Here is a 115,343-nt window from a genome sequence, read left to right as displayed (position 1 = left end):
AAGACGCACAGAAACTCGCTCGCCGTTTCATCGAGCTGCCCCAGGACAAGCGCAGTCTCTTCCTGGCTGCCATGGATCGGGAGGGGGTCGACTTTTCGCTGCTGCCCATCGCCGCCTGCGAGGGTGTCGCCGAGCGGGACGGCCTGTCCTACGCCCAGCAGCGCATGTGGTTTCTCTGGCAGCTCGATCCCCGCAGCGCGGCCTACAACCTGCCGATGGCGGTGCGCTTGCAGGGGCCGCTGGACCTGGCGGCGCTGGAGCAGGCCTTCAGTGCCCTGATCGCCCGGCACGAATGCCTGCGCACCACCTTCGGCCAGGACGGTGAGCGGGCGTTCCAGCGGGTCGCCCCGGCGAGGGCGGCGACGGTACGGGTTGACGATCTGCAGCAACTGGACGAGGCGCAGCGTCGTGTCCGTGCCCGGCAGATCATGGCCGACGAGGCCGGACAGGCGTTCGACCTGCAGCAGGGACCCCTGCTGAGCATCCGCCTGCTGCGCCTGGCCGAACAGGAACAGGTGTTGTTGCTGACGCTGCACCACATCATCGCCGACGGCTGGTCGATGAACATCCTGATCGAGGAATTCAGCCGTTGCTACGACGCCTGCGTGGCCGGCTCCACGGCCGAGCTGCCGTCCCTGGCCGTGCACTACCGTGACTACGCACTGTGGCAGCGCAGCTGGCTCGAAGCCGGCGAGCAGGCGCGGCAACTGGCCTACTGGCGCGAGCACCTGGGGGAAGAGCATCCGGTGCTCGAACTGCCCACCGACCGGCCGCATCCGGCCCAGGCCAGCCATCGTGGTGCGCGCCTGGAAGTGCGGGTCGACAGCGACCTGCGCCAGCAGCTCAAGGCCCTGGCCCAGCGTCAGGGTGTGTCGCTGTTCGTGGTGCTGCTGGCCTCGTTCAAGAGCCTGCTGCATCGCTACAGCGGCCAGAGCGATATCCGCGTCGGTGGCCTGATCGCCAACCGGACCCGCAGCGAGACCGAGGGCCTGATCGGCTTTTTCGTCAACACCCAGGTGTTGCGCAGTGAAGTCCGTGGCCAGACCCCGTTCGTCGAGTTGCTGCACAGTCTGCGCCAGGCCGCCGCGGGCGCGCAGGCGCATCAGGAACTGCCGTTCGATGCGTTGATCGAGGCCCTGCAGCCGGCCCGTAGCCAGAGCCATAACCCGCTGTTCCAGGTGATGTTCAACCATCAGCCTCTGGTTACCGACGTACAGGGCCGGCAATTGGCGAGCGGGCTGCGGGTTGCCCTTCTGGACGAGGAACAGGGCGTCGGGCAGGGCCGCCAGCATGCGGCCGCCAGCGACCTGATGCTGGAAACCCGCGAGGAGGGCGAGCAACTGTTTGCCGCGTTCACCTATGCCACCGATATTTTCGACGGCGCGACCATCGAACGCCTGGCCGGCCACTGGCGCAACCTGCTGGTCGCCGTGTGCCGCGATCCGCAGCAGCCGATCGGCCAGTTGCCGATGCTGGCGGCAGAGGAAGTCGCCGACCTGCTGGGCCGTGGTGACGAGAGGGAGGTACCCGCGGACAGCCCGTTGTCGATGGTGCAGTTGTTCGAGGCCCAGGCCCGCCGTACTCCCGACGCTACCGCGCTGATCCTGGCCGACGCTGCCCAGGCGCCGAGCCTGAGCTATGCCGAACTGAATCGCCGGGCCAACCGCCTGGCACACCTGCTGCGTGGTCACGGTGTCGGCCCGGAAGTGCTGGTGGGGCTGGCGATCGGCCGCACACTGGACCTGGCCGTGGCCATTCTGGCGGTACTCAAGGCGGGCGGTGCCTATGTACCGCTGGACCCGCAGATGCCGCCGGCGCGTCTGGCCCATGTGCTGCAGGACAGTGGCCTGAAACTGCTGTTGACCCACAGCCAGTGGCTGGATGGGCTGCCACCGCTGGGCGATGTCGAGGCCCTGTGCCAGGACCGGATCAATGATGGCGGTTATGCCCAGGCCGATCTGGAACTGGCGCCGGCCCCGCAGTCGCTGGCCTATGTCATCTACACCTCGGGTTCCACCGGACGGCCCAAGGGCGTCGGTATCAGCCACCAGGCACTGGCGGAATTCGTCGCCCGGGCTACGGAGTACAGTGAGTTGCTGGCGAGCGACCGGGTTCTACAGTTCGCCACCAGCAGTTTCGACGGTTTTGTCGAGCAGTTCTTCCCGCCGCTGAGCCTGGGCGCCTGCGTGGTGCTGCGTGATGAACGGTTGTGGGACAGCGCCACGCTACACGAGGCGATCCTGCGCCATGGCATCACCCTGGCCGACCTGCCGGCCGCCTACTGGCACCTGCTGGTGCAGGACTGGGCGACCCGCCCACCCGCCGGTTATGGCGCCCTGCGCCAGATCCACATCGGCGGCGAGGCCATGGCCGTCGACGGCCTGCGTCTGTGGCCGCAGGCCGGGTTGGGCGGCGTGCGCCTGGTCAATACCTATGGCCCGACCGAGGCGACCGTGGTCTCCAGCACCTATGACTGCACCGGGCTGTCGGCTGAAGCGGTGTCCTGGCGCGGCGTGCCCATCGGTTTCGGCCTGGCCCGGCGGCGCCTGCTGGTGCTCGATGGCGACCTCGAACTGCTGCCCCGGGGTGCTGTCGGCGAGTTGTACATCGGCGGGCCGGGGTTGGCTCGCGGCTACCAGGGCCAGCCGGCCCTCAGTGCCGAGCGTTTCATCGCCGATCCCTTCACCCCGGGTGAACGGCTTTACCGCACCGGTGACCGCGCGCGCCTGCGCGAGGATGGCGCGGTGGAATACATCGGGCGGGTCGACCATCAGGTCAAGGTCCGCGGTTTTCGTATCGAGCTGGGTGAAGTCGAGTCGCGCCTGCTGCAATGTCCCGGCGTGCGGGAAGCCGCGGTACTGGCCCTGCCTTTGGCCGGAGGCACGCAACTGGTCGGCTACCTGGTGCCCGACCAGGCCCTGGAACCGGCGCAGCAGAGCCTCTGGCGGCTTGAGGTCAAGGCCTCCCTGCAGGGCCGCCTGCCGGACTACATGATCCCCTCGCACCTGCTGGTGTTGCCGCGGATGCCGCTGACCCCCAGCGGCAAGCTGGACCGCAAGGCCCTGCCGGTGCCCGATCCGAGCCAGTTGCAGGCCAGCTACCGCGAGCCGCAGACCGAGACCGAACGTTGCCTGGCGACTATCTGGGAAGAGGTGCTGCAGGTACCCCGGGTCGGGCTCGACGACCACTTCTTCGAGTTGGGTGGCCATTCATTGCTCGCGGCCCAGGTGATCGCCCGGGTCAAGACCCGTCTGGAGGTCAGCCTGCCGCTGCGCAGCCTGTTCGAGAAACCCCTGCTGAGCGAACTGGCCGCCGAGTTGGCGACGCTGGCGCAGGGCGCTGCAGATAACGACTGGGCCGACATGGAACAGTTCATGAGTTCGTTGGAGGAGTTTGGAGCATGAGTGGCAACCCTGCGGTACGTATCGCCAAACGATTCATCGGCCTGCCCCTGGCGCAGCGTCGGCAGTTCCTGGCGAAGCTGAGCGAGGAGGGCAAGGATTTCAGCCTGTTGCCGATGCCGGTCAGCCGCCATGAGGTGGCGCGGATCCCCTTGTCCTATGCCCAGCAGCGCCTGCTGTTCCTCTGGCAGCTCGACCCCGGCAGCGCCGCCTACAACATGGCCGCCGGTCTGCGCCTGCAGGGTCGGCTTGACGAATCGGCCCTGCAGCGCGCCTTCGAGCATATCGCCTTGCGTCATGAAGTCCTGCGCACGGTGTTCCAGGTCGACGGCGAGCAACCCTGCCAGGTGATCCTCGGCCACCTGGGCGTGCCGCTGAGCAGGCTGGACCTGTCGGGTTGCGCCAGCGAGACACGTGAGGCCGAGCTGGCCGAGCGGGTGAGGGCGATCACCGCGCGACCCTTCGACCTGCTCAACGGACCATTGCTGCGGGCCAGCCTGATCCGGCTGGCCGCGGACGAGTGGGTGCTGGTGGTGAGCATGCACCACATCGTTTCCGATGGCTGGTCGATGGACGTGATGGTCAGGGAGTTCGTCCAGGCCTACCAGGCGTTCAGCCAGGGACGCGAGCCGGGCCTGGCGCCCCTGCCGTTGCAGTACGCCGACTATGCGATCTGGCAGCGCAGCTGGCTGGAGGCCGGCGAGGGTGAGCGGCAGTTGGACTACTGGCGTCGGCAACTGGGCGACGAGCAGCCGCTGCTGGACGTTGCCGCCGATTTCCCACGGCCGCCGGCGCAGAGTTTCGAGGGCCGGACCCTGAAGTTCGACTTCGGCGTCGAGCGCTCGCGGCAACTCAATGCCTTCGCCCGCGGCCAGGGCATCAGCCTGTTCATGCTGGTCCTGGGCGGTTATTCGCTGTTTCTTTCGCGCCAGTCCGGCCTGCGCGACATCCGTGTCGGCGTGCCGAACGCGAACCGCGGCCGCCCGGAAGTCGAAGGCCTGATCGGCTTTTTCGTCAACACCCAGGTGCTGCGTTGCGAGGTCGACGAGCGCCAGAGTTTCCTTGAACTGCTGGGCCACCTGCGCGAAAGCAGTTTCGGTGCCCAGGCGCACCAGGAGTTGCCGTTCGAGCAACTGGTGGATGCCCTGGCACCTGAGCGCAACCTGGATCACAACCCGCTGTTCCAGGCCAAGTTCAACCAGAACGTCGGCATGCAGAAGCAGCGCTCGATGCAGTTGCCGGGTCTGAGCGTGGCGGAATACCCACTGCACAAGGACGGTACGCACTTCGACCTGGCCCTGGATATCACCGATGACGGTACGCTGATCCATGGCGAGCTGACCTATGCCAGCGACCTCTACCGGCACGCGACGGTCGAGGGTTTCGTACCGGCGCTGCTGGCGCTGTTCGATGCCTTGCTGCAGGCGCCGCAGGCACCGCTGTTCAGCCTGAATCAGCCGGTTCCATCACTGCCGGCCGCCAGCCCGGAGCCCGCGCCGCTGGTGCTGCGGCACTGGGACGCCCAGGTTCGTCGCCAGCCCGAGGCGCTGGCGGCCCGTTGCCTGGAGCAGACCTTGAGTTTCGCCGAACTGGACCAGGCCGCCAACCGCCTGGCCCACCACCTGCGTGCGCGGGGTGTGGGCATTGGCGAGCCGGTCGCGGTGCTGATGGAGCGTTCGCTGGACTGGCTGACCAGCCTGCTGGCCATTCTCAAGACCGGTGCGGTGTACATGCCGCTCGACACCAAGGCCCCGGATACACGTCTGCGGCAGATGCTCGAACGGGCCGGGACACGTCTGCTGTTGTGCGCCGCAGGCGATGCACGGCTCGCCGGCCTGGTACCGTCCGGATGCGGCGCGCAGGCCTTCACCCCGGCGGACTGGGACGAACAGCCAGCCGCTGCGCCATCGCTGGAGTTGTCGGCGCAGTCCGCGGCCTACGTGATCCACACCTCCGGCTCCACCGGCCAGCCCAAGGGGGTGCTGGTCAGCCATGGCGCATTGGCCAGTTACGTCCAGGGCCTGACGCAACGCCTGGACCTGGCGCCAGGCGCCAGCATGGCACTGGTCTCGACCATCGCCGCCGACCTGGGGCACACCATGCTGTTCGGCGCCCTGTGCGGCGGTCGTACCCTGCATGTGCTGCCCGAGGCCCTGGGCTTTGACCCGGACGGCTTTGCCCAATACATGAGCGAACATCGGGTCGGCATCCTGAAAATCGTTCCCGGGCATCTGTCGGCCCTGCTGCAGGGCGGTCGGCCGGCGGACGTCCTGCCCGAACATGCGCTGATCGTCGGTGGTGAGGCCTGCGCGCCGGCACTGGTGCGCCAGGTGCGCGAACTGAAGCCGGCCTGCCGCTTCATCAACCACTACGGGCCCAGTGAAACCACCGTGGGCGTGCTGACTCACGAAGTGCTCACCGACGCGTCGCTGGAGCGTGGCATCGCCCTCGGCCAGCCGCTGCCCGCTGCCCGGACCCTGGTACTGGACGACGTGCTCAACATCGCCGCTGCGCAGGTACCGGGCGAGCTGTACATCGGTGGCGCCAGCGTTGCCCTGGGGTATCTCGGGCAGCCGGGGCTGACCGCCGAACGCTTCCTGCCGGATCCTTTTGGCGAGCCGGGCAGCCGGGCCTACCGCAGCGGTGACCGGGTGCGCTGCAACCGCCAGGGCCTGCTGGAGTTCATGGGGCGCAACGACGACCAGGTGAAGATCCGGGGTTACCGTGTCGAGCCCGGGGAAATCGCCCGGTTGCTGCAGGGCTTCGACGCCATCGCCCAGGCGGCGGTGCTGGCGCTGCCGATGGAAGACGACGCCGCGCGCCTGCAACTGGTGGCCTACTGCGTGCCGGCGGCCGGCGTGGTGTTACAGGTCGAAGACCTGCGCCAGCGTCTGCAGGCGTGCCTCAGCGACTACATGGTGCCGGCGCAGATCCTGCTGCTGGAACAGCTGCCGTTGACCGCCAACGGCAAGCTGGACAAGCGGGCGCTGCCCAAGCCGGGTCCGGTCAAGCAGCAATACGCTGCTCCGGAGGGGGAGATCGAGGAGAAACTGGCCGCGGTCTGGGCCGATGTGCTCAAGCTCGAACGCGTCGGTCGCCACGACAACTTCTTCGAGCTGGGCGGCGACTCGATCCTCAGTCTGCAGATCATCGCTCGGGCCAAGCGCCAGGGGCTCAAGCTCAGTCCCAAGCAATTATTCGAGAAGCAGACCATCGCGCAACTGGCAGCGGTGGCCAAATTGATCGAGAAGAAGACGGTTGCCGAGGCACCGCGGCGGATCAGTGGCGAACAACCGTTGCTGCCGATCCAGGCGCGCTTCTTCGATATGGACATTGCCCAGCGCCAGCACTGGAACCAGTCGGTGATGCTCAAGCCGTTGCTGGCACTGGAGGCCACCCACCTGGAGGCGGCGCTGGCCAGTCTGCTGGAGCATCACGATGCCTTGCGCCTGAGCTTCGTCGAGCAGGCTGGACAATGGCAGGCGCGTTATCGCTCCACCGGCGCCAGTGTCCTGTGGTCGCGGGAGCTGGAGGATGTCGCCGGGCTCGGCGCCTTGGCCGATGAAGCCCAGCGCAGTCTCGACCTCGAAGACGGCCCGCTGTTGCGTGCACTGCTGGTGCACCTGCCCGAGGGGGAGCAACGCCTGCTGCTGGTGATCCATCACTTGGTGGTCGACGGCGTGTCCTGGCGGATACTGCTCGAGGATCTGCAGAGTGCCTACGCCGCCATCGCTACCGGTCGCGCCGTGCAACTGCCGGCCAAGAGCACTGCGTTCCAGCTCTGGGGCGAGCGCCTGCAGGCCCATGCGCGTAGCGAGGCGCTGGCGGCCGAGGCTGATTACTGGCTGGACAACCTGGACGGTGCCGCTGCGCAACTGCCCAACGACCATCTGGAGAACCCGCTCCCCGGCATCGGCCACGCCACCTCGCGGCTGAACAAGGCACTGACCCGGCAACTGCTCAGCGTTGCCCCGGCGGCCTACCGCACCCAGATCAACGACCTGCTGCTGGCCGCCCTGGCCCGGGTGCTTTGTGACTGGAGCCGGCAGCCGTCGGTGCTGATCCAGCTGGAAGGCCACGGTCGCGAGGACCTGTTCGACGACCTCGACCTGAGTCGTACGGTCGGCTGGTTCAGCAGTCTGTTTCCGGTCCGCCTGACTCCGCAGGCCGATCCGGGCGGTTCTATCCGTGCGATCAAGGAGCAACTGCGAGCGGTGCCGAACAAGGGCATTGGCCATGGCCTGCTGCGCTACCTGGCGGACACGGATTTCGCCCGCCAACTGCAGGCCCTGCCCGAAGCCCGGGTGACCTTCAACTACCTCGGCCAGTTCGACGGCAGCTTCGACCAGGCCGAAGGGGCGCTGTTCGTGCCCAGCGGCGAAAGCAGCGGCGCCAACCAGGCCGAGGAACGGCCGGCCAATTGGCTGAGCCTCAACGGCCAGGTGTTCGATGGCGAGCTGGAACTGGACTGGGGGTTCAGTCGTGCGCTGTACCAGCCGTCGACCATCGAGGCCCTGGCCCGGGCCTATGAGCAGGAACTGGCGCGCCTGGTCGAGCATTGCAGCCAGGGCGGCCAATTGGGCGTGACGCCGTCCGACTTCCCGCTGGTGAAGCTGACTTCGGCGCAACTGCAGCGCCTGCCGGTGGCCATGGCGGATATCGAGGACATCTACCCGCTGTCGCCGATGCAGCAGGGCATCCTGTTCCATGCGCTCGACGAACCGGACGGCGCGGCCTACACCAACCAGTTGCGGGCCGATGTGCGGGGACTGGATGTCGAGTCGTTCCGCGCTGCCTGGCAGCAGGGCCTGGACAGCCATGAGGTATTGCGCTCGGTGTTCGTCTGGCCGCAGGAGTTGGCCGCCCCGTTGCAGATCGTGCGACGCCAGGTCGAAATGCCGCTGGTGGTGCATGACTGGCGCGAGCGCGGTGATCTGCCGACGGCCCTCGATCAACTGGCGCAAGATGACCTGGCGACCGGTTTTGAACTGGGGCATGCCCCTCTGTTGCGCGTGACCCTGGTGCGCACCAGTACCAGTGATTATCACCTGATCTACACCAGCCACCACATCCTGATGGACGGTTGGAGTACGTCGCAATTGTTCGGCGAGGTGCTTCAGCGTTATGCGGGAGCCACCATTAGCCGGGGTGCCGGCCGTTACCGTGACTACATCGAATGGCTCGGCCAGCGTGATGCCCGTGTCAGCCAGGCATTCTGGGCATCGGCGCTGGCCGACCTGCAGGAGCCGACCCGACTGGCCAATGCCGTCGTTAGCCGACAGGCGCTGGCTGTCGGGCATGGCGAGCATGAGCATGGTTTTGGCGCAGCTCTTACCGCCGACCTGAATCGCTTCGCCCGCGAGCACAAGGTCACCCTCAACACCCTGGTACAGGCCGCCTGGCTGGTGCTGCTGCAGCGTTACACCGGCCAGGACTGCGTGGCCTTCGGGGCCACCGTGGCGGGGCGGCCAACCGATCTGGCCGGGGTGGAGCAGCAGATCGGCCTGTTCATCAACACCCTGCCGGTGGCGGCCTCGCCCTCGGCGCAGATTCCGGTGGTGGCCTGGCTGCAACAGGTACAGGACCTCAACCTGGCGTTGCGTGAGCACGAGCATACGCCGCTGTACGATATCCAGCGCTGGGCCGGGCTCGGTGCGGGCGGGCTGTTCGACAGTCTGCTGGTGTTCGAGAACTACCCGATGGCCGAGGCGCTCGGCCAGGCTTCGGGTACGGGTCTTGCATTCTCGGCCATCAGCCGTCAGGAACAGACCAACTACCCACTGACGCTGGTGGCCGTGACCGGCACCGAGCTGAACCTGGAACTGAGCTATGATCGGGCCTGCTTCGACGCACCGACCGTGGCGCGCCTGGGGCGTGAGCTCGAGCACCTGCTGCGGGCCTTCATGGCCGCGCCGCAGCAGGCACTGGGCAACCTGGAACTGTTGGCCGGCGAGCCACGCCAGGCGGCGCTGGACTGGGGCAAGGGTACCGTCACCGCGGTGGATTCGCGCGACGTGGTCACCCGGATCGATGCCCAGGTACTGGCCCAGCCGCAGGCGCCGGCGATCCTGTTCGCCGGGCGCGAACTGGACTACGCCAGCCTGGATCGCAGTGCCAATCGCCTGGCCCACAAGCTGCGCGAACTCGGCGTAGGGCCGGAAGTGCGGGTCGGTGTCTGCCTGAGCCGCACCCCACGGATGATCGTCAGCCTGCTGGCGATCCTCAAGGCCGGCGGCGCCTATGTGCCACTGGACCCCGAGTATCCGCAGGAGCGTCTGCTGCACATGCTGGAGGACAGCCACGCGACGGTGCTCTTGAGCGAGCCGCGCCTGCTGCAATACCTGCCCCGGAATCTGTCGTCGCAGGTGCTGCTGGTGGAGGAGGGCGAGGACTGGCTGCAGGCCTATCCAGCCCAGGCTCCCGCCGTTTCGCTCCAGCCGCAGAACCTGGCCTATGTCATCTACACCTCCGGCTCCACCGGCAAGCCCAAGGGCGTGGCGATCAGTCACGGCAACCTGGCGGCGCTGATCCAGTGGTCCGTTGGGGTTTATGGCATCGAACAGTTGCGTGGGGTGCTGGCCTCGACGTCGATCTGCTTCGACCTGTCGGTGTGGGAGATCTTCGTCACCCTCGCCGCGGGCGGCTACCTGGTGCTGGCGGACAACGCCCTGGCCCTGGCCGACCTGCCGCAGCGCGAGCGGGTCAGGCTGATCAACACCGTGCCGTCGGCGATCGCTGCGCTGCAGCGTGCCGGGCAGATCCCGGCGTCGGTGCGCACCATCAACCTGGCCGGCGAGCCCCTGAAACAGACGCTGGTGGACAGCCTGTATGCCAGCACGGCGGTCAGCCAGGTCTACGACCTGTACGGGCCCTCGGAAGACACCACCTACTCGACCTTCACCCTGCGCAGCGCCCGGGGCTCGGCGAACATCGGCCGGCCGCTGGACAACACTGACGCCTACCTGCTCGACAGCCAGTTGCTGCCGGTGCCGGCAGGGGTGGCGGGGGAGTTGTACCTGGCCGGTGCCGGGGTGACCCGTGGCTACCTGATGCGGCCGGGGCTGACCGCCGAACGTTATGTGCCGAACCCGTTCGGCGCCGCTGGCGACCGTCTGTACCGCACCGGCGACCTGGTGCGCCAGGGCGAGCGGGAGCAGATCGAATACATCGGGCGGGCCGACCACCAGGTGAAGATCCGTGGCTTCCGTATCGAGCTGAGCGAAGTCGAGGCACGCCTGCTGCAACAGCCGGCAGTGCGCGAGGCGGTGGTCCTGGCCCAGGACGGTGCGGCGGGCAAGCACCTGCACGGCTACGTCGTGGCGACGCAGGCCGGTGATGATGCGCGAGCCTTTGTCGACGGCCTGCGCAATACGTTGGCCGGGCAATTGCCGGCGCACATGGTGCCGAGCCACCTGCACCTGATCGACGCCTTGCCGCTGACCCCCAACGGCAAACTCGATCGCCAGGCGCTGATCGCCCTGGGCGGCAACCCGTTGCAGACGCACTACCAGGCGCCGCAGACGGAACTGCAGCGCGAGGTCGCCAAGCTCTGGCAGGAGGTGCTGGAGGTCGAGCGGGTGGGCCTGGGCGACAACTTCTTCCAATTGGGTGGCCATTCGTTGCTGGCGACCCTGGTGGTGACGCGGATTGCCGAGCGCCTGGGTGACAAGGTCGCGCTCAAGGAGTTGTTCGCGGCGCAGACGCTACTTGCCTTCTGCGAACGCATCGAGGCCCTGCGCGGTGGTTTGTCGCCTGCTCAGGATGAATTGGCTAAATCGCTGGAGGCCCTCAAACGTCTATCCCTCGATGATCTGGAAAAACTGGTTTCCTGACCGGTTTCTTGACTGATTTTTGTAAGAGGGAACAACGCGTGCAGGAGTTAATCGAGTCGGTAGGGCAACTTTCGGCGATGCAGCGAAAGGGGTTGGCCGCTCTGCTCAGGCAGAAGGGCATCAACCTGTTCGAGATCGCGCCGGTGTTCAAGCGCGCGGCCGATGAGCCGCTGCGCCTGTCCTACGCTCAGCAGCGCCAGTGGTTCCTCTGGCAATGGGCGCCGCACAGCGCGGCGTACAACATTGCCATGGCCCTGCGCCTGCAGGGTCGGCTCGATGTGACGGCGCTGCAGGGCAGCCTGCAGGCCCTGGTGGCGCGTCACGAGCCCCTGCGCACGGTATTCACCGAGACCGACGGGCAGCCGCTGCAGGTGGTGCTGCCGGCCGGCACCTTCGAGTTGCCGGTCGAGCGCCTGGCGGCCGGCGCGGGCGACGCGCAGGTCCAGGCGTTCGTGCTCGAGCACGGCCAGGCCCCCTTCGACCTGCGCAATGGCCCGCTGATGCGGGCCGCGTTGTTGCGGGTGGCGGACGACGAGCACGTGCTGGTGCTGACGTTGCACCACATCGTCGCCGATGGCTGGTCGCTGCAGGTGATGATCGAAGAGCTGGTGCAGTGCTATCAGAGCCTCAGCCAGGGGTTGACCCTGGAGCTGCCGGCCCTGCCGATCCAGTATGCCGACTATGCGTTGTGGCAACGCCACTGGATGGAGGCGGGGGAGCAGGAGCGTCAACTGGCCTACTGGCAGCAGCAACTCGGCGGCGAACAGCCGGTGCTGGAGTTGCCGACCGATCATCCGCGTCCCGTGTCCCGCAGTTTTGCCGGGGCGAGCTGCAACCTGACCCTGGAACCGGCCCTCGGCGATGGGCTCAAGGCCCTGGCCCGACGCGAGAGCGTCAGCCTGTTCAGCGTGCTGCTCGCCTCGTTCCAGGCCCTGTTGCATCGTTACACCGGCCAGGCCGATATCCGGGTTGGCGTGCCGGTGGCCAATCGCGAGCGGCCGGAGATCGAGCGCCTGATCGGCTTCTTCGTCAACACCCAGGTGCTCAGGGCCGAGGTCGATGGGCAACAGACCTTCGAGCAGCTGCTGCGCCAGGTCTGGCAGACCGTGCAGCAGGCCCAGGCCCACCAGGACCTGCCCTTCGAACAACTGGTCGAGGCCCTGGAGCCGGGCCGCAACCTGAGCCACAGTCCACTGTTCCAGGTGATGTTCAATCACCAGGCGCAGAGTCGGCTCAAGTCCGGCACCGATCTGGACGGCCTGCGGATCGAGCCGCTGCAATGGCAGAGCCAGACCGCCCAGTTCGACCTGGTGCTCGACACCAGCGAGCAGGCCCATGGCATCGAGGCCGTGTTCAAGTACGCCATCGACCTGTTCGAGCCGGCGACCGTCGAGGCCTTGCTACAGCACTGGGCGAGCCTGCTGCGGGCGATCGTCAGCGATCCGCGCCAGCGCATCGCCGAATTGCCGTTGCTCGATGCGGCGCAACAGCAGCAGGTGCTGGCGCGCTGGAATCCGGCCCCGCAGGTGCATCCGGTCGGGCGCTGCCTGCATCAGTTGATCGAGGACCAGGCCGAGCGGCGTCCCGATGCGGTCGCCGTGGTCTGTGCCGGCGAGCGGCTGACCTATGCCGAACTCAATGCCCGGGCCAACCGCTGGGCCCATCGGCTGATCGCCCGTGGCGTGGGCGCCGACGTGCGGGTAGGCGTCGCGGCCGAGCGTTCGCTGGAAATGATCGTGGCCCTGCTCGCGGTGCTCAAGGCCGGTGGTGCCTATGTACCGCTGGACCCGGCCTATCCCGAGGAACGCCTGCGTCACATGATCGATGACAGCGGCCTGAAACTGCTGCTGGCCCAGGGGCATCTGCTGGAGCGTCTGCCGGTGCCGGCTGAGGTCGAGTGCCTGGATCTGGGGAGCGCCGGGGCGGATGGTTGCGAGGATAACCCGCGGGTCCGGGTCGATGTCGATAACCTGGCCTATGTGATCTACACCTCCGGTTCCACCGGCAAACCCAAGGGGCGCTGCTGCCCCACAGCAACGTGCTGCGCCTGTTCGACGCCACCCGGCACTGGTTCGGCTTCGACAGCCAGGACAGCTGGACGCTGTTCCACTCCTACGCCTTCGATTTTTCGGTCTGGGAAATCTTCGGCGCCCTGCTCCATGGTGGCCGGCTGGTGGTGGTGCCGTACGCGGTCAGCCGTTCGCCCGAGGCCTTCCATGCATTGCTGTGCGACGAGCAAGTGACGGTGCTCAACCAGACCCCCTCGGCCTTCAAGTCGCTGATGGCGGTGGCGCTGGCGTCGCCGCGCGAACTGGCGCTGCGCCAGGTGATCTTCGGTGGCGAAGCCCTGGAGGTGCAGAGCCTGCGCCCCTGGTTCGAACGTTTTGGCGAGCGCGCGCCGACCCTGGTCAACATGTACGGCATCACCGAAACCACCGTGCACGTGACCTACCGGCCGTTGTCGCTGGCCGACCTCGACCAGTCGGCGGGCAGCCCGATCGGCGAGCCGATCGTCGACCTGTCCTGGTACCTGCTGGATGATGCCCTGAACCTGACACCGCCGGGTTGCATCGGCGAGCTGTATGTCGCCGGTGCCGGCCTGGCGCGTGGTTACCTGAACCAGGCGGGGCTGACGGCCACGCGTTTCGTCGCCAACCCTTTCGATCCGCAGGGAGGGCGGCTGTATCGCACCGGCGACCTGGCACGCCTGCGCAGCGACGGGGTGGTCGACTATATCGGCCGCCGCGACCAGCAGGTCAAGATCCGCGGCTTCCGCATCGAGCTGGGGGAAATCGAAGCGCGGTTGCAGGGGCATGATCAGGTCCGCGAGGCCGCGGTGCTGGCCCTGGACGGACAACTGGCGGCCTACCTGGTACCGAGCGATGCGACCCTGCTGGTCGATGCCGAGCGCCAGGCCGCGTGGCGAGGGACGCTGCGCGACTACCTGAAACGGCATCTGGCCGACTACATGGTCCCGGCCCACCTGATGCTGTTGCCGGCCTTGCCATTGACCGCCAACGGCAAGCTCGACCGCAAGGCCCTGCCGGCTCCCGACACCGCGCTGTTGCAGCAGGCCTATGTCGCGCCGCGCAGTCTGCTGCAGCAGCAACTGGCGGCGATCTGGAGCGAAGTGCTCAAGGTCGAACGGGTGGGGCTGGGCGACAACTTCTTCGAACTCGGCGGTCACTCGCTGCTGGCGACCCAGGTGATCGCCCGGGCACGGCAGGTGCTGGGTATCGACGTGGAACTGCGCAGCCTGTTCGAGACCCGTGACCTGGCCGCTTTCGCCGAGAGTGCCGGGCAGGGGGGCGGCACCTCTGCGCCGGCGTTTGTCGCCGTCGATCGCCAGACGCCTTTGCGGCTGTCCTATGCCCAGCAGCGCCAGTGGTTCCTCTGGCAACTGGAGCCGGACAACAGCGCCTATCACATTCCGGCCGCCCTGGCCCTGAACGGTCGCCTCGACCCGCAGGCGCTGCGCCGCAGTTTCGAGGCGCTGGTCGAGCGGCACGAGAGCCTGCGCACCACCTTTGCCCAACGCGATGGCGAGGCAGTCCAGGTGGTGCATCCGGCAGCGGCCTTCGATCTGCCGGTCGAGGTGCTGGGCGATATCGATGCCGCGGCCCTGATGACACGCATCGACCGTGAAGTGCTGACACCCTTCGACCTGCAGCAGGGGCCGTTGCTGCGTGCCCGGCTGCTGCGCCTTGGCGACGAACGCCATGTGCTGGTGGTGACCCTGCACCACATCGTCTCCGACGGCTGGTCGATGCCGATCATGGTCGATGAGCTGATCGAGGCCTATGTGGCCTTCAGCCAGGGCCAACGGCCGCAACCCAAGCCGTTGCCCTTCCAGTACGCCGACTATGCCCACTGGCAGCGCGACTGGATGGAAGCTGGCGAGCAGGCCCGGCAACTGGCCTACTGGAGCGATCAGCTGGGCAGTGAGCAGCCGGTGCTGGAACTGCCGACCGATCGGCCACGGCCATCGTTGCAGAGCCATGCCGGTGCCCGTACCCAGGTCGAACTGGATCGTGCGCTGGTCCAGGGGCTCAAGGGCATCGCCCGGCAGCAGGGCGTGACCCTGTTCATGTTGCTGCTGGCCTCGTTCCAGGCCGTGCTGCATCGGCATTCGGGGCAGAACGACATTCGCGTCGGCGTGCCGGTGGCCAACCGCGGCCGGGTGGAAACCGAAGGGTTGATCGGCTTCTTCGTCAACACCCAGGTACTGCGTGCCGAGTTCGACCTGCATACCCGCTTCGACCAGTTGCTGCAGCAGGTCAGGCAGGCGGTCCTGGGCGCCCAGGCTCACCAGGACCTGCCTTTCGAACACCTGGTGCAGGCCCTGCAGCCGGAGCGCAGCCTGAGCCACAGCCCGCTGTTCCAGGTGATGTACAACCACCAGACCGAACTCAAGGGCGCGGTGCGACCCTTGCCGGGCCTCGAGGTCGAGGCACTGGACAGCGGCAGCCATACCGCCCAGTTCGACCTGACCCTGGACACCTTCGAAAGCGAGGAGGGCCTGCGCGCATCGCTGACCTATGCCACCGCGCTGTTCGACGCGGGCACCATCGAGCGCCTGGCCGGCCATTGGCGCAACCTGTTGCAGGCCCTTGTCAGTGATGGTGTGGAGCAGGCGGTCGCCGAACTGCCGCTGCTCGATGCCCGGGAAACGCAGCGGGTGTTGCAGGACTGGAGCCGGATCGAGGGTCATTACCCGGCCGAGCAGTGCGTGCACCAACTGATCGAGGCCCAGGCAAAACGCACTCCCGAGGCGGTGGCGCTGGTTTTTGGCGAGCAGCAGTTGAGCTATCGCGAACTGGAAGGCCAGGCCAACCGCCTGGCCCGCAAGCTGCGGGACATGGGCGTCGGCCCGGAAGTGGCGGTGGGTATCGCGGTCGATCGCGGGCTGGACATGGTGGTCGGGCTGCTGGCGATCCTCAAGGCCGGCGGCGCCTATGTGCCCCTGGACCCGGAATTCCCCGAGGATCGCCTGGCCTACATGATGCAGGACAGCGACATTCGCCTGCTGCTCAGCCACAGCCCGCTGCTGGCGCGGTTGCCGCTGCCGGCGGGGTTGCCGGTGCTGTGCCTGGACCAGGCCGGGGACTGGCTGCAGGGTTACGACGAGCAGCCGCTGGCGAGCCCGGCCCAACTGCACAACCTGGCCTATGTGATCTATACCTCCGGTTCCACCGGCAAGCCCAAGGGCGTCGCCATCGAACACCACGCCCTGAGCGCTCACTGCCAGGTGGCCATCGAGTACTTCCGCCTGGTGCCGCAGGACCGCGTGCTGCTGTTCTCCACCCTGAACTTCGACGGTTTCGTCGAGCAACTGTTCCCGGCCCTGTGCCGTGGGGCGGGTGTGGTGGTGCGTGGCAACGAGGTCTGGGACAGCACCACCTTCCAGCGCGAGGTGCTGCGTTCGGGCATCACCGTGGCCGACCTGAGCACCGCCTACTGGTACCTGCTGGCCCAGGACTTCTGTCGCCTGGGGTTGCGTGACTTCGGTGCGCTGCGCCAGGTCAGCGCCACCGGCGAGGCGATGCCGGCCGAGGGCATCGGCCTGTGGAAGCAGGCAGGCCTCGAACCTATCCGCCTGCTCAACACCTATGGCCCGACCGAAACCACCATTACCGCCAGTTACCTGGAGTGCGGGCCCTACGTGCGCGGCGAGTTGCCCCGGCCGGTGCTGATGCCGATCGGCCGACCACTGGGCGCACGGCGCATGTACATCCTCGATGCGGCGTTCAATCCGGCGGTGCAGGGCGGCAGTGGCGAACTGCTGATCGGCGGAGCGCTGTTGGCTCGTGGTTACCACCAGCGTCCGGCGCTGACCGCCGAACGCTTCATCCCGGACCCGTTCGACGAGCAGGGTGGTGGTCGGCTGTACCGCACCGGCGATGTCACCCGTTATCGCGACGAGGGCCTGATCGAGTACGTGGGGCGTATCGACCACCAGGTGAAGATCCGTGGCTTCCGCATCGAGCTGGGCGAGATCGAGGCGCGCCTGCAGGAGCATGTGCAGGTGCGCGAGGCCCTGGTGATCGACATCGACGGGCCGTCGGGCAAGCAGCTGGCGGCCTACCTGGTGCCCAACGACCCGGCGCTGGCCCTGGCCGACGCGGCCACCCAGCAGGTTCTGCGCGGGCAATTGCGCGACTACCTCAAGGCCGGCCTGCCGGACTACATGGTCCCGGCGCACCTGCTGGTGCTGGCGCAGATGCCCATGACCCCCAACGGCAAGCTCGATCGCAAGGCCCTGCCCAAGCCGGACCCGAGTCTCTGGCAGCAGGACTATGTGGCCCCACGCAGCGAGCGTGAGCAGCAACTGGCGGCGATCTGGGCCGAGGTGCTGCAGGTCGAGCGGGTGGGCCTGCACGACAACTTCTTCGAGCTGGGCGGCCATTCCCTGCTGGCGGCCCAGGTGATCTCCAGGATTCATTCGGGTCTTGGCATCGACATTCCTCTGCGACTTATTTTCGAGAAACCGCAATTGAACGAATTTTCCCAAGCATTTGAAGACGCGGGCCTGGCCTTGACCGATGACGGGCTGTCCGACATCGAACGCATGATGAACGAAATGGCGGAGGCCTGAGATGGACAAGACCACAGCACAACGGATTGCCCGGCGCTTCGTCGGCCTGCCGCTGGAACAGCGCCGCCAGATCCTGCAGAAAATGAGCGAGAGCGGGCAGAGCTTCAGGCTGCTGCCGATCACCGAAACCCGTCATGACGTTGCACGGATTCCACTGTCCTACGCCCAGCAGCAGATGTTGATCCTCTGGCAACTGGACCCGGACAACAGCGCCTACAACGTGCCCATGGCGGTGCGCCTGAGCGGCCCCCTGGACGAGGCGGCGATGAGCCGCGCGCTGGCCCTGCTGGTGCATCGCCATGAAGCCCTGCGCACCCGTTTCGTCTCGGTCGAAGGCGAGTTCCACCAGGAGATTCTCGACGAGTCGCAGGTCGTCCTGCAGCGGGTGGACATCGCCGGGGAACCTGCCGGAAACCGTGAGGCGCGCCTGCAGGAGCGGGTGGCCGCCGAACTGGCGACACCATTCGACCTGTTGCAGGGGCCGTTGCTGCGGGTGCGGCTGTGGCGCCTGGACGAGGATGAGCACGTCCTCACCCTGTGCATGCACCACAGCGTCTCGGATGGCTGGTCGGGCGAGCTGCTGGTACAGGAATTCATCCGCTTCTACCTGGCCGAGGTGAACGGCAGCCCGGCGGGGCTGGCGCCGTTGCCGATCCAGTACGCCGACTACGCGATCTGGCAACGTGCCTGGCTGGAAGCCGGCGAGGGCGAGCGCCAACTGGCCTACTGGAAGCAGCAACTGGGCGAGGAACAGCCGCTGCTGGAGCTGCCGCTGGACCATGAACGTCCGGCGGTGGCCAGTCATCGGGGGCCATCGTACGCACCAACCTGCCGCCGCAACTCTCGGCACAGCTCAAGGCCCGCGCCCGGCAGAACGGCCAGACCGTGTTCATGCAGGCCCTGGCGGCGCTGGCCGTGGTGCTGGCGCGCAGCAGCGGCCAGGCGGACATTCGCATCGGTGCGCCGAATGCCGGGCGCAACCGCGAGGAGCTGGAAGGACTGATCGGCTTCTTCATCAATACCCAGGTGTTGCGCATCCAGGTGGATGAACGCGACAGCCTCGAGCAGCTGTTGGAACAGGTCAAGCAGGTGGTGAGCGGCGCGCAGTCCCATCAGGAACTGCCGTTCGAACAACTGGTCGATGCCCTGGCACCGGAACGCAGCCTGAGCCACAACCCGCTGTTCCAGGTCAAGATCAACCAGAACGTGCTGGCCGCGCGCAGCAGCGCTGCCCCGGTCCAGTCGGCCTTGAGCGTCGAGGCATTCGCCACCGGCGTGGCCGATGCACGTTTCGACCTGGCCCTGGATTTCACCGATGCCCCGGAGGGCATCGAGGCCGAGTTCACCTACGCCACCGACCTGTTCGAGGCCGGCACGATCGAGCGTCTGGCCCGGGCCTGGCAACAGGTGCTGGAGCAGATGGTCGGCGCCGCCCAGGCGCCGCTGCTGGAGCAGCCGGGCGCGGCCGCCGAACACCCGGCTGCCGCCCAGGCACCGTTCCCCTGCGCGGACTTCCTCGCGCTCTGGCAGCAGGGCCTGCAGGCCGGGCGTGGCCAGCCGGCGCTGCGCTGCGGTACGCAACTGATCGACTATGACGAACTGGAGCGCCGCTCCAACCAGCTGGCGCGTCTGCTGCTGGCCGAAGGTATCGGCGCCGGGGCTGTGGTTGCGCTGTGCCTGGAACGCTCCGTCGACTGGGTGGTGACCTTGCTGGCGGTGCTCAAGACCGGTGCGGTGTACTTGCCGCTGGATAACCGCCAGCCGGCCGAGCGCCTGCAACAATTGCTCAAGGACAGTGCAGCGGCGCTGCTGATCCATGCTCCGGGCGATAGCCTGGCGGCCGGCCTGGGCGTGTGCCCGGCGCTGGCGCCGGTCGCCCAGCAATGGGCCGACCAGGACGATTCGGCACTGGCGCTGCAGGTCGATCCCGAGCAGCCGGCCTACATCATCTACACCTCCGGTTCCACCGGGCAGCCCAAGGGCGTGCTGATCAGCCATCGCGGCCTGGCCAACTACGTGCAGGCGGTGTTGCAGCGCCTGCAACTGGCGCCCGGCGCGAGCCTGGCGCTGGTCTCGACCGTTGCCGCGGACCTGGGCCATACCCAGCTGTTCGGGGCCCTGGCCAGCGGCCGGCTGCTGCACCTGATGTCCCATGAACATGCCTTCGACCCGGACAGCTTCGCCGCCTACATGCACGAACACCAGGTCGATGTGCTGAAGATCGTCCCCAGCCACCTGCAGGGGCTGTTGCAGGCCGCTCGTGCGGCTGATGTGCTGCCACGGCAACTGCTGATCCTCGGTGGCGAGGCCAGCAGTTGGGCGTTGATCGAACAGGTCCGCCAGCTGGCGCCGGATTGCCGGATCATCAACCACTACGGCCCGACCGAGACCACCGTCGGGATCCTCACCCATGAAGTGCGCGAGCGCCTGGACGGCTGCCGCACGGTGCCGGTCGGCCAGCCGCTGGCCAACGACCGGGCGCAGGTGCTGGACGCCTACCTGAACCCGGTGGCCGAGCGTGTGCCGGGCGAGCTGTACCTGGGCGGTGCCGGCCTGGCCCTGGGGTACCTGGGGCAGGCGGCGCTGACCGCCGAGCGTTTCGTGCCCGATCCCGCGGCGCAGCAGGGCGAACGCCTGTACCGGGCCGGCGACCGTGCGCGCTGGGTCGATGGCCGGGTGGAATACCTGGGGCGTGCCGATGACCAGGTGAAGATTCGTGGCTACCGGGTCGAGCCGGGCGAAGTCGCCCAGCTGTTGCTGGGGCTCGACGGCGTGGCGGAGGCGGTGGTGCTCGCGCTGCCTCTGGAGAGCGATGCCACGCGCCTGCAACTGGTGGCCTACTGCGTGGCCACGCAAGGCCTCACCCTGCAAGGCGAGGCGTTGCGCCAGCAACTGCAGGCAGGGTTGCCGGAATACCTGGTACCGGCGCACATCGTGGTGCTGGAGCGCCTGCCGCTGACCGCGAATGGAAAGCTGGACAAGCGCGCCTTGCCCGTGCCGGGCGCGACCCAGCAACGTTATGTCGCACCGGTGGGCGAGATCGAGGAGAAACTGGCCGCGGTCTGGGCCGATGTGCTCAAGCTGGAACGGGTCGGCAGCACGGACAACTTCTTCGAACTCGGTGGCGACTCGATTCTCAGCCTGCAGATCATCGCCCGGGCCAAGCGCCAGGGGCTCAAGCTCAGTCCAAAACAACTATTCGAGAAGCAGACCATCGCGCAACTGGCGACGGTGGCCAAGCTGATCGAGAAGAAAACGGCCGTCGAGGCGCCGCAGCAGGTCAGCGGCGAGCAGCCGTTGCTGCCGATCCAGGTGCGGTTCTTCGAAACGGCTATCCCCGAGCGGCATCACTGGAACCAGTCGGTGTTGCTCAAGGCCCGAGAAACCCTGCAGGCCGCTCATGTCGAGCGGGCACTGGCGACGCTGGTCGAGCAGCACGACGGCCTGCGCCTGAGCTTCGAGGCGCAGGCTGATGGCTGGCGGGCCCGCTACCGGTTGGAGCAGCCGGCCGGGATGTTGTGGGTACGCGATCTGTCGTCGACTGCCGAGCTGGCCGCACTGCTGGACGAGGCACAACGAAGTCTGAACCTGACACAGGGGCCGCTGCTGCGTGCGGTGCTGGTCAACCTGCCGGCGGGCGGGCAGCGCCTGCTGCTGGTGATCCACCACCTGGTGGTCGATGGCGTGTCCTGGCGTGTGTTGCTGGAGGACCTGCAATCGGCCTACGTGGCGATCGCCCAGGGCCAGGCGCCGGCCCTGGCGGCCCGCGGCAGTTCGCTCAAGACCTGGGCCGAGCATTTGCACCAACATGCGCAGAGTCCGCTGATGGAGCAGGAACTGGCCTACTGGCAGGAGCAGTTGCGCGGCGTCAGCGACGCCTTGCCCTGTGACCGCCCGGAAGGCGGGCAGCAGCGGCGCCATGCCGCCTCCGTACAGACCCGCCTGGGGAGCGAACTGACCCGGCAGTTGCTCCAGCAGGCGCCCGCCGCCTATCGGACGCAGATCAACGACCTGCTGCTCACCGCCCTGGCGCGGGTCATCGGCCGCTGGACCGGGCAGCCCGACACGCTGATCCGTCTTGAAGGGCACGGCCGTGAAGACCTCTTCGACGGACTGGACCTGAGCCGCACCAGCGGCTGGTTCAGCACCCTCTATCCGGTCCGGCTGAGCCCCGAGGATTCGCTGGGCGGTTCGATCATGGCGATTAAGGAGCAACTGCGTGCGGTGCCGAACAAGGGCATCGGCTACGGCCTGCTGCGCTACCTCGGCACGCCGGCGGCGCGCCAGGCCCTGCAGGGCCTGGCCGAAGGCAGCATCGTCTTCAACTACCTGGGGCAGGTCGAGCAGGGTGTCGACAAGGACAACGGCCTGTTCCAGCTCGCCGGCGAGGACAGCGGCCAGGGCCAGGACGCGGCGGCGCCACTGGGCAGCCTGATCAGCATCAATGGCCAGGTGCAGGACGGCGAGCTGGCATTGCACTGGGAGTTCAGCCGCGAGGTGTTCGACACGTCGACCCTGCAGCGCCTGGCCGACGAGTATGCCCGGGAGCTGGAGGCGCTGATCGTTCACTGTGCCGCGGGCGCCGGCCAGGGCGTGACCCCATCGGACTTCCCGCTGGTTCGCCTGAGCCGCGAGCAATTGCAGCGCCTGCCGGTGGCGGCGCAGGACATCGCCGATATCTATCCGCTGTCGCCGATGCAGGAGGGCCTGCTGCTGCACACCCTGCGTGAAGCCGGCTCGGGTATCTACCTGATGCAGTACTGCTACCTGATCGACCACGATATCGACCGGCAGGCCTTCACCCGGGCCTGGCGCACGGTGGTCGAGCGGCATGAGGTACTGCGCACCTCGTTCTGCTGGGATGTCGGCGACACCCTCGTGCAGATCGTCCGGCGCACGGTCGCCCCGGATATCCGTTTCATGGATTGGCAGGGCGTGGATGCCGCCGACTACGAAGCCCGCCTGAACGCGGAGCTGAGCGCCGAGCTGCAACAGGGCTTTGACCTGGCCGGTGAGGTGCCGTTCCGCCTGCGGTTGATCCAGCTGGGGCCGCAACGCTATGGCTTCGTCCTGAGCAATCACCATATCCTGCTCGATGCCTGGTGCCGCATGGGGATCGTGGCGGAGTTCTTCGAACTGTACGCTGCCGAGGTGGAAGGGCGCGCCATGCAACTGCCGCTGCCACCGCGCTATCGGGACTTCATCGCCTGGCTGCAGGGGCACGACGAGCAGGTTTCCACGACGTTCTGGGAACGCGAGCTGGCCGGTTTCGAGCAGCCGACCGCCTTGCCGTTCGACCGCCTGATCAGCCGCGATGCCGGTACTTCGTCGACCGGCGACTGCCTGACCCGCCTCGGCAGCGAACAGACGCAGCAATTGTCCCGCATCGCCCAGTCCAGCCAGTTGACCCTCAATACGCTGGTGCAGGCGGCCTGGTCGGTGGTGCTGCACCGCTACAGCGGCGAGCGCGACGTGCTGTTCGGTGTCACGGTTTCCGGGCGTCCGGTCGAGCTCCCCGAAATGCAGGCCACGGTCGGGCTGTTCATCAACAGCATTCCGTTGCGCGTACGGATTCCCGGTGCCCACGATCCGCAGACGGTCAAGGCCTGGCTGCAGGGGGTGCAGGCGCACAACCTCGAGCTGCGCGAGCATGAGCATCTGCATCTGGTGACCATCCAGGGGCGCAGCGAGGTCGGCAAGGGCCAGGCGCTGTTCGACAGTCTGTTCGTGTTCGAGAACGCGCCGATCGAAGACAGCATCGGCGAACAGGCCGATAGCCTGAAGATCGAGTCCGGCTCCTCGCGGACCCACACCAACTATCCGCTCACTGTGGTGATCTACCCGGGCTCCAGCCTGGGGCTGCACCTGTCCTATGACCAGCGCCTGTTCGAGCAGGCCACGGTCGAACGCCTGCTGGGCGACCTGCGCGAGGTGCTCCAGGCGTTTGCCGAGGGCATCGACCGGGACTTCCAGGACCTGGTGGCGACCTTGCAGGCGCCGCTGGCGCTGGGCCGCGATACCGACGATGCGCCTGGCGCCGACCTCGACCAGGGTTATGCGCAACTGTTCCGCCGCACCGTACAGCGGGTTCCACAGCAGGTGGCGGCGACTTGCCAGGGGCAGGGCTGGACCTACGCCGAGCTGGATCGGCACAGCGACCGCCTGGCGGTGGCGCTGCAGGCCAGCGGGGTGGTGGCCGACGACCTGGTGGCGGTGCTCGGTGAGCGCGGTCTGCCGCTGCTGGGCATGGTGGTCGCCGGGTTCAAGGCCGGTGCCGGCTACCTGGGCCTGGACCCCTCGCTGCCGGCACAGCGACTGGCGGATATCCTCTCCCTCAGCGGCAGCCGCGTGCTGGTTTGCAGCAGCGCCTGCCGGGCGTTGGCCGAGCAGTTGCTGGCGCGTATCGACGAAGCGGCCCGGCCGCGGCTGCTGGTCTGGGAGCAGGTGCTGGAGCAGCCGGCATCCGCTGCGTTGCCGGCGGCCCTGCCGGCGATCACTGCCCGCCACCTGGCCTACGTGATCTTCACCTCGGGTTCCACCGGCCTGCCCAAGGGCGTGATGGTGGAACAGGGCGGTATGCTCAACAACCAGTTGAGCAAGGTGCCCTACCTGGGGCTGACCGAACAGGATGTGATCGCCCAGACCGCTTCGCAGAGCTTCGACATTTCCGTCTGGCAACTGCTGACCGCCGCACTCTGCGGGGCCCGCGTCGAGATCGTGCCCTCGGTCATCGTCCAGGACCCGGCCGCGTTGCTCAGGCATGTGGAACAGACCGGCATCACCGTCCTTGAAGTGGTGCCGGCGCTGATCCAGGGGCTGCTCGACCAGCCGGTGGCGCGACTGGCGAGCCTGCGTTACCTGCTGACCACGGGCGAGGCAATGGCCCCGGCGCTGGCTGAGCGCTGGTTGCGCCAGTACCCGGACATTCCCTTGATCAACGCCTATGGTCCGGCCGAATGTTCCGATGACGTGGCCCTGCACCGGGTGCAGTTGCAGGACCGTGAGCGCGCCTATCTGCCGATCGGCCTGGACACCGATCACAACCGGCTGAGTGTGCTCAACGATCTGCTCGAACCGATGCCGGAGCGCGCCACGGGCGAACTGCATATCGCTGGCCTGGGGGTTGGCCGCGGCTACCTGGGCGACCCGAAACGTACGGCCCTGAGCTTCGTGCCCAACCCGTTCGGCCAGACGCCGGGCGAGCGGCTGTACCGCACCGGCGACCTGGTTCGGCGCCGGGCTGCCGACGGCGTGCTGGAGTACGTCGGGCGTACGGACTACCAGGTGAAGATCCGTGGCTTCCGTATCGAGCTGGGCGAGATCGAGGTGCGCCTGCAGCAGCATGCCGCGGTGCGCGAGGCGGTGGTGGTCGACATCGATGGCCCGGGCGGCCGGCAACTGGCGGCGTACCTGGTGCCCAGGGACAGCGGCTGGACGGCGGACGATGTCCCGGCCTTGCGTGATGGGCTCAAGGCACACCTCAGGGAGCACCTGCCGGAGTACATGGTGCCGACACACCTGGTGGTGCTGGAGCGGATGCCGCTGACCGCCAACGGCAAGCTCGACCGCCGGGCCTTGCCCAAGCCGGACGCCAGCCAGCTGCAGCATCGCTATGTGGCGCCGCAGACCGAGCAGGAGCGGCAGCTGGCCGATATCTGGGCCGATGTGCTGAAGGTCGAGCGGGTGGGATGGATGACCACTTCTTCGAGCTGGGCGGGCATTCGCTGCTGGTCATGCAGGTGATGGTGCGCATCCGTGACCAGTTGCAGGTCGAGGTGTCGCTCAACGAGTTGTTCGAGCTGCCGGTGCTGGCGGACTTCAGTCGCGCGGTCCGGCAGAAAACCGGCCAAAGTGGCCAGGCCCAGGATGAATTGGCTAAATCGCTGGCCGCCCTCAAACGTCTTACTGCGGAGGAAATCGATAATTTGATCGCATAGCGGGAGAACATCAAAGTGCAAGAGCTGCTCGACTCCGTAAAATCGCTGTCCATCCGCGAGCGCAAGGCGCTCTCGGCGTTGCTCAAGCGACAAGGGGTGAACCTCTACGGGGTGACCCCGATTTTCAGACGGGAGTCAGAGTCGTCTTCGGCGCTGTCCTACGCCCAGCAACGCCAGTGGATTCTCTGGCAACTGGAGCCGGGCAGCGCCGCCTACAACCTCCCCACGGCCTTGCGCCTGAAGGGCAGCCTGGACACCGAAGCCCTGCGCCGCAGTTTCGAGGCGCTGATCCGGCGCCACGAAACCTTGCGCACCACCTTGCGCGAGGACGCCGGGCAGGTGCTGCAGGTGATCCACCCGGCCGATGTTTTCACGCTGGCGCCGGAGCGCCTGGCGTCCCCGCTTTCCGACGATCCCGATGAACAGATCCGCGCCTGCGTGGAGGACGAGGTGCAGCGGCCCTTCGACCTCGAGCGCGGGCCGCTGATGCGGGTTCGCCTGCTGCGGATCGCCGAGCAGGACCATGTGCTGATCCTGACCGTGCACCACATCGTTTCCGACGGCTGGTCGATGCCGATCATGGTCGACGAGCTGGTCCGCCTCTACGACGGTTTCCGCCAGGGCCGCGAGGTCGAACTCCCCGCCCTGCCGATCCAGTACGCCGACTATGCCCAGTGGCAGCGCGACTGGATGGAGGCGGGCGAACAGGAACGCCAGCTCGGCTACTGGAAGGGCCAGCTGGGTGGCGAGCAACCCGTGCTGGAACTGCCCGTCGACCGACCACGTCCGACCCAGCCGAGCCTGGCCGGACAGAGCCTGGCCATCGACCTGCCACCGGCACTGGCCCAGTCCCTCAAGACGGTTGCCCGGCAACAGGGCGTAACCCTGTTCATGCTGTTGCTGGCCTCGTTCCAGACCCTGCTGCACCGTTACTGCGGCCAGACCGACATCCGCGTCGGGGTGGCTATCGCCAACCGTAGCCGCGTGGAAACGGAAGGGCTGATAGGTTTCTTCGTCAACACTCAGGTCCTGCGGGCCGAGATCGACGCCCAGGCCCCCTTCGCCCAGTTGCTGCAGCAGGTGAAGAAAACCGCGCTCGACGCCCAGGCCCACCAGGACCTGCCGTTCGAGCAACTGGTGGAGGCCTTGCAGCCCGAGCGCAGCCTGAACCGCACGCCGTTGTTCCAGGTGATGTTCAACCACCAGACCCAGGTGCGAGGCGAGGCGCGCGAGCTGGCCGGCCTGCGTGTCGAGGGCCTGGCCTGGGAGAAACGCACCGCCCAGTTCGACCTGACCCTGGACACCTTCGAAAGCGACGAGGGCCTGGGGGCGGCGTTCACCTACGCGAGTGACCTGTTCGAGCCCGCCACCATCGAGCGCCTGGCCAGGCATTGGCGCAGCCTGCTGGCAGCCATCGGTGCGGACCCGCAACAACGTATCGCCGCGTTGCCGATGCTGGACCCGGCGGAGCGGCAACGCACCCTCCAGGCCTGGAACCCGGCACCGGCGGCGCACCCCGCCACGGCCTGCGCCCATGAGCTGATCGAAGCCCAGGCCCTGCAGGCACCGGATGCGCTGGCGGTGACCCATGGCACCCGCAGCCTGACCTATGGCGAGCTGAACCGCCGGGCCAACCAGCTGGCGCACTATCTGCGCGCCTGTGGCATCGGCCCGGACGTGCTGGTGGGCCTGGCGGTGGACCGCGGCCTGGAGATGCTGGTCGGCCTGCTGGCGATCCTCAAGGCCGGCGGTGCCTACGTACCGCTGGACCCGGATTACCCCGAGGATCGCCTGGCGTACATGATCCAGGACAGCCACATCCGCCTTCTGCTGACGCAGAGCCACCTGGCGGGCCGCCTGCCGGTTCCCGACAGCGTGCGCAGCCTCTGCCTGGACCAGGAAGGCGACTGGCTGGAAGGTTATCCACAGCAGAACCTGCCGACGCTGACCGACCCCGACAACCTCGCCTATGTGATCTATACCTCCGGCTCCACTGGCAAGCCCAAGGGTACGCTGCTGCCGCACCGCAATATTCTCCGGCTGTTCCAGGCCACTGACGAATGGTTCGGGTTCGGGCCCCAGGACGTCTGGACGATGTTCCACTCCTATGCGTTCGACTTCTCGGTCTGGGAGATCTTCGGGGCGCTGATGCACGGCGGTCGCCTGGTCATCGTGCCGCGCGATGTCAGCCGTTCGCCGCAGGACTTCTACCCGCTGCTGCTCAGTGAGGGGGTCACGGTACTGAACCAGACGCCTTCGGCGTTCAAGCAACTGGCACGGGTGGCCTGCGAGGCGCCGCCGTCGTCTGCGCCGCTGGCCCTGCGCTATGTGGTGTTTGGCGGCGAAGCCCTGGACGTCGGCAGCCTGCAACCCTGGTTCGAGCGCTTTGGCGATCGCTCGCCGCAATTGGTCAACATGTACGGCATCACCGAAACCACGGTGCACGTGACGTACCGGCCGATCGGCCGCGAGGACCTGCTGCAGGCGGGCGTCAGCCCGATTGGCGAGGTTATCCCCGACCTGTCGTGGTATGTGCTGGATGCCGATTTCAACCCCGTCGCCCAGGGCTGCAGCGGTGAGCTGCATGTGGGCCGCGCGGGCCTGGCGCGCGGTTACCACCAGCGTCCGGCGCTGACCGCCGAGCGCTTCGTGCCCGATCCGTTCGACGAGCAGGGCGGTGGCCGCCTGTACCGCGCTGGCGACCTGGCCCGTTATCGGACCGAGGGCTGTATCGAATACATCGGGCGTCTGGATCATCAGGTGAAGATTCGCGGTTTTCGCATCGAACTGGGCGAAATCGATGCCCGGCTGCGCGAGCAGGTTGCCGTCCAGGAAGTCAGCGTAATCGATATCGACGGCCCGGGCGGCAAGCAACTGGTGGCCTACCTGGTGCCCAGCGACCCGACGCTGCTGGAGGCCGATCCGCAGGTCCAGGGGCAATGGCGGCGTGAGCTGCGCGAGCACCTCAAGGCCGTGCTGCCCGACTACATGGTGCCGGCCCACTGGGTCCTGCTGCGCCAGATGCCGCTGACCGCCAACGGCAAGCTGGACCGCCGGGCCTTGCCGGCACCGGATGCCGCGCAGGCGCAGAGAAGCCATGTCGCCCCGGTGACCGCCGTGCAGCAGCAGGTGGCGCAGATCTGGGCCGAGGTGCTGAAGATCGAGCGGGTCGGGCTGGACGACAACTTCTTCGAGCTGGGCGGGCACTCGCTGCTGGCGACCCAGGTCATCTCGCGGATTCGCCAGAGCCTCGAACTGGAGCTGTCGTTGCGTGACCTGTTCGAAGCCCAGGATCTGGCGGCATTCGTGCGCAAGGCCGAGGGCGGCGCCGCCCCGACTCCGGTCGCGGCCATCGAGCCGGCCGATCGGACGCAACCGCTGCTGCTCTCCCATGCCCAGCAGCGCCAGTGGTTTCTCTGGCAACTGGAGCCGGATAGTGCCGCCTACAATATCCCGGCGGCCCTGCAACTGCGCGGCACATTGGACGTCGAGGCCCTGCGGCGCAGCTTCGAAACGCTGATCGCCCGTCACGAAACCCTGCGCAGCACCTTCCGCGAGGAGGGCGAACTGACCGTCCAGGTCATTCATCCGGCCACCACCTTCGACTTGCCCGTCGAGCGCCTGGCGGACATCCCGGCGGCCGGGCGCGAGGCGGCCATCCGCGCCTACGTCGAGCGTGAGGCCGCCCAGGCGTTCGACCTGGTGCAGGGCCCCCTGCTGCGGGTGCGCCTGCTGCAGGTGGAAGACACCGAGCATGTGCTGGTGCTGACCGTCCACCATATCGTCTCTGATGGCTGGTCCACGCCGATCATGGTCGACGAACTGGTGCGTCTGTACAGCGCCTACCACCAGGGCGTTGCCGTCGATCTGCCGGCCCTGCCGGTGCAATACGCCGATTACGCCCAGTGGCAACGGCGCTGGATGGCCGAGGGCGAGCAGGCCCGCCAGCTGGACTACTGGATCGGACAACTGGGTGGCGAGCAGCCGGTGCTCGAATTGCCCACCGACCGGCCGCGCCCGACGATTCGCAGCCATGCCGGCGAGCGCCTGGCCATCGAGCTGCCGCCGGGGCTGGCCGATGGCCTCAGGGCCGCGGCCCGACAGCAGGGCGTGACCCTGTTCGTGTTGCTGCTGGCCTCGTTCCAGACCCTGTTGCATCGTTACAGCGGTCAGGCCGATATCCGTGTCGGGGTGCCGATCGCCAACCGCAACCGGGTCGAAACCGAACGCCTGATCGGCTTCTTCGTCAATACCCAGGTGCTGCGTGCCGGGTTCACCTCGAGCCTGACCTTCAGCGAATTGCTGCAACAGGTCCGGCAGGCGGCCCTGGAGGCCCAGGCGCACCAGGACCTGCCGTTCGAGCAGTTGGTGGAGGCGTTGCAGCCCGAGCGCAGCCTGAGCCACAGCCCGTTGTTCCAGGTCATGTACAACCACCAGGCCGAAGGGCCTGGCGAGTTGCACATGTTGCCCGGCCTGACGGTCCAGGGGCTGGCCTGGGACAGCCATGTCGCCCAGTTCGACCTGGCCCTGGACACCCATGAGAACGTCGACGGGCTGAGTGCCGCCCTGACGTACTCCAGCGCGCTGTTCGACCCCTCGACCATCGAGCGCATGGCCGGCCACTGGCGCAACCTGCTGGCGGCGATTGCCAGCGGCGCCCATCGCCGCGTGGTCGAACTGCCGATGCTCGACGATGACGAGCGCCAGCGGATCGTCGTCGACTGGAACCGCAGTGAGGCCGACTACCCGGCAGGCCGCTGCATTCATGAGCTGATTGCCGAACAGAGCCGCCTGACGCCGCAGGCGACGGCCCTGCTGTTCGATGATGCGGACATGAGCTACCAGCAACTGGACCGGCATTCCAACCGCCTGGCCCACAAGCTGCGGGAATTGGGCGTGGGGCCGGATGTGCTGGTCGGCGTGGCCGTGGAGCGCGGCCCGCAGATGCTGGTGGGCCTGCTGGCGATCCTCAAGGCCGGTGGCGCCTACGTGCCGCTGGACCCGGACTTCCCGGCCGATCGCCTGGCGTACATGGTGCAGGACAGCGGGCTGGCGTTGTTGCTGACCGAGAGTCACTTGAGTATCCACCAGGCCCTTGGCGCCGAAGTGCGCAGCCTGTTCCTCGACCAGTCGCAGGACTGGCTGCACGGGGTCGACGAGGCACCGCTGGCCAACCTGGCGCAGCCGGACAACCTGGCCTACGTGATCTACACCTCCGGCTCCACCGGCAAGCCCAAGGGCGTGGCGGTGCCGCACGGGGCGCTGGTGAACTTCCTCTTCAGCATGGCCGAACAGCCGGGTGTCGAGCCTTCGGACCGGGTGCTGTCGTTGACCTCCCTGTCCTTCGACATCGCCGGGCTGGAGCTGTACCTGACGCTGATGCGCGGCGCGGCGGTGGTACTGCTGCGCCAACAGCAGAACAAGGATCCGCAGGCCTTGCTGGAGATCATCGGCCGACGCCAGGTCACGGTGATCCAGGCGACGCCGTCGACCTGGCGCATGCTGCTCGACAGCGCGCCGCCGGGCCTGCTGGCCGGCTGCAAGGTGCTCTGCGGGGGTGAAGCCCTGAGCGCCGAGCTGGCGCAGCGGCTGATCGAGCAGGCCGGGCATGTCTGGAACGTCTATGGCCCGACCGAAACCACCATCTGGTCGGCGCGACACTACCTGACCTTGAGCGACGACATCCGGCTCGGCCGGCCGATCGCCAACACCCGCCTGCATATCCTCAGCGACGACTTCGACGTGCTGCCGCCGGGCGCCCGTGGCGAACTGCTGATCGGTGGCGACGGCCTGGCGCGGGGCTATCACCAGCGTCCGGGGCTGACCGCCGAACGCTTCATTCCGGATCCGTTCGACCGCAAGGGCGGTGGCCGCCTGTACCGTACCGGCGACCTGACCCGCTACCATGGCGACGGCGTGATCGAGTACGCCGGACGCCTGGACCACCAGGTGAAGATCCGCGGTTTCCGCATCGAGCTGGGCGAAATCGAGGCGCGGTTGCAGGAGCATGCCGGCGTCCGCGAAGCCGTGGTCATCGATATCGACGGCCCGGCGGGCAAACAACTGGCCGCGTACCTGGTGGCCGAGCAGGCGGGCCAGGATACCGAGGCGGCAAGGGAAGCGTTGCGGCGCGAGCTGAGGGAGTGGTTGAAGGCCGGCCTGCCGGACTACATGGTGCCGTCTCACCTGATCCTGCTGGAGCGACTGCCGCTGACCCCGAACGGCAAGGTCGATCGCAAGGCCCTGCCGGCTCCGCAGGCCAATCTCGCGCAGTTCGAGTATCGGGCCCCGCAGACCGCGCTGGAACAAGCCTTGGCCGGGATCTGGCAGGAGGTGCTGAAGGTCGACCGGGTCGGTCTGGGCGACAACTTCTTCGACCTGGGCGGGCATTCGCTGATGGCGACCCAGGTGATTTCCCGGGTGCGCCAGGGGCTCGATGTCGAGTTGCCCCTGCGTACGCTGTTCGAGGCCGACAACCTGGCCGAGTTCGCCGAACGGGTCGCCCAGGGTACGCTCAACCGGGCGCCGGCGCTGCTGCCGATCGGGCGTGACCAGCCGCTGGCGTTGTCCTATGCCCAGCAGCGCCAGTGGTTCCTCTGGCAACTGGAGCCGGACAGTGCCGCCTACAACATCCCGGCTGCCCTGCGGCTTGAGGGGGCCCTGGATGTCGAGGCGCTGCGGCGCAGCTTCGAGGCCCTGTGCGCTCGTCACGAAGTGCTGCGTACCACCTTCCGCCAGGACGGCGAGCGGGCGGTGCAGGTCATTCATCCGGCAACGGCGTTCACGCTGACGGTCGATGCCTGTGCGCAGTCCGCCGGCGAGGCGGAAATCGCCCACTACATCGACGAGGAAATCCGCCAGCCATTCGATCTGGAGCAGGGGCCACTGTTGCGGGTGAAACTGCTGCGCCTGGCGCCGCAGGCCCATGTCCTGGTCCTGACCGTGCACCATATCGTTGCCGATGGCTGGTCGATGCCGGTCATGGTCGACGAACTGGTGCAGTTGTATGAAGCCGGCAGCCAGGGGCGCGCGGCCGAACTGCCGGCGCTACCGATCCAGTATGCCGACTATGCCGTGTGGCAGCGGCAATGGATGGAGGCGGGCGAACAGCGTCGCCAGCTGGATTACTGGCAGGCCCAACTGGGCGGCGAGCAGCCGGTCCTCGAACTGCCGCTGGACCGGCCGCGGCCGACCCAGCAGAGCCATGCCGGCGATCGGCTGTCGGTCGAACTGGATTCGCAACTGGTGCAGGCCCTGAAAACCACGGCCCGCGAGCAGGGCGTCACTCTGTTCATGCTGTTGCTGGCCTCGTTCCAGACCTTGCTGCAGCGTTACTCCGGGCAGGCCGATATCCGCGTGGGCGTTCCCGTCGCCAACCGGACGCGGGTCGAGACCGAACGCCTGATCGGCTTCTTCGTCAACACCCAGGTGCTCAAGGCCGAATTCCATGCGGCGCTGACCTTCACCGAACTGCTGCAACAGGTGAAGAGAACCGCCCTGCAGGCCCAGGGTCACCAGGACCTGCCATTCGAACAACTGGTGGAGGCCCTGCAGCCGGAGCGTAGCCTGAGCCACAGCCCGCTGTTCCAGGTGATGTACAACCACCAGAGCCAGGTCAGTGGCGAAGGCCATCAACTGTCCGGGCTGCAGGTGCAGGGCCTGGTGCCGGCCAGCCATACCGCGCAGTTCGACCTGACCCTGGACACCAGCGAGCATGAGCAGGGCCTGGGGGCGACCCTGACCTATGCCACCGCGCTGTTCGACCGCGGCACGATCGAGCGCATGGCGCGTCATTGGCGGGCGTTGCTGGTGGCGATCAGCCGCGATGCGAGCCAGCGGGTTGCCGACCTGCCGTTGCTGAGCGACAGCGAACGGCAGCAGATCGAGCGGGAATGGAACCGGACCGCGGCGGCCTACCCGGTCCAGGCCTGCGTGCATGGCCTGATCGAGGCCCAGGCCGGGCGGACGCCCGAGGATACGGCGCTGATCTGGCACGAGGGGCGCATGAGCTACCGGCAGTTGGACCAGCGTTCCAACCAGCTGGCGCAGACCTTGCGCCAGGCGGGCGTGGGGCCTGACGTGCTGGTGGGGATCGCGGTCGAGCGCGGGCCGGACATGCTGCTGGGCCTGCTGGCGATCCTCAAGGCCGGCGGTGCCTATGTGCCGCTGGACCCGGATTTCCCCGAGGACCGGCTGGCCTACATGATGCAGGACAGCGGCCTGCAACTGCTGCTGACCCAGAGCCCGTTGCTGGAGCGCCTGCCGCTCCCCGAGGGCGTGCGCAGCCTGTGCCTGGACCGCGAGCAGCAGTGGCGTGATGGTGTGGATGAGGCTGCGCTGGCGAACCTGGCACAACCGGACAACCTGGCCTATGTGATCTACACCTCGGGTTCCACCGGCAAGCCCAAGGGCGTCGCGGTGCGCCACGAAGGCTTGAGCAACTTCCTCTTCAGCATGGCCGAACAGCCGGGGATCGATGCCCGCGACCGGGTGCTGTCGCTGACTTCGCTGTCATTCGATATCGCCGGTCTGGAGCTGTACCTGCCATTGATGTGCGGCGCTGCGGTGGTCTTGCTGGACAAGGGCGACAACAAGGACCCGCAACGGCTGGTCGAGTCGATCGAGCGTCACGCGGTCAGCCTGGTCCAGGCGACCCCATCGACCTGGCGCATGCTGCTCGACCAGGCCCCGGCCGGTCTCCTGGCCGGGCGCAAGGTCCTCTGCGGCGGCGAGGCGTTGAGTGCCGAACTGGCGCAGCGGCTGATCGAGCAGGCCGGGCATGTCTGGAACGTCTACGGCCCGACCGAGACGACGATCTGGTCCGCCGCCCACTACCTGACCGCCAGCGACGATGTCTGGCTGGGGCGTCCGATCGCCAATACCCGCCTGCATATCCTCGGGGATGACTTCGATACCCTGCCGCTGGGCGCGCGCGGTGAGCTGCTGATCGGCGGTCACGGCCTGGCCCGCGGCTATCATCAACGCCCGGGATTGACCGCCGAGCGTTTCGTCCCCGATCCGTTCGACGAGCAGGGCGGTGGGCGCCTGTACCGCACGGGGGACCTGACCCGTTATCGCGAACAGGGCATGATCGAGTACGTCAGTCGTCTCGACCATCAGGTGAAGATCCGCGGCTTCCGTATCGAACTGGGTGAAATCGAGGCCCGCCTGCAGGAGCACGCCGCCGTTCGCGAAAGCAGTGTGATCGACCTCGATGGGCCGGCCGGCAAGCAGTTGGCCGCCTACCTGGTGCTCAGCGAGGCGGGCGTCGAGCAGCCCTGGGAGTCACTGCACGCACAACTCCGGTCGCACCTGAAGGCCGGCCTGCCGGACTATATGGTGCCTGTGCACCTGGTGGTGCTGGAGCGGATGCCGCTGACGCCGAACGGCAAGCTGGACCGCAAGGCGCTGCCACTGCCGGACGCCAACGCGGTACAGCGCAGCCATGTCGCCCCGCGGACCGAACTGGAACAGCGCCTGGCCGATATCTGGGCCGAGTTGCTGAAGGTCGAGACGGTCGGCCTGAACGATAACTTCTTCGAGCTGGGCGGACATTCGCTGCTGGTGATCTCTCTGGTCGGCCGGCTGCGTGAGGCCTTCGGTGTGACGATCAAGCTGCACGACTTCCTGCTGATGGAGACACTGGCCGACCTCGCCGATTTCATGCGCGAAGGCGAGGCGAAGGTGAAGACGCCGGTCATCAGCATGAACGGTTGCCACGCGGATAATGCTCCGCTGTTCTGCCTGCCACCGGGCGGCGGCGGCACCTACTCCTACTATCCGTTGGCGGGGCAACTGAAGGACGAACGACGGGTCTACGGGCTGGTCAACAAGAGCTATGTGGTGCCGGGCTGGTTCGACCGTTCCTGGGAAGAGATGGTCGGCTACTACGTCCAGCAGATCCGGCAGACCCAGCCCGAGGGGCCATACAACCTGCTGGGCTGGTCCCTGGGCGGGGCCCTGGCGATCGAAGTGGCCCATGTACTGGAGCAGAGCGGCGACCAAGTGAGTTTCCTCGGCCTGGTGGACACCAGCCTGCCGGCGGCACTGGAGGTCTTTGCGCCCGAGCAGGAGCCGGTGCCGGACGCCGCGGCGCCGGAGCAGAGCCTGTTCGCGAACCTGGTGGGCAGCCTCCTGGCCTTCGTTCCCGGCGTCGAGGAGCAGACCATCGTCGGGCTGATCGAGCAGGCGCGGGCGCAGTGGGACGATGAGCAGGTGATTGCCGACTGGGTCATCGACCAGGTTGCGTTGGTCGGCGGTGTCAGCGCCGAGGGCCTGCGTGAGGTCTACCGCGATATCGCCGTGCAGGACGAAATCGAGACCGGCTACCGCCTGTTGCGCACCAACGCGATCCTCAGCGAGGCCTTCACGCTCAAGCCGTTGCAGGTCAAGCCGGATTGCTGGTGGGCGGGGGCGAGCAAGACCGCCGAGGAAATCGGCGCGGCGCAGGCCGTGCTGGTGGAGCAGTGCTCGCGTAATGGGCTGGCCACCTCGATGGCGCTGGAGGAGAACCATGACAGCATCATTCTCTCCCAGGCGTTGTTGACGGCGGTACTGGAGCGTCTGAAGTCAGTCTGACTGAGCCGGCGGGAAATGAAAAAGCCAGGGCCCGCGCCCTGGCTTTTTCATGCCGCCAGTCCAGGGTTCAGCGAATGCATTCCTCTTCCTGGTGACTGATTGTGTGGCGGGCCCGCACGCCAGAAACAGTCGCCCATAAAAAAACCAAGGGTCGCCCCTTGGTTCTTTTGACGCCAACCTTGTGCGATCAGAAGTCGCCGCGCAGGGTGACCATGAAGTTGCGAGGTTCGCCGTAGTAGCTGCCGCGACGCAGTTCGCCGGTCGCCTCGTAGTACTTCTTGTCGAAGACGTTCTTCAGGTCGAACGACAGTTTCCAGTGGTCGTCCAGCTTGTATTGCGTGCGTGCATCCCAGATGGCCCGGCCCGGGTTGGCGACAGTCTGGCCTTGGTACTGAGACGAGTAGCCGCTCTGGGTCGACACGCCTCCGCCCACGCTGAGGCGATTCAGGTCGCCTTGGAGGTTATACATGGTGGAAAGGCGCAGCATGTGCTTCGGCGTTTCCGCATCGATGGATTTACCATCGTCACCACGGGTGATGTTGTAAGTGTACCCGGCCGCCATCTGCCAACCGGTAGCGATCTCGCCGCTGGCTTCCAGCTCTACACCTTTACTGGTGCTGGGAGGGCCGTTCTCATAGCAAGAACCATCAGCATTGAATTGTGGGCAACTGGAGTTTTCTATCGCCTTGTACAGATCCTTTTGCTTGATGTAGAAAACCGCGGCGGACAGATTCAGGCGCCCGTCATACAGTGCTCCCTTGATACCCGTTTCATAGTTGGAGCCGGTGGTTGGTTCCAATCCTTTCCCTGACTCATCCCGGTAATTGCTTTGTGGACGGAAGATATCCGCATAGCTGGCATACCACGACCATTGTTCGTTCAGATCGTAGATAACTCCTGCGAACGGTGTGAACTTCTTGTCTTCACGGTAGTTGTTGGAAGAGATGTCAGTCGGCGTGGCGGTGTAGTCATACCTTGTGTTGTCGTTCTTGTACCAGCTCAGGCGGCCGCCTAGCACAAGGCTCAGGGGCTCGGCCAAGCGCAGCCGTAAGGTACTGTAGAGGCCATACTGGCGCTGGGTGATATCGTCCAGGCTCTGCCAAGCTGGCTGTTCTGGCTTGGGGATTAGGTTGTGATTGGGGTCGAAGACGTCTATCGGCAGGCCGATCCCGACCTGGGCCTGCTTGCTCAAGGTGTGCTGTTGTGACCAGTTGGCACCTACCATCAGCTCATGAGTCAAACCGAAGGCGTCGAAGTTACCCGAAATGTTTCCGTCAATTCCCTTGCTGGTAATGTATTCACGACGGAACTGCGTGGCGCTGAGTTCGGTGTTGCTCAGTGTCACCGGATCGACGGCGCCTTGAGCATAAGCTGCGCGCTGGTTGAACATGCTCTCCGACTGAGTGACCGATATTTTGGAACTCCAGTTATCGTTGATGTGGTGTTCCAAGTCGGCGAAGACTTCGTTGACTTCGATCGAGTGACGGTTCCAGTTCTGGCCCAGCGATGTGGAGCGCGAGACATCGAGGGCGTGTCCGTCGGTGTAGCGGGGCAGGCCATAGATGGTGTACCCCTCGTAAACCGTACGCTGGTGGCGCAGTCCGACAGCCAGGGTAGTGGAGTCGTTCAGATCAGCCTCGACGATGCCGTACAGCAACGGAGTCTGGGAATTGAGCCCATCCTGGAAGTAGCCACGATCCTCATAGGCGACTACGGCGCGACCGCGCAGGGTGCCTTGCTCGTTCAATCGACTGCTGCCGTCCAGGTCCATGCGGTAGTTGTCCCAGGAACCGGCACTGGTGGTGATCGAGAAGTGTGGATCGGAGGTAGGGCGCTTGCGTACCAGGTTCACCGCGCCGCCTGGATTACCCACACCCAGGAGCAGACCAGCGGAGCCGCGCAGGACTTCAACTCGGTCGAATACCGCCATGTCGGGACGGAGCCAGCCGGTTAGGTTGTAGGCCAGCCCTGGAACACCGTCGATCAGATAGCTGTCATCTTCCAGGGTGAAACCTCGGGAGTTGAACACGTTACCGCCGAAGTTGCGATTGGAGCGGGTGATACCGGTAGTCTGCTCCATCACCTCATCGAGCTTGGTGAGGTTCTTGTCATCCATCTGCTGGCGGGTCACCACCGTGACCGACTGCGGTGTTTCCCGCAGCGAATGCGCGGTCTTGCCGATGGTCACCGCGCCGGTGGTGTAGGAGCCGGTGCCGTCGGTGCTGGTGCCCAGGGTCTGGGCCTGCCCGCTGATGGTGGTGGCCGCCAGGTTCAGGCCCGAGCTGGTGGTGGCCGGGGCACTGCTCAGGGTCAGGGTGTCGCCCTGGAAGCTGTAGTTCACACCGGTGTTCTTCAGCAACTCGCTGGCCGCCTGGCCCGGGGTGAGCTTGCCCTTGACCGCTGCCCCCTGCAGGCCCTGCACCCGCTCCGGGTTGTACAGCACCTGAATATTGCCCTGGCGCCCCAGTTCCTGCAGGGCCGCCGCCAGTGGCTGGGCGGCGATGTTGAATTCGAACTCCTGGGCCTGTACCTGTGCAGCCATCGGCAGTGCCAGCGCCATCCCCATGGCGCCGAGCGTGACAGGCGAGCGCAGCATCTTGCGAACCAGCAAGGCCTTGCTCAAGGGGGTCAGTCGATGTGTTGTCGGCATTCTTTCAGCTCTTTCTAAGTGTGGAAAAGCGAGTAGGAATTGTTCTTACTTGAGAAGAAGACGCACCAGCCCGACAAAATCGGAAAACAAAGCGGAAAAATTTCGGTGAGGGGGCGTTCTTCCATGGGCGTTGTGCGCGCAACGCAATGCCGGAGGGACTGTCGGGTCGCTGGCTATAGGAAGAACGAACGGGCGGCGGGGTAATTTAGGCGGGTTCACCCCGCGCCTTGCGCGCGGGGTGGTGGGGGTCAGGCGGGTACGGCCTCGCGTTGCACGCGTTCGACCTGGATCTGCCCGGCCTGCATGCGCACCAGTTGGTCGGCCACCGGGAAATAACGGTCATCGTGGGAGATGACGATGATGGTCTTGCCCTGGTCGCGCAGCTCGGGCAGCAGCTCGGTGTAGAACACCCGGCGAAACGCCGGATCCTGGTCGGCGGCCCATTCGTCGAACACCAGCACCGGGCGTTGTTCCAGCCAGGCATTGAGCAGCGCCAGGCGCTTGCGCTGGCCGGTGGACAGATCGGTGGTGCTGAAGCTGCCGTCGCGGATGCTGACCTTGTGGGCGATGTCCAGGCGTTCCAGGTACTTGATCGACTCCGGTGGCAGCGGCGTGCCGCCCTGGGCCACTTCGTCGAACAGGTAGTAGTCGGCGAAGATGGTGGTGAACAGCTGGCGATAGTCGTCCAGGCCCTGGGCGCTGACCGGGCTGCCATTGAGGCGGACTTCGCCGTGTTGTGGCGTGTACAGGCCCAGCAGCAGCTTGATCAGGGTGGTCTTGCCGCAACCGTTCTCGCCGACGATGAAGACGATTTCGCCCTGGCGGATGGTCAGGTCGACCGGTCCCAGGTGAAACGGCGGAACGCCTTCGACCGGCGGGTAGTCGTAGCGCAACTGGCGCAGCTCGATGCTCTGCAGCGGCGTCGGCCCGATGTCCCGGTCGCTCACCAGCAGGTGCGGTTCCGGCGAGGAGAAGCGCCACGACAGCTCGGCGATGCGGCGGAAGGCGATCTCGGCGCGGCTGATGCTCGGGATGGTGGTGACCAGTCGTTCCAGCGGCCCCTTCATGTACAGCATGACCAGTACGAAGCCGCCGAGTACGGTCTTGTCGGTGTTCGGCCAGAACGCCTGGAAGGTGATGGCGATGCCGATCACCGCGAAGAACAGCATGGAGCCGAACGTCTCGGCACTGACGAAGATGTTCGCCGCCCGGATGTTGGCCTGGCTGATGCGTTCGGTGGTGCCGTGGATCTGCTGGTCGTGCATGAACTGGCGGCGCTGGCGCTGGATGCGCAGTTCCTTGGCCCCGGCGGAAATCGCCTGGTAGTGCTTCTGCAGCTCGTCTTCGCCGTCCCGCGCCCGCAGGATGCTGCGCATGCCGACGCGGTGGGCGAGCCACTGCGCGCCGCTGCCGATGACCACGGTCAACAGGGTCAGGGCCAGAATCTGCCAGGACAGCGCGGCCAGGTAGGCCAGGCAGCCGACGGTGACGGTGAAGGCGATCACCATCGGGGCCACCGACAGGGCGAAGGTGCTGATGGTGCTGACATCGTTGAGCAGCACCGGGATCAGCCGGTGGGCACGGTAACGTTCCAGTTGCTCGATGGGCGCCACCAGCACCTTGGCGGCCAGTTCCTGCCGCAGCCGGGCGACCACCCGCTGGCCCACGTAGTTGGTCAGCAGGTTGGAAAGGGTCGAGCAGGCCAGGGTCAGCACGCACAGGCCGCCAAACAGCAGGGCGATACGGGTGTCCGGGCCACCGCTCGCATTCATGGCGTCGTTGATGGTCGCCAGCAGGGCGGTGACGCTGAGGCCGCTGACAACCCCCAGGGCGGCCGAGAGGACCACCAGCAGCCAGAAGGGCTTGAGGATCCTCAGGGTTTCCTGGGCGAGGCTTTGTGCTTGGAGAGGCATGGGGGCTACTCGTGAAGGTCTTCGGAAGCAGGCGCCGCGCACGGCGCCCTGAACTCTTTAGACGAGCGTTTCGGGGTGGGATTTAGAGTTCGCGCACGACACGAAAACCCAGCCAGTCGCCGCGGGTGTACTCGCTGCGCTCGTTGCGGTTGGCGGAGCGGGAGAAGACCGGCGCTTCGGTCCAGTCGTTGCCGCGGATCGAACGGCGGTCCTCGCATTCCTGGCTGTCCAGGCGCGGGCTGCCGTCGGTCGGTGCCCCCTGGTAGGTGTCGACATAGCAGTCGGCGGTCCATTCCCAGACATTGCCGTGGCCGTCATAGACGCCGAAGGCGTTGGGCGGGAAGCTGCCGGCCGGCGAGGTGTAGCTGAAACCGTCCGCCGGGCCGTAGGTGTTGGCGTGTTTGGCGATGCTGTATTCCTTGCCCTCGTCGAAGGGGAACGGGAAGGGGCCCTTGGTGCCCCCGCGCACGGCGTATTCACGCTGGGCCTCGCTGACCAGGTGATAGGCCTTGCCGGTTTTCTTCGACAGCCACTTCGTATAGGCCTCGGCCTCACGCCAGTCCATGCAGACCGCCGGCTGCCGGTCGCTCATGGGGTAGCGCGGCTCGCCGGCCAGGCACTCGCGGCCCGGGCGGGTATCACCGTCCGGCATCTTGTAGCCGGTGCTGTGCAGGTAGGCTTTCCATTCGCCGGCCAGTACCTGGAAGCGGCTGATGGCGAAAGCCTTCTTGAAGGTGACCTCATGCATCGGCCCTTCGTCCGGCTCGCGGCCGATCTCGTCCTCGGGGCTGCCCATGGTGAAGGTGCCGGCGGGCAGCACCACCATTTCCGGGCAGTCCTTGCAGTCCTTGAACACCTTGCCCGGCAGCGGCGCGCTGGCGGCGAAGGCATTGCCGCACAGCCCGCTGGCGAACAGGGCGGCGAGGGTCAGGGCCGACCGGAGGCCGACACGGGAGCGTGTGCAGGTGGATTGTGCTGTCATGGGATCTCTCGCAGGCAGAAGTCTGAAAACGGTGGGTCGTACCGCCGGGCAGCGGTTCATAGCTGCTGGCCGAGCAGGGTCATGAAGCGGTCCAGTTCGGCTTCGGTATTGAGCAGGCCGGGAGCCGTGCGCACCACTGGCCCTACGTCCCGGTCCACCGCATCGACCACCACCTTGTTCTTGAGCAGGCGGGCGGCGACCTGGTCGCTGTCCTGGCCCTTGACCCGGAAGAAGCTGAAGCCGGCCGACAGTTCCGGGCTCATGGGCGTGACCAGTTCGATGCGTGAGTCGGCCTGCAGACGTTGCTTGAGCTCGCTGTTGAGGGCGTGGATCCGCGCCTGCACATCGGCCTTGCCCAGTTCCAGGTGCAGTTCGAAGGCCTGGTCCAGGGCCCAGCGGTGTTCGAAGGCGTGGTAACCGCCCGGGCTCATCGAGGTGGCGAAGTTGGTGTCCTCGGAAAAGGTCGGTTCCAGCGGCGTGACGTCCCTGACCTCTTCCGAACGGGCGCAGACGATACCGGTGCCGCGTGGGCCGAACATCCACTTGTGGGTGCCGGCGATGAAGAAGTCGCAGTGCATGTCCGGGAAGTCGAGGTTGTCGACACCGAAGCCGTGGACCCCATCGACCACGTAGAGAATGCGGTCCTTGTCGTCACGATTGCGGTTGTGTTCCTCCACCAGCTTGCCGATCTCGCCGATCGGCAGCTTGACTCCGCTGCCGGACTGTACCCAGGTCATGCCCAGTACCCGGGTTTGCGGCTGGATGGCGCGGGCGATGTTGCCCAGCACTTCATCGGCCGAGACCCGGTGAGGGTTCTCGAACAGGCTGATCTTGCGCACGCGGGTGCCTTCGCGTTCGGTGCGCAACCGCAGGGTATTGCGGGTCGAGTAATGCTCGTGCTCGGTGGTGAGGATTTCCTGATCGGGGCGTACATGGATACCGCCGTAGATCATCGCCAGGCCTTCGGTGGTGCTGCCGGTCAGGGCGATCTGGCCCGGCTGGGCCTTCAGGTAGCGCCCGGCGGCATGGCGCACCTGGCTTTCGCGTTTCCAGGTTTCGGCCAGGTCCCAGTCCATCGCCAGGCCCGGGTTGCGGTCGAGGGCCGCGCGGTAGCGCTCGATGGCGTCGCGTACCGGCTTGGGGTGGCTGGTGACCAGGAAGTTCGAGAAGTGCAGGTAGTCCGGGTCCTGGTCGAACAGTTGGCGCAGTTGCGCCCATTTGTCGCCACCCTGGGCAGCTTTGGCGGTCGCTGCGGGAGCAGCGGTGGCCAGGTCCAGGCTGGCCCCGAGCGGTAGGCTGGCAGCGAGCAGGCCGGCCTGTTTGAGAAAGGTTCTGCGGTCAGTCATGAAGGATCACTTGGACGGTCTGGATAATGGATCGGTGCTCAACGGGAACGGTCAAGACCGTTTCCCGTATCAAGAAGGACCGGGGATGCTCAGTGCTTGGCCGCCTTCTGCACCTGGTCCCAGACCCGCAGGAAGTTGCCGCCCCAGAGCTTGGCGATATCGGCTTCGGAATAGCCGCGCTGGAGCAGTTCGGCGGTCACGTTGCGTGCCTCGCTGACGTCCTTGAAACCGTCGATACCGCCGCCGTCGTTGAAGTCCGAGCTGATGCCGACGTGGTCGATGCCGATTTTCTTCACCGCATAGTCGATGGCGTTGCCGAAGTCCTCGAGGTCGGCCTTGGGTTCCTGGTCGAGGATCGCGTACAGCTCGCTGGCGTACTCGCCGAAGCGCTGTTCCGGCCAGACGGTGATGATCGGATCGCCAGGCATCAGCGCCATCGCCTGGTTGGGCAGCGGCGGCAGGTCGAAGCGCTTGCGCAGGGCGTTGAGCTTGTCCTGGGTCGGTTGGCTCAAGGGCCGCAGGTAGGCCGGGAAGGCGACGATCTGGACCACGCCACCGCTGTTCTTGATCAGTTGCATTTCCTGGTCGCTGAGGTTGCGCGGGATATCCACCAGCGCGCGGGGTGCCGAGTGCGACGCGACCATCGGCGTGCGGCTCAACTGGCTGACCTGTTCCAGGGCCTTGGTCGACATCTGCGAGACGTCGATGATCACCCCCAGGTCATTGAGACGATGCACCGCCTGCTTGCCGATATCGGACAAGCCGCCCAGGGCGTCGGGGGTATCGTTGAGAAACGGCAGCGGGCGGGACGAGTCGGCCCAGTCGTTGTTGCCCACGTAGCTGAAGCCGAACATGCGCATGCCGCGCGCGGTCCAGGTGTCCAGCAGGCTGAGGTCGTGGCCCAGCGGGTAGGCGTTGAGCATGCTGATGAAGATCGCGAACTTGCCTTCGCCATGCAGCCGGCGCATGTCATCGGGGTGTAGGCGATGCCGACGCGGTTGGGGAAGTCGCGGACCATGCCGGTGATGATCTTGTAGCGCACTTCCTGTTGCTTGCGCGCCTCGTCGACGAAGCCCGCTGTCGGGCGATGGGGTGCATTCGGCCCGTTCCAGATCTCCGGCCAGCCGAACACGGTCAGCGCGGCGGCGGACAGGCGCCCGCGGTCGGCCTTGACCAGGTCGAACTGGCCGGAGCCGTCCTTGTCCGCCTCGCGGCCTTCGGCGCCGAAGGTCAGTGGCACGGTGATGTGGCTGTCGAACGAGATGATCCGTTCCTGCAGTTCGTCCGCCTGCTTGACGATATTCAGCGGGTATCCCTGGTTGGGCCAGTACTGCCAGCCCAGCCAGGCCGAGGCGGCGCCGATGGCCAGGGCCAGGGGCAGACCGATGTAGAGAGCCTTTTTCGAACGCGGTTTTGTCATTGCCATCTCATTCTGGTTCGCAGGTCACAGGCAGCCACAAGGGCTTTCGCTATCTGGGAAGAACGAGCGCAGGTGTCGGGAATTTAGCGCTTTCGGGGTTCGCGACAGGCTAAATTTCCCCCGCGGTTCAACGTCCTAGCTGGGATAAGGCCTGCTTCAGGGCCGACACAGGTAGGGCGATGACGATTTCTCGACGAGGATTCATAGCGGGCCTGGCGCTTACCGGCGCCGCCATCCCCGCGGCTTATTACGCACACCGTGAACTGACGCGCGAGGACGAGCCGATCACACCGGGCGAGGCCACGGTCGATCTGCTCGACACGGCAGGCCAACGCCTGGCCGACAACTTGCGCGGTGTCTGGAACATTCGTTTCGAGGGCCGCGATGCCGGTCTGGCCGGCCTGCCCCTGGAAGGGGTGCAGGTGTTGCTCGACATTGCTCCGCGTGGCCGGGCGGTCTGCGGTTTCATCGACACGGCCGAGGGCCTGCGTGGCGCGGCCGAACCGCGCCTGCGGGTGGTCGGCGACCTGGCGGTGGCCGATGGTGCACGGCTGTTCTGGCGGCTGTTCCGCGGCACCGAGGTGTTCCCCGAATACGAGCTGAGCATGGTCCTCGACGAGGTCTGGGGCACCTATGGCAATGCTGGCAGCGGCACCCTCACCGGACGTATCGAGCGCCTTGACCGGCCACTGGCGCTGACCCAGCTGGACAGTCGCTTCGTCGCCACCAAGCACACCTTTCCCGAAGCCCGCGACCGCATCGGCTTGAGTGCGCCGCTGCTGACCTGGCTGGTGTCGCCCGAGCATCGGTTGTTCCACCAGCTCTGGCACGCCACCCGGGACAAGTGGCACACCCTGCCCGAAGACAAGCGTGACGGCCTGCGCGGCATCGGCTGGCAGCCCGGACCCCGGAACAAGGAGCGCGATGCCCGTGGGCCGCGCAAGGACCGCAATGGTTCGGGAATCGACTTCTTCTTCATGCATAGGCACATGCTGCAGGCGGCGCGCGCGATCCAGCCGTTGCCGTCCTGGCGCCGCTTCCCGCCGCCGCAGCCGGAGCTGGAGCGTGATCGCCAGGGCTTTGTCCGCTACTTCGACAACCATGACGGCTGGGCCGTGCCGCCGACCTGGCTGGCCGAGGACGATGACGACTACAGTCAATGGGTCAGCGACATCAAGAGCAGCGAGACCTACCACAGCAACTTCCAGGTCTGGGAGTCGCAGTACACCGACCCGCGTTACCTGTCGAAGCTGACCCTGGGCCAGTTCGGCTCGGAACTCGAGCTGGGCCTGCATGACTGGCTGCACATGCGCTGGGCCGCGGTGCCCCGCGATCCGTCCAACGATGCACCGGTGCCGATGGCCCGCGAGTTCACCGATTTCGCCCCGCGCTGGTTCCGGCCGGAAAACGATTTTCTCGGCGACCCGTTTTCCTCCCATGTGCACCCGGTGTTCTGGCTGTTCCATGGCTGGATCGACGATCGGATCGAGGACTGGTTCCGTGCCCACGAGCGTTTTCATCCGGGCCAGGTCACCCGCCTGCAGGTCAATGGCGTGCCGTGGTTCGCCCCCGGGCGCTGGGTCGAGGTGGATGATCCGTGGCTGGGGCCGAGTACCCATGGCTGCAGTACCACGCCGGGCCTGAGTGTCGGCAAGTCGGTGGAGATGGACCCGGAGACCATGAAGTTGGCGCTGCGTATCACCTTCGCCGACGACAAGGGGCTGTCCGGCCTGTTGAAGCGCGTGCCGCGACGCCCGTGGTATGCCCGCCACCTGTCGCTGAAAGATCGTTTCTTCTAAGGTTCCTGTGAATGGGCGCGGCGCGCCCTGCGAGGCGTTCCCACGCGGAGCGTGGGAACGTCGATGGCTATTCGCGAGTGGGCCTGGAGCGTCCGGGGCGGGCGTTGGATCGTGGGAGTGCAGCCGATGACGCTGGGCGTCACCGTCAGCGGAACAGCATCAGAACTCGCTCCAGCCCCCACCCACGGCCTTGTACAGGGCGATACTCGCCTGCAGGCGGCTCAGCCGCAACTGCACGTTCAGGTCTTCGGCGGCGTACAGCGTACGTTGGGTTTCCAGCACGGTCAGCAGGTCGGCGGCGCCCGCCCGGTAGCGGCTTTGGGACAGCTCGAAGGCGGCCTTGGCCTGCCGCAGTTCCTCTTCCTGCCACTGGCGTTGCTGGTCCAGGCGCTCGATGCTGTTGAGCGCCTTCTCGACATCGGCAAAGCCATTGATGATCGCCCCGCGATAGCTTTCCAGCAGTTCCTCTTCACGGGCCGTGGCCTTGTCCCGTTGCGCCCGCAGGCGACCGTGGTTGAACACCGGTGCGACCAGTCCGGCGGTCAGGTTGTAGAACGGCGTGCGCAGGGCCTCGGAGGCTTCGCTCGACTCCGAGCCCAGGCGGGCGCTCAAGGTCAGCTTCGGCAGCAGCGCCGCCCGTGCCACCTTGACGTCGGCCTGGGCCGCCGCCAACTGGGCCTCGGCGCGGGCGATGTCCGGACGGCGGCTGAGCAGCTCGCTGGGCAGGCCGGCATCGATCCGCGGCCAGCCCAGGCTGGAGAAGGGCAGGCTGCCGATCTTCAGGGCCTGCACCGGTTGGCCGAGCAGGGCGGCCAGGCTGATCAGCGATTCCCCGGCCTGTTGCTGGATCAGCGGCAACTGGCGCTGCTGGGCGGCAACCAGGCTTTTCTGCTGGGCCAACTCCAGGGCGGTGGCCGAGCCTGAGTCGTAACGGGTCTGCACCAGCTTGAGCACGCTCTGGGCATTGACCAGGTTCAGTTCGGCGATGCGCAGCTGCTCGCGCGCGGACAGGGTGCGGGCGTACTGGTCGGCGACGCCGCCGAGCAGGGTCAGTTCCACCGTGGCCCGGTCGAACTCGCTGGCGCGCAGGCTCTGCAGGGCGCTGTCGCGGCTGGCGGCCAGCCCGCCCCAGAAGTCCACCTCGTAGGTGGCGCTGAGGCCGGCACCGAAGCTCTTGCTGTTGTTGTCGCTGTCGGCGGTGCCGTGCAGCAGCTTGTTGCGGCTGGCGTCCAGGTTCAGGTCGACCTGTGGCAGCAGCGGGGCGCCGGCGATCACCGCGCTGGCTCGGGCCTGGCGCACCCGTGCCGCGGCGGCGGCGATGTCGTGGCTGCCCAGGCGCGCCTGGTCGATCAGTTGGTCGAGTTCGGGGCTGCCAAACTGTCGCCACCATTGGCGATGATCCTGTTGCAGTGCCGAGCGTTGGGCGAACTGCCAGGCGGCGGGCGGCACCAGGCCGCTGTCCGGATGGGGCGCGGGGCCGCTGCAGGCATTGAGCAGCAGGCACACCGTAAGCAGGGAGAGTTGCGGCTTCATAGATCGATCATTCACTGGTAAGGGCTGCCACCGGATCGAGCCGGGCGGCTTTGCGGGCCGGCATGAAGCCGAAGATCACCCCGGTGACCAGGGCACAGGCGAAGGCACCGGTCACGGCGGCCAGGGAGAAGGCCACGGCGACCTTGCTCAGTATCAGGATGCCGCCGACGCCCAGGGCCAGCACCACGCCGGCCAGGCCGCCGACCACCGAGAGCATCACCGCTTCGGTGAGGAACTGGCGCAGGATGTCCCGCTGGCGGGCGCCGGTGGCCATGCGAATGCCGATTTCCCGGGTGCGTTCGCGGACGGTCATGAGCATGATGTTCATCACGCCGATCCCGCCCACCAGCAGCGAGATGGCGGCAATCGAGCCGAGCATCAGCGACAGGGTGTTCTGGGTCCGGGCTTCGGCCTGGATCATTGCCGCGTTATTGGTCAGGCGGAAGTCGCGGCGGCCGTTGTGCAGGGTCATCATCACCTGGTCGATGGCGCGCTCGGCGTCCCTGACGTTGCGTCCGTCGCTGGTGGCGATGGCCACGTACTCCGGGTTGCGGGTGCCGAACAGGCGGACGCTGGCGGCGGAGTAGGGAATCGCCACCCGCTCGTCGCTGTCGGTCTCGCCGGAGGTGGCGCCTTTTTCCTGGAGCACGCCCACCACCTGGAACGGTACGTTCTCGATCAGCAGGTACTGGCCGATGGGTGTGGGCAGGTGGGCGAACAGCTTTTCGCGAATCTTGTGGCCGATCACCGCCACCGCCGCGCCGCTTCTGGCATCGTCCTGGGTGAAATAGCTGCCTTCGACCACCGGCCAGTTGAAGATCGCCGGGAACTGGGTGTCGTTGCCGCCGACATAGGCGTTGTGGTCCAGATTGCCGAAACGGACCGTGGCGTCATTGCCGTTGACCGGCATGATCATTTTCACCTGGGGCAGCGCCGACAGCGCCGCCACGTCGTCCAGGGTGATGATGCCCAGTGGCGCACGGGGCGCGGGAGCGGAACCGCTCAGGTAGATGATGTTGGAGCCGAAGGCGCCCATCTGGGCGATGACCTGGCGCTTGCTGCCTTCGCCCACCGCCAGCATGACCACCACCGAGGCGACGCCGATGACGATGCCGAGCAGGGTCAGGGCCGTGCGGAAGCGGTTGATCCACATCACCCGCCAGGCGGCCTGCACAGCCTCGAGCAGTTCGCTTTTCCAGGCACCGTTGTACTCGCTGCCGTCGCTCAGGCGCTGGCGCAGGTCCACGGCCTGCAGGGAGCCGGGGGTGGCAGTGGCTGGGGTGGCGTCGGCCTGGGTGGCGCTGTCGCTGATGATCAGCCCGTCGCGGATTTCGATGATGCGCTTGGCGCGGGCGGCGACCTCCCGGTCGTGGGTGATCAGGATCACCACGTGGCCCTGGCTCGCCAGTTCGTCGAGCAGGGTCATCACCTCGGCCCCGCTATGGCTGTCGAGGGCGCCGGTGGGTTCGTCGGCGAGAATGATATGGCCGCCGTTCATCAGGGCACGGGCGATCGACACCCGTTGCTGCTGGCCGCCGGACAACTGGTGCGGGCGATTGCCGCGGCGGCTGGCCAGGCCCAGGCGGTCGAGCAGGGCGGCGGCCCGGGCATGGCGCTCGGTCGCCGGAGTGCCCGCGTAGATGGCCGGCATCTCGACGTTTTCCTGGGCCGAGCCGGAGGGGATCAGGTGATAGCCCTGGAACACGAAGCCGAAGGCCTCGCGGCGCAGCCAGGCCAGTTCGTCGGTGTCGAGTTCGGCCACCGGCTCGCCGGCGAAGCGGTAGCTGCCGGAGGTGGGGCGGTCGAGGCAGCCGAGAATGTTCATCAGGGTCGACTTGCCCGAGCCCGAGGCACCCACGATGGCGACGAACTCGCCGGCATGGATCGACAGGTCGATGCCGCGCAATACGTCCACCCGTGGGCTGTCTTCGCCACCGTAGGATTTACGGATGTCCTGCAGTTCGATCAGTGGCGTTTGCATTCAGCCTCCGCTACCGACGGCCGGGCCGATCAGCAGATGGTCGCCCTCGGCCAGGCCGTCGAGCACCTGTATGCGCAGGCGGTCGCTGATGCCGGTGCGCACTTCACGGGTCTCGATCCGGCCCTCCGGGGTGACGACCCTGGCGGTCTGCCGGTGGGGCTCGTCGCCACCCTGCAGGGCGGCGATCGGTGCGGTGAGGACGTTCTGCGCGCGATCGGCGACGAAGAATACCTGGGTGGTCATTTCCGCCATCAGGGCCTGGTCGGCGTTATCGACATCCAGCAGCACGGTATACAGCACCACCCGTGCGGCACCGCTCTTGCTGCTGCCGCTGGGGCTGTTGCTGCCGCTCTGGCTGGACTGTTCCAGGGGCTTGGGCGGTACCGGCAGGATCTGCCGCACGGTGCTGCTCCAGCGCCGGTTGCCACCGCTGAGGGTGGTGAAGTAGGCGTTCATGCCCGGTTTGACGTGACCGATGTCGGCTTCGGAGACTTCGGCCCAGACGGTCATCGGCGACAGCTTGGCGATGCGCAGGATCAGCGGCGTCTGCTGCTGGGCATTGAGGGTCTGGCCCTCGCGGGCATCGAGGGCGACCACGGTGCCGGCCATGGGGGCGTAGATGCGGGTGTAGCCCAGTTCCGCCTCGGCACTGCGCAGGCTGGCCTGGGCCTGGAGGATCTGCGCCTGGAACATGTCGATGCGCGCCTGGGTGGTGCGCATCTCGGCCTGGGCGCTCTGGATGTCCTCGACCCGGGTGGCGCCGCCGGCATTGAGCTGCAACTGGCGCTGGTATTTCTGCCGGGCCAGGTCATGCAGGGCACGCTGCTCCTGGAGCTGGGCCCTGAGGTTTTCGATGGAGTAGCGGCCCGCGTCGAGCCTGGCCTTCTGCGTCGATGGATCGATCTCGACCAGCAACTGGCCCTCCTTGACCGGGTCGCCGACCTCGACGTGAATCTTGTGGATCTGCCCGGAGGCCTGGGCGCCGACATCGACGTAACGGCGCGGTTGCAGGGTGCCAAGGGCGGTCACGCTGCTTTCTATGTCACCACGATTGACCGTGACGGTGGCGAAACTGTCGCGCCCCGGCGGCAGGATCTGCCAGGTGGCGAAGGCAATGACAGGGATCAGGCAGAGCGAGACAAGCAGGGCGCGTCGGGTGCGTCGAGGACGTTTCATGCAGGGTTCCAGCCGATGGAAGATCGATCCGTGATCACGCCAGCGGGCTGTTTCCGGCTGCTGGCAGGGACACGGGAGATTTCAGTTAGACGAGAAGCCCGGTTGCGAATTTAAGTCTTTGTCCGGCCCTGTTTTTCCAGACATTTCAGGCTTTTGCCCGGGAACACTTTAAATCTATATGAGAATTACTATAAATTACATCTTTTCAAACTGCCATCATCGAGCCCTGGCCGCCGATGGCTCAGGGACAGGCCCGCCGAGCGTGCGGACAGGAGTCATGTTGGAAAACTACTACCGCGAGCTGGTGTGTTTCCTCAATGCGAAACTGGGCAACCGTCAGGTTGTCGAGGATGTGGTGCATGATGCCTATTTACGCGTGCTGGAGCGCTCCAGCGATACTCCGATCGAACAGCCGCGGGCCTTCCTCTATCGCACGGCGATGAACCTGATGATCGACGACCATCGGCGCAATGCCGTGCGCCAGAACGAGCCTTTGGCGGTGCTCGATACCGATGAGCGGTTTTTCAGTCCTTCGCCACAGACCGCACTGGACCATGACCTGCGCCTGCACATGCTGCAACGTGCCCTGGCCGAGCTGCCGCGCCTGTGCCGCGACAGTTTCATGCTGCGCAAGCTGGAGGGCCTGTCGCACCCGGAGATCGCCGAACGCCTGAACATCTCCCGCAGCCTGGTGGAAAAGCACATCGTCAACGCGATGAAACACTGCCGTACCCGTATGCGCCAGTGGGACTGTGAATGAGGCCGGGCGGCCCGAACCTGAACCCTTCCTGAAGAACTTTCCGGTAGCGCTGCGAAACACTTTGTTACCGTTTACGCTGCAAATGTCGAAGTGTAAGCTTCGCGCGTTTTCATCCATTGCGGAGGCCCATGTGGGTACTTGTTCGAGTGACAGTAGTCGGCCGGTTCCGATGACCGGCATATTCTCGGCAAGATAACGCGCAGTCTCTCCCTGCCGTTGTCTCGCCCGAAAGCGAGAAGCGGCATCCCGATCACGCCCCTGGTGGCGGTATCCCGAAGTCCCTTTTCCCGACACTGAACAGCCTGTGATGCGGCCCCCGTGGCCCGTCGCGACGCTATCGACGCGCCCGGCGTTTGTGCCAGGCGGCCGGCCGTGCCTGTCCCATCCGGGGCAATGCACGCTGGCGGTAACCCGCCTGCGGACTCTGCTCGCAAGATCAACGTCGCCCGTGCTCCTGCCGTTGCAGGAGCCGGGCCGGTGGTACGGGAGGCAGCCCCATGAAACTCACCCTGTTGAAAGAATTCTTTGCCGGTTTCCTGCGGACCCGGCACTTCGCCCGGCACTTCCGCCGCCTGGCCCTGCTCGAAAGCATGACCGACGCGACGGTCAGCCGCGAGGTCCCGCCGACCCTGGCGCAGACCCTGGTGGCGGCGGCCAACGATCATCCCCAGGGACTGATGGAGCGCCTCGGTGCCCATGCCGACGGCTTGAGCGAAGCCCAGGCCCAGGTCCTGCGCGAGCAGTTCGGGCTCAACGAGGTCGAGCATGAGCAGCCGCTGCCGTGGTGGATGCACCTGTGGCACTGCTACAAGAACCCCTTCAACCTGCTGCTGACCCTGCTGGCGCTGATCTCCTGGCTGACCGACGACCTCAAGGCCGCCACGGTGATTTTCTCCATGGTGGTGCTCTCGACCCTGCTGCGCTTCTGGCAGGAAGCCAAGTCGAACAAGGCCGCCGATGCCCTCAAGGCCATGGTCAGCAACACCGCGACGGTCATGCGCCGGGATTTCGCCGCGGACACCACGCCGGTGTTCGGCAAGTTCCATGCGGCCAGCGCACAGGTGCAAGGTGCCCAGCGCATCGAGTTGCCAATCCGCCAACTGGTACCGGGCGACCTGATCGTGCTCTCGGCCGGCGACATGATTCCCGCCGACTGCCGGGTACTGACCGCCAAGGACCTGTTCGTCAGCCAGGCGGCGATGACCGGCGAGTCGATGCCGGTGGAGAAGTTCGTCCGCCAGATCGACCCCAGCGCCACCAACCCGCTGGATCTGGACAACATCCTGTTCATGGGCACCAACGTGGTCTCCGGGGCCGCCACCGCGGTGGTGCTGACCACCGGCAACAATACCTATTTCGGCGCCCTGGCCCAGCGGGTCAGCGCCACCGACCGTGCGCCGACCTCGTTCCAGCACGGGGTCAACAAGGTCAGCTGGCTGCTGATCCGCTTCATGTTCGTGATGGCGCCGCTGGTGCTGTTCATCAATGGCTTCACCAAGGGCGACTGGATGGAGGCGCTGCTGTTCGCGCTGTCGATCGCCGTCGGCCTGACCCCGGAAATGCTGCCGATGATCGTCACTTCGACCCTGGCCAAGGGCGCGGTGTTTCTGTCGCGCAAGAAGGTCATCGTCAAGCGCCTGGACGCGATCCAGAACTTCGGCGCCATGGACGTGCTGTGCACCGACAAGACCGGCACCCTGACCCAGGACAAGATTTTCCTGGCCCGCCATGTCGACGTCTGGGGCGAGGAGTCCGAGGACGTGCTGGAAATGGCCTACCTCAACAGCTACTACCAGACCGGCCTGAAGAACCTGCTGGACGTCGCCGTGCTCGAGCACGTCGAGATCGACCGCGAGCTGCAGGTCGGCACCGCGTTCCAGAAGGTCGATGAGATTCCGTTCGACTTCAACCGCCGGCGCATGTCGGTGGTGGTGGCCGAGCAGAACCGTCCGCACCTGCTGATCTGCAAGGGCGCGGTGGAGGAAGTGTTGTCGGTGTGCACCCGGGTTCGCCACGGCGAAGCCGAGGTGGCGCTGAGCGACGAACTGCTGGCGCGGATTCGCCAGGTCACCGCGGCCTTCAACGAGGAGGGCCTGCGGGTGGTGGCGGTTGCCGCGCGTTCCATGGAAGCCGGGAGCGACGTCTACAGCCTGGCGGACGAGCAGGACCTGACCCTGATCGGCTACGTGGCCTTCCTCGACCCGCCCAAGGAAAGCACCGCGCCGGCCCTGCGCGCGCTGGCCGAACATGGTGTCGCGGTGAAGGTGCTGACCGGTGACAACGAACTGGTCACCGCCAAGATCTGCCGTGAGGTCGGCCTGGAGCAGCAGGGCCTGCTGATGGGCAACGACATCGAGCGCATGAGCGACAAGCAGTTGGCCAAGGCGATCGAGACCACCAACGTGTTCGCCAAGCTGACCCCGTCGCACAAGGAACGCATCGTCCGCCTGCTCAAGGCCAACGGCCATGTGGTCGGTTTCATGGGCGACGGCATCAACGACGCACCGGCCCTGCGCACCGCCGATATCGGGATCTCGGTGGACAGCGCGGTGGACATCGCCAAGGAAGCGGCCGACATCATCCTGCTGGAAAAGAGCCTGATGGTGCTGGAGGAGGGCGTGCTCGAAGGGCGGCGGACCTTCGCCAACATGCTCAAGTACATCAAGATGACCGCCAGCTCGAACTTCGGCAACGTGTTCTCGGTGCTGGTGGCCAGTGCCTTCATTCCGTTCCTGCCGATGCTGCCGATGCACCTGCTGGTACAGAACCTGCTCTACGACATTTCGCAGATCGCCATCCCCTTCGACAATGTCGACGAGGACCTGCTACGCAAGCCGCAGCGCTGGCAGCCGGCGGACGTCGGGCGTTTCATGTTCTTCTTCGGGCCGATCAGTTCGATCTTTGACATCACCACGTTCGCCTTGATGTGGTATGTCTTCGATGCCAACACCCCGGATCACCAGACGCTGTTCCAGTCGGGCTGGTTCGTGGTCGGCCTGCTGACCCAGACGCTGATCGTGCACATGATCCGCACACCGAAGATTCCGTTCCTGCAAAGCCGCGCGGCGATGCCGCTGATGGTGATGACCGGGATCATCATGGCGGTGGGGATCTTCCTGCCGATGGGTCCGCTGGCGCACTACTTCAAACTGCAGGCGTTGCCGTCGCTGTACTTCGTGTTCCTGCCGGCGATCCTGCTGGCGTACATGGCGCTGACGCAGGCGGTGAAGGGCTTCTACAGCCGGCGGTTCGGTTGGCAGTGATCCGCGTATCGACCCTGGAGTGAATGGATGAAGGCCCTGGACAACATCAACCTCGACTCGCTGACCGACACCCTGGTCAGCCTCGGTGCGGCCTTCATCCTCGGCGGCCTGATCGGCTTCGAGCGCCAATACCGGCAGCGTACCGCCGGCCTGCGCACCAACGTGCTGGTGGCGGTCGGCGCGGCGATCTTCGTCGACATGGCCAACCGTCTCGGCGGCGCCGAAGGCGCGGTGCGGGTGGTCGCCTATGTGGTGTCCGGCATCGGCTTTCTCGGGCCGGGGTGATCATGCGCGAGGAGGGCAACGTCCGCGGCCTGAACACCGCAGCCACCCTGTGGGGCTCGGCAGCAGTCGGTGCCTGTGCCGGGGCCGACCTGATCCTCGAAGCGCTGCTCGGCACCCTGTTCGTGCTGGCGGCGAACACCCTGCTGCGGCCGATCGTCAACTACATCAACCGCCAGCCGCTGGACGTGGTCTCGGCGGAAGTCACCTACATCCTCTACCTGACCGCCCTGCGGGCCGAGCAGAAGGTCGTGCTGTCGCTGCTGGAGAAGGAACTGGAGCGCAGCAACTACCCGGCCAGCGACGTCGAGGTACGCACGGTCGGCGACGACGAAGTGGAGATCGAGGCGACCCTGGCGGCCACCTCGATCGATGGCGACGAACTGGATGCGCTGGTGGCGCGATTGTCGACCTCCAGCCGGGTGCAGCAGGCGTTCTGGAGTCCAAGCACCACCGATTGAACCGCATCTACCGTTGCGGCAGCCTGGTCTTGGGATTATTCCTACATATCTCGCCGGCCCCGCTCGCTAAAGTGCGCGATCCGTCCGGTTGGCCCTTGAGGTCGCCAGGGGACGTGCCAAGGCAGGTTTTCGAGAACTTTCCTACACTTGAGTTCGTTGGATCCCTTTCTCTTTCGATCGATGCAAGCACGTACCTGTCTCAAGCAGTGGCCGGCGTACTTCTCAAGGATTTGCGATGCGTACAGCACTGATTGTGGACGATCACCCGTTCGTTCGCCTGGCTATCAAGATATTGCTGGAGAAACTCGACTACGAGGTGCTCGCCGAGGCCGACAACGGCGTCGATGCGGTGCAGCGGGCGCGAGAACTGGAACCGCAGTTGATCGTGATGGACCTGAATATTCCCCGCCTCGATGGCCTGGAAGTCATCACCCGTATCAGCGCGCTGGGACTGCCCAGCAGGATCGTGGTGCTGACCGAGCAATCGCCGGAGTTCTACTCCGAGCGCTGCATGCGCGCCGGTGCCCTGGGCTATGTCTCCAAGACCGCCGAACTCGATGAGTTGCAACTGGCGGTGCGGGCGGTGATGCTCAACAAGAGTTTCTTCCCCCGTCTCGAAGATCACGGGCGCATGGCCGCCCATGTCAACGAAACCGAGGCACGCCAGATCGAGAACCTCAGCAATCGCGAACTGAGCATCCTGCGCTACATCGCCCGCGGCATGAAGAACAAGGAGATCAGCGAGCTGATGTTGCTCAGCGACAAGACCGTGAGCACCTACAAGACCCGGCTGATCGACAAGCTGAACCTGAAGTCGGTGGTCGCGCTGGCGGAGTTCGCCAAGCGCAACCAGTTGCTCTGAGGCTCAGTCCCAGGCCGGGGCGAGGCCGGCCGGGCTGGTCAGGCGGTGGCCGCGTTCCAGGCCGGCGATCAGCGCCATGTCGTCGTCGCTCAGGCGCAGCTCGCGGGCCTTGAGGTTGCTGGCCAGGTTCTCGCGTCGGGTCGAGGAGGGGATCACCGCGTAGCCCAGTTGCATGGCCCAGGCCAGGGTTACCTGGGCCGGGGTGGCCTGGTGCCGTTCGGCGATCTGCTGGATGACCGGGTCCTTGAGCACTTCACCGTAGGCCAGGGTCATGTACGAGGTGATCCGGATACCCTGGCTCCGGGCGAACTCGACGACCTTGCGGTTCTGCAGGTAGGGGTGCAGTTCGATCTGGTTGGTGGCGATCTGTTCGGCACCGACGGCGGCGATGGCCTGTTGCATCAGGTCGATGGTGAAGTTGGAGATACCGATCTGGCGGGTCAGGCCCAACTCCTTGGCCTCCAGCAGGGCGGCCATGAATTCGGCGACCGGTACTTCATCCGCGGGCGATGGCCAGTGGATCAGGGTCAGGTCGAGGTAATCGGTACCGAGTTTGCGCAGGCTGTCCCGGAGGCTGGGGATCAGCTTGTCCTGGGCGAAGTTGGCGACCCAGATCTTGCTGGTGATGAACAGCTCGTCGCGGGCCACGCCGCTGGCGGCGATGGCCTGGCCGACTTCGGCTTCGTTCTCGTAGATCTGGGCGGTATCGATGACCCGGTAGCCCAGCTCGAGGGCGGTCTTCACCGAATCGATGACGACCTGGCCCTGCAGGCGGAAGGTACCGAGACCAAAGGCGGGAATGGACATGCTTGACTCCTGGAATGAGGGGGAATGGGCAGGAGTATCCCGGTCCTCATCTTTGAGAAAAATAGGGAGTCAAGCAAAGGAATCTTTACCGGTAATCACGAATAGGCGGTCACTCCTCCAGCGCCTCGGCCTCTGTGTAACTGAGCAGATCGCCCGGCTGGCAGTCGAGAAAGGCGCAGATCGCTTCCAGCGTCGAGAGACGGAAGCCCTTCACCTTGCCTTGCTTGAGCAGTGACAGATTCTGTTCGGTGATGCCGATGGCGGCGGCCAGGTCCTTGGACTTGACCTTGCGCTGGGCGAGCATGACATCCAGTTTTATTTCGATTGGCATCGTTGGGTCCTAGACAAACTGCTGGTTTTCACGGGCCAGCGAGCAGGCATTGTAGAGAATCTTCGCAATCAGCGTGATCGAGGCGGCGAGAAACAGGGCGACCAACTGCGCCGAGCTGAAGCCCAGGGTCAGCATGCGCTGGCCTGCCGGCAGCAGGAAGGTCATCCACACGCTCAAGGCCGGCTCCAGCAACAGGCTGCCCAGTACCCAGTAGGCGACGCTCTTGCCGAGCTTGCCCAGGTGTTCGGCAGAACCGGCCGAAAAGTAATCGCCACGGCTGTAGGCCTGGAACAGGCTGCGCAGGGCCAGCAGCCCTCGTGCCAGGACCAGCAACGGGATGCTCGACAGCAGGATGCAGCCGGCGACCTGCCATGACGGCATGTCGGCAACGCTGGTGTTGTAGCGGGTGGCCAGCAGCCCCAGGTTGAAGCCGATGCCGTAGTCGCTGACCAGGCTGGGGTAGAACCAGCAGGCGATATTGGCCAGCAGCATGGCAATGATCAGCAGCAGAGTGGCGTGGGCAAGGAGCCGGCTGTGGTTGGACAGGCGATCGAGAGTCATGACACGTCCTTTGTAAGATCGATGATTTGCAAGGATGAACGCCCGAAGCGGGCGGCGTGAAATGAATATATTGCAGTAATTATTTACTGTAAAACGATAATTTTATCCGTTTGTAACTGATTGATTGTCCGTTGGGTCAAGCCAGGCCACGGAGCTGACCGTTCCCTTGAGGGAACGGTCGGACCGATTTTCCGCTCGTTCCACGCGGCGCGTGGGAACGCCTGCGGTGACGCACCGTGGCACAGGCACCCGCACGCAATCTCAGCCCGGTACCCGCACCTCAACCGCGTGTTCCGTGCGCCCCAGTACCAGGCTGCACAGCGCCGGCAGGAACAGCAGGGTCAGCAGGGTGCCCACCAGCACGCCACCGATCAGCACGTAGGCCAGCGACGACCAGAACACCGAGAGTGTCAGCGGGATGAATGCCAGGGCCGCTGCCAGCGCGGTGAGTACCACCGGCCGCGTCCGGCGCACCGTGGCCTCGACGATCGCCTCGTTGATCGCCATGCCCTGTTCCCGGTTCTGGCGGATCTGGTCGGTGAAGATCAGGGTGTTGCGCATCAGGATCCCGCCAATCCCGATCAATCCGAGGATGGCGTTGAAGCCGAACGGCTGGTTGAACAGCAACAGCGCCGGCATTGCTCCGATCAGCCCCAGGGGCGCCGTGGCGAAGACCATGAACATCACGCCGAACGAGCGCACCTGGAACATGATCACCAGCAGGGTCAGCAGGATCATGATCGGGAACAGGGCCGCCAGGGCCACGTTGGCCTTTACGCTTTCTTCCACGGGTCCGGCGATCACCACCTTGTAGCCGGCCGGCAGTTTCGCCAGCAGCGGCTGCAGGTCGGCCCATACCGCCAGTTCGACGTCCGGCGGCTGGCTGCCATCGACGATATCGGCGCGCACCTCGAAGGTGCTGGCGCGGTTGCGCCGCTTGAGGATCGGGTCTTCCATCACCGCCTGGAAATGCCCGACCTGTGACAGCGGCAGCGACTCGCCGGCACTGTTGGTCAGGGTCATGTTGGCCAGGTTGCCGAGGTCTTCGCGCTGGTCGCCGCGCGAACGCGCCACCACCGACACCACTCGCGTGCCTTCACGTACTTCGGTGATCGGGTTGCCGCGCAGCAGGGCGTTGAGCTGTGATTTCACCTGGTCCGGAGTGAAACCCAGCAGGCGCAGGCGGTCCTGATCCAGCACCAGGCGATAGGCGCTGGTGCGCTCGCCCCAGTCGACGAAGGTATCGCGGGTCAGCCGGTTCGCTGCCACGACCTGCCTGACCTGTTCGGTCACGCCACGCAGCACCTCGATATCGGGTCCCGAGACCCGGAACACCACCGGGAAGGGGACCGGCGGGCCGAACACCAATTGAGTGACCCGTACCCGTGCCGAAGGAAAGGCCCCGGCGGCAATCCGTTCGCGCATCTTCCGTTTCAGCGTCTCTCTGGCATGGGCATCGGCGGTCTGCACGATGAGCTTGGCAAAGGCCGGATCCGGCAACTCGGGGTTCAGCGACAGGAAGAAGCGCGGCGCACCACCCCCGACATAACTGTCCACCAGCAGGGTTTCCGGTTCGGCCAGCAGGGCCTTCTCCACCTGGGCGGTGACCGCTTCGGTACTCTTGAAGGCGCTGCCCGGCGGCAGATAGACCTCAAGGATCAGCTCCGAACGATCGGAGTTGGGGAAGAACTGCTTTTTCACCACGCCCATGCCCAGTCCGCAGAGGACAAAGGCGCTCACCACCAGCGCGGTAACCCGCCAGCGATGGCGCACGCAATGTTCCACCAGGACACGCAGGCGCCGATACCAGCGGCCGTCGTACAAAGCCTCGTGACCGCCGGCCAGCGGCTTGATGGCCGGCAGCAGTTTGACCCCCAGGTAGGGCGTGAAGACCACTGCCACCAGCCACGAGGCGATGAGCGCGAAGCCGACGATCCAGAAGATGTTGCCGGCGTATTCGCCGGCACCGGAGCGGGCGAAGCCCACCGGCAGGAAGCCGATGATGGTCACCAGGGTCCCGGTCAGCATCGGCGCGGCGGTCGAACTCCAGGCAAAGGTCGCGGCATGCAGGCGGTCGAAGCCTTCCTCGAGCTTCACCACCATCATCTCGATGGCGATGATCGCGTCGTCCACCAGCAGGCCGAGCGAGATGATCAGGGCACCGAGGGTGATCCGGTCGAACTCGCGGCCGGTCAGCAGCATGACCACGAAGACGATCGACAGCGTCAGCGGCACGGCGGCGGCCACCACCAGGCCTACCCGGAAACCCAGGGCCAGCAGGCTGATCAGCATCACCACGGCAAGGGCGACGAAGAACTTCAACATGAACTCATTCACTGCCAGGCGGATGTTCTTCGCCTGGTCGGAGACCTTGTCGAAGCGCACGCCCAAGGGCAGTTCGGCCTTGATCCGGGCTTCCTCGGCCTGCAGGGACTTGTCCAGCTCCAGGCCGTTCCAGTGTTTCTCCATGATCACGCCGAGCATCAGTGCCGGGTCACCCTGGTGGCGAATCCGATAGCCGGGCGGGTCTTCATAGCCCCGGGTCACACTGGCCACATCGGCGATGCGCAGTACCTTGCCGTTCGCCACCAACGGCACGTTCTCGATCAGGGCAAGGCTGTCGAAGGCGCCGTCGACACGGATATAGGCCCGGGCCCCGGCGGTCTCGGCAAAGCCCGCAGGCGTGACAGCGTTCTGCGCGGCGAGGGCGGCGAAGATCTGCTCCGGCTTGACGCCCAGGGTCGCCAGGCGTTCGTAGGAAAATTCCACGAAGATCCGCTGGGCCTGTTCGCCGAGAATATTGACCTTCTTCACCCCTGGCAGGTCGAGCAGGGCCTGGCGCAGGTCCTCGGCCATCCGCACCTGCTGGCGGTGCGGCAGATCGCGGGCTTCGAGGGCGTAGAGGGCGAAGTAGACGTCCGAATACTCGTCGTTGAAGAGCGGTCCGACCACTCCCTTGGGCAGCTTCGCCGCTTCGTCGCCGAGTTTCTTGCGGGCCTGGTAGAACAACTCCTGGATCTGGCTAGGAGGCGTGGAGTCGAGAAAGCTGACTTTCAGCGAGACGAAACCGGGCTGGGCGATGGTCTCGACCCGATCATAGAAGTCCAGTTCCTGAAGGCGCTTCTCCAGGGGATCGGCCACCTGCTCCTGCATTTCCCGGGCGGTGGCGCCAGGCCAGGTGGCGGTCACGGTCATGATCTTGACCGTGAACGAGGGGTCTTCCGAGCGGCCCAGCTTGCCGAAGGCGAAGACGCCGGCGGCCATGATGGCGAGGATCAGAAACAGCGTCACGGCACCGTGACGAACGGCCAGTTGCGAGAGATTGAGGCCACGCATGTCAGTGATCCTGTATCGGGGAGGATGCTCGGTTCAGCGCCAGCGATTGGGCATCCGGGACCCGCACCTGCTCTGCGGGGTGCAGCAGGTGCGCGCCGAGGGCGACGATCAGTTGGCCGGGACTGACTCCGCCGTCGAGCACGGCGTATTCCTGGCCGAGGCTGGCAACCTGTACGGGGACGAAGCTGACCCGGTTGTCGTTGCCGATCAGCCACACTCCGCTGCCGGTACCGGGATCGTGCAGGGCGCCGATGGGGACGCGGGTCTGTTCGGCGGCGGCACTGGACAGGCGAACGGTGATGGTCGAGCCGATGGCGAAACGTTCGGCCTGGCCGTCGAGCACATAGCGGGCCCGAAAGGTTCGGGTGCTGGGATCAGCCGCTGCCGAGAGCTCGCGCAAACGGGCCTCAACCGCCTGTTCCGGAGCACCGAAGGGAAATGCCCGGGCCGGGTTGGCGGCCAGGTTGCGCTGGTTTTCCGGCAGGTTGATCACGGCTTCGCGGGCACCGTCCTGGGCCAGACGGGCGACCACCTGCCCCTCGGCGACCACTTGGCCGCGATCGACGCGAACCTCGGTGATCACCCCGTCGCCGTCTGCCCTGAGCACCGAATAGGTCCGGCGATTTTCGATCTGCCGGGCGTCGGAGTCGGCCGAGGCCATCTCCGCCTCGGCCACCCGCAGGTTGGTCGCGGCCTGGTCGAAGATCTGCCGTGATACGGCCCCGGTGGTAGCCAGGCGCTGATAGCGCTCGGCATCGTCACGGCGCTGGCGCAGTTGCGCCTGGGCGGCGACCACACGGTTCCTCGCGCCCTTGAGCGCCAGATCGAAGTCCTGGACATCCAGCACCAGCAGGGTATCGCCCTTGCGCACACGCTGGCCGGGATCGACGCGGCGCTCCATGACCTTGCCACTCACCCGGAAGCCCAGGTCGCTTTCGGTACGTGCGGCAACCACGCCGGTATAGGCATTGTCCTGCTGGTTGGCCGGCTCCACCCGGGCGGCCAGCACCACCCGTGGAGGGGCCGCGCCGAGCTGAGAGTCGGCCTGGCTGTTGCAGCCGCCGAGCAGGATCAGCAGCACCAGCGCGGGGAGGTGGGAAAACCATCGGGCCAGCATGATGTCGCGAATGGGTGGCTGCATGGTGCACCTCGATCATGGGAGTAAATATTATGTGTGTAATATTTTATATATTATGAGTGTAATGTAAATAAGGCCAGCCTTGCCTTGTCCATGGCGCAGCCCAAGGCGTTGCGGCCGTGCCGATCCGGCTTGGCGTTCGGCGGTTGCGGTCGTTCCATGGTTGGGACGATGAGGTTGATTTTTACGGACTACCGCTAAAAACGCGGCGAATCTAAGCTATGCCCCATGACTTGATGGAGGCGTCCATGAAAAAGATTCTTGGTATCTACACCAGCCCGCGTGGCCACTGGGTCGGCGACGGTTTTCCGGTGCGCACCCTGTTTTCCTACGATGGCCTCGGCCAGAAGATCAGTCCGTTCCTGATGCTCGATCACGCGGGCCCGGCCGAATTCACCCCGACCACCGAACGTCGCGGCGTCGGTCAGCACCCCCACCGCGGTTTCGAAACCGTGACCATCGTCTATGACGGCGAAGTCGAGCACCGCGATTCCACCGGTGCCGGCGGCATCATCGGGCCGGGCGACGTGCAATGGATGACCGCGGCGGCGGGGATCATTCACGAGGAGTTCCATTCCGAAGCCTTTGCCCGCCGTGGCGGCCGGCTGGAAATGGTCCAGCTCTGGGTCAACCTGCCGGCGCGCGACAAGTCGGCACCGGCCGGCTACCAGGGCATCCTCGACCGCGACATTCCGAACATCGCCCTCGGGGACGGTGCCGGTCGCCTGCGTCTGATCGCCGGTGAGTTCGACGGCCAGCGCGGCCCGGCACGGACCTTCACGCCGATCGATGTCTGGGACATTCGCCTGGCGGGCGGCAAGGTGCTGAACCTCGACCTGCACGCCGGCCACAACACGGTGCTGGTGCTGCTGCGCGGCAGTGTGCAGGTCAACGGCGAGGCGCAGGCGGGCGCCGGGCAACTGGTGGTGCTCGAACAGGCCGGCGAACGCCTGCAACTGCAGGCCGATGCCGACGCCATGCTGCTGTTGCTCAGCGGCGAGCCGATCGACGAACCGATCGTCGGCCACGGCCCGTTCGTGATGAACACCGAGGCGGAAATCCACCAGGCCTTCGTCGATTTCCACAGCGGTCGTTTCGGCCGCATGGATGACTGAAGGCAGGCTGTGAGCCGTGGGTGAAAGCGGGCTATCCTTGGCACCTGCAGCTGTCCAGCTGTTTCCGGAGCCGTGCGATGCCTGACCTGTTCACCCAACACCCCCTGCTGTCCGAACACCCGCTGCTGTGCGCGCTGTTCCTGCTGGTGATCGACCTGCTGCTGTGGCGCCTGCTCGGCACGCGCAGCAGCAACTGGAAGCTGGTGGTGCGCCTGACCGTGTTTTCGCTGTACAGCCTGGTGCTGTTCAACGAAGGCATGAATCCGATGCAGATCGCGCCCTGGCCCGAGGATATCTCCCGGCACCTGGCCGCCACCGGCCTGCAGATCGGCTGGTGGCTGTTCGGTGCACGGACCCTGACGGTACTGGTCGGCACGGTGATGATGCAGCGGGTCGGGCATGCCGGGCGACTGCTGCAGGACGTGCTGGGGGCGATCATCTTCCTGATCGCGATCATCGCGGCGGCGGCCTATGTGCTCGATCTGCCGGTCAAGGGCGTGCTGGCGACCTCCGGGGCGTTCGCGATCATCGTCGGCCTGGCGTTGCAGAGCACCCTCAGCGACGTGTTTTCCGGCATCGTGCTCAACACCACCAAGCCCTACCAGGTCGATGACTGGATCTCCATCGACGGCACCGAGGGTCGGGTGGTCGATATCGACTGGCGTGCCACCCGCCTGCAGACCTCCCAGGGCAGCCTGGCGGTGGTGCCCAACTCCCTGGCGGCGAAAGCGCGGATCATCAACTTCAGCCGGCCCAGCGATGTACACGGCCTGGCCATCAGCCTGCAGGTCAGCCCGCATGTGCGGCCCCATGTGGTGATCGACGCCCTGGAGCGGGCGGTGCTCGGTTGTCGGGCGCTGTTGACGACGCCGGCGCCGAGCGTGGCGCTCAAGAGTTCCAGTGCGACGGGCGTCGAATACGAAATCAGCGGTTTCGTCAGCGCCATGGGGCTCAAGCGCGAGGTGCGCAATCAGCTGTTCGACCTGGCGTTCCGCCATTTGCAGGCGTCGGGGGTAAGCCTGCTGTCCACGGTGGAGAGTGCCTTGCCGAGTTCGACGTCGCGCCCGCGGGCGCTGCTGGAAAGTTCGCCGATCTTCTCGACGCTGCGTTCCGAGGAGAAGGAGACCTTCAGCCAGAACATGGTCCCGCAGCTGTTTCGCGCGGGCAGCGTGATCCTGCCGCGGGGCGAGGTCAGCGACCATCTGTTCATTATCGAGTCGGGCGTGGTGTCGGTGACGCTGTTGCGCGGCGACAAGCCCTTGGAGGCGGCGCGGATGGGGCCGGGGGAGGTGATCGGCGAAGCCGGGATCCTCGCCGAGCAGGGGATGCCGGCGGACTTCACGGCCAAGACCGATTGCCTGCTGTACCGGATCGAGAAGGAATACCTCAAGCCGTGCCTGGATGCCCGGCATGATATCGGCGAGGCGATGCGCAGCCTGCTCGATCACCGCCTGCATGCGGCGCAGAACTTTACCCGCGAGGTGCCCAAGCCGGAGGTCAAGCGTGGGTTCATGCAGTGGCTGCGTAGCCGTGGACTTTAGGGGAGAGGGATATCGCTTTCGCGGATGAATCCGGCTCCCACAGGTTCAGGCACAGCTTTCAATATTGTGCATGACACAGACATGTGAGAGCCGGATTTATCCGCGAAGCAGGCGCCGCGGTCGATCAGAAATCCACCGTCGCCGAGACTTTCAGGGTTCGCGGCGTCCCCTGGGTCAGGTACCCGCCGTTGGCCGAAGCCCAGTAGGCGGTATTGGCCACGTTCTCCAGGTTGGCCCGCAGGGTGACTTCCTTCTCATCCAGCTTGAAGCGATAGCGCGAGCCCAGGTCGAAACGGTTCCAGCTCGGCAGGCTCAGTGTGTTGCTGGCGTTCGCATACTGCCCGCCGGTGCGCAGCATCCGTGCGCTCAGAGCCGCGCCCTCGATACCCGGTACGTCCCAGTCGGCGCCCAGGTTGAACTGGAAGCTCGGCACGCCGATCGCGCGGTTGCCATCGTTGGTGCCGTTGAGGGTGCCGGTCAGCTCGGTTTTCATCACCGTTGCACCGCCCAGCAGGCGCAGGCCCGGCAGCGGTTCGCCGAACAGGTTCAGTTCGACGCCCTTGTTGATCTGCTCACCCTCGACCCGGAAGATCCGGTCGGAACCGGTGTAGCTGGACGGCTGTTCGATGCGATAGACGCCGAGGCTGCCACCGTAGCTGTCCATGTCCAGGCGCACACCTGCCTCGACCTGTTTGCTGCGCACCGGCGCAAAGGTCTCGGTGCTGTTGATCGCGGTAGTGGGGGCTGACGGCCCCTTGGCCAGGCCTTCGATACGGTTGGCGTAGAACGACACATGTTCCCAGGGTTTGATCACCAGCCCATAGACCGGTGTCGTGATCGACTCGTCGTAGCTGGCGTTATGCACGCCGGTGACGGTGTTCCAGCCATTGACCACGATGGACTGGCGGCGCGCCCCGACGGTCAACAGCACGCGGTCATCGAGAAAACCCAGGGTGTCGGCCACCGCCGTGCTGCGGATCTGGTTCCTGCCGACCACCCGCGGATCGTGGATGTCGCTGCCGAATGAGGTCGCCACCGGCCGTGGACGCGGCACCGCATCGTAGATGTTGTTGTAGTAGCGCCCGGCGCTGGCGATGTTCTCATAGGCCGAGCGTTGTTCACCCCACATCCCGGCCAGGCCGAAGCTCAGTTGATGACTGACCGGGCCGGTCTGCACGCGGCCGTTGAGCCCGGCCATCAGGCTCCGGTTGTCCTCGGTGTGGGGCGCGTAGAGCATACCGCCGCGGGCGTTGCCGGCGGTGTCGGTGAGGGTCAGCGAGGAGTACACGCCGTTCTCCCGGGTGTACTTGGCGCCACCGGCGACGTAGCCGGTCCAGTTGTCGTTGAAGTCATATTCGGCACGGGCCATGCCGAAGGTGTCTTCCAATTGTGAATAACTCCAGGACTGGGCGTAGTTGTCCTTGGCCGACGGCGCGTGGGGTACCTTGTTCAGGCTGGAGTCGAGGTAGATCACCGGCCGGCCCTGATTGATCACCTGCTTCTGGTAGCCGATATCCGCCGACAGCCGCAGGCGTTCGCCGCGATAGTCCAGGCCGAGGGTGGCGAGGGTCGAGCGTCGGTCTTCGTCGTCGATCCCGGAATCGCCCTCGCGTTGCAACAGGTTCAGGCGTGCGCCGAAACGGTTGTCCTCACCGAAGCGCTGGCCCAGGTCGACATGCGCACCGGCACGCCCCGAGCCGCCGGCATCGAGGGTGACGCTGCGGGTCGGGGTGTCCCCGGCGCGTTTGGGCTGCAGGTTGACCCCGCCGCCGATACCGCTACCTCCGGGGGTGACGCCATTGATGAAAGCGTTCGGGCCCTTGAACAGTTCGACCCGTTCCAGCGCTTCGGTGGCGATGATCTGCCGGGGCAGAACGCCGTACAGGCCGTTATAGGAGATATCGTCGCCGTTGAGCGGCAGGCCGCGGATCATGAACACCTGGGAGAAGTTGCCGAAGCCTGCGGACTGACGCACCGAGGCGTCGTTGAGCAGCACATCGCCGACGGTCTGTGCCTGTTGGTCACGCAGGGTCTGCGCGGTGTAGCTGGTGACGCTGAAGGGCACGTCCTGCACCGACTGGGTGCCGAGCATCCCCAGGCGGGCGCTGCGGGCCACCTGGCCACCGCTGTAGATATCGGCGTCTTCGGCGGACTGGCCGCTGATGTTGGTCGCCCCCAGTTCCAGGGCGCCATTGGCCTCGACATGGGGAGCGAGGGTGTAGCCGTTGCCGCCGCTGCTGATCAGATCGAAGCCGCTGCCTTGCAGCAGGTGCTGGAAGCCTTCGAGCACGCCGTAGCTGCCGTTGAGTCCGGGGCTCTGGCGGTTGCCCAGCAGCGCCGGGTCGAACGACAGCGGCACGCCGGCGCTGACGGCGAACTGCGCCAGCACCTGGTGCAGTGGGCCGGGGGCGATGGCGTAGGGGCGCACGGTATTTTCGGCGGCGACTTCAGCGGCGTGGCTGGCGGAGGGCAGGGTGACACCGAGCGTCAGGCCGAGGGCCAGGGTCAGCGCCTGCAGCGGCAGGCGGGGTGTCAGCGGGTGGTGCCTGGAGGTCATCGAACAGTCCTGTCGGAAGCGTGGAAACGCAAGGGGTTATCCACACACCGGACGAGAGTGGAAAAGGTATCAGTTCAGGGGAGATTTTTTCTGGGGAGGAGCGGTGTTCTGTCCGCGAAGGGACTCTACAGATCAGGCCCGGCCCTCGACCGACACCCAGTACCGGGTCAACCGGCTGACCTTCAAGGGCAGGGTGTTCTGCAGCAATTGCAGGCTCGAATCGGTGTCCTTCAGCGAAAATGCCCCGGATACCCGCAACTCGGCCACCGCCGACTGGCAGCGCAATACGCCTGGCCGGTAACGCCCCAGTTCCTGCAGCACCTGCGCCAGGCGCATGTTGCGCGCCAGCAGCATGCCGCGGTCCCAGGTGAGGCTGGCGATATCGAAGTTCTCCAGCGGTTCGATACGGCTGTGCTGCAGGCCTGCCCGTTGCCCGACCTGCAACGTCGAACCGGGCCCGCCGACCTGGGTCTTCAATTCCACCGCTCCTTCGAGCACCGCAACCTCGCTGCGCTGCCCGTCGATCCTGACGTTGAAACGGGTGCCCAGTGCCCGCGCGGTTCCCTGCGGGGTCTCGACGATGAAGGGGCGATGGGTGGGCGCCGGGTCGCGGGCGGTGCTGACCAGGATCTCGCCGCTCAGCAGGATCAGCCGACGTTCCTGGCTGCTGAAGGCGATATCCAGTGAACTGTCGGTATTGAGCAGCACCTGGCTGCCATCGGCCAGGGTCAGGGTTTTCTGCTCGCCGACGGCGGTGCGCTGGTCGGCGGTCCACTGCTCCCAAGTGCCACGTTGCCAGGCCACGCCGATGGGGGCGGCCAGCAGTAACAGGCCGATGCGGTTCAGCACCTGGCGACGACCAAGGCCCTGCTGGCGCTCGACGCGCTTGAGGGTGTCCCTGACGATCCCGGCCGGCACGTTGCGAAAGTCGCCCAGTACCGCCTCGGCCCGTTGCCAGGCCTGGGCATGCTCGGCACTGCGCTGGCGCCACTGTTCGATGGCCAGGCGATCGGCCGCCGTCGCCGTACCGGAGTGCAACTGCACCAGCCAGTCGGCCGCCTCGCCGAGGATATGCGGGTTGATCGGCGCCTGGCTCATCAGGCGACGCTCAGGCAGGCGATGAACGCATCGCGCATGTAGCGCTTGACGCTGATCAGCGAGACGCCCAGGCGCTCGGCGATCTGTCCGTAGGTCAGGCCCTCGATCTGCGACAGCAGGAACGCCTCACGGGTCTTGCGCGGCATTTCCCGCAGCAGTGCCTCGATCCGCCACAGGGTTTCGAGGATCAGCAGGCGGGTTTCCGGCGAGGGCACCTCCTGGGTTGGCAGGTGGGCGATGGTCTCCAGATAGGCCCGCTCGACTTCCTGGCGGCGCCAGCGATCGATCACCAGGCCCTTGGCGATGTGCGTCAGCAGGGCCCGCGGCTCGCTGCCCAGCGAGCGTGCGGCAGGGCGGCTGAGCAGGCGCAGGAAGGTGTCGTGGGCCAGGTCCGCGGCATCGCAGCTGTTACCCAGCTTGCGCTGGAGCCAGCCATGCAGCCAGCCGTGATGCTCGCTGTAGAGCGTATGAATATGCGGGTGAGGGGCTGACGACATGGCACCGACTGCTCGCAGGGCGGCATCCTGCATGAATGTAATTAAGAATTGATCGCATTCTAGCGGTGTGCACCCGGCGCTGGCAATTGCGCCGTGTCAGCTATTGCCAGGAGCGGCTGTCTTGCGAAAGCCCTGCAACTTGAGTGGTCAGCCATGCTGACCTATATTGGTTCCCTTTTTGCTGCGATATCAGATCAAGGAACAATCATGATGGGTAAGCGCGAAATCGGTGGTGAACGATCCCGGATCGGGCAGCCAGCGGAAGAGGGCATACGCCTCTGTGAGTTCAAGATAGATAATTTCAAATCCCTTGTCGGCTTTGAGATGCATTTGGCGAATTTCACTTGCTTGATCGGGCTGAACGGTGCCGGAAAGTCAACGATCCTGCAGGCACTGGATTTCCTCTCTCAACAAATCAAGGGAGACTTATCCGGCTGGCTGAAAAAGCGCGAGTGGAAACCGATCGACCTGAAATCCAAGTTGAGCAAGAGTAGCAACATAAAATTTGAGGTCGTTTTTGACGTTAATGGTCAGCGTGCGGTGTGGAAGGCGAGTTTCAATCGGACCTTACTGCGTTGTACCGAAGAATTGTGGGAAATAGGCGAAACCACGCTCTGGGTGGGTGATGGACGTCTTACTACTTATGAGAAAGAAGGAGGAGTCCTCAGAGGTCTGGGGGGAACGATAGACTTCGACTACCAAGGTTCGGTCCTTTCTGCTCTGAAAGAGTCCCGCTTATCGCCGGTAATTCTCAGACTCAAAAAATTCGTTTCCAGCATCACATCTCTGGATGCCCTGTCTCCCCAGTATTTACGCAAACAGGCGCGAGGAAGTGAGGGCGACCTGGGTTTTGCCGGAGAGAAGCTTTCCGCATTTATCCATCAGTTGGCTCCACGCGAGTTGGACTCCTTGCTGGCGATGCTTAAGAAGAATTATCCGGCTCTTCAGTCAATTGAACTCAAGTCCCTGAACTCTGGCTGGAAGTCCCTGGCTATACAGGAAACCTACAGCACAGGGACATTCAGCACTCACGCCCGGCACATGAACGACGGCATGCTGCGTTTGATGGCGATACTGGCCGAAACTTTGTCCAGTCACGGTTTCATGCTGTTTGACGAAGTAGAGAACGGCATAAATCCGGAACTGATCGAGTTTTTGCTGGATTATCTGGTAAGCATTGATCGACAGATCATGGTGACCACCCATAGTCCGATGATTCTCAATTATCTCGAAGATGATGTTGCCCGCGAAGGGGTCCAGTTTATCTATAAGACTGACGACGGCAGAACGCGGACTATCCCTTTCTTTTCCATTCCCTCTGTGGCGGAAAAGCTCACTGTCATGGGGCCTGGAGAGGTATTTGTTGATACCGATCTGGTGCGTCTGCCTCAGGAAATCGGGCGTTTGGTCGCGAGGTAGTAGGGATGTTGCTTCTGGTCAGTGGAGAAGGGCCATCGGATATAGGTCGTCAGTCTCCCGGTGAAGAAGGGTTCGAGTTTTCCCCAGGGCCGATGTGTCTGATTCTGGATCTGCTGATCGAGAGACTGATGGGGTATTCATTGTTCGACTACCAAGGTGTGCAGTTCATCCATAAGTCTCAACTGGTTGCCGTGGAGCCCAAGCATCATGGTCGCCGGTTCTCGGCGCCAGGCAAGGGTAAATCCAAAGAGACGGGCTATTACTACGAAAATGCTCGGCGGCTTGCACTCAAGGCTGTTGCTCTGGCTCAGGAAAGCAGTGACGTGGTCGTCCCGGTTTTGTTTCGAGATGCTGATGGTACGCAGTCTTCAGATCGAGGAGAGTGGTCGGCAAAATGGCAATCCATGATCAAGGGTTTTGAAGCGGGTGGCTCATCACTGGGTGTTCCTATGTTGCCCAAGCCCAAGTCGGAAGCCTGGTTGTTATGCGCATTTCGAGAACCTAACTATCAGCATTGCGCGGCGCTGGAACAGGCATCGGGTAATGATGACTCTCCAGATTCGCTCAAATCTCAGCTTGAACGGGTGCGCAACGGTTTATCGTCGGCCGCTGATATCAATGATGCGATACGTAATGGTGAAGTGGACCCTCACCGGATCGCGATGGATAGCTTCAATCTCTTCCGAAACCGGCTGAGTGAGGTGATCCATCAGGTTATTGCTCCGGCTGTAGCTGGAGCGCCACCTGCATAGCCGTTTTCAATTCTCAGAGCATAGTTGGCGAAGCAGTCCGAGTACCCGGTCCAGGGACGGCTGGATGTCCAGGGTCTCGATCGAGCCGTAGCCCATCAGCAGGCCGGTGCGTGGCGGCGTGCTGTGGTAGAAGGGCGCCAGGGGGTAGAGGCCGACCTCGAAGCGTTTCGCCAGCTCGATCAGTTGCGCGATGTCCACCGTGCCGCGATCGAGGACCGCCATATGGTAGCCGGCGGTGGAGTGGATGCGTTCGAACCAGGGCGACAGGTCGCCGTCCAGCCGTTCGATCAGCTTCTCGCGGCGGCTGGCGTAGGCCTGGTGGCAGCGGCGGATATGCTTGACCAGGCAGCCATCGTTGATGAACTTGGCCAGGGCCCACTGGGCCAGGGTCGCGGTGTGCCAGTCGGTCAGCTGCTTGGCCGAGATCAATGCCTTGAGCAACCCCGGCGGCGCCACCAGGTAGCCCAGGCGCAGCTCCGGCAGCAGGGTCTTGGAGAAGGTCCCGACATAGGCCACCAGGCCATGCCGGTCGAGGCTCTGCAGGCAGTCGGTGGGCCGTCCTTCGTAGCGGAATTCGCAGTCGTAGTCGTCCTCGATGACGATCGCGCCCAGTTCCCTCGCCCGTTCCAGCAGGGCCTGACGCCGCTCCAGGCTCATCGGCATGCCGAGGGGGAACTGGTGCGCCGGGGTCACGTAGATCAGCCGTGTGCCCTCGGGAATCCGGTCGACCCGGATGCCCTGCGCATCCACCGGTACGCCGACCACCCGCGCGCCCTGGGCGGCGAACAGCAATCGCGCCGGCGGGTAGCCGGGGTCCTCGACGGCGACTGTGCAGCCGGGCTCCACCAGCACCCGCGCGACCAGGTCCAGGGCCTGCTGGGCGCCATTGGTTATCAAGAGGTCGGTGGCGTTGCAGCGCACGCCGCGAGCAAAGCCGATATGCCGGGCCACCGCCTCGCGCAGCATCGGGATGCCCTCCGGCTGGCTGTACAGGCCACGGGCCTGGGCGGTCTGGCGCAGGGCGAAGAGCACGCAGCGACGCCATTCGTCATGGGGGAACTGGTGCTTGCTGGTGGCCCCGCCGAGGTAGTCGTAGCGCAGGGTGCCAAGCGGATGATGCAGCGGTACCGAGGCCTCGCGCCATTGGCGTACCACTGCCGCACCGGCCAGCTCCTCGCTCTGGGCCGGGGTGCGTTCCTGGGGCGTATGCGAGTTGACGAAGGTCCCGGCGCCGACCCGGCCGACCAGCAGGTTGTCGTAGGTCAGTTGCGCGTAGGCATCGGCCACGGTCTTGCGTGACACCCCCAGTTGCTCGGCCAGCAGGCGGGTGGGTGGCAGTTGCGTGCCGGCCGCCAGTTTTCCGCTGGTGATGGCGTTGCGCAGTTGATCGGTGATCTGCCTGGCCAGGTCGCGACGACCCTCGAGGGTGATGTGCAGTTCCATGTGGGCTCGCTGGAGGGAGGGGGTGGTGCCTGTCAGGCCGCAGTTTAGCCTGCGGTCCCGGCCCATGGCAGTACCGGTCGATTGGCTTACCGATCTTGCCCGGAATTGGCTATTTGGTCTGGAGCCCACTGGGCTTAACGTAGCGCCATCGCCAACCTCCTGAGGAAAACTGCCATGCAACCTCGTATCGACTTCTACACCGCTTCCCCGGATGCCATGAAAGCCATGATGGCGCTGGAAGGCGCGGTGAACAAACTGCCGCTGGAAAAATCCCTGCTGGAACTGGTGAAGATGCGCACCTCGCAGATCAACGGCTGCGCCTTCTGCCTGGACATGCACAGCGCCGATGCGCGCAAGGCCGGTGAAACCGAGCGGCGCCTGTACACCCTCTCGGCCTGGCGTGAAACGCCGTTCTTCAGTGCCCGCGAGCGCGCGGCCCTGGCGTGGACCGAAGCACTGACCCGGGTATCCGAAACCCACGCCCCGGACGAAGACTATGCTCTGCTCAACGCCGAGTTCACGCCGGCCGAGCAGGTTAACCTGACCCTGGCGATCAACACCATCAACAGCTGGAACCGCCTGGCGGTGGGTTTCCGCAAGATGCCCACCGAGTGACCGGCTGTACGGTGGTTTTTTTGCGCCACTGAACCTGTTGCCGCCGCGTGCGCCTGTTCTAGAGTGCGGGAACTTGTATCCGCCTGATGGGGAGCGCTATCGGATGTACAGCCAGTTGCAGCCACCGGCCATGCCTGAAGCGTTTCACTCGCGGATTTACGCCGGGGAAGTGTTCGCCCTGGCATTGCCGGCCATGCAGGCGCTGGTCGAGGCTGCTCGCGGCTTGCTGGAAGAGGTGCTGTACCCCTTCGAACCAACCCGGGTCCACCAGCATCTGAACCACGTGCAGCAGGCGCAGTGCTTCACCCGCCTGCAAACGCTGTTCCATCGGCACGACGGCATCCAGCGCCACTGGGCGCAGGTGCTCGACAGCCTCGGCCTGGCTTCCAGCGGCATCGCCTGCGACCGCCTGCACCTGCGCTTCCAGCCGCCGCATCCACCCGGTGAGGCGGCGCCGCGTGACCGCGCCACGGCGACCATCGCCTTCCACCGTGACACCTGGGGTTCGAACCTCTACGCCCAGACCAACTGGTGGGCGCCGATCTACCCGATCAGTGCCGGGCGGACTTTCGCCATCTATCCACAGCTCTGGCAGCGGGCCCTGGCCAACAGCAGCGCCGACTTCGATCTCAGCCGGGTGCTGGAGCGCTCGCACCGTGACGGCCGCAACTCGGTGAATGCCGACCAGGCGATTCCCCACCTGCTGGAATCCATCGACGATGAAGTGGCGGTGCCGGTGGTGATCGACCCTGGCAGCCTGCTGGCGTTCTCCGGCGCTCACGCCCATGCCGGCGTGCCCAATCACACCGAGCTGACGCGGATCTCCTTCGAGACCCGCACGGTATGGATCGACGACGTGCTGGCCGGCCGCGGCGCACCGAATGTCGATGGCCGTGCGCCGTGGCGTTCGCCGGGATTCTTCCGCCGCTTGAGCGACGGTCGGCGTCTGCATGAGGTGTTGGGATGCGGTTATCTGGAAGCCTGCAACGCCTAGAGTGACAACCCCAGCGCACGGCTGGCGAGCAGCAGTGCGGCCGTCACGCCGACCACCGCGAACAACTGTTGCAGGCGTGGCCCGGCCAGGCGACCGGCAACCTGGCGTCCGAGCACCAGGCCCAGCACCGCGCCACCGGCAAACGGCGCGCCGACCGACCAGTGCATCACGCCCGAGAGCGTCGCCGTGACCACGCTGGCGGTGGACACCAGGGCGATCACCGCCAGGGAGGTGGCGACGATGCTCCTGCTGTCCAGGTTGGTGTAGCGGGTCAGCGCCGGAATGATGACGAAGCCGCCGCCGACCCCGAGCAACCCGGAGAGCAGCCCGGACACCATCCCGGTGACGGTCAGTGCCCGGGCGCAGGGCAGGGTCCAGCGCAGGCGGCCCTGCAACGGGTTGAGCACGCAGGGCAGGAACTCGGCGCGCGGTGCCGGCTGGCCGTGCCTGAGTTCGTGGCGGGCCTTGTTGAAGATCCGCGCGCAGGCGTAGACCATCACGGCGGCGAAGCCCAGCGCCAGCGGCTCGTTCGGCAGCCGATGGGCCAGCCACAGCCCGACCGGCGTGAGCAGGATGCCGATCCCGGCGATAAAGCCGGCGGCGCGATAACGCACGATACCCTGGCGCAGGCCGAGCAGGGCACCGATCGCTGCCGCCAGGCCCACCGCGAGCAGGCCGATGGGCGCAGCCTGGACCATCGACAGGCCCAGTCCGAACACCAGCAGCGGCACCGCCAGAATGCCACCTCCGGCACCGGTCAGGGCGAGGATGGCACCGATCAATACGCCGAATCCGCTGCCCAGCAAGAGATGTTCGTTCATACCGCCGGCTTGTCCGCTTGCAGGATCGGTCGGGCCAGCCATTCGTGGCCCTTGAGCATGCCGCGCCAGTACAGCGGCGGCAGCAGCCGTTCCTTCAGCCACCAGGCCAGGCGGGTCGGCCGACGGCCGTCGAGCAGCCAGGGGGCGAAGGTCGGCGCCAGCTTGCCGCCGTAGGTGAACTCGGCCAGGACGATCTTGCCGCGCTCAACGGTGAGTGGGCAGGAGCCATAACCGTCATAGACCGCCGTGCGGGTCAGTCGTCCCAGGGCCACCAGCACGTTGTTCGCCACCACTGGTGCCTGCTTGCGCGCCGCCGCGGCGGTCTTGGCGTTGCTGGTGTTGGTGACGTCACCCAGGCCGTGGATGTTGGCGAACCGGCGATGGCGCAGGCTGGCCGGGTCGACATCGACCCAGCCGGCGGCATCGGCCAGCGGGCTGCTGCGGATGAAGTCCGGAGCGATCTGTGGCGGCACCACGTGCAGCAGGTCGAAGGCGCGCACCACGGTTTCCCGGCTGCCGTCCGCCAGGGTGCGGGCGAAGGTCGCCTGTCTGGCCGGGCCGTCCACGGCAATCAGGTTATGGCCGAACTGCAGGTCCACGGCGTACTTGTCGATGTATTCCATCAGCGCCGGCACATAGTCGGGAACCCCGAACAGCACCGCGCCGGCGTTGAGAAAACTGGCCTTGACCTGGCCCTGGCGGCCATTTTTCAACCAGTGGTCACAGGACAGGTACAGCGCCTTCTGCGGCGCCCCGGCGCACTTGATCGGCATCGGTGGCTGGCAGAACAGCGCCTGGCCTTCCTTGAGCGCCTGCACCTGTTTCCAGGTGTAGGGTGCCAGGTCGTAGCGGTAGTTGGAGGTCACGCCGTTGCGCCCGAGGGTGTCCTCCAGGCCGTCGATGGCGCCCCAGTTCAGTTTCAGGCCGGGGCAGACCACCAGTTGCCGGTAGCCGATGCGACGCTGGTCGGCCAGCACCACGCAGTTGGCGTCCGGTTCGAAGGCGCTGACCGCGGCCTTGATCCATTGCACGCCACGGGGGATCAGCGAGGCCAGTGGGCGGGCGGTCGACTCGGGGCTGAACACCCCGGCACCGACCAGGGTCCAGCCCGGCTGGTAATAGTGGGTGTCGGCCGGGTCGATGATCGCGATATCCAGGCCGGGGGCACGGGCCAGCAGGCTGGCGGCGGTGGCGATGCCGGCGGCGCCGGCGCCGATGATCAGGACCTGGTGCTGGACCGGGGCGTTGCTGCTGTTCGAATTCATGAGGTCGGATCCTGGCTCAAAGGGCGTTCAGCGGGATTTTCAGGTAGCGCACGCCGTTGTCTTCCGGCTCGGGCAACTGGCCGCTGCGCATGTTCACCTGCACCGAGGGCAGCATCAGCACCGGCATGTCGAGGGTGGCGTCACGGGCTTCGCGCATGTTGACGAAGGTGTCCTCGTCGATGCCGTCGTGGATGTGGATATTGCGCGCACGCTGTTCGGCCACGGTGGTCATGTATTGCAGTTCGCGCCCGCCTGGCAGGTAGTCGTGGCACATGAACAGCCGGGTCTGCGGCGGCAGCGCCAGCAGGCCCTGGATCGAGCGGTACAGGGTGCGCGCGTCGGCACCGGGGAAGTCGCAGCGGGCGGTGCCGTAGTCGGGCATGAACAGGGTGTCGCCGACGAAGGCGACGGTCTCGTCCCCGTCATGAATCAGGTAGCTCATGCACGCCGGGGTGTGTCCCGGGGTGTGCAGGGCGGTGGCGCGCAGGTGGCCGATGGCGAACTCGCCATTGTCGGCCAGCAGCACGTCGAACTGGCTGCCGTCGCGACGGAACGCGCTGCCCTCGTTGAACAGCTCGCCGAACACCTGTTGCACTTCGGTGATATGGCTGCCGATCGCCACCTTGGCGCCCAACTGTTGCTTGAGGTAAGCCGCCGCCGACAGGTGATCGGCATGCACGTGGGTCTCCAGGATCCACTCCACTTTCGCATCCAGCTCGCGGATGCGTGCCAGCAGGCGGTCGGCGGATTCGGTGCGGGTGCGGCCGGACTTGGGGTCGTAGTCGAGCACGCTGTCGATCAGCGCACAGCAGCGGGTATCGCGATCCAGCACCAGGTAACTGATGGTCCAGGTGTTGGGATCGAAGAAGGCTTCTACGGTCAGCTTGTCGCCGATGTTCATTGCGTACTCCAGGCAAAGAGGGGCGGCGGCCGAGGTTGTCGGGCCATCCCTTGTTCGTCGAGGATTTCAATAAGCATGCCAACGGGCTGTGGTGCATTTTTCCTACAGTTTATTGACCTTTGTCAGCGCGATTGACGGACTTTTCTGCATCTGAAAGTCAGTCTGGCAGAAATGGCGGAAATAATGGCAGTCAGTGGCAGTGAAATGGCAGAAGCGTGCGAGCTGTATTAAGCTGCGGCCTTCGCCCCGGAGTCGCCATGAACCTGATTGCCACCGATCTCTCCCAGCCGGACATGCAGGCGCTGGTGTCCTACCTCGAACACGACGTTCAGCCGACCATCGTCCTCGACACCGACTACAACATCGTCGCGGCCAACACCGCCTACCAGCGCCAGTTCGGCGTCGCGGGCCGGCCCCATGTCGGCGCCAAGTGCTACCGGGTGTCCCACCAGTTCGCCGTGCCCTGCGACCAGGCTGGCGAGCACTGCCCGATGCGCAAGGCCTTCGATACGCGCCTGCCCGAACGGGTGTTGCACATCCACCACACGCCGCGCGGACCGGAGCATGTCGACGTGGAACTGCGCCCGTTGCTCGGTCGCCAGGGCGAAGTGGTGGGTTATGTCGAACGGCTGAACAGCGTCGCGGTGGCGGCGGCGCAACCCCAGCATCAGGGCCTGGTGGGGCGCTCGGTGGCGTTCAAGGAGGCACTGACCGCACTGCAACGGGCGGCGCCGTCGCCGATTCCGGTGTTGCTGCAGGGTGAATCGGGCACCGGCAAGGAGCTCTTCGCCCGGGCCTTGCACGAGGGCAGTCCGCGGGCTGGCGGCCCACTCGTGGTGGTCGACTGCACCGGCCTGACCGAAACCCTGTTGGAGAGCGAACTGTTCGGTTACGAGAAGGGCGCCTTTACCGGCGCCCTGCAGCGCAAGATCGGCCTGGCCGAAGCGGCCCACGGCGGCACGCTGTTCCTCGACGAGATCGGCGAGGTGCCGTTGGTGATGCAGGTCAAGCTGCTGCGGCTGATCGAGTCCGGCAGCTTCCGCCCGGTGGGCAGCCTGCGCACCGTGCATTCGGACTTCCGCCTGGTCTGCGCCACCCACAAGCCGCTCAAGGACATGGTGGCGGCCGGCAGTTTCCGCCAGGACCTGTTCTATCGCATCAGTGCCTTCCCGATCCGCCTGCCGGCGTTGCGTGAGCGCAGCGATGACCTGCCGCTGTTGATCGACAGCCTGTTGCAGCGCCTGGCCCCAGGCGCGGTGCCGCGTATCGATCCGCAGGCGCTGCGGGCCCTGACCCTGTATGCCTGGCCGGGGAACATCCGCGAGTTGCGCAATGTGCTGGAACGGGCGCGGTTGTTTACCGACGATGGAGTGATTCGGGTACAGGACCTGCCGGCGGAACTGCGCAACGAGACTCCCGTGGCTCTCGTGCCGACCCGTCGTCGGGGGCGCAGGGACCTGGAGCAACTGGCCCATGCGCTGGAGGTGTTCGAAGGCTCGCGCAGTGAGCTGGCGAAGGAGTTGGGGATGAGTGAGCGGACGTTGTATCGGCGGTTGCAGGCGTTGGGGGGGAATGCCTGAGCCCGTCTCCAGGCCGGTAACGCAGGGGTATGCCGGGCTCGCCTGGTGGAGCCCGCCTCCCTTACGGGCCCGTCCTGATAGCCCGTCTAAGCTGATGGGTATTCACCTTTCTTGCAGGTAACCAGATGAGCGTGCCCGAAGCCATTGAGTCTGTCGAACAATACATCTCCATGTGGAAAGTGCTGGCCGGCGACCGTTGTGGCGCCGACCTGTCGGAGCAGCCAGGGCTATCGCTGTGCTGGGCCGACAGCCCTTTTTCGTTCTGGAACGCGGTATTTCTCAACGAGCAAATTACTGACGAACAGCTGTTGCGCGAGCGCCTGCGGGCCGGGGCCGCCTACCTGCGTGCCCGGCGCCAGGACGGCCTGGTGTATGTCTGCGAGGATTACCTGGGCGGTTCGGCCCGCCAGGCGCTGGAATCGATTGCCGCTGAGGAGCGATTGTCCTTTGCCCTGGATATCATGGGCATGGTGGGTGACGTCCTGCCATTCGAGCAATCGGCAGGGCACCCGCTGCTGACCTTCGAGCGGGTCCGGGATGAAGTCGCTTTGCAGCATTACGCCGATATCAACAGTGAAGGTTACGGCTCCCCCCTCGACGCCGGGCGCGCGGGGCTGGCAGGCTCGAATTTCTGGAAGCAGGAGGCCTTTGCGTTCATCGGCTACCAGGACGGCCGGCCGGTGTCGACGGCAGCTGCCATCGTCAACCGGGGGCAGCTCTACGTGGCCCTGGTCGCGACCCGGCCCGACGCCCAGCGCCAGGGCTTCGGCGAAGCCACGGTGCGTCACGCCCTGCAGGCGGCCCATGAGGCGACCGGGTTACGGCGTACCACATTGCATGCCACTGATGCGGGACTCCCGGTTTATCTGCGGTTGGGATACCACCGGACCACTCGGTTTATTACCTACGGCTTGGCTCCCTGACGGGACTTGTTGGAGGGAGCCGAGGGAGGCTCCCTGCATGAAAGGCCAATCAGCCTTTGTGAAATTTCTTGAGCAGGCGGTTATCCAGCCTGAATGTTTCGCTGCTTAAAGTAGCCTTCGTCGACTCCTGGTGCAGCGGATTGAACAGGTAGTTTTGGGTATGCGGCATGATCACACTGGGGACCGGCATCAGCAGTGCCGGGCTACTCAAGAGAAAGGTATCTCCCAGTTTCTTAGTGTAGCGCAGGTCATCAGCCCATTCTGCCTTCAGCGTCGGTGGCTGCCACTGGCTGGCATCGTCCGCGATCTCCACCTTGAGCAATTGCAGGGTTTGTGGGAAATCCTCCTGATCCACCTCCAGATGGACCAGAATTTCCAACATCGCTCCGGCCGGCGTCCCGGCCAAGTAGACCACCGGCCTGCCGGCTGAGTGCCAACGCCCGCTGGCGAGCAGGCCACCACGACCACTCAGGTCGGCAAACGCACTGATTCTCCAGAGGATCAAAAGCTGAAACCCTCTGCCAGTTGAATCAGCATCTCCTCGACCTGGCGGGTGCCCTGGATGGTCGAGAACATCGCCATGGGACTGCTGCCAGAAAAGCGCTCCTTGGGTTTGGACAACCAGCGCCTGGCCTTCTGGTCATCGCCGAAAATGGCAGAGGCCATTGCGGTGATATGCGCGGCACGGAACAACCGATCACTCTCGTCGACCGTCAACTTCTGTTCCTTGGCGATCCGCGTCTTCAAGGTTTTGAGCGGGATGATCCGGTCGCGCTCCAGCGGCGTGACGTCGCCTTGATCGCAGAGCTTCATCAACCGTTCGGCATCGAAACCGAACTGGATCATCTCGTGAATCTCCAGATCGCTGGCGTCGGTCGGAATCTGCAGCAGGTACTCCAGGCGGCTCCGATAGACCCCATAGGTGGGTTCCCGCATCACTTCGGCCAACATGAAACACCTCCCGAAACTATCGGCATTTGCCATATTGTAGCCGGCAAATGCCGGATATTGGAATGTTTCGGTGATGAGCGTTGATGTCTGGCACTCCAAGGCAGCTTGAGCAATGGGTCACATTCGACGGCCCAGTTTGCAGAAAGCGCTAGGCGCAGCCTCTCCGTGCATTGCACTATCCCCACTGTTTTTGTTATGGGCGCCCATGCGGGCGCCCGGTTTACCGGGAAACCAATCAGTGAACGGGCTTGTTGTCATCACTACCTACTTCAACCCCTGCGGCTACGCCACCCGCCGGAGCAACTACGACCTGTTCATTGCCGGCATGCGCCGGGCCGGGGTGACCTGCATCACCGTCGAATGCGCCTTCGGCGATGAACCCTTCGAGCTGCCACCGAGTCTGGACGTGATCCAGGTCCGCGCCCGCACGCTGCTCTGGCAGAAGGAGCGCCTGCTCAATCTGGCCGCCTCCTGGCTGCCAGGCAGTTGCCGCCATGTCGCCTGGCTCGACTGCGACATCCTCTTCGACAACCCGTCCTGGGCCCGCGACCTGGTACGTGTGCTGCACGAGTATCCGGTGGCCCAGGTCTTCGAAAGCTGCCTGCGCCTGGAGCGTGGCAACGTCGAGGGCGCCACCGCCGATATCGCACATTCCTTCGCGGCGGTCATGCAGCGCCAGCCCGACAGCCTGGACGCCGGCCGCTATGATCTGCACGGCCACACCGGCTACGGTTGGGCCATGCGCCGCGAGATCTTCGACGAAGTGGGGCTCTACGAGTGCGCCGTCTCCGGCAGCGCCGACCACTTCATGGCCCATGCGATCTTCGACGACTACAACTTCTGCATCCGCAACGCCCTCAAGCACGACCCGCGGCAGATCGATCACCTCAAGGCCTGGGGCCGGCGCTTCCACCAGCGCGTCCAGGGTCGCCTCGGCGTGGTGCCGGGGCGCATCCGCCATCTGTGGCACGGCGATGCCGTGAACCGCCGCTACTTCCTGCGTATGCACGACATCACCGACCTCGGCTTCGACCCCTGGACCGACTTGCAGATCGTCCCCGGCGCCCCGCTGGAATGGGCCGAAGGCATGGACAAGCCGGGGCTGCGGCAATATTTCGCCAACTACTTTGCCAGCCGTCGCGAAGATGGCCATCAGGCGCTTCAGGAGAACCCTGCATGAACGAGTTCCATAACCCGGACCTGGACGATGCCATCGCCGAATTGAGCGACGTGTTGGCAACCCTCGAACAGCGCGCCCGGGACAACGAACGCGCCATCGACAAACTGGCGCGCCAGCGCAAGGCCTACCTGACTCAGGTGACCTATGACCTGCTGCCGAAGCTGTCCGGAGGGGTCTTGGCAAGGCTGCGCGAGCAGGTGCCGGGGTTCGTCACGTTGCAGGTGCAGGAGAGCTTCGACAGCCAGCGCAAGTTTCTCGGGCTGTTTGCCAGCAGGGATTACGCCCACACCCTGGCACTGTTGCAGACCCGGCTGGCCAGCCACCTCGACCAACTCCAGTATGCCGGGCTGCGCGAGCGCGACGACGAGATCGGGCAGGTGGCGGCGCAGCGCGACGGGCTGCAGGCCCAACGCAAGGCGACTGGGGAACTGCTGGCGTTGCTGCGGCAGACCAGGCAGCAGGGCGCGCCGTTGCCACCGCAGGTACAGGAGCAGGTTCGGCATCTGGCCTCGCTGGCCCGGGCGGCTCGCCGGGATGATGACCGGCCATATACCCCGGATCGGGATTATTCGTCCTCGTCGCGATACGCCAATGAGCCGGGTCGCACGACGACGGTGGACGATCGGTTGCCGGGAAGCCGGGACAATCCGCTGGATCTGCTGATTTACTGGGCGACGGATGTCACGACGAGCTTGCGGACGCTGGTGCTTGATACGGTGGAGGAGGCGAAGCGTGACGTTGAGGCGTTTGGCCGGGAACTCATTGGAGAGCCGAATGAGTCGGGTGCAGCAGCGGAACCGAGGGACTCGGGACCGTCGCAGTCGTCTTCGCTGGGTGATTCGGTGGTGCCGGTTGCGGTGGCGGCAGGGGTGACGGCTGCGGCGGTGACGGGGGCGGTGATTGCTACGGATGATAGTCTGGGGTTGTTTTCGTGAGAGGCTTCTACCGATCGGAAAAGAGCCATTGATGAGGATTGACCCATGACGGGCGAGCGCGCCCAGCTGCGTGCTCCGCACGTTTTAATCATGCTCTGGAATGAAGCAGCCAGGTTTTATACAAACTGTCCCACGTGTCCGCACAGCCTTCCCGCGACGCGTCGATGCAAGGCAAAGCGGCCGCCCCCTAAACAAGCGATCGCTAGCGAAACGACCAACAGAAACGCCAGATACTCCCAACCTCCGCCCGGGCTCGTGTAGATCCACCCATGAGCCCCGTGGACGAAAATAATGGCACCTATCAGCATCGGCGCCAGCAGCAGGCTTACGCAACGTACAGTAATCCCGAGGATCAGGAGCAGCCCACCGACAAGCTCGCTCGCCACTGCAGGATAAACCAGCAGTTCTGGCATACCGGTTGCCGCAAAGAGTTTAATGGTCCCAGGCCAAGTCAGAACAAAGATCTTGAATAGAGCATGTGCAATATACATGCAGCCTAATGCGAGACGCAGCAGAAGACAGGCAATGTCCTGGGCGGGGAAACTACTCCAATAGTTTTTCATCATGAGCTCCAAATAGCTGAAAGGCATTTAATATGCTAATTACAAGAAGCTTGCAGAGGCCCCTGCCAAGAGAAGAGTTCCGACATGGGCATTGGATTTGAATAGCGCGATACAGTGTTGCGGATCAGTCGTGTCAAATTTCTTGGTTTGAAATGTCAACATCAACGCTACAGGAACTAGCATGATGTAGTAAGCCGCTCCCACGCCTTGCAGTACACCAGCCAAACTCCAAAAAATGATAGTTGCCAGGTAAAACCCTCCAACCCAGGTGCGGCCCTGTTCGCCCAGGTGGGTAGCTGTAGACCGCACACCGATCCGCAAGTCGTCTTCGCGGTCGCAATAGGCATAGATCGTGTCGTAGCCCAACTGCCAAAAAATGCTGCCCAACCATAGCGCGAAGGTACCGGCACTCAGGGTCCCCGAGATATGCAGCCCCGCCACCAATACCCCCCAGTTGAACGTCGCGCCCAAGAAAGCCTGGGGCCAATGGGTAACTCGTTTGAGCAGAGGGTAAATCACCATCAATGGCAAGCAGATGATCGCTAGCAAGCGGCTGGCCGGTGTGAGCCAAATCAACAGTAGTGCTGCAGCTATCAGTTGCAAGGTCAGCACGATGCCGGCCTGCCATAGGCCCAGTTTGCCGCTTGCCAACGGTCGAGCACGGGTTCGCCTGACCTGAGCGTCAAACTTGCGATCACAGTAGTCATTCAAAGTGCACCCAGCGCCTCGCATGACGACAGCACCTAGCGTGAACAGAATAAAATCCCCAGCAGACACCATGCCGTTTTGCGACAACACCAACGATACCAACGTAGGTAATAGTGCGAGCCAAATACCGATTGGTCGGTCGATTCGCATCAACTGGATGTAAGGTTGAAAGGCTGGCGGTAAAATACGCGCGAGCCAACTCTGGCTATTTATATCAGAGAGGTCCATGCTTCTATTCATTTATAACGTCCGCAAACGTGTTGACTGAAATTGTTCACTTAGGTTTTCATGCAGCGGATTTTAAAGAGCAAGCGCTCCCTGGCAAGGGAAGTTTCTGCAACACCTTATTGAATGGGATGCATGATGCAACACGATGATGCAATGACAGGCTCTCGCCTGGATTTGAATCTGCTGAGAGTTTTCGACGCGGTTTACCAAGAGCGAAGCTTATTGAAGGCCAGCCTGCGTCTGCACTTGAGCCAATCTGCCGTAAGCCACGCCCTGTCGCGATTGCGTCGCAGTGTCGGTGATGATCTGTTTGTTCGCACTACGGAAGGCATGCGGCCTACCCCACGTGCGATTGAAATGGCCCTACCGCTACGCGAGGCATTGCGCACGATTCATCGGACCCTCGCCTTGGACGCTTTCGATCCAGCCACCTCAACCCGTACATTCGTAATCGCTGCCAACGACTACCTGACTTCAACAGTGCTTGGGGCGCTAGCCACCCGTATTGGCCGGAATGCACCTGGGGTCGAGTTGGTAATACGCCCAGCGACACGCCTGGACCTGGCGGAGCAGATAGACGTTGGCCGCATCGACCTGGTGATCGGCAGCTTCGGTCATATACCGGAGCACCTTGAATCAAGCGTACTTTGCCAGCAACGGGAAGTGTTGTTGATGCGCAGCGGGCATCCACTACTGGCGATAGCTTCCCCTCCCGTTGAGGCCCTGGCGGACATTGGTTTGGTCGCTGTCTCTGTAGGTGGCGCGGAGGAAGGCGCTGTTGAAGGCTATATTTCCGAGCGAGGCTTGGCACGCCAATCGGACATGTTTGGCAGGTGCTCCCTAGAAAAAGCACTTGCTGATGTCGGTCGCGTGCCTACATTCAAACTGACCCTTCCGCACTTCCTGGCCCTGCCTGATGTACTGGGCGATACCGACTTGCTGGCCTTGGTGCCCGAGCCGCTGGCGTGCTCGCTATGTGCACGCTTCAGCCTTCAACAGCGACCTCTGCCCTATTCGGCCCCACCCACGAACCTGCAGATGGTCTGGCATTGCCGAAATACCCCCGAGCCGGGCCATGGCTGGCTGCGCGATCAACTGCAGCAAGTCTTGTGGGAAGCTTGGGGGATTGAGCGGGTCAAGTGAGTGCATGCCGAGATCTGTTTATGGCCTTGGTAGAAATGCAGCGGGTGCTGGTCAATCAAAAAATGCAATCGGGGGTGCTGATCGTTCTTCTGCCGGAGACTAGTGACGCTCAAGCTTGGGAACGATTAAGTAGGCTGTTTCCTGCCAGCCACCTCCTCGGCTCAATCCTTTACCTGCGACAACGGTCTCGCGACCTGCTCGAGCGACCGCCGTTCCGCCGCCACGCCCCAGATCGCCTGCACTGCTGCCGCGCCGATCATCAACGCCGCACCGATCAGGTAGCCATACAGCACATTGGTCCGCTGCCCGGTCTCGATCAGCGCGCCGAACAGCGTCGGGCCGATCAGACCGCCCAGGCCGGTGCCGAAGGCGTAGAACACGGCGATGGCCAACGCGCGGATCTCCAGCGGAAAGGTCTCGGCCACCGTGAGGTAGGCCGAACTGGCCGCCGCCGAGGCGAAGAAGAAAATCACCACCCAGGCGATGGTCTGCTGGGTGGCGTCGATCAACTGCTGCTGGAAAAGGTAGCCGCTCAGGCACAGCAACACACCGGAAATCAGGTAGGTGCTGCTGATCATGATGCGCCGGCCCACCACGTCGAACAGTCGTCCGAGCAACAGCGGCCCGCAGAAGTTGCCGAGGGCGAAGGGCAGCAGGTACCAGCCGATATGGGCCGAAGGCACGTCGTAGAAGTCGGTGAGGACCAGCGCATAGGTGAAAAAGATCGCGTTGTAGAAGAACGCCTGGGCGGTCAGCAGGGTCAGGCCGACCAGAGCCCGGCGGCGGTGGTCGACGAACAGGCTGTGGAACACCTCGCGCAACGGCGTGTGATCACGGGCGTGCAGGCGCAGCGGTGGTTCCTGCAGCGGGGGCACCTCGATGCCGCGCTCGCGGTAATGGCGCTCGATCTCGGCGACGATGCGCTCGGCTTCTTCCGGCTGGTTGTGGATCATCAGCCAGCGCGGGCTTTCCGGGACCCACAGGCGCATCAGCATGATGATCAGCCCGAGTGCCGCGCCGATGCCGAAGCACAGCCGCCAGCCGAGTTCGCCGCCGGCCACGGCCGGGTCGAGCAGCACCACCGAGCCGACGGCGCCCAGGGCGGCACCGATCCAGAAGGTGCCGTTGATGGTCAGGTCGACCCAGCCGCGGTAGCGCGCCGGGGTGAATTCCTGGATGGTCGAGTTGATCGCGGTGTATTCGCCGCCGATGCCGGCGCCGGTGAGGAAACGGAACAGCAAAAAGCTCCACAGATCCCAGGAAAAGGCCGTGGCCGCTGTGGCGCCGATGTACAGGAACAGGGTGATGAAGAACAGCTTGCGCCGGCCGAGGCGGTCGGTCAGCCAGCCGAAGAACAGCGCGCCGAGCACCGCGCCGGCGATGTAGGCGGCACCGGCCAGGCCGATCTCGGTATTGCTCATGGCCAGGCTGTCCTTGAGGGCCCCGGAGACGGCCCCGGCCAGGGTCACTTCCAGGCCGTCGAGCAACCAGGTGATGCCCAGCGCCAGGACCAGCAGGGTGTGGAAACGGGTCCACGGCAGGCGGTCGAGGCGCGCGGGGATGTCGGTGCTGTAGCAGCGCTCGTCCACTGAGGCGCCAGCTGTGCCTTGCAGGGCTTGGGTCGTCATGGTCACTCCTGTTCGCTGACGGGGTCTCATAGCGATGGAGTTTTGCGTAGGCGGAGGAGTTCAAAAAAATCGCCTTTGTCCGACTCGGGCGCTGTCAGTTTTTCCGACAGGAAAAACTAACTATTGAGTCAGTGTCGTGGTCTACCGTGATAGATTGATTCGATTCGCCGCCACCTCCCCATGCCTTTCGGCGGTCCCACCAAGAGCGATCTAAATGCAAGCAACGGCCCGCGAAGTTCATGTACCCCCGGTTTTGCAGGAACTGCGAACCGGTACGGCCGAACGACATATCGCACTGGAAAAACGTCTCCCCTTTTTCTCCGATACTTTTGACTCCAATGCCTTTCAACAACTGATGCAGGCCTACTACGGCTTCTATCAGCCGCTGGAACAGGCCCTGCGCAACAGCAGCGCACTCCCTGACGATTTTGATCTCACCCCGCGCCTCAAGGCACAGACCCTGCGCGCTGACCTGCACAGCCTGGGGCTGTCGGCCGAGGCCATCGACCGTTTGCCGATCTGCCAGGCATTGCCGCGGATCGATTCCGGGGCCGCCTGCCTGGGCGTGCTGTACGTCCTGGAGGGGGCCACGCTCGGCGGGCAGATCCTGCGCCGCGAAGTGTCCAGGCGCCTGGGCCTTGAGGCCGACAGCGGCGCGGCGTTTCTGCAGGTCTACGGCGACGCCACGGGGCGGCGCTGGCGCGATTTCATCGAGTACCTGGGCAGCCGTCCCCTGGACGCGGTCGAGCGCGAGGCCGTCGTCACGGCAGCACACTCCACATTCAGCCGTTTCGAGCACTGGCTCGAAAGCCGGGAGGTACTGGCATGAGCCCGCAAGATCAGGAAGCATTCGAAGAGTTGCTGGCCAACTGTGCCAACGAACCGATCCGTTTCCCCGGTGCCATCCAGCCCCACGGCCTGCTGCTGACCCTGGGCGAGCCGGCGCTGGAGATCATCCAGATCAGCGCCAACGTCGAAACCCTGCTCGGCCGTGCGCCGCAGACACTGATCGGCCACCCCCTGGCCAGCCTGATCGGCGACGAGCCCACCGCGGCCGTACGCGAAGCGTTGCAGCAACCGGCCTTCTTCGATGCGCCGCCATTGTATTTCCACCTCAACGGCACCACGTTCGAGGGCTTGCTGCATCGGCATGATGGCGTGCTGATCCTGGAGCTGGAAATCCACGTCGAGAACTTCCGTTCCCTCAACGTGGCCGGCAACCAGACCCATCTGGGGCGGATGCTGCAACGGCTGCAGGCGGCGACGTCGCTGCAGGCGCTGTACGACATCTGCGTCAAGGAACTGCAGGCAATGACCGGCTACGACCGGGTGCTGATCTACCGTTTCGAGGAAGAAGGCCACGGCCAAGTGATCGCCGAAGCGTCTTCGCCGTCCATGGAACTGTTCAACGGGCTGTTCTTCCCGGCGTCCGACATTCCCCAGCAGGCCCGCGAGCTGTATCGCACCAATTGGCTGCGGATCATTCCCAATGCCGACTATGAACCGGTGCCCTTGGTGCCCAGGCTGCGCCCCGACACGCAAGCGCCGCTGGACCTTAGCTTCGCGACCCTGCGCAGTGTGTCGCCGATCCACTGCCAGTACATGAAGAACATGGGCGTGCTGTCGTCGATGAGCATTTCCCTGCTCAAGGGCGACCAGCTCTGGGGCCTGATCAGTTGCGGCAACCGCCAGCCGCTGCACGTCCCGCACGAACTGCGGGTGGCCTGCCAGACCATCGGCCAGGTGCTATCGTTGCAGATCAGTGCCATGGAAGCGCTGGAGATCAGCCGCCAACGCGAAGCCAAGGTCGAGGCCCTGGCGCGGCTCAACCAGGCGATGGTCGACTCAGCGCAAGACGTTTTCGACGGTCTGGCCCGTGAGCCACAGACCCTGATGAAACTGGTCGATGCCGGTGGTGTCGCGATCATCGAGGGCAAGCAGTTGCACTGCCATGGCAACTGCCCGCAACCGCAGGAAATCCGTGCCTTGCACCAGTGGTTGCAGGCCGGCGGTGAGCCGGTGTTCGCCAGCCATCATCTGTCCAGTGTCTACCCAGCGGCGGCGGGCTATCAGCAGGTGGCCAGCGGTGTGCTCGCCATAAGCCTGCCCAAACCGGTGGAAAACGGCGTGCTGTGGTTTCGCCCGGAGGTCAAGGAAAGCATCAACTGGAGCGGCAACCCACGCAAGCCGCTGGACCTGGAAAACACCGAGACTGGCCTGCGCCTGCGTCCGCGCACCTCATTCGAGATCTGGAAGGTCGAGATGGCCGGGATCTCCACCAAGTGGAGCCACGGCGACCTGTTCGCGGCCAACGACCTGCGTCGCTCGGCGCTGGAGAACGACCTGGCCCGGCAGGTGCGGCGGGAGCAGGAGGCGGTACGCGCCCGCGATGATCTGGTTGCCGTGGTCTCCCACGACCTGCGCAACCCGATGACGGTGATTTCCATGCTCTGCGGCATGATGCAGAAGACCTTCAGTTCGGACGGCCCGCACACCTCGCGGCGCATCTCCACGGCCATCGACACCATGCAACAGGCCGCCGGACGCATGAACACGCTGCTGGAAGACCTGCTCGACACCTCGAAGATCGACGCCGGACGCTACACCATCAAGCCGCGCAAGCTCGATGTGGGGCAGATGTTCGAGGAGGCGCAATCGCTGCTGGCGCCGCTGGCGCGCGACAAGGACATCAGCATTTCCTTCGAGGCCGACCCCGACCTGCGTATCCATGCCGATCCCGAGCGGCTGTTCCAGGTGCTGTCGAACCTGGTCGGCAATGCGATCAAGTTCACGCCGCGCCTGGGTACGGTCGGGGTGCGCGCGCAGTCGTCCGGCAACGACATCGTCTTCACCGTGCGTGACAGCGGCGAGGGCATTGCCCAGGAACACCTGCCGCATGTGTTCAGCCGGTACTGGACGCTGAAGGAGGGCAATCCGACCGGTACCGGCCTTGGTCTGTACATCACCCAGGGCATCGTCCATGCCCATGGCGGAAAGATCGTTGCCAGCAGCGAGCCGGGGCAGGGCGCCGAGTTCCGCTTCACCCTGCCGATGTTCAAGGAGAGCGCCTGAGATCGGCAGCGGCGCGCTGACGCCCGATTGGCCTGGATCAGCTTTCGGGCGAAAGCGTTTGCGCCTGGCTGGCCTCTTCGGCCAGTTTCAGGCGGTCGGCCTTGCTGATGTATTTCGGCTTGTTCTTCGGCGCCAGCTTGGCGCTGGCCTTTTTCGCGTGGGCTTTGAGCAACTGGCTGATTTTCTTGCGGCGGTTCATGTTTCGGTTTCCTATTCCTTGTGGGAATGAAATGAATAAAAATTATAAATTTCAGTAATTATCTGCGTCAGCATAGAGTGGTTTCAAGATAAACGGAGGCCCTCATGAAACCGCAAACCCACAGCGCCAGTGCGAAGTTCGATGTCTCACGTGCCGCCGAGTATGGCATTCAAAGCCGAGTGGCCCTGGCGGGCTACGATGCCTGTCACGAGTTGAGCGCCTGCATACTGGCTGCGAGCCTTTCGACCGGACGCGCGGCGCGCGTGCTGGTCGTGGGTGTCGGCGGCACGGCCCAGGAAATCATTACCATGGGAGCATTGGAGCCGTCGTGGACCTTCGTGGGTGTGGACCCATCGTCAGCCATGCTGGAGACTGCTGCCGCGAACCTCGGGGCCCACGGGGTGCTTGGGAAGGCGCAGTTGCTCCTGGGTACCGTCGATGATCTCCCGGTCGACGAGCCCTTCGATGCCGCGACATTGATCGGCGTGCTGCATCACGTGCCCGGTGACGAAGCCAAGCAACAGCTGCTGCGTTCGATCCAGGCCCGCCTGAAAGTCGGTGCCCCCTTCGTCGTGGCCTGCAACCACTACGCCTATGCCGAGCAACCCTTGCTGCTCAAGACCTGGGCCGAGCGCTGGCGGCAGCAGGGCGCGAGCCCGGATGAAGTCAAGGCCAAGCTTGCCCGGATCATGCAGGGCGCCGAGCCGCCCCGTTCGGAGGCGGCGGTTTGCGAGCTGCTGCAAGCGTGCGGTTTTGGTGAGAGCCAGCGCTTCTTCAGCAGTCTGTTCTGGGGCGCCTGGGTGACCCAACGACACGGATGAACCGAATGGCTGATCTGGACTGTCTGCCCAGCCAAGTGGTTTTCACTGGAGTGATGGTTTTCAACAACTGTTGAAAACCCTGGAACTGATGAAAATTGATCCGCAGTGGGAGAGACGGACAGCTTGCGGTTGATGTCACCCATGGCGCCCGTCGCCGGCGTTCACTCCACGTAGCGCAACCACAGATGCCGGCGGCCGCAGATCGCCTGGGCGAACACTGGAACCAGGGCTTGCCGTTTCTCTTCAGTGACGTTGTAGAGCGCACAGAAATCCTTCGCCACGGCGCCGGCCACCGCTGCATCGGCCGGCTCTGCCCGGAGGAAGCCGAGGTAGGCCGCGCCCACGCCGATCAGTTCATAGCCCTGCGTGAGGGAGAAATGCCGCGCCACCGCATGGTTCTGTGCCGGGCCCAGGTCGCAGGCGAAATAGCCGTTGGGAAAAGCCGCCAGCGCCTGGGACGAATGTTCGACCGGAACCAGCAGGGCCGAGAGCGGCTGGTCGAGCAGTGCCACAGGGTCGTCCTGATAGGCGACCCATTCCCGGATGGCCTCGTCATCGAGGGTGAGCCCATGGGCGCAAGCGTCTTCGAACGAGCCGTCGGCAACCCGACGAGTGAAGTTGCGCCGGCAGATGGCGAACTCGGCTTTCGTCGTCGGATAGCCCAGGTATTCGCCCTGCTCGAAGCATTCCTCCGGCAGCCCGGCGATGTCCTCTTGCGTGGCCTCGTCCAGGTCGATGTGGTGGCGCGCATGCCCCGAGGTGTAGCGGGCCTGGTGCAGGTCATCGAGCGAGAACAGCGGGAGGAAGCCGGGATGCTGGGCGGCGAGCGTGCGGTAGGCCTCGACCAGTTCGTCGAGGCGGGTAATGGCGCTCACGCTGTACTCGTCGCAGGTACCTGAAGATGGGTTGTGGGGTTGTGTGTGACCGAGAAACTGGATGTCCATCGAATGCCTGCCTGCTCCATGTCGGGATGACGGAGTAGATAACGGGGTCCGTCATCCTGGCAAGGGCCCCATGTGCATGGGGCGCTGCCGCGGCGGTCAAAGGATGAACGCCGCAATCATTGGGCGTTGCGGGTCGGGAGCAGGTCCTCGGGCTGCATCGTCAGGATGATCTTGCCGATATTTTCAGCGGACTCCATGCGGCGGTGGGCATCGGCGGCACGGGACAGCGGGAAGGTGCTGTCGACCACCGGCTCCAGGCTTTCGCCGCCTTCGAAGCGCTCCAGCCAGTGCTCGCGGAAACGCCTGATCATCTCCTGCTTCTCATGCTGGCTACGGGACTTCATCACCGTGCCGATGATCTGCAGATGACGGTAGAGGAGGTCTTCGAGCTTCAGTGCCACGTTGCCGCCACCGCCCAGGATGCCGACCTGGACCAGCCTTCCGCCATTGGCCAGCGAAGCGATGTTGCGCGCGAAGTAGGGTTCGCCGATGAAGTCGATGACCACGTCGACACCCCGGCCGTTGGTCTTTTGCGCGATGACCTCGGCGAAATCCCGGGCCTTGTAGTCGATGGCGAAGTCGGCCCCCAGGTGCTCGACGCGCGACAGCTTGCTGGCGTCGGTCGTCGCGTAAATGGTGGCGCCCGTTGCATAGGCCAGCTGGACCGCAGCGGAGCCCACGCCGCCGGCGGCGGCATGGATCAGCACCGAGTCGCCGGGCTTCAGCCGGCCCAGGTGGAGCATCGCTTCGTGGGCGGTGACGAAGACTTCGGGGATGGCGGCGGCCTGCACGTAGTCCAACTGCGCCGGAATCGGCATCGCCATGCGGTAGTGAAGGCGGGCCAGCTCGGCATAGGCGCCACCCCGACGACGCCCATCACCCGGTCGCCGACCTTGTAGCCGACGACGTCGCTGCCGATCTCGATGACTTCCCCGGCGATTTCAAGGCCGATGAGCGACGAGTCGCCAAAGTCCGGACGGCCGTAGCCGCCCTTGCGGTGGGTCAGGTCGGCGCGGTTGACGCCGGCTGCGTAGACCCGCACCAGCAGGTCCGTGGGACGTACTTCGGGGCGTTGCACGTCGGTCAGTTCCAGGACGTCGGCGTCACCGAAGGTTTCGAAGGTAATGGCTTTCATGGTCGGTTTTCCTCAGATCTGGCTGATGAATTTGTGGGTGAGGTAGTGTTCGATGCCTTCGATTCCTCCTTCCGAACCGTGGCCGCTTTCCTTCAGGCCGCCGAACGGCAGCTCGGTGGCGACGATGCGGTACTGGTTGATGCCGATCATGCCGGCTTCCAGCCCATCGGCGACGTCGATGGCGGTGCGGGCATCGCGGGTGAAGGCGTAGGCGGACAGTCCGTAGGGCAGGCGATTGGCTTCTGCCAGTCCGTCGGCCAACTGATCGAACGGCATCAGGATGGCGATGGGGCCAAAGGGTTCTTCGTGCATGACCCGCGCCTCCATGGGCACATCGACCAGCACCGTGGGTGCGAAGAAGAAACCGGGGCCTGGCAGCGGCTCTCCGCCGGCGAGCACCCGCGCGCCCTTGGCGACCGCATCGGCGACCAGCTCTTCCATCTTGGCCAGTTGCCTCGGGTTGGCGAGCGGCCCGACCTGGGTCCGGGGATCCAGGCCATTGCCGATGCGCAGGGCCTGGGTCGCGGTCACGAATGCATCGACGAACGGCTGGTACACGCCGCGCTGGATCAGGAAGCGGGTGGAGGAAATGCACACCTGGCCGGTGCCGCGAAAGCGGTTCGCCACGCCTTCCAGGGCGGCCTTTTGCACATCGGCGTCGTCGAATACCAGCACCGGCCCGTGGCCGCCCAGTTCGAGGGTGATCGGCTTGACCCCCTCGGCCGCCCGGGCGGACAGCAGGCGGCCGATCGGTACCGAACCGGTGAAGGTCACCTTGCGGATGACCGGCGAGGCGATCAGGTGGCTGGAGACCTGGTCCGGCACGCCGAACACCACCTGCAGCACACCCTTGGGCAGGCCGGCGTCGTCGAGGGCCCGGGCCAGCGCCAGAGCGGTGGAGGGGCTTTCCTCGCCGGGCTTGAGAATGACGCTGCAGCCGGCTGCCAGGGCTGCCGAAAGCTTGCGGGCCGGGGTGATCGCCGGGAAGTTCCACGGGGTGAAGGCGGCCACCGGGCCGATCGCCTGGCGCTTGACCAGTTGCAGCACGCCCGGCCGGTTGGCCGGCACCACACGCCCGTCGATACGCCGGGCGCTTTCGGCGAACCATTCGAAGTACTCGGCGGCCCGGGTGACTTCATCCATCGCCTCGGCAAGCGGCTTGCCTTCCTCCAGGGTCATTTGTGCGGCGATATGCGCGGCCCGCTCCAGGATCAGGTCGGCGGCCCGCTTGAGTACCTTGGCGCGCTGGTCGGGCACGGTCTGGCGCCAGGTGGTGAAACTCTGTTGCGCGACGTCGAGGGCACGATCCAGGTCGGCGAGGGTGGCCAGCGGTACCCGGCCGATTTCGGTTTCGGTGGCCGGGTTGATGACGGCGGCGGTCGCCCGGCCGTCGGTGCCGATCCATTCACCGCCGATGAAAAGGTAGAGCGAGTCGTAGGTCGTATTCATTACTGTGGCCTTCATTAATGTCGGGAATGGACTGCGCGCTGCTGCGGCGGGTCGAGGAGGCCGTTCAGGCGATCCGTGCAATCCAGTCTATGGAGGACCACCCCGTTGATTTAGCCGGGCGGGAGGAAAGCACTGTTGTGCACAGAGGAAATATCCGCCGGGCGATATGCGGTACTCTCAGCCCCCAACCGCCGTCACTTGCCGTCCGGGCTTGCTGCATGGCATCGATCGAACACGCCGGGCACGGGCATCGGGAGGTTAGGCATGGACAAGTTTGCGAACATGGTGGTGTACGTGAAGGTGGTCGAGATGGGCAGCTTCACCGCCGTGGCGAACCACCTCGATTCGACGGTGGGCAATGTGTCGCGGGCCGTTTCCGCGCTCGAGTCGCTGCTCAACACCCGCCTGCTGCAGCGTTCGACGCGGCGTCTGTCGGTCACCGATGCCGGTCGCCGGTTCTATGAGCGCTGCACGGCGATCCTGGCCGACCTTGAACACGCGGAGGCGGAGGCCGGCAGTGCGCTGCAGGAGCCCAGGGGCACGTTGCGGGTGCATTGCGTGCCGGGGCTGGCCCGCCACCTGGTGACCCAGGCCGTGCTCGGCTATCGCCAGGACTACCCGCAAGTCTCGGTCGATCTGCTGCTGTCCCAGCGCATGCCCAACCTGCTGGAGGACCAGTTGGACCTGTCGATCCTGATCGCCCGGACGCTGCCGGACTCGGCCTACGTCAGCCAGAAAGTCGGGGTCAGCCACTGTGTGCTGGTCGCGTCCCCCGAATACCTGGCGACGCATGGGGTTCCCGCGCAACCGGAGGATCTGGTCGATCACTCATGCCTGCTGCTGGGCACCGTCGATTACGCCCGGGATGAATGGCAGTTGAGCAGCAAGGCCGGCAGCACGACCTTCGTGCCGGCCGGGGCGAGCTTCAGTGTCAACGACATGGAGGCCATGGCGGTGGCGGTGCGCGAAGGCGCGGGCATCGGCCTGCTGGCGGGCTTCTCGGCGATTGACGAGCTGCGTTCGGGCAGGCTGGTGCGGGTGTTGCCGGACTACCATACGCAGGAGCGCAACGTGTATGCCGTCTACTCCTCACGGCAGTTCGTCGACGCGAAAATCACCCGCTTCATCGAGATCCTGAAGACCCGCGTGGGGGGCAGTTGGCAGCGATTGCCCGGGAACTGGTCGGCGATTGACCCTCACATCCTGTGGTGCTCCAGCAGGAAATCCACGAACACCCGGACCCGGGCCGTCATCGCCGTCCCCCCGACGAACACCGCATGGATCGGCTCGCGGTCCCCGGGGTTGTAAGCCTCCAGCAGCGGTACCAGCCGACCGCTTTTCAACTCGTCGGCTACCGAAAAGGCACCGATGCGCGCGATACCGGCGCCGAGCAGGGCCAGTTGGGTCAATGCCTCGCCGCTGCTGCATTCGATATTGCCGGCGATCTTCAGTGAGAAATGCTGTCCATCGCGCAGAAACGGCCAGTCGGGCTCGGCCCGGCGGAAGCTGAAGCGCAGGCAGTTGTGCTTGAGCAGGTCTTCCGGTTCGCGGGGAACGCTGTGGCGTTCCAGATACTCGGGTGAAGCGACCACGACCTGGCCGGTTTCGCCGATGCAGCGGGCGCTCAGGGGGCTGTCGGGCAGATGGCCGAAGCGCAGGGCGACATCGGCCTGGCCGCCGAGGATGTCGACGACCTCGTCGCCGAGCATGAGGTCGACCAGGATCTTCGGGTAGCGGGCGCTGAAGGCCGCGATCAGCGGTACCACGGTCAGTCGCCCATGGGCCAGTGCCGCACTGACCCGCAGCCGCCCCCTTGGCACGCCCTGGTCGGTGATCGCTTCCTCCACTTCATCCATGTCGGCCAGGATGCGCCGTGCACCGCGCAGGTACGCTTCGCCCTCAGCGGTGAAGGTGATGGCGCGGGTGGTACGCAGCAGCAGGCGGGTGCCGATGCGCTGTTCGGTGCGGGCGATGATCCGGCTCACTGCCGACGGGGTCAGGCCCAGGGCCCGCGCGGCGGCCGACAGGCTGCCGGCCTGCGCCACCTTGACGAACACCTCCATTTCGCCGGATCGGCCGTTGAAATCCATTTGTGCCTCGCAAGCAAAGGTGATTGTCGTGAAGGTGGGCTACTGCCAGGAAGTTACGAATTGTAGCATTTGCGGCACAGATGAGGAGTCAACCATGCGTATCAATCCCCCCCTTGTAGCTCTCTCCATCGGTGCCTTCGGCATCGGTGTCACGGAGTTCGCCCCCATGGGCATGTTGCCGAGCATTGCGGCCGATCTCGGTGTTTCGATTCCCGCGGCCGGGCTGCTGGTCAGTGCCTATGCGATGGGTGTGCTGATCGGTGCGCCGTTGATGACCCTGGCCACGGTCAGGGTGCCGCGGCGTTACCTGCTGATCGGCCTGATGGCGATTTTCGCCCTCGGCAACCTGATGTCGGCGCTGGCCACCAGTTACGAAAGCCTGCTGGTCGCCCGGGTGGTGACCTCGCTCAACCACGGCGCGTTCTTCGGCGTCGGCTCGATCGTCGCGGCCAGCGTGGTCCCGCCGGACAAGCGCGCGGGCGCGGTGGCGGCGATGTTCATGGGGCTGACCCTGGCAACCATCGGTGGCGTGCCGTTGGCGACCTGGTTCGGTGAGCTGATGGGCTGGCGCACGGCGTTCTGGGGCATTGCCGCCCTGGGCCTGGTGGCGATGGTTTCGCTGTGGTTCGCCCTGCCCAACCTGCCGTTGCCGAAGAACGACGGCGTGCTGGCCGAGATTCGCGTGCTGGGGCGAGGGCCGGTGCTGTCGGCGTTGGCGCTGACGGTGGTCGGCTCGGCGGCGATGTTCACCGTGTTCACCTACATCGCGCCGATCCTGAGCAGTGAGACCCATGCATCGACCAGCTTCATTACCGGCATGCTGGTGCTGTTCGGCGTGGGCCTGACCCTGGGCAACATGTGGGGCGGCAAGGCGGCGGATCGCTCGATCGACCGTACGCTGATCGTCTCGCTGATGGTGCTGATCGGTGTGTTGCTGGCGTTCTCGGTGCTGGTGCGTTGGCCGTTGCCGGCCGCAGTGGCTATTCTGGTCTGGGGTATCGCCAGTTTTGCCCTGGTCCCGCCGTTGCAGATGCGCGTGATGGAAGCGGCCAAGGATGCGCCCAACCTGGCCTCCGCGGTGAACATCGGTGCATTCAACTTCGGCAACGCCATCGGTGCCGCGCTGGGTGGGGCGGTGATCAATGCCGGGCTGGGTTATCCGGCGATCTCCCTGGCGGGGGCGGCGATGGCGGCACTGGGCCTGGTGATGGTGCTGGTGTTTGCCTGGCGCTCCCGGGCCGCGGTGGCGCGGCCCGAAGGCGAGGTGGATGCGACCGCTTGACGAGCGCCGCGCAGTTCCGGACATTGCTGGCAATGGAATCGAACTGACGGAGCCCGGACCCTGATGATTGACCGCAAGCAACTGCTTCGGGACGGCCATGTCCTGCTGCGTCAGGCGATCCCGACGCCGTGGCTGGATGAGCTTCGCGCGGTGTTCGACGCGGGTATCATCCCTTCGGCGCAATGGCCGGTGCCGCGAGGCATGGACTGGCGGCATTCGCTGCTGGACCTGGAGCCGAAGGTTCAGGCGGTCTGCCATCTGCCACAGGTGCTGGCGGCCGTTGGCGAGTTGATCGGCGAGCGGTTCTTCCTGTCCCAGGTGGAGGGCCGCGAACCGCTGGCCGGTGGCGGTCAGCAGCAGTTGCACCGCGACCTGTCGGCACTGCGGCCAGGCGACACCGTCAACTTCCTGGCCTATCTGGACGACTACGGCCCGCACAACGGCGCGACGCGGATCGTCCCCGGCAGCCATCGCCCGCAGCCGGCAGCGCCACCGGTCGACTTCAGTGACGAGTCCGGCGCCGTGCAGCTTTGCGGCCGGGCGGGTGACATCCTGGTATTCGATGCCGACCTGGTGCATGCGGGCACTCTGAACATCGGCGGCGGGCACCGTCGCTCGTTGCTGGGCACCTACTTCTCGGAAAAACTGTACGCCTCGCACCTGGAAACCGTGAGGCTGCGCAATGTCCGGATGGACACCCGCGAACGCTTCGAACCCGCGGATTACCCCTGGCAAGGGCCGCTTGCCTGACCGGCGCCTGCCGGCAGCATCGGCTACCGGCAAGCGCCGTCAACTCCCCTACTTGATGACCAGCAGCCGGTACACCCCGCCCTGGCTCTCGATGCCGTGGGTGTCATGGGCGAAGGCCGGGAACGCCCGGTCGAAACTCTCCAGGGCGCGCAGGTAGGTCAGTTGCGGGCCGTCCAGCGGTCCGGCGTTTTCACCGGGCATCAACAGCGGGATGCCGGGCGGGTAGGGCACGATACCGGTGGCGACCACGCGGTTGGTGGCTTCTTCCAGCGTCACCAGCTCCACCTCGTCCTTCACCAGTTTTTCGTAGGCCTCCACCGGGCTGTACACCGCCTTGGGCAAGGCGGCGAAGGCGTTGGCCATGGCGCTGGTGGTGCTGTGCTGCTTCATGGCCTGGAAGATCCGCTCGCACAGGTCCTTCAGGCCCAGGTGCTGGTACTGGTCCGGGTGCGCCTGGGCGAGGTCGGGCAGGCACAGTTCCAGGTCGAGGTTGGTGTCGTAGTCGCGCTTGAAGTCGAGCAGGGCGTTGACCAGCGTGCCCCACTTGCCCTTGGTGATGCCGATGGAGAACAGGAAGAGAATGGTGAAGTCGGTGGTCTTCTCCACCACGATGCCCTGGCGCGACAGGTAGGCGCTGAGCACGCAGGCGGGGATGCCGAACGGCAGCAGCTTGCCGTCGTCGCCCATGCCGGGGGTGAGCACCGACACCTTGATCGGGTCGAGCATGCAGTAGCCGTCCTCGATGTCGCCGAAGCCGTGCCACAGCTCGTTCGGGTGCAGTACCCAATGCTGCGGCTCGCTCTTGAGGCGGGCCGGATCGACCTTGTGGAAGTCCACGGTCTGGCCGTCGACCTTTGCCGACGGTGGCTGCCAGCAGGAGAAGAACCACTGCCCCTGGCTGGCCAGGTCGGCATGCATGCGTGCGATCACCTGGCGGAAGGAGATCGCTTCCTCGATCGATTCGTTGGTAAGGATCTGCCCGCTGGGCGCGCTCATCATCGCCGAGCTGACGTCGCACGAAGCCATGATCGCGTAGTTCGGCGAGGTCGAGGCATGCATCATGAACGACTCGTTGAAGCGTGCGTGGCTGATGGCCTTGCGGCCGTTGCGCACGTGGATCATCGAGGCCTGGGAGAGGGCCGCGAGCAGCTTGTGGGTGGACTGGGTGGCGAACACCGTGGGCTTGTCGGCGTTGTGTTCGTCCGGGTCGCCGTGCATGGCGAAGCGGTCCTTGTACAGCGGATTGAAACGGGCGTAGCCGTACCAGGCCTCGTCGAAATGCAGGCGGTCGACGCTGGCACCGAGCAGTTCCTCGACGCGGGTGACGTTGTAGCACAGGCCGTCGTAGGTGGAGTTGGTGATGATCGCGTGCATCGGCGTCCGGTCGATGCCGGGCTTGACCAGCGGGTTGCGCGCAATGGCCTCGCGGATGGCCCCGGCTTCCAGGGTTTGCGGCAGGATCGGGCCGATGATGCCGTAGCGGTTGCGGGTCGGCTGCAGGTAGGTGGGCAGCGCGCCGGACAGGGTCATGGCGTGCTCGGCGGACTTGTGGCAGTTGCGGTCGCAGAGGGCGATCTGGTTGCGGGTGACGCTGGCCATCAGGATCACCCGGTTCGAGGTCGAGGAACCGTTGGTGACGTAGTAGGTGCGATGCGCGCCGAAGACCTTGGCGGCGTAGCGCTCGCCCTGGCCGATGGGGCCGGAGTGGTCGAGCAGCGAGCCGAGTTCGCCGACCGAGATCGACAGGTCCGAGCGCAGCAGGTTCTCGCCGAAGTACTCGTAGAAGGCCCGGCCCGCGGTGCTCTTGAGGAACGCCGTGCCGCCGGCATGGCCCGGGGTGTGCCAGGAGTATTCGTAGGAGCGCGAGAAGCGCAGCAGCGCCCCGAGCATCGGCGGCAGCACGGCCTGGCGGTAGCGTTCGATGGCCGCCAGGATACGGCCGCTGAGGAAGCGGCTGGTGTCTTCCGGCAGCCAGATGAAATCGTCGGCGTGCTGCATCACCACCAGCGGAATATTGCTGGCGGTGCTGCGGTCGCTGATCAGGAACACCGGTACCCGGGTGTTGCGTTCGCGCAGGTTGTGCAGCAGGTCGATGCACTGCTGGTGGCCTTCGCTGTGGTCCATGCCCCAATTCAGCAGCAGGCACTGGATGGCCGGGTCCGAACGGAGAATGGCGGTGGCGTCGGGCAGAGACTCGGACAGCAGCACGCTGATCGAGCGTTCTTCCACTTCGGTGATCAGCTGGCCAAGGGCACGGCCGAACACGGTGCGTTTGTCGGGGGCGGTGCTGACCAGCAGGGCCAGCATGCCGAGGTTGCTCCGGGGCTCACTCATGGAGGGTCTCCAGGCGGGACGCGGCCCGCTCTTCATGGCTGATGTGCCGGGCGCTGACCGATTGCACCGGCACGCTGACGCGGCCTTCGGTTTCCAGGCGGATCAGGCGGTTGTTGACGAAGCCGAACAGGGTATAGCCGAAGAAGGTCGCCAGCCCGCCCCACATCAGCGCCTGCTCACCGGAGCTGAACAGCGCCAGGTAGCTGTAGGCCGCGGCGATCAGGGCGACGATGTTCGAGGCCAGGGCCTTGCCCGGCGGCACGTTGGCGGCTTTCTGGATGGTCATCAGCGCGGCCATCGACAGGATGTACGGCACCAGGTTGGTCACCACCGCCAGGTTCACCAGCACATCGAATTGCTTGGACAGGTCCGGGCTGATGGTCAGCAGCCCGATGGCGGTCTGCGCCGCCAGCAGGATCAGCATGCCGATGATCGGCGTACCGGCCTTGTTGACCTTGGCGAACACCGGGATGAAGTAGCCGGTGTCGGCGGAACTCTTGAACACCTGGGCGATGGTGAACTGCCAGCCGAGCAGCGAGCCGACGCAGGCGATCACCATCAGGCCCATCACCACGTTGCCCACCGTCGGCGTGAACAGTTGCGCGAAGGCCAGGCCGAACGGCGCGGTGGAGGAGACCAGCGCGGCATTGTCGACGATGCCGGCGATGGCGTTGGTGGAGGCGATGTAGATGACCGCCGCGCCGAGGGTGCCGCCGAGCACGGCGATGGGCACGTTACGCTCGGGGTTTTCCACCGCATCGGTGTTGGCGCAGGCCGACTCCAGGCCGAGGAAGGCCCACAGGGTAATGGCCACCGAGGCATTGGCCGCCTGCCACCAGTTCAGGTCGTGGGGGTTCCAGGCCGCCATGTACCTGGCGCCGTCGAACCAGAACCAGCCCGCGGTGGAAATGAACAGCACCGGCGCGATCACGCCCCACACCGTCACCGCACCGATGCGCCCGGTGATGCTGGCGCCGCCGAAGTTGGCGAAGGTGGTGAGCCAGAGCAGGGCGATGGTGGCCAGGCAGATCTGCACCGGCGTGAGGGTGAGGTGGAACAGGGTCTGGATGTAGCCGACCGCGGTGATCGAGATCGCCACGTTGGCGATCAGCAGCGACAGGCCGTAGGTGTAGTTGGTGATGTAGTTGCCGCCCTTGCCGAAGGTGTATTCGGCGTAGCCGCCCATGCCGCCGGTCTTGCGGCTGAGCATGCCGCAGCGGGCGAAGGCGTAGGCCAGGGCCAGGGAGCCGGTGGCGGTGACCAGCCACGACAGGATCGAGATGCCGCCCACCTCCGCCAGCTTGGTCGGCAGCAGCACGATGCCGGAGCCAAGCATGTTTACCGCGGTGAGCATGGTCAGTTGTATGACACTCATCTTTTTCGCCGTAGCCATTCCATTTCCTCCAGATACGAGGGCGGTGTTTACCGGCAGGTCCCGATCGCTGGCATTCCGTTGCCCTACTAGAAAAGGTGAGTGGGTTTAGCTATAGCAGAGCCGTTGCGCTAAGCAAGAATGTTTCCAATTAACGCCGGCTTGTCCGCTCGGCGTTTGTAATGAATTGCGGGTATTAATAGGAAGCATTATTATTCACGCCCCGCCTTCATCGCCCGTCGCCATGAACCTCCAGCCACCTCGCAGACCCGGCTTTTTCGAGCACTACGAAGAATTGATCGGCACCTGGACCCGCCGACTGCGCAACCGTCAGAAAGCCGAGGACCTGGCTCACGATACGTTCGTGCGGGTATTGGAAAGCCGGGCCGACAGCGTCGAGCAGCCGCGCGCCTACCTGCACCAGACCGCGCGCAACATCGCGGTGGATGCCTATCGCCGCGAAGACCGGCGCGGCGCCCTGGAACTGGACGCGATCGATCACAGTGCGCCGCCCAGCGGCGACCCGGAGCATTTCATGCACGCCATCCAGCTGGCCGACTCCATCGAGCGGGCATTGGCCGAGTTGCCCGTCAACTGTCGCAAGGCGTTTGTCTGGCAGAAGATCGAGGGCCTGAGCCAGGCCGAGATCGCCGAACGCCTGGGGCTGTCCAAGAACATGGTCGAGAAGTATATGATCCGCACCCTGCGGCATCTGCGCGAGCGTCTGGACGAGCCGGGGCAATGATGGGCGAGGCGATGCAAACTTCATTCGGACAGGACTTTCCATGATGGATACCCGTGATTGCACCTGCGATGCCAACACGGTGCGTGAGGAGGCCGCCGCCTGGTTCGTGCGTGTCCAGGAGGCGCCGCTGAGCGCCGTGCAGCAGGCCGAGTTCGATGCCTGGCGTAACCGGCACCCGCTGCACCAGGAGGAGTTCGACCTGCTCCAGGGGCTCTGGAGTGCCACAGACCTGTTGCCCCGGGCACGCCTGCAGGCACTCTGCGAGGTGCCGCCGGAGCGTTCGCGGCGCCGGCCGCTGCTGCGTTATGCGGTGGCCGCCGGAGTGCTGGCGGTCGCCGTCGGGCTGGGCCTGTTCAGCGGGCTGAATCATCCGGCGCCCTACAGTGCGACCTTCGCCACGGTGCTCGGCGAGCGTCGCCAGGTGGCCCTGCCCGATGGTTCGGTGATCGATCTCAACAGCCGCAGCCGGGTGCGGGTGAGCTATGAACGCGATCGGCGTTCCGTCGAGCTGGAGCAGGGCGAGGCGCTGTTCAGCGTCGAGCACGACAGCAGCCGGCCGTTCGTGGTGCAGACCGGCGTCGGCAAGGTGACGGTGACCGGGACCCGCTTCGACGTGCGTCGCGATCCGACGCAGACGCGGGTGGTGGTCGAGGCGGGGACGGTCAGGGTCCAGGGGCGCAACGCCCGGGACGACGAGTTCGTAAGCCTCACCGCAGGCCTCGGGACGCGGGTCGATGCCCAGGGAAATGTCGCGGCGGCCCAGGCGGTCGACCCCGGGGAACTGACCGCCTGGCGCAGTGGCAAGCTGGTGTTCAACAACGCCAGCCTGGCCGACGTGGTCGCCGAGGTCTCGCGCTACCGGGACAGGCCGTTGACGGTGGCGAACCCGGCGGTGGGCAATCTGCGCCTGACCAGCGTGTTCAAGCTCAACGACACCGATGCCTTGCTCAAGGCCCTGCCGAACATCCTGCCGGTGGCCGTGCGCAGCCGTGCCGACGGCTCGCAGGAAATAATTTCAAAATAGATTCAGGTTTTTTTCGAGTTCGTCGTCTTCTGTCCAACTGCAACTGGTTTGCATTAACGCTCGCATCTATTGGCGAACAACAGGACAAGGTCAGACGTGAACAACAATAAACCCAACGCGCTTTACCAGGCGATCCGTAGTGCACTGCCCAGCTCCCAGGCCCTGGCCCTCGTGCTGGCGGTGACCGGCGTGGCGACCCTGAGCCAGGCGGCCCGGGCCGATACCGCCATTCATATCCAGGCCCAGCCGCTGGCGTCGGCCTTGAGCCAGTTGGGTCAGCAGGCCTCTTTGCAAGTGTTCTTCAATCCGCAACTGGTGGCCGGCAAGCAGGCCCCTGCGGTGGACGGCAACCTGTCGCCGGAGGAGGCGCTGAACGTGCTCTTGCGCGGCAGCGGCCTGGACTACGACCTGCAGGACGGTTCGGTGACCCTGCGTCCGGCCACCCCGGCCGCCAGCGGCTCGCTGGAACTGGCACCGCTGGACGTCAAGGTGGTGGGTGACTGGCTCGGTGACGCCGACCAGGCGATCGTGCAGAACCATCCGGGCGCGCGCACCGTGGTCCGCCGCCAGGCAATGATCGAGCAGGGCGCGATGAACGTGAAGGACGCGCTCAAGACCGTGCCCGGCGTGCAGGTGCAGGAAAACAACGGCACCGGTGGCAGCGACATTTCCCTCAATGTCGGTGTGCGCGGCCTGACTTCACGGCTGTCGCCACGCTCCACCGTGCTGATCGATGGCGTACCGGCGGCCTTCGCGCCGTATGGCCAGCCACAGCTGTCGATGGCGCCGGTTTCGGTCGGCAACCTGGACAGCATCGATGTGGTGCGAGGGGCCGGCTCCGTGCGCTACGGACCGCAGAACGTCGGCGGGGTGATCAACTTCGTGACCCGGGCGATCCCGCAGAAATTCTCCGGCGAAGTCGGCACCACCCTGGAAACCACCCGCTACGGTGGCGTCAAGCACCTGGACACGGCGTTCCTCGGCGGTACCGCCGATAATGGTTTCGGCGCAGCCTTGCTGTATTCCGGGGTGAAAGGCCAGGGCTACCGCGAGAGCAACAACGGCAACGACATCAACGACGTGCTGCTCAAGACCCACTGGGCGCCGACCGATGTCGACGATTTTTCGCTGAACCTGCACTACTACGATGCCAACGCGGACATGCCCGGCGGCCTGACCCAGCAACAGTACGATGCCAAGCCGTACCAGTCGGTGCGCGACCATGACAATTTCACCGGTCGGCGCAAGGACATCTCCTTCAAGTACAAGCGGCAGGTGGATGACCAGACCCAGGTCGAGGTGCTCACCTACTACACCGACAGTTTCCGTGGCAGCAACATCGCTGCCCGTGACCAGAAGACCCTCGGTTCCTTCCCGCGCAGCTACTACACCCTTGGCGTCGAGCCACGGGCCTCGCGGGTGTTCGAACTGGGCGAGACCAGCCAGGAAGTCAGCGTCGGCTACCGCTACCTGCGCGAAGCGATGCACGAGTCGACCAGCCGGCTGGCGCTGGTCAACAACGTACCGACCGTGACCCCGACGTCCGACGGCCATATCTATCAGGACCGTACCGGTGGCACCGAGGCCAATGCCTTCTACATCGACGACAAGATCGACGTGGGCAAGTGGACCATCACCCCGGGTATCCGTTTCGAGCGGATCAACACCGACTGGCATGATCGTCCGGTGCCGGGCACGAACGGCGTGCGGGTCCAGGAGAAGAACCGCAGTGTCGAGAGCAACGAGCCGCTGCCGGCGCTGAGCGTGATGTACCACCTCTCCGATGCGTGGAAGCTGTTCGCCAACTACGAGACCTCGTTCGGCAGCCTGCAGTACTTCCAGGTGGCCCAGGGCGGCAACGGCGACAGTACCGCCAATGGCCTGCGGCCGGAAAAGGCCAAGACCTACGAGCTGGGCACACGTTATGACAGCGGCATCTGGGGGGAGAGGTGACGCTGTTCTACATCGACTTCGCCGATGAGCTGCAGTACGTCAGCAACGATGTGGGCTGGACCAACCTGGGGGCGACCAGGCACCAGGGGGTCGAGACGTCCGTGCACTACGATCTGTCGGCGCTGAACCCGGCACTCGACGGCCTGACCGCGAATGCCGGCTACACCTACACCAAGGCGACCTCCCAGGGCGACATTCCAGGGTTCAAGGATCGTGACCTGCCGCTGTATTCACGCCAGGTGCTCAACCTCGGACTGCGTTATGCGATCAACCGCTGGACCTACAACCTCGACGGTTTCGCCCAGTCGGCCCAGCGTGCACCGGGGACCGGCACCAATGCCGACGGCAGCTTCAACGGCAACTACATCACCCAGCCGACCGCTGACGGACAGTACGGCAACATTCCCGGCTACATGACCTGGGACGTGCGTGGGGCGTATGACTTCGGTGCACAGTTGTCGAACCTGAAGCTGGGGGCGGGAGTGCGCAACGTGTTCGACCAGCGCTACTTCACCCGCTCCAGCGACAATAACGCGGGGATTTACGCGGGTGAGCCAAGGACGTTCTTCGTGCAGGCGAGCGTCGGCTTCTGACCGGTTCGCCTCCCGGGTCGAAGCCCGGGAGGCGCTGCCCTACAGGATAGGAAAGCCTCAGACCCGCAGGATCCTGCCGCTGATCGCCACGCCCACCAGCATCAGCGCAATCAGCAGGAACGCCAGGTTCAGGCTGCTGGCGTGGGCGATGAAGCCGATCGCCGCCGGCCCGCCAGGATTCCCGCATAGCCCAGGGTGGTGATCGCCGGCACGGCGATACTTTCCGGCATGACCTTCTGCTTGCCTACGGCGGTGTACAGCACCGGCACGATGTTCGAACAGCCGGCACCGACCAGGGCATAACCGACCAGCGCCGCTTCCCAGGCCGGGGTCAGGGTGGCCAGGGCCAGTCCGGCGGCCGCGGTGATGCCGCCCAGCACGATCACCCGTTTCGCCCCCAGGCGCCGGACGATGGCATCGCCGGTCAGCCGGCCGAGCGTCATGGTCAGGGCGAAGGCGGCATAGCCGAGCCCGGCATAGGCGTCCGGTACCTGGCGCTCGGCGCTGAGGAACACCGCGCTCCAGTCCAGCATCGCCCCCTCGGCGAGGAACACGATAAAGCACAGCAGGCCGATGAACAGCACCACGCCGTGGGGTACGGCGAAGGCCGGGCCAGTGCTCTCACTGCCATAGGGCAGCAGGTGGGGGGCGGCCTTGAGCAGCGACAGCAGCAGGAACAGGATGACCACGCCGATGGCACCCAGCGGTGACAGGCCCAGGCCGAGCAGGGCGCTGACCCCGGCCGCACCGGCGATGCCGCCGAGACTGAACAGGCCATGAAAGCCCGACATCATGGTCTTGCCGCTGGCCCGCTCGACGATCACCGCCTGCAGGTTGACGGTAGAGTCCACCGTGCCGAGCCCGGCGCCGAACAGGAACAGGCTGAACACCAGCCAGGGCACCGAGCTGACGGTCGCCAGCAGCGGCAGGGCGGCGCAGATCAGCAACGTGCCGATGGTCAGCACGCGGCGGCAGCCGAAGCGCCCGGCCAGGGCACCGGCCAGCGGCATGGCGATGATCGAACCGACGCCGAGGCACAACAGCAACAGGCCGAGGGTACCTTCGTCGAGCCCGGTGCGGGCCTTGGCATAGGGCACCAGCGGGGCCCAGGCGGCGACGCCGAAGCCGGCGATGAAGAAGGCGATGCGGGTCGACATCTGTTCCAGGCGCCCCGGTCGGGTAGGGGCGTGGGAGGTGAGGGCAGTCATGAGCAATCCTTGTCCGGTACGGCGGCCCACGATGGGCTCTCTTGCTGTGGCCTTTTGCGGGAGTCGGCAGGCCGGCTCCCGCAAGGGCGGCTTCCAGAGTTCGATGGCCGCGCCAGGTAAACAGTTCCAGCGCTAGCGCAGGCGTCCGACGATATCGGCGATGCTGCTCAGCACATCCTTGCCCAGTTGTGCCGAGCGTTTGCCCGACCAGCCGGTACGGGCGTCCGGGGCGTCGTCGTTGTCCTTGAAAGGCATTTCCAGGGTCAGCGACAGGCAGTCGTATTGCTGGCCGACGCTGTTGCAGGCCAGGGTCATGTTGGCTTCGCCGGGCAGGTCGCGGGTGTAGCCGTGGGTGGTCTGGAAGTCCCGGGTGAGGGCACTCAGGTGGCTACGAAAATGCTGTTCCAGCTCGGCGATCCGTGGGGTGTAGCCCGGGTTGCCCTCGCAGCCGGCGGTGAACACATAGGGAATCTCTTCATCGCCGTGAATGTCGAGAAACAGGTCCACGCCATACTGGGCCATCTGCTGCTGGACGAAGAACACTTCCGGGCTGATTTCCGGGCTGGCGTTCTGCCACGCGCGGTTGAGGTCCTGGCCCATGGCGTTGGTGCGCAGGTGGCCGTGGAATGCGCCGTCCGGATTCATGTTCGGCACCAGGTACAGGTCGGCGGCGTCCAGCAGGGCGTTCATCTCTGAATCGTCGCGGTTCTGCAGGCGTTCGATCACGCCCTCCATGAACCATTCGGCCATGTGTTCGCCGGGGTGCTGCTGGGCGATCAGCCAGACCTTGCGCTTGCCCGCGTCGCCGTTGCCCTTGCGCAGCAGCTGGATGTCCCGGCCTTCGGCGCTCTTGCCGATGGCCAGCAGTTCGCTGCCGGCATGGGTCAGGGCCTGTTCGACCAGCCTGTCATGCCGCTCGCGGCTGTAGGGTTCGAAGTAGGCGAACCAGGCCTGTGGCTGTTTCGCCTGGAACTGGATGTGCAGGCTTTCGCCGTCGAAGCGCGTGTCGGTACGAAACCAGTCCTGGTGATCGTGGGAGGCGGCGGCGCGATAGCCGGTCCAGGCCTTGTTGTAGGAGGACTGGCTGGCGTTGGTCAGTTCGAAGGTATAGGACTGGCCAGGTTGCAGGCCCTCGACCTTGAAGTGGAACCACTGGAAGTGCTGGCTGCGGGTGTCCGGCTCGATGGCCAGCAGCAGGTGTTGCGGGTTGCTGGCGTCCAGCACCTGGATGTTGCCACTGTCGAAGTCACTGCTGATTTTGAGTGAGGGCAGAACCACGGTCATAGTCTGTGTACCTGAATATGATGTCTTGTGGTTGCTACTGTACACGGCAAGCGGCTATTGGCCGAGGCATGTCGGATTTGATGCGGGGGAAGGGGGCGTCGTCCCTGACGCTGGGTCAGGGTAGTGTTTATGATATTGATTCTCAAGTACTTCAGGTTTTTTTCCGATCGATTGTCGGGGCTGGCGGTCTTTCATTGGCTGATGGTCCTTTGCTATTATGCGCGCCATCGCGACTGCCCCATCAAGATGGCAGCGCCCCAGTCTTCATTAGCCTGAAGCCGAACCCGTAAAACGGGTGCAAAAAAAGACCCGGCAAAAAGCCGGGTCAAAAACCGTGATTAGCCTGATGAGGAGATAATCCAGGAGTCCGACCTAAGGTCTCCAGGTTTATCGACTGATCTCGCGACCAGTTGCTTGCAATAATAATCATTATCATTTGCAAGTCAAATGTTTTTCTGTCTCTTCTGGAAATTATTTTTCCAGCCCTCTCTCCAGACTTCGATGTTCCTCTGTCATCGGCCCTGTATCGGCCGTCGTTACCGTGCACGCGCGTTATGGCGCCGGGTATTGCACATTCATGGCGCGGTCGACCATGGCTTTGGCCATGTCGATCATGTGCACCACCGAAAAGGCCAGATCGCGGGAAGAGCCCTGCAGGGCGTCGGCTGCTTCATACGCGGTGGCGGCGGCGCAGCGCAGCAGGTCGGAGGCATAGATCATCGCCTCTTCGGCGCTGAGGTTGTGGCGTACGGCGAACAGCCGGTCTTCACAGACACGGCGCGGATTGCCCTCGGCAATCGAGCTTGAAACGGTTGGTTTCAAATAATAGTCGAGCGCCCGTCGGGCCGCGGGCCCGTCCCTGAGCGAATCGTAGGGGGGCGTGGTGTCGATCTCGGTCTTGGTCTTGGTGCTGGAAGTCATGGAGAGCCTGCCTTTGAGGGGGAATTCGAAACAGCAGGTGCAGATTAGTACCAACTGTACTCATTCGCTTGTTGGATATAATACATTTTGTGTATTGATCCCCCGAGTACAGCCCGTATTGTGCCGTCCATGGATAAATGGATTGCACTGGTGAGAGCCAAGCTGCGCGAGCTTGACCTCACGCAAGAAAAACTCGGAGAACGCGTTGGGGTATCCCAGGGCGGTGTCGGTCATTGGTTGAACAAGCGCCGCCAGCCGGACCTGGAAACCATGAACAAGGTGTTCCTGGCCCTGGGGCTTGGGCATCTGGAAGTCGCGCTGGTGATCCGCGACCGTTCGGTGGCGGTACAGTTGCCTGCCGAGCGTGATGGGCAGGCCTACGACACCACGTCGGCGTTCCGCTACCCGGTCAGTGACTGGCGCTCGGTGGTGAGAACCCTTGAGCCGGGGACCGACGACGAGGTCGCGCAGTACTACGAAGTGGCCGATCACTACGCCTCGGGCGCGGCGTTCTGGCTGAAGGTGGCGGGTGATGCGATGACCGCGCCGCTGGGCATCAGCGTGCCGGAAGGCATGCTGATCCTGGTGGACCCTGATCTGCAGGCCGAACCGGGCAAGTTGGTGGTGGCCCGACTGCGCGACAGTGAGGAAGCGATCTTCCGGCAGTGGGTGCAGGAGGGGGGCCAGGATTACCTGAAGCCGTTGAATCCGACGTATCCGAAAATCCTGTTTACCGACGACTACAGCATTATCGGTGTAGTCGTACAGGCAACAGCGAAGTTCTGATGGTTTTACACGGATCTTCAGGCGGTTACTTCTGTAGGAGCAGGGCTTGCCCGCGAATGGGCCCGAAAGCTCGCTAAAAGCTTCGCGGGCAAGCCACGCTCCTACAGGGTTGGCGTATGTGTTGGGTAGGTGCCTTATTCCAGCTCCACCAGCGCACTGCCCTCGGCAACCATCTCGCCTTCCTGGCAATACAGCGCCTTGATCACTCCGGCCTGGGGCGCGCGGATGCTGTGTTCCATCTTCATGGCTTCGAGCACCACCAATTGCGTACCCGCCTCGACCGCCTGGCCGACCTCCACCAGGATCCGCACGATACTGCCATTCATCGGCGCCGTGAGGCCGCCCTGGTGGCCGTGGCTGGCCTCGACCGCAGCGATCGGGTCGAACGCGCTGATCGCCAGCAGTTCACCCTGCCACTGCAGGTACAACTCGGTGCCCTGGCGAATCAGCCGATGACGCTGGCGTACGCCCTGGTGCTCGATGGACAGTGTTTCGCCCTGCAAGGTGATGGCCAAGTCCTCTGCCAGCGTCACCGCCCGATCCTCGTTGCGGCAGCTCAGGTGCACCACGGTTTCGCTCGGCAGCCCGGCGCGCAAACCGTTGCGCCCGGACCAGGGCGAGGCCGGGTCGTCCTCGCGGCGGGTCTCGGGCAGGCTCAGGACCCAGGCCCGGGCCGCCACCTGCCAGAACTCGTCGCTCAATGGCTCTGCTGGCGGCAGCAGTTGCTCCTGGTAACGAGGGATGAAGCCGGTATCCAGTTCCGCCGCGGCAAACGCCGGGTGACCGATGATCCGCCGCAGGAACGCGACGTTGCTCTTGAGCCCGCCAACCGCGAATTCATCGAGCATCGCCAGCAGACGCAGGCGCGCCTGCTCGCGGCTTTCGCCCCAGGCGATCAGCTTGCCCAGCATCGGGTCGTAGAACGGCGAGATACTGTCGCCCTCGGCTACGCCGCTGTCGACGCGGCGGCCCGGTCCGGCCGCCGATTCACGGTAGACCTCCAGGCGGCCGGTGGCCGGGAGGAAGTCGTTGCCCGGGTCTTCGGCATACAGTCGCACTTCGATGGCATGGCCCAGCAGCGGTACGTCCTGCTGGCTGATCGGCAGGACTTCGCCGCTGGCCACGCGGATCTGCCAGGCCACCAGGTCGAGGCCGGTGATGGCTTCGGTGACCGGGTGCTCGACCTGCAGGCGGGTATTCATCTCCATGAAGAAGAACTCGCCGCGTGAATCCAGCAGGAATTCCACGGTGCCGGCACCGACGTAGCCGATGGCCTGTGCGGCGCGAACCGCGGCTTCTCCCATGGCCTGGCGCAACGCCGGGCTGAGGCCGGGTGCGGGGGCTTCCTCGACGACCTTCTGGTGGCGGCGCTGGATCGAGCAGTCGCGTTCGTTGAGGTACAGGCAATTGCCGTGACGGTCGGCGAACACCTGGATTTCCACGTGGCGTGGCTTGAGCAGGTACTTTTCCACCAGCATCCGCGAGTCGCCGAACGACGATTGCGCTTCGCGTTGCGCCGAGGCCAGGGCTTCGGCCAGTTGGCCGGGCTCCTCGACCACTTTCATGCCCTTGCCACCACCACCGGCGGTGGCCTTGAGCAGCACCGGGTAGCCGATGCGCGCGGCGGCCTCGCGGAAGGTTTCCAGGTCCTGGGCTTCGCCGTGGTAGCCGGGAACCAGTGGCACGCCGGCGGTTTCCATCAGCGCCTTGGCGGCGGACTTGCTGCCCATAGCGTCGATGGCCGTGGCAGGGGGGCCGAGCAAGACCAGCCCGGCGGCTTCGACGGCGCGGGCGAAGTCGGCGTTTTCCGAGAGGAAACCATAGCCGGGGTGAATCGCCTGGGCACCACTGGCCTGGGCGGCGGCGATCAACTTGTCGATCCGCAGGTAGCTTTCGGCGGCCTTGCTGCCGCCCAGGTCGACGCGGATATCGGCTTCGCGGCTGTGGCGGGCGTCACGGTCGATGGCACTGTGCACGGCGACGGTGGTCAGGCCCATGGCCTTGGCGGTACGCATCACCCGGCAGGCGATTTCGCCCCGGTTGGCGACCAGCAGGGTGGTGATCACGGGGGCACTCATCAATTGGACTCCTTGGTAGATCCGCTCTGCCAGGCCGGCGGGCGCTTTTGCAGAAAGGCGCGCAGGCCCTCCTGGCCCTCGGGGCTGACGCGGATGCGGGCAATCGCATTTTCGCAGTAGCGGCGCAGGGACGGGGTGAGGGCACCACTGCCGACTTCGCGCAGCAGGTCCTTGCTCACCCGCATCGCCTGCGGGCTGTTTTGCAGCAGGTTGTCGACCCAGGTCCCGACCTGCTGGTCCAGTTCGCCAGCCGGATAGCACTCGGCCAACAGACCGAGTTCGCGGGCGCGAAGGCCACTGAAGCGTTCGGCGGTGAGGGCGTAGCGGCGGGTGGCGCGTTCGCCGATGGCCTGGACCACGAACGGGCTGATCACCGCCGGGGCCAGGCCGATGCGCACTTCCGACAGGCAGAACTGCGCATCCTCGGCACCGATGGCCATGTCACAGCAACTGATCAGGCCCAGGGCGCCGCCATAGGCCGCGCCCTGCACCACGGCAAGGGTGGGGATTTTCAGGCGGGCGAGGTTGTACATCAGTTCCGCCAGTTCGCGGGCATCGTCGAGGTTGTTGTGGTAGTCCAGCTCGGCCGATTGCTGCATCCAGGCCAGGTCCGCGCCGGCGCTGAAGTGCCGGCCGCGGGCTCGCAGCAGCAGGAAGCGCAGGCTGGCGTTGGCCTGGACCTGGTCCAGGGCGAGGATCAGTTCGCGGATCATTTCGGCGTTGAACGCATTGTTCCTGGCTTCGCGGTTGAGCCAGAGGGTGGCGAAGCCGCGGGGGTCGGTGTGCAGTTCCAGTGTGTTGAAGTCGGTCATGGTGATGGGTCCTGTGCTGCGTGGCTGCAGCCTTGTTTAGGGGGCGACTGCCGTCACACGCTTTTGTAGGAGCCGGGCTTGCCCGCGAATAGGCCCGGGAGATCGCTAAAAGCTTCGCGGGTAAGCCCGGCTCCTACCGGGTTGTGTCAAGTCTCCGGACATGTAGGGTTCGGAGGCATTCAGGCCTACATGCGGAACACACCGAACCGGCTCGGCTCGATCGGTGCATTGAGCGCCGCCGAGAGGGCCAGGCCGAGGATGTCGCGGGTCTGTGCCGGATCGATCACGCCGTCATCCCACAGGCGGGCGCTGGAGTAGTAGGGGTGGCCCTGGTGCTCGTACTGGTCGAGGATCGGTTGCCTGATCTCGGCCTCCTGCTGCGCCGTGAAGGCCTGGCCGCTGCGCTCGCTCTGTTCGCGCTTGACCTGCACCAGCACGCCCGCCGCCTGTTCGGCACCCATCACGCCGATTCGCGCGTTCGGCCACATCCACAGAAAGCGTGGATCGTAGGCCCGGCCGCACATGCCATAGTTGCCGGCGCCGAAGCTGCCGCCGATGATCACGGTGAACTTCGGCACCCTGGCGCAGGCCACCGCGGTGACCAGCTTGGCGCCGTGCTTGGCGATGCCGCCGGCCTCGTATTTCTGGCCGACCATGAAGCCGGTGATGTTCTGCAGGAACAGCAGCGGG

Annotated in this window: 64 protein-coding genes and 6 pseudogenes (2 of these 70 running past the window's edge); 31 read left to right on the top strand and 39 right to left on the bottom strand. The window is 65.2% G+C overall.

Annotated elements, in window-relative coordinates:
- The 5 genes and pseudogenes from ACZ5KU_RS21990 to ACZ5KU_RS21970 all read left to right on the top strand — a co-directional run.
- Nucleotides 1-3,404, top strand: partial view of an amino acid adenylation domain-containing protein gene (locus tag ACZ5KU_RS21990; protein ID WP_464736268.1) — the 3' portion only. The gene continues 10 nt to the left of window position 1, outside the view; the window shows 3,404 of its 3,414 coding nt (coding positions 11-3,414); its start codon lies off the left edge, out of view; the stop codon is at nucleotides 3,402-3,404.
- Nucleotides 3,401-11,233, top strand: coding sequence for an amino acid adenylation domain-containing protein (locus tag ACZ5KU_RS21985; protein ID WP_464736267.1), 7,833 nt, complete (start codon nucleotides 3,401-3,403; stop codon nucleotides 11,231-11,233). The genes ACZ5KU_RS21990 and ACZ5KU_RS21985 overlap by 4 nt, the downstream gene beginning before the upstream one ends.
- 38 nt (nucleotides 11,234-11,271) lie before the next feature.
- Nucleotides 11,272-17,828: pseudogene (locus ACZ5KU_RS21980) on the top strand (amino acid adenylation domain-containing protein).
- Between the two features lies 1 nt (nucleotide 17,829).
- Nucleotides 17,830-25,765 (top strand): annotated as a pseudogene (locus ACZ5KU_RS21975) (amino acid adenylation domain-containing protein).
- A 15-nt stretch (nucleotides 25,766-25,780) separates the two neighbouring features.
- Nucleotides 25,781-36,343 carry an amino acid adenylation domain-containing protein gene (locus ACZ5KU_RS21970; protein WP_464736266.1) on the top strand — a complete coding sequence of 3,521 codons (10,563 nt, stop codon included), beginning with the start codon at nucleotides 25,781-25,783 and terminating at the stop codon, nucleotides 36,341-36,343.
- Between the two features lie 187 nt (nucleotides 36,344-36,530).
- Here ACZ5KU_RS21970 and ACZ5KU_RS21965 read toward each other — a convergent pair whose 3' ends face one another.
- The 5 genes and pseudogenes from ACZ5KU_RS21965 to pvdM all read right to left on the bottom strand — a co-directional run bounded on the left by ACZ5KU_RS21965 (nucleotide 36,531) and on the right by pvdM (nucleotide 44,654).
- The gene (locus ACZ5KU_RS21965; RefSeq protein WP_464736265.1) at nucleotides 36,531-38,993 is read right to left on the bottom strand and encodes a TonB-dependent siderophore receptor; all 2,463 of its coding nucleotides are present in this window, start codon (nucleotides 38,991-38,993) and stop codon (nucleotides 36,531-36,533) included.
- A gap of 248 nt (nucleotides 38,994-39,241) precedes the next feature.
- The gene (locus ACZ5KU_RS21960; protein ID WP_464736264.1) at nucleotides 39,242-40,906 is read right to left on the bottom strand and encodes a cyclic peptide export ABC transporter; all 1,665 of its coding nucleotides are present in this window, start codon (nucleotides 40,904-40,906) and stop codon (nucleotides 39,242-39,244) included.
- Between the two features lie 82 nt (nucleotides 40,907-40,988).
- On the bottom strand, nucleotides 40,989-41,888 hold the full coding sequence (gene pvdO, locus ACZ5KU_RS21955) for a dihydropyoverdine dehydrogenase (RefSeq protein ID WP_054060706.1): 900 nt from the start codon (nucleotides 41,886-41,888) through the stop codon (nucleotides 40,989-40,991).
- Between the two features lie 56 nt (nucleotides 41,889-41,944).
- Nucleotides 41,945-43,234: a pyoverdine-tailoring periplasmic protein PvdN gene (gene pvdN / locus ACZ5KU_RS21950; protein ID WP_054060705.1), complete on the bottom strand. Its 1,290-nt coding sequence runs from the start codon at nucleotides 43,232-43,234 to the stop codon at nucleotides 41,945-41,947.
- Nucleotides 43,235-43,323: 89 nt separating this feature from the next.
- Nucleotides 43,324-44,654 (bottom strand): annotated as a pseudogene (gene pvdM / locus ACZ5KU_RS21945) (pyoverdine-tailoring dipeptidase-like protein PvdM).
- A gap of 179 nt (nucleotides 44,655-44,833) precedes the next feature.
- On the opposite strand from pvdM, the gene pvdP reads away from it, so the two are divergent.
- Complete coding sequence (gene pvdP, locus ACZ5KU_RS21940; RefSeq protein ID WP_464736263.1) at nucleotides 44,834-46,453, top strand: pyoverdine maturation tyrosinase PvdP; 1,620 nt, start codon at nucleotides 44,834-44,836, stop codon at nucleotides 46,451-46,453.
- Between the two features lie 159 nt (nucleotides 46,454-46,612).
- On the opposite strand, the gene ACZ5KU_RS21935 is transcribed toward pvdP, so the two are convergent.
- Genes ACZ5KU_RS21935 through ACZ5KU_RS21925 form a run of 3 tightly spaced genes read right to left on the bottom strand, consistent with a single transcriptional unit; the run spans nucleotide 46,613 to nucleotide 51,143 of the window.
- The gene (locus tag ACZ5KU_RS21935; RefSeq protein ID WP_416769829.1) at nucleotides 46,613-47,986 is read right to left on the bottom strand and encodes an efflux transporter outer membrane subunit; all 1,374 of its coding nucleotides are present in this window, start codon (nucleotides 47,984-47,986) and stop codon (nucleotides 46,613-46,615) included.
- A 7-nt stretch (nucleotides 47,987-47,993) separates the two neighbouring features.
- Nucleotides 47,994-49,967: a MacB family efflux pump subunit gene (locus ACZ5KU_RS21930; protein WP_464736262.1), complete on the bottom strand. Its 1,974-nt coding sequence runs from the start codon at nucleotides 49,965-49,967 to the stop codon at nucleotides 47,994-47,996.
- Nucleotides 49,968-51,143, bottom strand: coding sequence for an efflux RND transporter periplasmic adaptor subunit (locus ACZ5KU_RS21925; RefSeq protein WP_054056553.1), 1,176 nt, complete (start codon nucleotides 51,141-51,143; stop codon nucleotides 49,968-49,970). It abuts the gene before it with no gap.
- Nucleotides 51,144-51,420: 277 nt separating this feature from the next.
- On the opposite strand from ACZ5KU_RS21925, the gene ACZ5KU_RS21920 reads away from it, so the two are divergent.
- The 4 genes and pseudogenes from ACZ5KU_RS21920 (at nucleotide 51,421) to ACZ5KU_RS21905 (ending at nucleotide 56,771) form a co-directional block, all read left to right on the top strand.
- The gene (locus ACZ5KU_RS21920; protein WP_054056554.1) at nucleotides 51,421-51,903 is read left to right on the top strand and encodes a sigma-70 family RNA polymerase sigma factor; all 483 of its coding nucleotides are present in this window, start codon (nucleotides 51,421-51,423) and stop codon (nucleotides 51,901-51,903) included.
- A 497-nt stretch (nucleotides 51,904-52,400) separates the two neighbouring features.
- A complete protein-coding gene (gene mgtA, locus ACZ5KU_RS21915) occupies nucleotides 52,401-55,166 on the top strand; it encodes a magnesium-translocating P-type ATPase (protein ID WP_054056555.1) in 2,766 nt (921 codons plus the stop codon).
- Nucleotides 55,167-55,193: 27 nt separating this feature from the next.
- Nucleotides 55,194-55,909: pseudogene (locus ACZ5KU_RS21910) on the top strand (MgtC/SapB family protein).
- Nucleotides 55,910-56,144: 235 nt separating this feature from the next.
- Nucleotides 56,145-56,771: a response regulator transcription factor gene (locus ACZ5KU_RS21905; RefSeq protein WP_054056557.1), complete on the top strand. Its 627-nt coding sequence runs from the start codon at nucleotides 56,145-56,147 to the stop codon at nucleotides 56,769-56,771.
- 3 nt (nucleotides 56,772-56,774) lie between these two features.
- On the opposite strand, the gene dkgB is transcribed toward ACZ5KU_RS21905, so the two are convergent.
- The 5 genes from dkgB to ACZ5KU_RS21880 form a co-directional block, all read right to left on the bottom strand.
- Nucleotides 56,775-57,578 (bottom strand): 2,5-didehydrogluconate reductase DkgB, encoded by an 804-nt coding sequence (gene dkgB, locus ACZ5KU_RS21900; protein ID WP_416769822.1) that lies wholly within the window; start codon nucleotides 57,576-57,578, stop codon nucleotides 56,775-56,777.
- Between the two features lie 109 nt (nucleotides 57,579-57,687).
- Nucleotides 57,688-57,909 (bottom strand): helix-turn-helix domain-containing protein, encoded by a 222-nt coding sequence (locus tag ACZ5KU_RS21895; protein ID WP_416769821.1) that lies wholly within the window; start codon nucleotides 57,907-57,909, stop codon nucleotides 57,688-57,690.
- Nucleotides 57,910-57,918: 9 nt separating this feature from the next.
- Nucleotides 57,919-58,470 (bottom strand): DUF2975 domain-containing protein, encoded by a 552-nt coding sequence (locus ACZ5KU_RS21890; protein WP_416769819.1) that lies wholly within the window; start codon nucleotides 58,468-58,470, stop codon nucleotides 57,919-57,921.
- Nucleotides 58,471-58,731: 261 nt separating this feature from the next.
- A complete protein-coding gene (locus ACZ5KU_RS21885; RefSeq protein ID WP_464736261.1) occupies nucleotides 58,732-61,806 on the bottom strand; it encodes an efflux RND transporter permease subunit in 3,075 nt (1,024 codons plus the stop codon).
- A gap of 1 nt (nucleotide 61,807) precedes the next feature.
- Nucleotides 61,808-62,947, bottom strand: coding sequence for an efflux RND transporter periplasmic adaptor subunit (locus ACZ5KU_RS21880; protein ID WP_239687882.1), 1,140 nt, complete (start codon nucleotides 62,945-62,947; stop codon nucleotides 61,808-61,810).
- Nucleotides 62,948-63,192: 245 nt separating this feature from the next.
- On the opposite strand from ACZ5KU_RS21880, the gene ACZ5KU_RS21875 reads away from it, so the two are divergent.
- Entirely contained in the window at nucleotides 63,193-64,059 is an 867-nt protein-coding gene (locus ACZ5KU_RS21875) for a pirin family protein (RefSeq protein ID WP_054056560.1), read from the top strand.
- A gap of 77 nt (nucleotides 64,060-64,136) precedes the next feature.
- Nucleotides 64,137-65,600 carry a mechanosensitive ion channel domain-containing protein gene (locus tag ACZ5KU_RS21870; protein ID WP_464736260.1) on the top strand — a complete coding sequence of 488 codons (1,464 nt, stop codon included), beginning with the start codon at nucleotides 64,137-64,139 and terminating at the stop codon, nucleotides 65,598-65,600.
- Nucleotides 65,601-65,724: 124 nt separating this feature from the next.
- Here ACZ5KU_RS21870 and ACZ5KU_RS21865 read toward each other — a convergent pair whose 3' ends face one another.
- The 3 genes from ACZ5KU_RS21865 to ACZ5KU_RS21855 all read right to left on the bottom strand — a co-directional run bounded on the left by ACZ5KU_RS21865 (nucleotide 65,725) and on the right by ACZ5KU_RS21855 (nucleotide 69,752).
- On the bottom strand, nucleotides 65,725-68,157 hold the full coding sequence (locus ACZ5KU_RS21865; RefSeq protein ID WP_054056562.1) for a TonB-dependent receptor: 2,433 nt from the start codon (nucleotides 68,155-68,157) through the stop codon (nucleotides 65,725-65,727).
- Between the two features lie 132 nt (nucleotides 68,158-68,289).
- Nucleotides 68,290-69,255, bottom strand: a complete 966-nt coding sequence (locus ACZ5KU_RS21860; RefSeq protein WP_054062849.1) for a FecR domain-containing protein — start codon at nucleotides 69,253-69,255, stop codon at nucleotides 68,290-68,292.
- On the bottom strand, nucleotides 69,255-69,752 hold the full coding sequence (locus tag ACZ5KU_RS21855; protein WP_054056571.1) for a sigma-70 family RNA polymerase sigma factor: 498 nt from the start codon (nucleotides 69,750-69,752) through the stop codon (nucleotides 69,255-69,257). The genes ACZ5KU_RS21860 and ACZ5KU_RS21855 overlap by 1 nt, the downstream gene beginning before the upstream one ends.
- 153 nt (nucleotides 69,753-69,905) lie before the next feature.
- Here ACZ5KU_RS21855 and ACZ5KU_RS21850 point away from each other — a divergent pair, with 153 nt between their 5' ends.
- Nucleotides 69,906-71,171, top strand: a complete 1,266-nt coding sequence (locus ACZ5KU_RS21850) for an AAA family ATPase (protein ID WP_464736259.1) — start codon at nucleotides 69,906-69,908, stop codon at nucleotides 71,169-71,171.
- A gap of 5 nt (nucleotides 71,172-71,176) precedes the next feature.
- Nucleotides 71,177-71,923, top strand: a complete 747-nt coding sequence (locus ACZ5KU_RS21845; protein ID WP_054056565.1) for a hypothetical protein — start codon at nucleotides 71,177-71,179, stop codon at nucleotides 71,921-71,923.
- Between the two features lie 6 nt (nucleotides 71,924-71,929).
- On the opposite strand, the gene pdxR is transcribed toward ACZ5KU_RS21845, so the two are convergent.
- Nucleotides 71,930-73,366, bottom strand: coding sequence for a MocR-like pyridoxine biosynthesis transcription factor PdxR (pdxR, locus tag ACZ5KU_RS21840; RefSeq protein ID WP_054056566.1), 1,437 nt, complete (start codon nucleotides 73,364-73,366; stop codon nucleotides 71,930-71,932).
- Between the two features lie 174 nt (nucleotides 73,367-73,540).
- On the opposite strand from pdxR, the gene ACZ5KU_RS21835 reads away from it, so the two are divergent.
- Complete coding sequence (locus ACZ5KU_RS21835) at nucleotides 73,541-73,981, top strand: carboxymuconolactone decarboxylase family protein (RefSeq protein ID WP_054062848.1); 441 nt, start codon at nucleotides 73,541-73,543, stop codon at nucleotides 73,979-73,981.
- Nucleotides 73,982-74,084: 103 nt separating this feature from the next.
- Nucleotides 74,085-74,975 (top strand): phytanoyl-CoA dioxygenase family protein, encoded by an 891-nt coding sequence (locus ACZ5KU_RS21830; RefSeq protein WP_054062847.1) that lies wholly within the window; start codon nucleotides 74,085-74,087, stop codon nucleotides 74,973-74,975.
- Here the strand turns inward: ACZ5KU_RS21830 and ACZ5KU_RS21825 are convergent.
- From ACZ5KU_RS21825 to ACZ5KU_RS21815, 3 genes are read right to left on the bottom strand one after another with little or no spacing between them, the layout of a single operon-like run.
- Nucleotides 74,972-75,796 (bottom strand): sulfite exporter TauE/SafE family protein, encoded by an 825-nt coding sequence (locus ACZ5KU_RS21825; protein ID WP_464736258.1) that lies wholly within the window; start codon nucleotides 75,794-75,796, stop codon nucleotides 74,972-74,974. The genes ACZ5KU_RS21830 and ACZ5KU_RS21825 overlap by 4 nt on opposite strands.
- Nucleotides 75,793-77,061 (bottom strand): NAD(P)/FAD-dependent oxidoreductase, encoded by a 1,269-nt coding sequence (locus ACZ5KU_RS21820; RefSeq protein WP_054062845.1) that lies wholly within the window; start codon nucleotides 77,059-77,061, stop codon nucleotides 75,793-75,795. The genes ACZ5KU_RS21825 and ACZ5KU_RS21820 overlap by 4 nt, the downstream gene beginning before the upstream one ends.
- Before the next feature lie 16 nt (nucleotides 77,062-77,077).
- Entirely contained in the window at nucleotides 77,078-77,962 is an 885-nt protein-coding gene (locus ACZ5KU_RS21815; protein ID WP_054060249.1) for an MBL fold metallo-hydrolase, read from the bottom strand.
- 257 nt (nucleotides 77,963-78,219) lie between these two features.
- Here ACZ5KU_RS21815 and ACZ5KU_RS21810 point away from each other — a divergent pair, with 257 nt between their 5' ends.
- Nucleotides 78,220-79,542, top strand: a complete 1,323-nt coding sequence (locus ACZ5KU_RS21810; protein WP_464736257.1) for a sigma-54 interaction domain-containing protein — start codon at nucleotides 78,220-78,222, stop codon at nucleotides 79,540-79,542.
- A gap of 125 nt (nucleotides 79,543-79,667) precedes the next feature.
- Entirely contained in the window at nucleotides 79,668-80,465 is a 798-nt protein-coding gene (locus tag ACZ5KU_RS21805; RefSeq protein ID WP_464736256.1) for a GNAT family N-acetyltransferase, read from the top strand.
- 49 nt (nucleotides 80,466-80,514) lie between these two features.
- Here the strand turns inward: ACZ5KU_RS21805 and ACZ5KU_RS21800 are convergent, their stop codons facing one another.
- On the bottom strand, nucleotides 80,515-80,970 hold the full coding sequence (locus ACZ5KU_RS21800) for an RES family NAD+ phosphorylase (RefSeq protein WP_464736255.1): 456 nt from the start codon (nucleotides 80,968-80,970) through the stop codon (nucleotides 80,515-80,517).
- On the bottom strand, nucleotides 80,967-81,416 hold the full coding sequence (locus tag ACZ5KU_RS21795) for an antitoxin Xre/MbcA/ParS toxin-binding domain-containing protein (RefSeq protein ID WP_419735533.1): 450 nt from the start codon (nucleotides 81,414-81,416) through the stop codon (nucleotides 80,967-80,969). Before ACZ5KU_RS21795 ends, ACZ5KU_RS21800 begins: the two co-directional genes overlap by 4 nt.
- Before the next feature lie 238 nt (nucleotides 81,417-81,654).
- Between ACZ5KU_RS21795 and ACZ5KU_RS21790 the strand changes: the two genes are divergently transcribed.
- On the top strand, nucleotides 81,655-82,596 hold the full coding sequence (locus ACZ5KU_RS21790) for a hypothetical protein (RefSeq protein WP_054060253.1): 942 nt from the start codon (nucleotides 81,655-81,657) through the stop codon (nucleotides 82,594-82,596).
- The gene (locus ACZ5KU_RS21785; RefSeq protein WP_464736254.1) at nucleotides 82,593-83,531 is read left to right on the top strand and encodes a hypothetical protein; all 939 of its coding nucleotides are present in this window, start codon (nucleotides 82,593-82,595) and stop codon (nucleotides 83,529-83,531) included. Before ACZ5KU_RS21790 ends, ACZ5KU_RS21785 begins: the two co-directional genes overlap by 4 nt.
- Before the next feature lie 116 nt (nucleotides 83,532-83,647).
- Here ACZ5KU_RS21785 and ACZ5KU_RS21780 read toward each other — a convergent pair whose 3' ends face one another.
- Entirely contained in the window at nucleotides 83,648-84,094 is a 447-nt protein-coding gene (locus ACZ5KU_RS21780; protein WP_464736253.1) for a DoxX family protein, read from the bottom strand.
- Nucleotides 84,095-84,133: 39 nt separating this feature from the next.
- On the bottom strand, nucleotides 84,134-85,030 hold the full coding sequence (ubiA, locus tag ACZ5KU_RS21775; protein ID WP_464736252.1) for a 4-hydroxybenzoate octaprenyltransferase: 897 nt from the start codon (nucleotides 85,028-85,030) through the stop codon (nucleotides 84,134-84,136).
- Nucleotides 85,031-85,162: 132 nt separating this feature from the next.
- Here ubiA and ACZ5KU_RS21770 point away from each other — a divergent pair, with 132 nt between their 5' ends.
- Nucleotides 85,163-86,173, top strand: a complete 1,011-nt coding sequence (locus ACZ5KU_RS21770; protein ID WP_464736251.1) for a LysR family transcriptional regulator — start codon at nucleotides 85,163-85,165, stop codon at nucleotides 86,171-86,173.
- Between the two features lie 161 nt (nucleotides 86,174-86,334).
- Here ACZ5KU_RS21770 and ACZ5KU_RS21765 read toward each other — a convergent pair whose 3' ends face one another.
- A complete protein-coding gene (locus ACZ5KU_RS21765; protein ID WP_464736250.1) occupies nucleotides 86,335-87,801 on the bottom strand; it encodes an MFS transporter in 1,467 nt (488 codons plus the stop codon).
- 214 nt (nucleotides 87,802-88,015) lie between these two features.
- On the opposite strand from ACZ5KU_RS21765, the gene ACZ5KU_RS21760 reads away from it, so the two are divergent.
- Together ACZ5KU_RS21760 and ACZ5KU_RS21755 are read left to right on the top strand one after the other, a co-directional pair.
- A complete protein-coding gene (locus ACZ5KU_RS21760; protein ID WP_054060257.1) occupies nucleotides 88,016-88,630 on the top strand; it encodes a biliverdin-producing heme oxygenase in 615 nt (204 codons plus the stop codon).
- Nucleotides 88,627-90,873 carry an ATP-binding protein gene (locus tag ACZ5KU_RS21755; RefSeq protein WP_054060258.1) on the top strand — a complete coding sequence of 749 codons (2,247 nt, stop codon included), beginning with the start codon at nucleotides 88,627-88,629 and terminating at the stop codon, nucleotides 90,871-90,873. The genes ACZ5KU_RS21760 and ACZ5KU_RS21755 overlap by 4 nt, the downstream gene beginning before the upstream one ends.
- 37 nt (nucleotides 90,874-90,910) lie before the next feature.
- Here the strand turns inward: ACZ5KU_RS21755 and ACZ5KU_RS21750 are convergent, their stop codons facing one another.
- Entirely contained in the window at nucleotides 90,911-91,072 is a 162-nt protein-coding gene (locus tag ACZ5KU_RS21750; RefSeq protein WP_081006064.1) for a DUF2986 domain-containing protein, read from the bottom strand.
- Nucleotides 91,073-91,176: 104 nt separating this feature from the next.
- On the opposite strand from ACZ5KU_RS21750, the gene ACZ5KU_RS21745 reads away from it, so the two are divergent.
- On the top strand, nucleotides 91,177-91,893 hold the full coding sequence (locus tag ACZ5KU_RS21745; protein ID WP_054060259.1) for a class I SAM-dependent methyltransferase: 717 nt from the start codon (nucleotides 91,177-91,179) through the stop codon (nucleotides 91,891-91,893).
- Nucleotides 91,894-92,054: 161 nt separating this feature from the next.
- Here the strand turns inward: ACZ5KU_RS21745 and ACZ5KU_RS21740 are convergent, their stop codons facing one another.
- The 4 genes from ACZ5KU_RS21740 to ACZ5KU_RS21725 form a co-directional block, all read right to left on the bottom strand.
- The gene (locus tag ACZ5KU_RS21740; RefSeq protein ID WP_054060260.1) at nucleotides 92,055-92,837 is read right to left on the bottom strand and encodes a hypothetical protein; all 783 of its coding nucleotides are present in this window, start codon (nucleotides 92,835-92,837) and stop codon (nucleotides 92,055-92,057) included.
- Nucleotides 92,838-92,953: 116 nt separating this feature from the next.
- The gene (locus ACZ5KU_RS21735) at nucleotides 92,954-93,661 is read right to left on the bottom strand and encodes a zinc-binding dehydrogenase (protein ID WP_464736249.1); all 708 of its coding nucleotides are present in this window, start codon (nucleotides 93,659-93,661) and stop codon (nucleotides 92,954-92,956) included.
- On the bottom strand, nucleotides 93,559-93,972 hold the full coding sequence (locus tag ACZ5KU_RS21730; RefSeq protein ID WP_464736248.1) for an alcohol dehydrogenase catalytic domain-containing protein: 414 nt from the start codon (nucleotides 93,970-93,972) through the stop codon (nucleotides 93,559-93,561). Before ACZ5KU_RS21730 ends, ACZ5KU_RS21735 begins: the two co-directional genes overlap by 103 nt.
- 12 nt (nucleotides 93,973-93,984) lie before the next feature.
- Nucleotides 93,985-95,421 carry an NAD-dependent succinate-semialdehyde dehydrogenase gene (locus ACZ5KU_RS21725; protein ID WP_416769797.1) on the bottom strand — a complete coding sequence of 479 codons (1,437 nt, stop codon included), beginning with the start codon at nucleotides 95,419-95,421 and terminating at the stop codon, nucleotides 93,985-93,987.
- Between the two features lie 264 nt (nucleotides 95,422-95,685).
- Here ACZ5KU_RS21725 and ACZ5KU_RS21720 point away from each other — a divergent pair, with 264 nt between their 5' ends.
- On the top strand, nucleotides 95,686-96,729 hold the full coding sequence (locus ACZ5KU_RS21720) for a LysR family transcriptional regulator (RefSeq protein WP_464736247.1): 1,044 nt from the start codon (nucleotides 95,686-95,688) through the stop codon (nucleotides 96,727-96,729).
- On the opposite strand, the gene ACZ5KU_RS21715 is transcribed toward ACZ5KU_RS21720, so the two are convergent.
- Entirely contained in the window at nucleotides 96,618-97,511 is an 894-nt protein-coding gene (locus tag ACZ5KU_RS21715) for a LysR family transcriptional regulator (protein WP_464736246.1), read from the bottom strand. The two genes, ACZ5KU_RS21720 and ACZ5KU_RS21715, sit on opposite strands and share 112 nt — an antisense overlap.
- 94 nt (nucleotides 97,512-97,605) lie before the next feature.
- On the opposite strand from ACZ5KU_RS21715, the gene ACZ5KU_RS21710 reads away from it, so the two are divergent.
- Complete coding sequence (locus ACZ5KU_RS21710) at nucleotides 97,606-98,793, top strand: MFS transporter (RefSeq protein ID WP_054060265.1); 1,188 nt, start codon at nucleotides 97,606-97,608, stop codon at nucleotides 98,791-98,793.
- Nucleotides 98,794-98,856: 63 nt separating this feature from the next.
- On the top strand, nucleotides 98,857-99,543 hold the full coding sequence (locus tag ACZ5KU_RS21705; protein ID WP_464736245.1) for a phytanoyl-CoA dioxygenase family protein: 687 nt from the start codon (nucleotides 98,857-98,859) through the stop codon (nucleotides 99,541-99,543).
- 48 nt (nucleotides 99,544-99,591) lie between these two features.
- Here ACZ5KU_RS21705 and ACZ5KU_RS21700 read toward each other — a convergent pair whose 3' ends face one another.
- Together ACZ5KU_RS21700 and potE are read right to left on the bottom strand one after the other, a co-directional pair.
- Nucleotides 99,592-101,877 (bottom strand): Orn/Lys/Arg family decarboxylase, encoded by a 2,286-nt coding sequence (locus tag ACZ5KU_RS21700; RefSeq protein ID WP_054060267.1) that lies wholly within the window; start codon nucleotides 101,875-101,877, stop codon nucleotides 99,592-99,594.
- Nucleotides 101,870-103,270: a putrescine-ornithine antiporter gene (gene potE / locus ACZ5KU_RS21695; protein ID WP_054060268.1), complete on the bottom strand. Its 1,401-nt coding sequence runs from the start codon at nucleotides 103,268-103,270 to the stop codon at nucleotides 101,870-101,872. The genes ACZ5KU_RS21700 and potE overlap by 8 nt, the downstream gene beginning before the upstream one ends.
- Nucleotides 103,271-103,493: 223 nt before the next feature.
- Here potE and ACZ5KU_RS21690 point away from each other — a divergent pair, with 223 nt between their 5' ends.
- The 3 genes and pseudogenes from ACZ5KU_RS21690 to ACZ5KU_RS21680 all read left to right on the top strand — a co-directional run bounded on the left by ACZ5KU_RS21690 (nucleotide 103,494) and on the right by ACZ5KU_RS21680 (nucleotide 107,564).
- On the top strand, nucleotides 103,494-103,994 hold the full coding sequence (locus ACZ5KU_RS21690) for a sigma-70 family RNA polymerase sigma factor (protein ID WP_054060269.1): 501 nt from the start codon (nucleotides 103,494-103,496) through the stop codon (nucleotides 103,992-103,994).
- A gap of 40 nt (nucleotides 103,995-104,034) precedes the next feature.
- Nucleotides 104,035-105,018 (top strand): FecR family protein, encoded by a 984-nt coding sequence (locus ACZ5KU_RS21685; RefSeq protein ID WP_054062830.1) that lies wholly within the window; start codon nucleotides 104,035-104,037, stop codon nucleotides 105,016-105,018.
- A 132-nt stretch (nucleotides 105,019-105,150) separates the two neighbouring features.
- Nucleotides 105,151-107,564, top strand: a pseudogene (locus ACZ5KU_RS21680) (TonB-dependent siderophore receptor).
- A 57-nt stretch (nucleotides 107,565-107,621) separates the two neighbouring features.
- On the opposite strand, the pseudogene ACZ5KU_RS21675 reads toward ACZ5KU_RS21680, so the two are convergent.
- The 3 genes and pseudogenes from ACZ5KU_RS21675 to ACZ5KU_RS21665 all read right to left on the bottom strand — a co-directional run bounded on the left by ACZ5KU_RS21675 (nucleotide 107,622) and on the right by ACZ5KU_RS21665 (nucleotide 110,977).
- Nucleotides 107,622-108,772 (bottom strand): annotated as a pseudogene (locus ACZ5KU_RS21675) (MFS transporter).
- A gap of 132 nt (nucleotides 108,773-108,904) precedes the next feature.
- Nucleotides 108,905-110,056 (bottom strand): M14 family metallopeptidase, encoded by a 1,152-nt coding sequence (locus ACZ5KU_RS21670; protein WP_054062828.1) that lies wholly within the window; start codon nucleotides 110,054-110,056, stop codon nucleotides 108,905-108,907.
- Between the two features lie 552 nt (nucleotides 110,057-110,608).
- The gene (locus ACZ5KU_RS21665) at nucleotides 110,609-110,977 is read right to left on the bottom strand and encodes a DUF6124 family protein (RefSeq protein ID WP_054062827.1); all 369 of its coding nucleotides are present in this window, start codon (nucleotides 110,975-110,977) and stop codon (nucleotides 110,609-110,611) included.
- A gap of 129 nt (nucleotides 110,978-111,106) precedes the next feature.
- Between ACZ5KU_RS21665 and ACZ5KU_RS21660 the strand changes: the two genes are divergently transcribed.
- Nucleotides 111,107-111,763 carry a LexA family protein gene (locus ACZ5KU_RS21660; protein WP_464736244.1) on the top strand — a complete coding sequence of 219 codons (657 nt, stop codon included), beginning with the start codon at nucleotides 111,107-111,109 and terminating at the stop codon, nucleotides 111,761-111,763.
- A gap of 134 nt (nucleotides 111,764-111,897) precedes the next feature.
- Here ACZ5KU_RS21660 and ACZ5KU_RS21655 read toward each other — a convergent pair whose 3' ends face one another.
- The 3 genes from ACZ5KU_RS21655 to ACZ5KU_RS21645 form a co-directional block, all read right to left on the bottom strand.
- Nucleotides 111,898-113,841 carry an acetyl/propionyl/methylcrotonyl-CoA carboxylase subunit alpha gene (locus ACZ5KU_RS21655; RefSeq protein ID WP_054060332.1) on the bottom strand — a complete coding sequence of 648 codons (1,944 nt, stop codon included), beginning with the start codon at nucleotides 113,839-113,841 and terminating at the stop codon, nucleotides 111,898-111,900.
- Entirely contained in the window at nucleotides 113,841-114,653 is an 813-nt protein-coding gene (locus ACZ5KU_RS21650; RefSeq protein ID WP_464736243.1) for a gamma-carboxygeranoyl-CoA hydratase, read from the bottom strand. The genes ACZ5KU_RS21655 and ACZ5KU_RS21650 overlap by 1 nt, the downstream gene beginning before the upstream one ends.
- A 185-nt stretch (nucleotides 114,654-114,838) precedes the next feature.
- Nucleotides 114,839-115,343: the end of a carboxyl transferase domain-containing protein gene (locus ACZ5KU_RS21645; protein ID WP_054060330.1), read on the bottom strand. Its footprint extends 1,103 nt past the window's final position; the window shows 505 of its 1,608 coding nt (coding positions 1,104-1,608); the start codon falls outside the window, past its right edge — the gene reads right to left on this strand; it ends in the stop codon at nucleotides 114,839-114,841.

It is taken from the genome of Pseudomonas sp. Tof1, from assembly GCF_055390395.1.
This window is presented reverse-complemented; position numbering and strand designations above follow the sequence as displayed.

Excerpts from the sequence above, each read along its gene's own strand:
- ACZ5KU_RS21985 (WP_464736267.1), top strand. The coding sequence starts at position 3,401 with ATGAGTGGCAACCCTGCGGTACGTATCGCCAAACGATTCATCGGCCTG.
- ACZ5KU_RS21965 (WP_464736265.1), bottom strand. The coding sequence starts at position 38,993 with ATGCCGACAACACATCGACTGACCCCCTTGAGCAAGGCCTTGCTGGTT.
- ACZ5KU_RS21960 (WP_464736264.1), bottom strand. The coding sequence starts at position 40,906 with ATGCCTCTCCAAGCACAAAGCCTCGCCCAGGAAACCCTGAGGATCCTC.
- pvdO (WP_054060706.1), bottom strand. The coding sequence starts at position 41,888 with ATGACAGCACAATCCACCTGCACACGCTCCCGTGTCGGCCTCCGGTCG.
- pvdN (WP_054060705.1), bottom strand. The coding sequence starts at position 43,234 with ATGACTGACCGCAGAACCTTTCTCAAACAGGCCGGCCTGCTCGCTGCC.
- pvdP (WP_464736263.1), top strand. The coding sequence starts at position 44,834 with ATGACGATTTCTCGACGAGGATTCATAGCGGGCCTGGCGCTTACCGGC.
- ACZ5KU_RS21935 (WP_416769829.1), bottom strand. The coding sequence starts at position 47,986 with ATGAAGCCGCAACTCTCCCTGCTTACGGTGTGCCTGCTGCTCAATGCC.
- ACZ5KU_RS21930 (WP_464736262.1), bottom strand. The coding sequence starts at position 49,967 with ATGCAAACGCCACTGATCGAACTGCAGGACATCCGTAAATCCTACGGT.
- ACZ5KU_RS21925 (WP_054056553.1), bottom strand. The coding sequence starts at position 51,143 with ATGAAACGTCCTCGACGCACCCGACGCGCCCTGCTTGTCTCGCTCTGC.
- ACZ5KU_RS21920 (WP_054056554.1), top strand. The coding sequence starts at position 51,421 with ATGTTGGAAAACTACTACCGCGAGCTGGTGTGTTTCCTCAATGCGAAA.
- mgtA (WP_054056555.1), top strand. The coding sequence starts at position 52,401 with ATGAAACTCACCCTGTTGAAAGAATTCTTTGCCGGTTTCCTGCGGACC.
- ACZ5KU_RS21905 (WP_054056557.1), top strand. The coding sequence starts at position 56,145 with ATGCGTACAGCACTGATTGTGGACGATCACCCGTTCGTTCGCCTGGCT.
- dkgB (WP_416769822.1), bottom strand. The coding sequence starts at position 57,578 with ATGTCCATTCCCGCCTTTGGTCTCGGTACCTTCCGCCTGCAGGGCCAG.
- ACZ5KU_RS21895 (WP_416769821.1), bottom strand. The coding sequence starts at position 57,909 with ATGCCAATCGAAATAAAACTGGATGTCATGCTCGCCCAGCGCAAGGTC.
- ACZ5KU_RS21890 (WP_416769819.1), bottom strand. The coding sequence starts at position 58,470 with ATGACTCTCGATCGCCTGTCCAACCACAGCCGGCTCCTTGCCCACGCC.
- ACZ5KU_RS21885 (WP_464736261.1), bottom strand. The coding sequence starts at position 61,806 with ATGCGTGGCCTCAATCTCTCGCAACTGGCCGTTCGTCACGGTGCCGTG.
- ACZ5KU_RS21880 (WP_239687882.1), bottom strand. The coding sequence starts at position 62,947 with ATGCAGCCACCCATTCGCGACATCATGCTGGCCCGATGGTTTTCCCAC.
- ACZ5KU_RS21875 (WP_054056560.1), top strand. The coding sequence starts at position 63,193 with ATGAAAAAGATTCTTGGTATCTACACCAGCCCGCGTGGCCACTGGGTC.
- ACZ5KU_RS21870 (WP_464736260.1), top strand. The coding sequence starts at position 64,137 with ATGCCTGACCTGTTCACCCAACACCCCCTGCTGTCCGAACACCCGCTG.
- ACZ5KU_RS21865 (WP_054056562.1), bottom strand. The coding sequence starts at position 68,157 with ATGACCTCCAGGCACCACCCGCTGACACCCCGCCTGCCGCTGCAGGCG.
- ACZ5KU_RS21860 (WP_054062849.1), bottom strand. The coding sequence starts at position 69,255 with ATGAGCCAGGCGCCGATCAACCCGCATATCCTCGGCGAGGCGGCCGAC.
- ACZ5KU_RS21855 (WP_054056571.1), bottom strand. The coding sequence starts at position 69,752 with ATGTCGTCAGCCCCTCACCCGCATATTCATACGCTCTACAGCGAGCAT.
- ACZ5KU_RS21850 (WP_464736259.1), top strand. The coding sequence starts at position 69,906 with ATGCTGACCTATATTGGTTCCCTTTTTGCTGCGATATCAGATCAAGGA.
- ACZ5KU_RS21845 (WP_054056565.1), top strand. The coding sequence starts at position 71,177 with ATGTTGCTTCTGGTCAGTGGAGAAGGGCCATCGGATATAGGTCGTCAG.
- pdxR (WP_054056566.1), bottom strand. The coding sequence starts at position 73,366 with ATGGAACTGCACATCACCCTCGAGGGTCGTCGCGACCTGGCCAGGCAG.
- ACZ5KU_RS21835 (WP_054062848.1), top strand. The coding sequence starts at position 73,541 with ATGCAACCTCGTATCGACTTCTACACCGCTTCCCCGGATGCCATGAAA.
- ACZ5KU_RS21830 (WP_054062847.1), top strand. The coding sequence starts at position 74,085 with ATGTACAGCCAGTTGCAGCCACCGGCCATGCCTGAAGCGTTTCACTCG.
- ACZ5KU_RS21825 (WP_464736258.1), bottom strand. The coding sequence starts at position 75,796 with ATGAACGAACATCTCTTGCTGGGCAGCGGATTCGGCGTATTGATCGGT.
- ACZ5KU_RS21820 (WP_054062845.1), bottom strand. The coding sequence starts at position 77,061 with ATGAATTCGAACAGCAGCAACGCCCCGGTCCAGCACCAGGTCCTGATC.
- ACZ5KU_RS21815 (WP_054060249.1), bottom strand. The coding sequence starts at position 77,962 with ATGAACATCGGCGACAAGCTGACCGTAGAAGCCTTCTTCGATCCCAAC.
- ACZ5KU_RS21810 (WP_464736257.1), top strand. The coding sequence starts at position 78,220 with ATGAACCTGATTGCCACCGATCTCTCCCAGCCGGACATGCAGGCGCTG.
- ACZ5KU_RS21805 (WP_464736256.1), top strand. The coding sequence starts at position 79,668 with ATGAGCGTGCCCGAAGCCATTGAGTCTGTCGAACAATACATCTCCATG.
- ACZ5KU_RS21795 (WP_419735533.1), bottom strand. The coding sequence starts at position 81,416 with ATGTTGGCCGAAGTGATGCGGGAACCCACCTATGGGGTCTATCGGAGC.
- ACZ5KU_RS21785 (WP_464736254.1), top strand. The coding sequence starts at position 82,593 with ATGAACGAGTTCCATAACCCGGACCTGGACGATGCCATCGCCGAATTG.
- ACZ5KU_RS21780 (WP_464736253.1), bottom strand. The coding sequence starts at position 84,094 with ATGAAAAACTATTGGAGTAGTTTCCCCGCCCAGGACATTGCCTGTCTT.
- ubiA (WP_464736252.1), bottom strand. The coding sequence starts at position 85,030 with ATGGACCTCTCTGATATAAATAGCCAGAGTTGGCTCGCGCGTATTTTA.
- ACZ5KU_RS21770 (WP_464736251.1), top strand. The coding sequence starts at position 85,163 with ATGATGCAACACGATGATGCAATGACAGGCTCTCGCCTGGATTTGAAT.
- ACZ5KU_RS21765 (WP_464736250.1), bottom strand. The coding sequence starts at position 87,801 with ATGACGACCCAAGCCCTGCAAGGCACAGCTGGCGCCTCAGTGGACGAG.
- ACZ5KU_RS21760 (WP_054060257.1), top strand. The coding sequence starts at position 88,016 with ATGCAAGCAACGGCCCGCGAAGTTCATGTACCCCCGGTTTTGCAGGAA.
- ACZ5KU_RS21755 (WP_054060258.1), top strand. The coding sequence starts at position 88,627 with ATGAGCCCGCAAGATCAGGAAGCATTCGAAGAGTTGCTGGCCAACTGT.
- ACZ5KU_RS21750 (WP_081006064.1), bottom strand. The coding sequence starts at position 91,072 with ATGAACCGCCGCAAGAAAATCAGCCAGTTGCTCAAAGCCCACGCGAAA.
- ACZ5KU_RS21745 (WP_054060259.1), top strand. The coding sequence starts at position 91,177 with ATGAAACCGCAAACCCACAGCGCCAGTGCGAAGTTCGATGTCTCACGT.
- ACZ5KU_RS21740 (WP_054060260.1), bottom strand. The coding sequence starts at position 92,837 with ATGGACATCCAGTTTCTCGGTCACACACAACCCCACAACCCATCTTCA.
- ACZ5KU_RS21735 (WP_464736249.1), bottom strand. The coding sequence starts at position 93,661 with ATGGCGATGCCGATTCCGGCGCAGTTGGACTACGTGCAGGCCGCCGCC.
- ACZ5KU_RS21730 (WP_464736248.1), bottom strand. The coding sequence starts at position 93,972 with ATGAAAGCCATTACCTTCGAAACCTTCGGTGACGCCGACGTCCTGGAA.
- ACZ5KU_RS21725 (WP_416769797.1), bottom strand. The coding sequence starts at position 95,421 with ATGAATACGACCTACGACTCGCTCTACCTTTTCATCGGCGGTGAATGG.
- ACZ5KU_RS21720 (WP_464736247.1), top strand. The coding sequence starts at position 95,686 with ATGGACAAGTTTGCGAACATGGTGGTGTACGTGAAGGTGGTCGAGATG.
- ACZ5KU_RS21715 (WP_464736246.1), bottom strand. The coding sequence starts at position 97,511 with ATGGATTTCAACGGCCGATCCGGCGAAATGGAGGTGTTCGTCAAGGTG.
- ACZ5KU_RS21710 (WP_054060265.1), top strand. The coding sequence starts at position 97,606 with ATGCGTATCAATCCCCCCCTTGTAGCTCTCTCCATCGGTGCCTTCGGC.
- ACZ5KU_RS21705 (WP_464736245.1), top strand. The coding sequence starts at position 98,857 with ATGATTGACCGCAAGCAACTGCTTCGGGACGGCCATGTCCTGCTGCGT.
- ACZ5KU_RS21700 (WP_054060267.1), bottom strand. The coding sequence starts at position 101,877 with ATGAGTGAGCCCCGGAGCAACCTCGGCATGCTGGCCCTGCTGGTCAGC.
- potE (WP_054060268.1), bottom strand. The coding sequence starts at position 103,270 with ATGGCTACGGCGAAAAAGATGAGTGTCATACAACTGACCATGCTCACC.
- ACZ5KU_RS21690 (WP_054060269.1), top strand. The coding sequence starts at position 103,494 with ATGAACCTCCAGCCACCTCGCAGACCCGGCTTTTTCGAGCACTACGAA.
- ACZ5KU_RS21685 (WP_054062830.1), top strand. The coding sequence starts at position 104,035 with ATGATGGATACCCGTGATTGCACCTGCGATGCCAACACGGTGCGTGAG.
- ACZ5KU_RS21670 (WP_054062828.1), bottom strand. The coding sequence starts at position 110,056 with ATGACCGTGGTTCTGCCCTCACTCAAAATCAGCAGTGACTTCGACAGT.
- ACZ5KU_RS21665 (WP_054062827.1), bottom strand. The coding sequence starts at position 110,977 with ATGACTTCCAGCACCAAGACCAAGACCGAGATCGACACCACGCCCCCC.
- ACZ5KU_RS21660 (WP_464736244.1), top strand. The coding sequence starts at position 111,107 with ATGGATAAATGGATTGCACTGGTGAGAGCCAAGCTGCGCGAGCTTGAC.
- ACZ5KU_RS21655 (WP_054060332.1), bottom strand. The coding sequence starts at position 113,841 with ATGAGTGCCCCCGTGATCACCACCCTGCTGGTCGCCAACCGGGGCGAA.
- ACZ5KU_RS21650 (WP_464736243.1), bottom strand. The coding sequence starts at position 114,653 with ATGACCGACTTCAACACACTGGAACTGCACACCGACCCCCGCGGCTTC.